This window comes from Paraburkholderia bryophila, assembly GCF_003269035.1.
Classification (GTDB): domain Bacteria; phylum Pseudomonadota; class Gammaproteobacteria; order Burkholderiales; family Burkholderiaceae; genus Paraburkholderia; species Paraburkholderia bryophila.
The window spans coordinates 57,672-141,247 of record NZ_QLTK01000021.1; the positions used below are offsets into that span (position 1 = coordinate 57,672).

Sequence of the window (83,576 nt, forward strand, 5' to 3'; positions counted from 1 at the left end):
CCCGAGATCCCCGTAAAGTCTACGCTACTGTCGACCCACTCACGCCCGGCGCCGATGCCGCTCGCCTGCCGCACAAGGCCCGTGACTTCATGGCCTCTACCGCCCAGCGCACGACAAAGCGACCGGCCCACAAAGCCATTCGCGCCGGTGACGAGGATCTGACTCATAGCCATTTCCATCCGAAGCGGTTGAAGAACTTATATGCCGATGCCGCAAACATCCGAATATGTGCAGAACCCTTGCGCGCGGCGCCGCCGCCGTGGTGCAACACGCGCACGGCGGGTGCGTAGACGAGACGGGTCACCTTGCGCGCGCGAAGGCTTAAATCGTAGTCCTCGAAATATAGAAAATAGCGTGCGTCGAATCCCCCGATCTGTTTCAGCACGCTCGTTCTGAATAGCATGAAACAGCCACTGACGATCGGCGGATCCCATACGACGTCACGCTCATTGATCAGATCGCGCATTTCGTAGCGCGCGAGGCGCCGGGCAAACAACGTGCGAGCTCGTGCAGGCAGGAATCCGCGCACGAACAGATCAAGTAAAGTCGGATATCGGCGGCACAAGTATTGCAATTGCCCCTGATCGTCGCCGATCCATGGTGTCAGGAGTCCAGCCTCTGGGTGCGCGTCGAAAAAATCAAGTGCCTCGATGAGCGCGTCGCGGTCGAGATCGATATCCGGGTTCAGCACTAGATGGAAGCGACTAGCCGCGCGCGCGATCGCCAGATTGTGACCGCGACCATAGCCGACATTGCCATGCCCTGCGACGACCGTGCAGCGTACATCATGAGCGCGAAGTTCGTCGAAGACCGCTAAGTCGTTCGGCAGACCGCCGTTATCCACGAGAATGAATTCAACCTGGAAGCCCGGCCTGATGGCACGCAGGGCCTCACATGCGCTGCCGAGACTGACCAGCGTCCGCACGAGTTGTACCGGGTCCGGCCGATACACGACTACTGAAACGGACAAACTCGCGACTTCAGAATGCGGCGCTCGGATGACGATCATGTGAGCAGACCAGCGTGGCTGGGCAGGTTTTTCATACAGATGGACCGCGACAAAGTCGCAATTCTGCTCAAAAGCACCAATTTCAGCAACTTTGTTTGCCAATTGTTACCCGTATTGCCTGGACGCCTCCACAAACGTGAACTTTTCAATCAATAGAGCGGTTAGCTATGGAAAATTGCAGTTGTGTGACCGACATTCAAATTCCGACGCCGACACGATCAAAGAGCAGCTTGCGCATGCCGGTGTATTTGCGTCGTCGCTTTATTGGGCGGGCATTCATTACACGCGTCCAATGCCCCTGCATCGAAGAGGCGCTGCCCGTAGCAGTGCTGAAGTATGTGATTGTGCTAATGGAGGACAGCAGGTTGCGTCGATTGATTTCCATCTCGCCATGGAGCGCCGAAAAAGCCGCAAGCGCCAGTGTTGCTCCACTACAACAGGCGGCAGTTCCCTCACCGTTCAAATCCCACTATTCGACCAGTTGAATCCAACCGTAAGAACTGAAACAAAAGGTGCGCACGTTTCTTGCTGGAGTGCGTCCGGACAGCAAGCCTTTCGGCCCGCAACACAAGGCTTTGCCCGCCGCCCGTACACCGTCGACATTGCGCCCCCACCCGGCTCACGGGTGGTCTTCGGGCTCGGTTTGTGAGAGTATTCTGCGCATTCACTTATAGAGAAGAGTCATGCTAGCAGGTCGCAAATATCTGGTTACAGGCGCCGGCGGTTTCATCGGTAGTCACCTTGTCGAAGCGCTCGTGCGCGGCGGGGCCGATGTAACGGCAATGGTCAAATACGGTTCAGCGTCCAGCTGGGGAAATCTTGATTTCGTGCATGACGAAGTGAAGGGACAGTTCCGCGTCGTAGCCGGCAATATCGACGACGGAGATTTCGTTGCGCACGCCGTCGAAGGCATGGACGTGGTATGCCATCTGGCCGCGCTCATCGCCATTCCGTATTCGTATGTCGCGCCGCGCAGCTACATTCGCACGAACGTGGAAGGCACCCTCAACGTGCTCGAAGCGGCGCGCCGCTTCTCGGTCGGCCGTGTGGTGCACACCAGCACGTCGGAAGTCTACGGCACCGCGTTGCGCGTGCCCATCGACGAAACGCACCCCCTTCAAGGGCAGTCGCCGTATTCGGCATCGAAGATCGGCGCCGACAAGATTGCCGAGAGCTACTACCGGTCGTTTAACACCGGCGTTGTCACTCTGCGCCCATTCAACACCTTTGGCCCGCGCCAATCTGCTCGAGCGTTCCTCCCCACGATCATTGCACAAGCGGCCACGCAGGACGAAATCCGCCTGGGCTCACTGACGCCTGAGCGCGACATGACATTCGTTACGGATACCGCAGCCGGCTTCATCGCTGCAGCAACAACGCCGGGCATCGAAGGCGAAACCATCAACTTGGGCACCGGCTCGACGTACACAGTTGGACACTTCGCGGACCGCATTCTGAAATTGATGGGCGCCGACAACAAACCTATCGTGCAGGAAGCCGCACGCATGCGTCCGGAGAAGAGTGAAGTGCTGAAGCTTGTGTCTGACAATGCCCGCGCCGCCCAACTCATGGGCTGGACACCCAAAGTCAGCCTTGATGACGGCCTGATGCAGACCATCGACTTCGTACGCAAGAACATTCGCCTGTACCGTCCGACGGTCTACACGGTCTAGCCCTCGAAGTTCGTCCAATTTGGAGCATCTTATGAAAGCAGTCATCATGGCTGGCGGCAAGGGTACCCGCCTCCAGCCATACACAGCACTGTTCCCGAAGCCGCTAATGCCGCTCGGTGATATGCCCGTCATCGAATTGCTGTTGCATCAGTTGAAGAAGGCAGGCGTCACCGAGGTCTTTCTCGCCGTGAATCACCTGCATCATCTGATCCGCGCATTTTGCGGAGATGGTTCGCGCTTTGGTCTGAAGCTCGACTACAGTCTGGAAGACAGCCCGCTTGGTACGGCCGGCCCGCTTGGTGGCCTCATGGATAAGCTCGAGGGCAACTTCATCGTCACCAATGGCGACCTGCTAACTACGCTCGATCTGCGCAAGCTGATTGCCGCCCACATCGAACACAATGCGACGGCCACCATCAGTGTGTACGAGCGGGAAGTCAAGATCGACTTCGGCCTCGTGCAGACCGACGTCAACATGAACTTGACCGGTTACCTGGAGAAGCCGGTGACGCGTCATCTTGTAAGCATGGGGCTATACGTGTTGAACCGCGACGCGGTGTCGCACCACATCAAGCCCGACACCTATTTCGATATGCCGGATCTGATGAAGGCGTTGGTTGCCGAGGGCAATAGCGTTCACTGTCATCAGCAGGCAGACAGTTTCTGGCTCGACATCGGCCGCCCGGATGACTATGCGACCGCTCAGCAGATCTTCGCCGAAAAGCGCGAGTTGTTCTTACCCGTCTGATCAATGCGCGTTCTCATCACCGGCGCAAGCGGCTTCATCGGCAAAAACCTCGTCGCTCAACTCGCACATAGAGGCGTCGAAACAATTGCCGTGAGCCGGCGCACCCGTGCGTCGGCCACTTCCCTAACCGACGGGCACGCTCACCGGATTCTGGCTTGCCCTGACGATCTCGATCAGGTCCGCAAGCTGCTGCGCAATGTCGCGCCGCAGGTCGTCATTCATCTGGCAGGTAGCGCATCGGCGCCTTCGTTGGCGGATCTCTATCAGGTCAACACGATCTTCGGTGCGAACCTGCTGCAAGCGGCTGCGGAGCTTCCCGCCGCGCCCAAAGTGCTGCTGATTGGCAGCGCAGCCGAATATGGCCCCGTACCGGATGCCGAGTTGCCGGTTCGCGAGACGTTTCACTGTCGTCCGAACACGCCATATGGCGTCACCAAACTAGCCCAAACTCTGCATGGCCTTGCTGCTGCCGCCAATGGCCTGCCTGTCACGGTCGCCCGCGTCTTCAATCCGATTGGCGCCGGCATGTCGACATCGCTCGCTCTCGGCAGCTTTGCCGACCAGATCTCGCGCTTCGGCAAAGAGGGCGGCACACTCTTCACGGGTGACCTTGAGGTCGAGCGCGATTTCATTGACGTCGGTGAGGCGAGCCGCCTGCTTGTCGAGCTCGCATTGAACGTTGATGCCACAGGCGACATAGTCAATGTATGCACCGGCGTCGGATACAGCCTGCTGGACCTGACTCAACGGCTCATCGCCGCGTCAGGCTTACAAGTGCAACTGCGATACGAAAGAGCGCGAGTCGGCAACAGCAACGTGCGGCGATTTGTTGGGCATCCAGGAAAGCTGGAAACCTTAGGTTTATCTGTAAAACCACCGAACATGGACTCGTTATTGCCGGCCATGCTGCTGCAAGCTCCAGGACCGCAGCGATAGTCGGCGCCCCTATTCTGTAATACCGGCGCGTCCGGCTCCAAAGCGCTGAATCACACTCGGATCCCCGAGTGCGTTTCACCGTACGCACCCCTGTTTGTTGAGATCGAAGTCAAAGATGGCACTGTCGGACACTACTCATAAACTGTGCAACGGTTGCGGTCACGCAAGCTTCCGATTGTTCGCCACTCGCGCAGATGGCGCCCGGATCGAACAATGCGAGTACTGCGGACTGGGTGTAATCGAGCACCCTCCGGCCAATCCGAGCGCATTTTATGGTGACACTTACTACGCCAGCGGCAAGGAAAGCGGATACGCCGACTACCGTTTGGCCGCAGAACACGGCGTGGGCTGGGCCGTCAATCTGATCACCCTGCTTCGTCGCGACGGCAAAATTCTAGACATCGGCTGTGCGGATGGCTATTTGCTGCGCAGACAAGGTGGCGCGTTCGAGCGTTTCGGCATCGAGGTGAATCCAAAAATGGCGGAGGAGGCGGCTAACGCGGGCATTCAGATCATCAGCCGCGATTTGTTAGAAGCGGGTCTCGCGCAACGCTATGAAAAAACCTTCGACGTAATCACTTCAATCGCGGTATTCGAGCATTTGCCCGATTTCGCGGGCGGCATAGCGACCGCAATCCGCATGCTTAAAGACGAGGGCATTCTACTGTTTGAAGTGCCTGTCATGTCGGCGCACGCAAGCAACGCGGCATGGCTGCATAGTTCATTCGAACATATTTACTACCCGACCTCCAACGCACTCCAGCATATCGTCGAAGAACGGCTGAAATGCCACCTTGTCGGTGCGGAACTGCTGATCAAAGACTATGCGTCCACCTACGCGGGCTTCATCGTGAAATCGGCGGCGCATGCGGCCTTACTGCGGCCGCTTTTGAGCCGCCTACTCGCTGACGACAGCGACGATCATGCGGCGCTTACTATCGACGAAAGGCGAGCCCGCACACATTTGCGCCTGATGCATATGGCGCAGACTTCGGAAGCCTCGGTCCAAGGCATCCGGGAACTCGACCATAGCGAGTACACCGAACCCTTGATCGGCCGCATCGCACAACTCTGGACTGCCGATCTGCAACGACTTCGCTGCCGGACCGAGCAGATGGAAAAAATAGCGTTAGAGCGCGACAGCTTCAAAGAAGAATCTGAGGCCTGGCAGAAATCCTGGCGGCAAAAGTCGGAGCAATTAGCTAACGAAACGCGTCGCTTGAGCGCGCGACTAGATGTCGCACAGCGCGATTCGCGGCTCAATACCGCGCAGGCGAGCCAAGCCGTGATTGCCGAAATGGAGCGGGTTTCCGCGCTTGAGGCCCAACTTCAGGACGCGATCGCGAAGACGCGCGCGGCAGAAGATCGCGAAGCACGGGCCAAAGCCAGAGCTGAGGTGGAAGCGCAGCATCGTTACGTCGCGGCCGAAGCGCAACTGCAGATGATCTATGGCAGCACGTTGTGGCGCCTCACGTCGCCTCCCCGCCGGCTGGCTGCGCGCCATCCACGCGCGGTGCGGCGGCTGCGCCAGCTGGCCAAGCTAGTGTATTGGACCGTCAGGCTCAAGCTCTTTTCAAAGTTGCGCGAGGTCAAAGCGCGCCGTGCGGCGGCGCTTGATCCTGCTCTGCCCTACGCCACCAGCAGCCAGGCTGACAGCACGCCGGGGCCAACCGCCGCGCTGTTGCCGGTCGCCGGTGTGCTACCCGAGCCCATGCGCTCAATCGAAACCGACCCATGGCCGGACGACAGGCCGCTGGTGAGCGTCGTGATTCCATGCTTCAACTACGGGCACCTGGTCGGAGAAGCGATTCGCTCGGTCGAAGCGCAGACGTTCCAAGATATTGAAATCATCGTCGTCGAGGGCGGATCGAGTTCTGTCGAGTCGCGGCGCGCACTGGCAGCACTTGCCGAACAGCCGTCCACGAAGGTACGGATTCTGTTGCAGGAAAAACCCTATCGTGCCGGCGCAAATCGCAATTTCGGCATCAGTCATGCACGTGGCAAATACGTGTGCTGCCTCGATGCCGATGACCGTCTCGCGCCGACCTATCTGGAAAAAGCGCTGTTCATGCTGGAGTCGTACGACTACGACGTCGTGTCGCCCGCCTTGCAATTTTTCGGCGAGCGCTCGGACGTGTTTGCCCCATGCGAGCGGCCCGACCTCGACATGCTGGTGCATGGCAATCACGTAGTCACGTGCGCGGTATTCCGGCGCTCGCTATGGCAAAAGGCAGGGGGCTATCGCGACTCCGATCCAGCCACCGGACATCTTCACGAGGACTGGCTGTTCTGGGTGCGTATCGCCGCGCTCGGCGCGCGCTTCCTGAACCTGCGTGAACCACTGTTCTTCTACCGCAGCCACGGCGCCACGCTCAGCAACAGTGACTCGGTTCTGGACAACGAATTGCAGGCGCAGCTCATCCGCCAATTCAACGCCGACGTGCTCACGCCCGAGGCGTTCAGCAACGCACGCCTGCGCGCTCGCGCCCAAACCCGCTCGCCGAGACCTTTGCGCAATCTGCTACGCGATCATGGGTCTGGGCAGGACCGCCGCACGATGCTGCTGGCCGTCCCATATCTGATTCTCGGCGGCGCTGAGCGTCTGTTGAGCGCACTCGTGAACCATCTATCCGCGTGTGGATGGCATGTCATCATCGTCAGTACCATCCACAGCGATGATTCGAACGGCGACACGACTTCGTGGTTCGAGCAGGCGGCGCCGGAAATCTACCACCTGCCCAGGTTCCTGAGTCCGGAACGTTGGAAGGACTTTGTCGACTACCTCTTTGCCAGCCGGAACATCTCCGTGCTGTGGATTGTCGGCAGCGCATTCTTCTACGACTACCTCCCGGCCTTGAAGCACCGCCACCCCAGTCTGAAAGTCGCCGACCTGCTGTTCAACCCCGTTGGACATACGGCCAACAATCGCCGCTACGCCGCCTTTATCGACCTGAACCTCGTCGAAAACCATGAGGTGCGGCAATGGTTGATCGACGCGGGTGAATCGCCGGAGCGCATCCGTCTTATTACCAGCGGTGTTGATCTCGAGATCAACCACCCGGGTCCTAGGGACGAAGCCCTGATGGCCGAGTACGGCATACCGCCGGGCAACGTGATAGTCGGTTTTTCGGGCCGCTGGTCGGAAGAGAAGGATCCCCTTGGCTTTGTAGAAATTGCGAAGCGGCTGCCTGCAGGCCTTCCGGTCACTTTTGTCATCACCGGCACCGGGCCGTTGCAGGCAGAGCTCAGGCAAGCGGTGCACAACATGGAGTTCCGCCGCGGCAGATTCGTGGTGTGCGGCCCCGTACCGGACGTCGGACCGGTTCTTCGTCTCTATGACATTCTGTTATTGCCGTCGCGGATCGATGGACGCCCTAACATTGTCATGGAAGCGCTCGCCAACGGCGCGGCTGTCATTGCGTCGCGAGTTGGGGCAGTGCCTCACATGATGGAAGAAGGCGTGCAGGGTTACCTGTGCGAGCCCGGAGACTACCAAAGCTTCGCCGATCGCGTCGCAGAGCTGGCGACAAATCCGGGCAAGCTCGCGACCTTCCGGCTCGAGGCGAGAAAATTTGCCGAACGCAATCTCGACATTCGTGCAATGGTCGACGAATATGCGCACTGCTTCGGCGCCCTCGCCAGCGAGCATGATGCCGCGCTGAATTCGCCGCGGAAACCCGTTCGCGAGGCGGCATCCGAATCGACGGCAAGCTGACGCGAGCCGCCGACTCGAATCAGGCGCCGAAGCTACAGCAACTTTTGCGCACAACAGCCGTATCGGCCGAGGTGCCTCGCTGGCCGGCCCGCGTGTCGATCAAATAGCGCGAGCGAAACGGTCGCCGCACAGCGTTATTTACAATGGGCATCGGGATGCAACGAACCTCGCGTGTCTGCCTTGCGAAGTCTGCATGGAAGCCAGAGTTGGCCACCTACCCTTGCTAGCGGAACTACTGAATCAGAGCAATGCACAACGAAACGATCAAAGTCCTCGTCCCTCGCCTACCGAATGCGGCCGCGCTCCAGCCTTATCTCGCGCGTATCGACGCCGCAGGTATTTACAGCAACTATGGTCCGCTCAGCCGCGAATTCAGTGCCCGACTGGCGCAGTTGGCGGGCGCGCCGTACGTCACCCTGACCTCCAACGGCACGAGCGCGATTGAACTGGCGCTGCGGGCCAAAGCACTGCCGGGCAGGCGGTATTGCCTGATGCCTGCTTATACCTTCATTGCCAGCGCACACGCGGTCTGTAATGCCGGGCTTACGCCGATGCTACTCGACGTGTCGCAGGAAACGCTGACGCTGACGCCGCAAATCGCCGAGGCGGCGCTTTCAAGCCTCGACGAGTCCCCAGGAGCCGTGCTGGTGATCAGCGCCTTCGGTGCGCCGCCTGACCAGGCGGCGTGGGCAGCGTTCGAGGCCCGCACCGGCATTCCCGTCGTGTTCGACGCCGCCGCAGCCGCCACCGCGCTGCACGGAGTCGGCAAGCAGCCGGTCTGCGTCAGCCTGCACGCGACCAAGGTTTTGGGGATCGGCGAAGGCGGTGCGATTTTTTCGTCGGACGAGAACCTGGTGCGACACACGACTGCGATGACCGGTTTCGGTTTTGTTGGAGCCGAACGCGTATCGGCAATTCGCGGCGGCAACTATCGCATCTCCGAATATGCGGCGGCGGTCGGTCTCGCCGTGCTGGATGGGCTGCCGGCACGCCTTGCCACACTGAGCTCGATCACGGCCGCGTACCGGGCAAGGCTGCAAGGCAAGGCGGCTTGCCTGCAGAGCGGCGTCGGCGACGAATGGGTTACGATGACCTTGAACGTCATCGTCCCCGCTGAGGCTCTGCAAGTCACGATCGATAAACTGGATGCGGCGAAAATCGAATGGCGCCGTTGGTGGGGACCCGGTTGCCATCTACATCCAGCATTCGCCGATGTGCCGCGCGGCGATCTCAGCAACACCGAAGCAATCGCGCCGCGCGTGATCGGACTGCCGTTTCACGACCGTTTATCGGAACAAGACCTGGACCAGATCACTCACTGCCTGCCATGAGCACCGCCCCTCTTCTCTCATACATCGTCCTGTCGTACAACTACGAACACTATATCAATTCGACGATTCGCAGCATTCTCGATCAGACTGTGCAGGACTTCGAAATCGTGGTGGTGGACGATTGCTCACGAGACAATTCCGTGCGCGTCGTGCGTAGTTTTGGCGACCCGCGCATCCGGATTCTGCAGAACGAAAATAACATGGGTGGGGCGGCAAGCTATAACCGCGCGGTCGAAGCGGCACGCGGCAAATGGCTGGTGAATCTGGATGCAGACGACTGGATCGCTTCGGATAAGGCAGAAATTCAGCTCGCAGCCGTAGAGAAGGATCCGTCGCTAGACGTGATCGGCACGTATGTTGCGTTCTTCGATCAGGACGGCGGCCCGCACGAGGCCGCCCAGCAACTCGAGGGGACCGTCAATCAGCAGCACGAGCTCAACCGTGTCGACACGTGGATCGGTGCGAACCACCTGTGCCGTTCATCGACCATGGTACGGCGCGATGCGCATCTGCGCATTGGTCTGGACGACGCGACAATGGTGCGCGCTCCCGACTACGAGCTATGGACTCGCGCGCTGCGCGAGGGCTGCAAGTTCGCGATCGTACCCGAGCGGTTGACGTCCATCCGCTTGCATTCGAGCGGCGTCACGCATGCCGACCCGCTTGGCTCGTTGTTGGAAATGACTTACGCGATGCTGCGCAATCTCATTCCGCTTGCCGAACAGCGCGCGTTTCATCCGTCGATCGCGCGGATCATTACTTGGGTCTGTCGGCATCATGAGTTGAGCCGGCTGTTGCCCGAACAAGGCTACCGCCTGATCGGCCTCGTGATGGAGCCGCTCGTCTACAAGGACTTCGCGAGTTTCAAGGCTGCGGTCTTCAATGTCGGTGAGCGCGCCGAACTCGCGGCCATCGGACGCCGCTGCCTGAGCCTCTTTAGCCCCGGCGCGGGCCCTTATCAGGAAATCAGCCGCCTGCACAAGGACATCGAGGCTTACCTCGAAGCGCGCGACTACTGGCGTGCCGAGAGCGAAAAGTGGCAGGTCGCCTTTCTGCAGGCGACCGGCGCCGCCAAATAATGTGTCTTGTTTGCGGTACCGCAGGATTCGCTCCGCGTCTCCGGCACCGCGCCCTTTTCAGATGAGTCGCATCCATGCAGAAGCCGAGAATTCTTGCCCTCCTGCCGTTCCTCGTCAAAGGAGCGCTTTCTATCATCGTATTGCGTAGTCTGCGCGAACGTGGCTTCGACGTCACCGTTGCATTTTGCGAGGATGCGTCCGAGATCTATGTCGCCGATCCGCTGCTTGACTTCGCAGCGGACGGTCATCTGATCGACTTGACGAAGGTGAACCGTCATCTACAGTTCGAGACGCTTTTGCAACAAATCAGGAACCGCGACATCAACCTGATCCTGCAACTCGGTGCGAGCGATCTGTACCACAATCTGCCGTACTGGAAAGAAGAAATACCGTCGCTGCGTATTGTCGACACGTTGTACAACGAATTCGGCCAGACGCTGAATCACTTTCTCTACGAACGTTGTATGGACGGCGTCATTGTCGAGAGCGACTACATGTGCAAGTTCGTCAAGCAAGCCTCGTTGCAAGCGCAGCCGAACGTGCAGATCGTTCACAGCGGCATCGATCTGACGGACTTTGTGCCGAAGACCGGCGCGAACCGGTGCGACAAACGCCTGACGGTCGGCTATGTCGGCCGTATGTCGGTAGAAAAGAACCCCATGGGTTTCGTCGACCTTGCTGAGAGGCTATTCGATTCACAACCGAATGTCGAGTTTCTGCTATTTGGCGGAGGCAATCAGGCGGACGCAGTGCGGCAGCGCGTGGAACAAAGTCCTGCGGCTGCACGCCTAAGCTACAAAGGTTTCGCCAAACACACCGCCGACGCGTTGCACGAACTCGATATCCTGGTAGTCCCGTCAAAATTCGACGGGCGCCCGAACGTCATCATGGAAGCCAATGCTTGCGGCGTACCGGTGATCGCCGCGCCGGTAGGCGGCATCCCGGAACTGATCGAGGAGGGCCGCAACGGGTTCCTGATCGGCCCCACCGAAACAGACCGAGTTGCACACCTGCTTGCCGGTTTGCTCGACGAGCCCAGTAAGCTTGGCGTGCTCAAGCAAGCGTCGAGAGAAATCGCGTTGTCGAAATTCGATCGGGCCCACATGTTCGACGCCTACGAATCGACGCTGATCGTTTTTGCCTCAGCCTGAGGTCTCGCCTGTCGACTCACGTGCCGCTACTACCCGCCGCGTCCCGCAGAGAACTTACGCTTGATGCGCGCCATCACGCTTCGTCCTTTCACGTACACCCTCCGAAGCGTCCAGATTCCGGGAATTCGCATGGCGATAGAACGCAAACGGCTTCTTGAAACAGCCAACGGGTACATGAGCTTTGCGAGTTCGTTGGCGTACTCCATGACATGGTTAGGCGTCATCTGTATGACCAGTTTTTCGCGCGCTTCGATCGCCTTGCGGTAGTAGTCGTCTAGTTCCTGTTGCCGCACAGACGCGTCCGATTCCTGCGCAGGCACACGGTAGGCAGACGTCACCTTGTCGATCAACTCGAAATCCTGGGCCTGCGAATATCGAACCCACAGGTCCCAATCTTCGAGTCGATCGAGATTCACGTCGAAGCCGCCGTATCGGTCGAACAGATCGCGCCTGAACAGGATGCTCTGAATGGGAATGAAATTGTGATGCCAGATCGCCGGTCGTGAAAAGCGCTCGCGATAGACGACATAGCGCCTGACGTCGCGGTACACCCAAGGCTCTGCACTGATCACCTCGGTGTCGACCTGGAAAGCCAGTGAGTAGACGGCGGCAAGATCCGGTCGTTCTGACAAGCGCGGAGCAAGAACCTCGACATGATCCGCAAACAGCAGGTCGTCGTCGTCGAGAAAACAGGCATACGCGCCGGTCGCTGCGGCGAGCCCGGCATTGCCTCCCGCGCACCGCCCACCTTTCGGAATCGAGTGGTACTGCACGGCCTTCAGCGTGCCGCTGGCCGCCACTTCAGCTACGAACGCCTCGGCTTGCGTCGAACCGTCCTCAATGACGATCAGTTCGACGTTGGGATACGTCTGGTTCTGCACCGAGCGTACTGCCTCCCGAAGCTTGCCCAAGCGGCCAGCAACCGTGCGGACGATGATGCTGACGAGCGGAACATTCGAGTCCAGCGAGCCGAACACGAAAAATGGGCCTTCTCGTGACAGTTCGTAATCCCAACCTCGAAACGAAAACCTGATCTCCGATTTCTTGCGCGTTCGCAGAAAGTAAAACCCGTCCCGCGCAATTTTTCTCAGGCCGGCCAGCAAGCCCTTCAGACGCCCCGGTATTGGCAATGGGACAAACAACAAGGCGATGTACATCGCCAAACCGACAAGAATTTCGCCTAACGATCCGTACCGCAGTCTCAGCAGAATGTTGGCCACCGTACTGCCAAAAAACTGTGCAGGTTTTGACTCATTCGGCGTCTCGTACGTGTAGTGCCAGCACACGGCGTCGACGCAGTATCGCAATACGTAGCCGCGGTCACGCAGTCGGTACGACAACTCGACATCCTCTCCGTACAAAAACAGACGCGGCTCGTAGCCTCCGACCGCCGCGAGCGCCGAACGCCGGAACAATATGCAGGCGCTCGATGCCCAGTTGACTTCGAGAGTAACCGGGTCGTAGTACTTCGGATGCTCGTACGGCTTCTGCCTGAACTCCCACGCAGCAACCTTGCTGCCATCGCTCCTCGCCATTTGCACGGCGCGCTCGATCGCCAATTCATCAAACGTCAGATCGACATTCGTGACGAGAAAGAACACGCTGCTTCCGCGCGCGAGATTGGCGTTGTGGCCAAGACCAAAGCCAACATTTTCGCCGCACATCAGCGAAACGGACGCGAAACGGTGTTCGTCTTTTCCGATCAGTTCGCGCAGGGTTGCAATCGTGCCGTCGCTCGATCCGTTGTCGCGAATCAGCAGCGATATCTTCTCGAGCGGGTAGCGCTGAACAGCCAGACTCTTCCAGAACCCTTCGAGCCAGCGCTCGGAGTTAAATGTAACGATCGACAGATCGATTGGGGGCAGTTCAGAGGGTTCGAACATAGCGTCAAAAAAAGAAACCGAAAAGGTGCTTCCCTTGTCATCTTCCTTGCAAAGGGCGAGCTTAATATCTGTCAGATTCCGTCCGTGCCGACCCTCGATGCCGCCGCACCCTGGCGTTAATGGGCGAGTAATCAAGAAGCTGGAGTTTCGCACGCAGCAGGGCGTGCGGCACCTCGGCACCTATTGAGGTTTAGCGCCGCACTGAGCTCGGCTCAGTGACGCAAGCGACTCGTGCCCGCTACACTTCCCAAGCATTGCGCGAACGTCGTCGCGCGGCAGTTTTTTCGGACGGTTGATGCTGCCTGCATGACGGAACAATCGACCGTGGCCGCAAAACGGTCACGGCAGCCTGTCGTAATCGAGGGCCTGCGCAAGATTCGCGCGACTCGCATCATCGGGAAATTACGTGTCCTGACGTGGCAGCTTTAACCTTGCGACGATCTCGGCTCGTATGCCCGCCCCTTGTGGGTTGATTGCCAAGGACGTTCGCGAATCATACTGGTAAGCCCCTCGCGTCACAACTCGCGTGGAGCGAAGTAGACTGACCCTGGATGGCCGACGCCGCCAATGCGCAACTGGCGAGGTCAAGCGGTGCCGGCGTTTGAGCGTCGGCGGCGGGTCCGTCTGGCGAGTCGGCCAGACACTTTTACTTACCATTTTTTTGCCACGGATATCTGGAGCGGCTCAATCACCTCCGCCAGCCGGACTAGATCGCCTGACAACTTCGGCAAACACTCCAAATAACTCCATTCCCGTTATATAAAAAATCCCTCCATTCCATAACATGCATTAATTCCGCAAGTCCTGACAATTTCAATATGATTAAATATCTTTTCCCAATCTAAAATCACGAAAACATAAACCCGTTATCTAACTTGCGAAACTCATCAGTGACGCATGAATGAACATTGAATTAAAAAACACGCTCTCTGCTGGCGCGGTTCGTGTTCGGCGCTCGAACAGCCTTCGGCGCAGGTGCCCAATCGCTCGCAGCCGCAGCCGCAGCCGCAATCGAGCAAACCGAAGACAACAACGCATAGTCGCGGCGCCGAGCACGTTCGCCGCGGACCGCCCTACAGCCCCCAGAAGGCCCGCTCGCGCCGGGGATTGTCATAGTCGGCGCGAGCGAGCAAGTTCGGCTAGTGCCATCCCCCGCGCGAGTTTACCTGCGCCTCGGTCACCCGCAGAGCGCAGACTGCAAGCTAGATAAGATACAATTGCCGGTCGCCCAATCAGCCTAGGCGCTAGGTTTACGGCACGCCCTGTATTTAAGGCCTTTGTACATTTTTACCGAACATAGTCAACGCGAATGTATTTTGCTATTAACGATCTGTACGCGAGCGCGGTCCGATGGCGTCTATGGACGCTGCTTGGTTGGCTCGAAATCCGGCAGCGATATGCAAGGTCGCGAGTCGGACCTTTCTGGCTGACAATTAGCACGAGCGTTATGATTACGTCCATTGGCCTCGTGTATGGAACGCTGTTTGGCCAGAACATGCGCGAATACCTGCCGTTTCTCGCGGTCAGTATCGTTTTCTGGACGACGTTTTCGCAAATCGTCAATGAAGGAACGGTCGCTTATATTTCCAGTGCGAATTATATCCGGCAGATCTCTACCCCACGTTCCGTATTCATCTTTCAGGTTATCTGGCGCAACACGATAATACTGGCGCACAATTTCATCCTGATCGTGATATTGCTGGTTCTCTTTGGTAGCAAAGACTATCGGACACTGCCACTATTCATTCCGGGCTTTATCCTGTTTTTGTTGAATGCCTCGTGGATGGCAATGCTCGTCGCGCTCATTTCGGCGCGCTTCCGGGATCTGCCGCAAATTATCGCGGCAATGCTGCAGGTTGCGTTTTACGTTACGCCGATCATCTACAAGCCGACCGCGCTAAATCGTTTCAAATGGGTCGTCACGTACAACCCGCTGACCTACCTGATCAGTCTGGTCAGAGACCCGTTGACCGGCGTGTTCCCTAGCGCCATCACGTGGGGAGTGGGGCTGTCTCTCGTCATTGTCGGTTGGGCGGCTGCACTGTTTCTGACTGGGCGTTACTCGAAACGCATTCCGTATTGGGTCTGACGATGGCACATATTCATCTAAACAACGCGACCCTCGATCTGCCGATTTACGACGTACAAGGTCGCTCGCTCAAAAAGCGTCTCGCGTCGCTGCGCAACCGTGGTGCCGAAGCGGAAAAGAATTCGGACGTCGTCGTCCTGCGGGCATTGAACGATCTGACGCTTCAGATCACAACCGGCGATCGAATCGGCCTGGTCGGCCACAACGGCGCAGGCAAGTCCACGCTGCTTCGTGTTCTCGCGGGTATCTACTCACCGACCTCCGGTACGATCGAGACGCGCGGCAAAACGGTGCCCCTGCTCGATATCAGCTTGGGTATGGATGAGAACTCTACCGGCTGGCAAAACATCCGCCTGCGCGGTTTGCTACTTGGCATGAGCGACAGCGAGATCGCGAGAAAACAGGAAGAAATCGGTCACTTTTCCGAGCTCGGCGATTTTCTTAATCTGCCCATCCGAACCTACTCGACCGGTATGCGAGTACGTCTCGGTTTCGCCATTTCCACCGCTGTAGACGCCGATATTCTGCTGCTGGATGAGGTGATGGGTGTCGGCGACGCCGCATTCAAGGACAAGGCAAACAAGCGGCTGCTCGAGCTTCACGAACGTTCCGAAATCGTAGTGCTTGCTTTGCACGACAATGGCACGATTCGCAAGACCTGCGACAAGGCAATCTGGCTCGAAAAAGGCTCAGTCAGGGAGTTTGGTCCTGTCGAGGATGTACTGCAGGCCTACGAAGCGACCACGGCCTGACGAGAGGCGCGCGCGGCCGCTGGAACTGGAGGTCGCCGTGCGCCAACGGTTAAAACCTTCAGAAGTTTTATCGACCACTCGACGATCAAAAATGATAAAACTGTTCAAGCGCCGAGCCCGCATTTCGAGTGACCGGCCTCCCCGTGAACAGGCAGCCGGCGTCGCGGCCGCGACCACTGAGCAGACACACGCAGTCGATCACTCCGTGTTCGGAGACAGTGCGTTCCGCAAATTCGTCAACGATCACTTCGACCGGGACGCTTATATCGCAAGGTATCCGGACGTCAAGCGAGCTGGGACCAATCCGGTCAGGCATTGGTTGCGCTGGGGGCTCGCCGAGGGTCGCGAGATGTCGCCCAAGATCAGCGTCGCGGTCGACTCAGCGAGAAAAGATCCGACTCAGGGTTGGCAGAATTTCACATGGAAGGGCCATCGGGTCGCCGTGCGGGTTCGTCCGGACCGGCAACGCATCCTCGATCAAATCCGTGAGCAGGCGCAGTTCGACCTCTCCATTTTATCCGCTGGGGCGATGGCTATCGGCGCACTGAAAGAGATCGAAGCCGACGACCTGATGGCCCGCGACCAGATCAACGCCGCGGCAATCTTTGCTTCTTTAGCGGTACGCCCGCGGACGGTCATCGCGATGCCGTTCCTACGTGACGGCGGTCCCGAAAAATATGCGGCCGAGTTGATCGACTCTTTGTCCGGCGAAGATCACACACCCATCCTGATCCTTGTCACCGACGACACTCGGGCATCATCGGCCGGCTGGGAATCGCTTGACATGCTTGCGCCTCTTCGCAAGCATGAGGTCATGTTCTGGCGAGACGCGTGTGGCCCGGCCCACCACAATCCATCCGTGCTTGCACGCTTTCTGAACTCGCTTCGGCCGTCGACAATCGTGGTCAACAATAGCCGTATCGGACTAGAAACCATAGCCAGTTTTGGACGCGGGCTGTCACAACGAGCGCAGCTCTTCTGCGTGTACTTCGACATGGGCCTAGACGGACTCGGCGCGCCTTACGGAGCCAGGTTCCCTCAGCGGACTCTGCCATTCGCTATGGCCGTGACCGACAGCGAACAGACTGCCGCCACCCTGCGCCGCATGTGGGGGGGCAGCCTTGGCGGACCCGGAATCGTTGAACTGAAGCCTAGGATGACCCTACCGGACGATCAAGCAGCCCAGCGCAACGCCGACGACGCCTACGCCGCACAGGTCCGACATATCTTTGGACGCCACATGTGATGGATATCACTGTCTCGATTATTTTTCACAAAGAGGCGGCCTTCGCAGTCCCAGCGTTGGCGAGCATGAAGCTGCTTGTCTCAACTGCTCGCAGCGCCGGCTTGACGGTCGAAGCGCATGCATTCCTAGACAATGCCGACAAACTGACGACGCAAATCGTCGAACAACGTGGCTTCTGGCTCGACGCTATCCAGCACGTCGCGCATGGTGACCTCGGACTGACCCGGAACACCGGCACGCAACGGGCGTCCGGCGACTATCTGGCCTTTATCGACGGAGACGATCTTTGGGGCGCCGCATGGCTCACCGGCGCGCACGCGCAAGCGCGGGAAGAAGCCGCGGCGACAAGATCGATCTGGCATCCGGACAGCATCTTCTACTTTTATGAGAGCGACTTCGATCGCCACTCCACCGACCGATTCGCTCGCGCCGACCCTAAATCTTATTACCTCCGCCATCGTCCGAGCGATTCCCAAGGATTCGACGCCAACGCGCTGTTCCTCGACAATCTATGGACGGCGAACATTTTCGCGCACCGCGAGATTTACGAGCGCTTTCCATACAAGGCGCTGAACAAGGATCTTGGGCTTGGGATAGAAGATTGGAGCTGGAACATCGAGACTTATTCCGCCGGCATTGCGCATCGAACGGTTCCCGACACTGTCCACATCATTCGAGTAAAGGAGGTGGGTTCACTGGGACAATCGAATCAATCGAGCGGCTTGCTGCCCTACCTTCCCGATCAGGCGTTCCCGGCTCTTGGCACAAACAAGGGCGCTGGCTGAATGAGAAAAGCGTACCTGGACGGTATCCGCGGATGGGCGGCGCTTATGGTGCTGTTCAGCCATCTGGTGCATAACTTCGCCGCACAAGCAGCACCCGCGCTCAACAAACCGGTACTTCTTTTTCCGACGGATGGCGCGCTCGCGGTCTATTTCTTCTTTGTCGTTTCCGGCTTCGCCCTGTCGACGCGCTTCGTAAATACGGGCGCTGTCCGCGACGTGACCTCAATGGCGATTCGCCGCTATCCCAGGCTGTTCATTCCGATCGCCGTTGCGACTGCGATGAGTTTCGTCGTTTGGCGAGCCGGTCTGATATTCAGTCATCAGGCCGCGCCACTGGCGAATAGCGATTGGTGGCTGGGCACCTTCTACAACTTTTCGCCTAGCATCTGGGGCGCCGTCAAGTTCGCCACCTTTGACGTCTTCTTCGCCTACAACGGTGAGACCACCTACAACTCGGCGTTCTGGACGATGCAAGTCGAATTGTTCGGATCGATGCTGGTGTTTGGTCTGATGACGGTGTTTGCACCGGCAAAACGCTGGCCGGTTTATCTGGCGAGCTTCGTGATCCTATTGTTTCTGAAAACGCCTATGCTAGCCTTCCTGCTCGGCATGTTCGCCGCTGAAATCGATCGACTGCGCGATGCGAAAAACAAGGCGTCTCAAGCAGTGGAAAACATCGTGGGATACATAGGCATCGCCGCAGTCGTCGGATTTTCGACTTTAGGCCGCAGTTGGTATGACGATCCACGCGCACTGGCGATTGCCGCCTTTGTCTTCGTGATCGCGGTGATGCACGTCGAGCGAGCCCAGCGGTTCTTCCTCAACAGGGTGTCGCAAGCACTGGGGAAAATCTCCTTCCCGTTATATCTCACCCACATGCTCGTAATTTGCAGCCTGTCTTCCTATTTATACGTGCATTGGTTAGCTACGGGAATGAGCAGGCAAGCCGCCTCGAATCTGATGATCGCCGCAACCTTGCCCGCGGTATTTTTGCTGGCGTGGTGCTTTTATCCGATCGAATTGAAGGCTATAGCTCTATCGCGCAGCTTCTCGGATCGATTGCTGGGGCAGCATAACGAACAGGCGGCGCTCACGCGCTCATAAGCGCGCAAGCAGGGTGGCCGGCTCAACGCGAAGCCATGCATAATCGCAGCGCATCCCGCCAGTCTGGCGCACGGACACCAAATGTGTTTTCCAGCTTGTCGTTCGACAGACGCGAGTTGGCCGGCCTCTTGGCCTGCGTCGGATACGACGAAGCCGGAATAGGATGTACCACCGGCTTCCTCCCGCCCTCCGTGAGCGCGAAAATCGCTTCGGCGAAACCGTGCCAAGACGTCACGCCGGAAGCCGTCAAGTGATAGACCCCCGAGTTTCCCCCCCACCACTCCGCCCACGCGTCATTCTCGTGCATGATCGCCTGCGACAGCACGTTTCCGGTCAGCGTTGCAATCGTGTTCGACCAGGTCGGTGCGCCTAACTGGTCAACCACGACATTGATCTCCTCACGCGAAGCGCCCAGCCGCAGCATGGTCAGCAAAAAGTTCTTGCCGCGCGTGCCGTACACCCAACTGGTGCGAAAAATCAGATGCGCACAGCCAACCGCGGCAATCGCTTGTTCCCCTGCGAACTTGCTCTGGCCGTACACGTTCTGCGGATTTGTGGCGTCGTCTTCGACGTAGGCGACGTCTTTGGTGCCATCGAAAACGTAGTCCGTCGAATAATGAATCAGCGGTATGCCCAGTCGCGCCGCCTCCTCAGCCAATACAGCAGGTACGTCCGCGTTTAGCAGCATCGCAACGCTCACGTCTGTCTCAGCAAAATCAACCGCCGTATAGGCAGCGGCATTGACTATGAGGTTTGGCTTCAATTCTCTCACCGCGCGGCGCACCTGATCGAGATCGCCAAGATCCAGATCGGCGCGGTCGAGCGCGGTGACTTTGCCAAGCCCTTGCAAGCTACGCATCAGTTCGAAGCCAACCTGTCCGTTAGCGCCCGTCAACAAAATGGTTCGCTGCTCACGCATTATCATTGCATATCCTCAGGCAAAGCAGTCGGCTTCAGACAGATGCTTGCCTGCCGCATCTTTCGCCGCGAGGATTGGCTCGAAATCAATGGGCCAATTGATGCCGATCTCCGGATCGTTCCACGCGATGCTGCGCTCGTGTTCGGGGAACCAGTAGTCTGTCGTCTTGTAGAGGAATTCGGCGACCTCCGACAACACCACGAAGCCATGCGCGAAACCTGGCGGAACCCAGACCTGCCGATGATTCTGCGCATTCAGCCTTACGCCCGCCCATTTGCCGAAATTCGGTGAGCTCCTGCGCAGGTCGACAGCAACGTCGAACACTTCACCTTCCACCACGCGAACAAGCTTCCCCTGTGTGTGTTGAATCTGATAATGCAGCCCGCGTAGCACGCCCTTCGCGGAACGCGAGTGGTTGTCCTGCACGAACTCCACATCGGTCCCGATATGCTCGGCGAACTCACGCGCGTTGAAGCTCTCGAAGAAAAATCCACGAGCGTCGCCAAACACCTTCGGCTCGATGATCTTGACTTCGGGGAGCAGCGTTGAGGTCACTTGGATGGCCATGTGCCTTGGTCCATAATAATGTTTTGTAGGTATTTGCCGTAGGCGTTCTTCGCAAGCGGCGCGGCGAGTGCCGACAGTTGCTCTGCGTCGATCCAACGCCGACGGTACGCGATCTCTTCCGGACATGCGACCACCAACCCCTGACGCTTTTGCAGCGTGGCAATGAAGGTCGCGGCATCAATTAGCGAATCGTGCGTGCCGGTGTCGAGCCACGCATAGCCGCGCCCCATGATCTCGACGTTGAGTTCTCCGCTCGCCAGGTAATGGGAATTGACATCGGTGATTTCGAGCTCGCCACGGGGCGATGGCTTGATGGCCGCAGCAATATCGCAAACCTGGCTGTCATAAAAGTACAGCCCGGTCACCGCGTAATTGGAACGAGCTTTGACCGGCTTCTCCTCGATCGACACCGCGCGGCATGCGTTGTCGAATTCGACAACGCCATAGCGCTCCGGATCTTGCACGTGGTAAGCAAACACGGTGGCGCCTTGATCCTTGCTATCGGCGCGTTCGAGCTGCCGCGCCAGGTCGTGGCCGTAGAAGATGTTGTCGCCGAGAATCAGCGCCGACGGATCTTGACCCACGAAATCGCGGCCAATAATGAAGGCCTGCGCGAGACCGTCCGGCGAAGGCTGAACAGCATACTGAATGTTCATGCCCCACTGGCTGCCGTCGCTGAGCATCGCCTCGAAACGCGGCGTGTCCTGCGGTGTGGAGATGATCAGTACGTCACGTATCCCCGCTAGCATCAGCGTGGATAGCGGGTAGTAGATCATCGGTTTGTCGTAGACCGGTAGCAACTGCTTGGATACGACATGCGTGATCGGATACAAACGTGTGCCAGACCCACCCGCGAGAATAATCCCCTTGCGTCCCATTGCTGTGCCTTTACGCGCGCGACGCGTAGTTGGTCTCTACCCACTTCCGGTACTCACCCGAAGCGACTTCGTCAGACCATGCCTGGTTTTCCAGATACCACTGGACCGTCTTGGCAAGACCCGTTTCAAATGTCTCCACCGGCTTCCAGCCGAGTTCGCGTTCGAGCTTGCGTGCGTCGATGGCGTAACGGCGGTCGTGGCCCGGGCGATCCTTCACGTACGCAATCTGATCACGGTACGAGCCGGACGCCTTCGGACGCAATTGGTCGAGCAGATCGCACAGTGTATGCACGACGTCTAGATTCTTCTTCTCGTTCCAGCCACCCACGTTGTACGTCTCACCCGGCATGCCGCGCGCGAGCACTTCCCGAATCGCGCCGCAATGGTCGCCGACATAGAGCCAGTCGCGCACGTTCAGACCGTCGCCGTACACCGGCAGAGGTTTGCCGCCAAGCGCATTGGCAATCATCAGCGGAATAAGCTTCTCGGGGAACTGGTAAGGACCGTAGTTGTTCGAGCAATTCGTGGTGAGCACCGGCAGGCCATACGTGTGATGGTAGGCACGTACGAGATGGTCGGAACCAGCCTTGGTTGCGGAATATGGACTATTCGGCGCATAAGGCGTGGTTTCCGAGAACTGCGGATCCGTTGCAGACAACGAGCCGAAGACTTCGTCGGTCGACACGTGCAAGAAACGGAATTCGGCTTTTTCTGCATCGCCGAGCGTGTTCCAGTAGTTGCGACTCGCTTCAAGCAACGTGAAAGTACCGACCACGTTGGTCTGCACGAAATCGGCCGGACCATGAATCGATCGATCCACATGGCTTTCGGCCGCAAAGTGCAGCACCGCGCGCGGCTTATGCCTTGCGAACAGCACGTCGAGCGCGGCACGGTCGCAAATATCGACCTGCGCAAACACGTGCTGAGGATTGCCTTGTTGCGATTTGAGCGTGCCCAGATTACCGGCGTACGTCAGCTTATCGACGTTCAGCACCGCTTCGTCCGACGCGTTAAGCCAGTCGAGCACGAAATTGGCGCCGATAAAGCCGGCACCGCCCGTTACCAGGATCATGAGATTTCCCGTCCAGATGTTAGTGGCGGATCGCAATCTATGCGCCGATCCGCTCACCCCGCGTTGTGGTATTCGATTCTCGTCAGCGCCCGGCTTTGCCGCCTGCACAGAGGAGCAGACACTTAGACGCCGATCTTTATTAAGCCGCGATTATAAAGCCGTCAGGGGCAAAAACGAGAACCCTAACAACTTGAAACAGCTTGACAGTGCTGGCTTGCACTGGCGGGAACAGCACTCAGCTGGGATGCATAAAAACGCGCGCGTGACGCGGGGTGTCTCGCGACGCGCTTAGGCCGCCAGCATCCAGCGCAACGTCTCCATGAACGGAATCGACTCAACCTTCGGCGCCAGCGAACGCAGCTTCGCCGGCGAGCCAGCCAGCATCTTGACGTCGGTTTGCCGCACAAAGGCGGGATTGATCTGAATGTCGAGCTCGTGGCCGGTCAGTTCGCTCGCGGCGCTCAATATCTCGCGCAACGTGTACGGCGTACCCGTACAGACGTTGACCGTCTCGGACGACACCTCGGACGCAAGCAGCGCCTCATAAGCCCCCGCCACATACCTCACGTCCGAAAAATCACGCGCGACATCGATATTACCCAGTTCGATCTGCGCTTCACGCCGCGCGAAATGGTCGACGATCTTCGGCACGAGGAAGTTCGACGTCTGCCCGCGCCCGGTGTAGTTGAACGGCCGCGCGATCAGGATCGGCAGGCGGTCGAACCAGGTGCGCACCATGGTTTCCATCGCCGCCTTGCTGGCCGCGTAATGATTGACCGGCGTGACCGGGAAGCTTTCGTCGATCGCGCTGCTGGTCACATTGCCGTAGACGTTCGCACTGCTCGCAATCAACAGCTTGCGCGGCGTGTGGCCGACCGCCGCGCAGGCTTCCAGCAGATTCAGCGTGCCGATCACGTTGACGCGGTAAAAATCGAGCGGATCGTTATGCCCGACAAAGCTGATCGCCGCCAGATGGACGATATAGTCGGGCCGCGCGAGCTCGATCACGCGCCGGCATGCGTCCGGCGACGTGATGTCGAGACGCAGACGCGTGGGCGTTTCCTGCGCGTCGCGCGCACCGACGGTTTCGATCACGGTGTGGCCGCGACCCAGCAGTTTCTCGACCAGATAGCGGCCGGTAAAGCCGCTCGCACCGGTCACGAGCGTGCGGATGGGCGGCTGCGGCTGAGACGGCGACATGCTTGCTGTGTTCACGAGGGACGTCCTGTTGTATTGCAATATCACGGGCAGCTTGCGGCGCGGGCGCGGACGGCGCGCGGGCCGCCTTGCGCCACCGGCCTCGGAGGCCGTGCGGTGCGATATTCGTGCATCAAACGGGCTATTATGTCACGCTAGCTTGTTGCACTGCTCAACGCGGCACGACGCGTGCGTCACCGCGTGGTTCGAACCGTACTCACTTCCTCGATGACACCCGCCACCACGCTTTCCTCCCCCTCCCCGCCCCCTCTCGCACCGCTCGCGTTCGGCGATCTGCAAGGCTGCCGCAAGCCGTTCCAGCAACTGTTGGCCAAGGCCGCGCCGCCGGCCGGCACGCCGCTGTGGTTCGCGGGCGATCTGATCAACCGCGGCGCCGAATCGCTCGCCACGCTGCGCGACATCATCGCGCTCGGCGAACGCGCGGTGCCGGTGCTGGGCAATCACGACCTGCATCTGCTGTCGGTATCGGCGGGGATCCGCAAGTTGAAAAAGGGCGACACGATCGCCGAAATTCTCGCCGCGCCGGATGCCGAGGACCTGCTCGAATGGGTCCGCCACCGCCCGCTCGCGCATTTCGAGCACGGCATGCTGATGGTGCACGCGGGTGTCCTGCCGCAATGGGACGCGACCCTGACAATGGAACTCGCCGACGAGTTGCAGCGGGCGCTGCGCGCGCCGAACTGGAAGGAAACGCTAGCGGGTCTGTACGGCAACGAGCCGAATCGCTGGTCGCCGGATCTGAAAGGCATCGAGCGGCTGCGCTTGACCTGCAGCACGTTGACGCGCATCCGTTTCTGCAACGCCGAAGGCGTGATGGATTTCAGCAGCAGCGGCGCACTGAGCGCGGCGCCGCCGGATTGCATGCCGTGGTTCGAGGTGCCGTCGCGCAAGACGGCAGACGTCACCGTGGTGTTCGGTCACTGGGCCGCGCTCGGTTTGACCGTGCGCGACAACCTGGTCGGGTTGGACTCGGGTTGCGTATGGGGCGAGAAATTGTCGGCCGTGCGGCTGACGCCAAACCCCGCGGAACGCACGCTGACCCAGGTCGACTGCGAGAGCTGCCGGGTGCCGGGCGGCGGTAACTAGGAGAGTTCTTCCGCCGTCGCCGCGCCGACCTTCGCCGTGCCGCCCTGCATGGCCAGCAACGCCGCCGCGATCACCCCTTCCGCTTGCGCGGCCAGCGTGCGCCGGTCCGCGCCAGGCGGGATCGCCGCGCCGACGTACACATGCGCGGTCAACGGGCCGCCGCTCAGCAGCAGATTCAGCGAATCGGCCAGCGAAAGGTCGTCGATATACGCCGGCGCGGTGGATTGCCGCCCTTGCGCGTCCTCGTACATGATGCACAGCGGCTGCACCGGCACCGCGGCCGACACGGCCGCCTGAAACATATTCGCGTGGAACGGCAGCAGCGCGAGTCCGTTCGACGTCGTGCCTTCGGGAAACACGCACATCAGTTCGCCCGCGCTCAACCGCTCCGCCAGTTCATGCATGATGCGCTTCGCATCGCTGCGCTTCTCGCGCTGAATGAACACCGTGCCGAGCTGCTGCGCGAGCCAGCCCACCACCGGCCATTGCCGGATCTCCGCCTTCGAAACAAACGGCGTGGGCCGCCACGCATTGATCACGTAGATGTCGATCCACGAAATGTGATTGGCGACCACCAGCGCGCCGCGTTCGAGCCGCGCCGCGTCGTTATGCACGACCAGCTTCATGCCGCACAAACGCAGCATTTTCAGCGACCACCGGCGATTCAGCGCCTCGCGCGTGGCGGCGTCGGCTTTGGGGAAACGTGTCGCCACGGTCCACATGCCGTGCAGCAGATGCGCGACGAGACGGGCCTTGCGTAACGCGAGCTTCATGGTCGGAGCTTTCCGTAACTGGGCGATGCCGCGGATATTAGCGCTGTTCGAACGCGACGTGACCGGCCACGACTGTCGCACGCACGCGCGCCGGCAGTTCGTAGCCGAGGAACGGCGTGTTGTGCCCCTGGCTCTTCAACGCGCGCGGCTCGACGCGCCAGTGCGCGTGACGATCGAACACGCACAGGTCGGCCACGCCGCCCACGGCGAGGCGGCCGGCTGCCGGCAAGTTCAGCACATCGGCCGGCGCCGTGGTGATGCGGTTCAATGCCTTGGCGAGCGGCACACCGGCTTCGTCGGCCCATTTCACCGTCAGCGACAGGAACAGCTCCAGGCCGGTTGCGCCCGGCGTGGCTTCCGCGAACGGCAGCAGCTTTTCGTCGTCGTCGACCGGCGTGTGATCGGAGCAGATCGCGTCGATCGTGCCGTCGACCAGACCCGCGCGGATCGCTTCACGATCGCGCTGCTGACGCAGCGGCGGGTCGAGGCGGAACTGCGCGTCGAAATAGCCGATGTCGAGATCGATCAGATGCACGTGATTGACGGTGACGTCGCACGAAACCGGCAGGCCCTCGGCCTTGGCCGCGCGCATCAACTCGATGCCCGCCGCCGACGACACATGCGGCAGATGCACCCGCGCGCCGGTCACGCGCACGAGTTCGAAAATCGTATGCAGCGCGATGGTTTCGGCCGACACCGGCACGCCCGACAAACCCATCCGCGACGCCAGCGCACCGCTCGCGGCCACGCCGCCTTTGCCAAGATAGGCATCCACCGGACGCAGCCACACGGTGTAACCGTAGGTCTTTGCGTACTGCAGCGCGCGCATCAGCACTTGCGTGTCGACCACCGGCACATCGGCCTGCGAAAAGCCGATGCAGCCCGCCTCCGTCAACTCGACCATCTCGGTGATGACCTGGCCTTTGAGGCCGACCGTCAACGCGCCGAGCGGATACACATGCGCCTGGTTCAGATTGCGCGCGCGGAACTTGAGCATCTCGACGAGGCCCGGTTCGTCGAGCGTCGGATCGGTGTCCGGCGGACACACGAGGCTCGTCACGCCGCCGGCCAGCGCCGCGGCCATTTCGGATTCGAGCGTGGCCTTGTGTTCGTAGCCCGGCTCGCGCAAACGCGCGGACAGGTCGACCAGACCCGGCGCGATATGCAAACCCTTCGCGTCGATCGTTTTCGCTGCGTGAAAATCGGCCGGGGCCTGACCGATCGCGACGATCTTGCCCGCCGCGATAAAAATGTCCTGCTGCTGTTCGGTGCCCGCTGCCGGATCGATCAGCGTGCCGCCTTGAATATGAATCTTCATGCGCTGCCTTTATTAATCGTGATTACCCGCGACGATTCCCATCACCGCCATCCGCACCGCGATACCGAACGTCACCTGGTTCAGAATCACCGATTGCGGACCGTCGGCCACCTGCGAATCGATTTCGACGCCGCGGTTCATCGGCCCCGGGTGCATGACGATCGCGTCGGGCGCCGCGAGCGCCAGGCGCTCCGGCGTCAGGCCCCAGCTCTTGAAGTACTCCTGCGCCGACGGCAACAGCGCTCCGCTCATCCGCTCGTTCTGCAGACGCAGCATGATGATCACGTCGACGTCTTTCAGACCTTCGTCGAGGTTGTGGAACACCCGCACGCCCATCTGTTCGAGACCGCCCGGCAGCAGCGTGCGCGGACCGATCGCGCGCACTTCCGGCACGCCGAGCGTGGTCAGCGCATGAATGTCCGAACGCGCGACCCGCGAATGCAGAATGTCGCCGACAATCGCCACGCGCAGCTTCGTGAAGTCTTTTTTGTAGTGGCGGATCGTGTACATGTCGAGCAGACCCTGGGTAGGGTGTGCGTGACGGCCGTCGCCGGCGTTGATCACATGCACGTGCGGCGCGCAATGCTGGGCGATCAGGTACGGCGCGCCGCTCGACGCGTGACGCACGACGAACATGTCCGCGTGCATGGCGGAGAGGTTGTTGATCGTGTCGAGCAGCGACTCGCCCTTGCTGGTGGACGAGGCGTTGATGTTCAGATTCAGCACGTCCGCCGAGAGCCGCGTGGCGGCGATTTCGAAGGTGGTGCGGGTGCGGGTCGAGTTCTCGAAGAACAGGTTGAACACCGACTTGCCACGCAATAGCGGCACCTTCTTCACTTCACGATCGGTCACGCTGACGAATTGGTCGGCGGTATCGAGAATGTGATTGACGATCGCCTTCGGCAAACCCTCGATCGACAACAAATGTTTGAGCTCGCCGTTTTTCGTGAGCTGCGGGTTGCCCTTCAGGAAGCCGTAGCGGAAGCGCTCGGTGGCGCTGTCGGCGGAATCCCTGGGAGCCTGGGTGGCGGTGTTCATGGTGTACCTGCTTCAAATACGGGCTTCAACGTGATCGATGTCGATGCGGACTGCGTGTGACGATGCCGGGCCGGTTGCTGCGTCCATTGCGATGCGCGTTGGCGCGATATCGCAGCGCGCCGTTCAATCGACGCGCGCCTCGGTGTGGAACGTGAAACGCGGGTCGCCGGCTTCAGCGTTCGCGCCGCCGCTCGCGCTGCGAGCCAGCACGAGCGTGGCATCCGCCGGCACCTCCACCACGCCGCCGACGAAACGCGCCGCGACCGGCAACTCGCGTCCGCCGCGATCGGCGAGCACCGCCAGTTCGACCGATGCCGGACGGCCGTAGTCGTACAACTCGTTCAACGCCGCGCGAATCGTGCGGCCGGTGTACAGCACGTCGTCGACCAGCACGATACGGCGGCCGTCGACGGAGAACGGCAGCGAGGTCGGGCTCGCCTGCGAATGCAGACCCTTCTTCGCGTAGTCGTCGCGATGCAGCGCAACGTTCACCACGCCGAAGCTCGGCAGGTTCAGATCGCGCGCAAGCCGTTCGGCGAGCCACGCGCCGCCGCTATGGATGCCGGCCAGCACCGCGCCTTCGGCGCCGTCCTGACTCGCGCCAAGCCGGTCGCCGTACACCGCGCGAATCTGGTCGAACAACGCGCGATAAAGCGCTTCGGCGTCAATGGAACTCATGATCGTCGGACAGTCCGTCTAGATATTGCTGGAGGATGATGCTGGCGGCTTCGGCGTCGAGCAGGTCGGCGCGGCCGTTGCCGGCGCGGATTTCCGCCTTCGCCTCGACCGACGAATAGCGTTCGTCGATCCACGTGACGGGCAGATTGAAGCGGCCGTTCAGCTGATTGCCGAAGCGCTTCGCGAGTTGGGTCATTTCGTGCGGCGTGCCGTCCGGGTGCATCGGCAAGCCGACCACCAGCGCGTCCGGTTTCCACTCGGCGATCAGCTTGCCGACCGCTTCGAAGCGATACTCGCGACTGCGGTTCTGCACGATCACGAGCGGCCGAGCGCTACGCGTCAGCGAATTGCCGACCGCCACGCCAATGCGTTTTTCACCGTAGTCGAACGCAAGCAGCGTCGCCTCACGTCCGCCCGCCAGGCTCATGCGTGACCTGCTTCGCCCGACAGCATGGACAAATTGATGCCGAGCAGCGCGAGCGCCGCTTCGAGACGCTCTTCGGCGGGTACGTCGAAGACGATTTTCGGGTCGGCCTCGACCGTCAGCCAGCCGTTCTTCGAGATCTCTTCTTCGAGTTGCCCGGCAGCCCAGCCGGCGTGGCCGAGCGTGAGCAGGAAACGTTCCGGACCGGTGCCGCTCGCGACCGCTTCGAGCACGTCTTTCGAGGTGGTCATTTCGAGGCCGCCCGGCACCGACATGGACGACGTATAGGCATTGCCGTCTTTAGGATCGTGCAGCACGAAGCCGCGCTCGGTTTGCACCGGGCCGCCGAAATACACGGGCACATGGAGAAGAGGTTCGATCTCGAGTTTGAGATCGATGCGACTGAAGAGCGCTTGCAGGTCGATATCGGTCGGCCGGTTGATGACGAGGCCGAGCGCGCCGCGCTCACTGTGATCGCAAAGGTAGACCACCGTTCCTGAAAACGTCGGATCGGCCATGTTCGGCATGGCGATCAGGAACTGGTTGGTCAGATTGATGCGATCGGTACTCTTGGACATAGTTCGGATTTTAGCAAAGACGATGCAGGATGGCGGGCTTTGAGCGTGGAACCGCGATGTGTGCCATGAGGTGTGCCGCGAGCCATCGACGGCGAATCAGGTTGCACTCTATCACGCACGCGCGCGTGTGCCATGGCGCAGGCTTCGCGGCGTTTCGCGCGAGCGTGTGGATGGGTCGGCGGGCCGCGTTTTTGCTATGGGCGAATCCGTGTGTTATTCGCCGCCCTGCTCGATCGCGCGCGTCAACGCGGCGAGGCCGGCCAGCGCGGCGCCACCGCCAGCCGGGGCGACACCGGCGGCCACTTTGTGCAGCGTCGCGCGCAACGCTTCGGCGCTTTGCTCCAGGGTACTCGCCGCCGGCGCACCGACGATCACGTGCGCACGTACCGCGGGCGTCGCGACCGCGGCATGCGCGCGACGTCGCCACGCGAGCCCCAACGCATCGGCCAGCAGCGCCACATGACCGAGGCCCAGCGCGCACGCGGCGGCGCCGAGGCGGTAAGCGGCGTCGCCGGCTTGCAGCGCTTCGCTGGGATCGGCTTTCTCGGGCTGGTCGGCGGCCCGGGCATGCTCGGTCAACGCGGAGATCGAGGCATCCGCGGTCTGCAGAAAATCTTCGTACGCGTGCGAGTTGACCGCCAGCACACCTAACTCGCGCGTCAGCATGCTGCGCGCCGCGTTGAGCGATTGCGCCTGCACGGCGCCCGCCTCCCAAAGCATTTCCGAAGCCTGGGTGCCCGCGACGTGCCAGTCGACCGTCAAGCCATAGTCGTGCAGCACTTCGACCTGATCGGCGTCTTCGGCGGCGGCGCCGAAGAGGGCGTAATCACGCCACAGTAGCGCCAGCGTGGCCCGCACCAGCGAACGCGGCGCGCGCTGGATACCGCGCGCATGATCGGCCAGCGCGAGATTGCAGCGGGCGTAGAAACGCCGCGCGTCGAGTTCGCCGGTGGCGCGCCCACCCACACGCAACGCCTTCGCGCAAGCTTTGGCGAGCCGCCAGAAATCGTAGGGGTCGGGGCCGGCGAGTTCGGTAAGCACGGCGTCGAGTTCGTCGAGCGCCGCGTTGGTGAGCGCCCGCGCGGCCGCGCTGCCCGTGTCGGGCTGCGCGCGCAACACCGGCAGCAGCGCGCGTTCATAACGCGCCCGCAGATGAGCCAGTTGCTCGGCGGACTGCGCGTGCATCGACACCGGCGGCACCGGACGCGCGGTCAGCGCGAGATCTTCGAAGACCACGGAGGAGCCGGGCGTGTGCTCGGACAGGTGCGCACAGACCGCGCGGTAGTGATTGAAAAGCGCCGGCGAGCAGGACAGCTCGCGCAGATTGTGGCGTTCGAGCGCCGCACGGAAATCACCCAATGCCGCACCGAACACCGCGCGCGCATTGTCGGCGCCGGACGGATCGTCTTCCGAGAGCGGCGACAGCCGCACCAATGCGTCGGCGAAGCGCTGCGCGCTCAGCCAGCCGGCCGCGCGCAACGCGTGCGACGCGCGCAGCAGCGCCGAGGTGCTTTCGGTATGTTGCTCGAACGCCAGCGACGCTTCGGCCAGCGCAAGCTCGGCGGGACGAACCGCGCCGCCGCGTGGATTCGGCAAGGCGTCGAAGGAAACGGGTGCGGCGGGTCGTGAAGTCATGAGCGGGCGACAGGAAGCTGACGGGCCGCCGCTTCGCGCCGCACGCTGACTGCTCGGCTAGCGCGCGAACCGGTGACAGGACAATGACAGATTACCGCTGCGGAAGGACACTCACGGCGCGCCTGGTAACGGTTGCGCGCCGCCGGATCGCAACCTCAGATCTGGACCATCTCGAAGTCTTCCTTGCGCGCGCCACATTCCGGGCAAGTCCAGTTAATGGGGACGTCCGCCCAACGGGTGCCCGGCGCAATGCCTTCGTCCGGCAAGCCGGCTTCTTCGTCGTAAATCCAGCCGCAAATCAGGCACATCCAGCTTTGATATTCCATTCTTGTGTCGCGCAGTAGAGTCCGTGGAAACGGGAGCCATGATGGTACCGTGTTGCCGCCCCAATGCCTAGCAATCAGAAACGCGCGGGCGTAGCGTGCCGCAGCCTTTGCTTATGCCGTTTGCGTCGGCTCAAAAACGCCGTGACGGCGGCTTGCCGCACCGGCGCGGGCGCTCGCACACGACCACGCGCGCAGGCATGCGAAAAAACGCCCTCGCGACGGTTTAGGCCGCATAATTGAGCCAATAGCGCGCGGTCCGCGCCCAAATTTAGCTCCTTTTTGCAAATTTTCATGCCCAGCGACACGCCCCCGATCGTCCTCACCTTCGGCCTCTCCGATCCCACCGGCGGCTCCGGCCTGCAGGCTGACCTGATGACCCTTGCCAGCATGGGCTGCCATGGCGTCTCCGTGCTCACGGGCTACACCGTGCGCGACTCGGCCAGTTGCGACGAGGTGACCGGCCTCGACCCCGAAGTCGTCGCGACTCAAGCGCGCATGCTGCTCGAAGACATGCCGATCGCCGCCTTCAAGGTTGGTGCCTGCACACGCGCGGAAGTGGTGAGCGCGATTGCCGAAGTGGTCGCCGACTACGACGACATTCCGCTGATCCTCGCCCCCGACTTCACGCTCGACGACGAACACGTCCTCGCCGCGGACGAACTGCGCGAAGCGATCGCCGACCTGCTCGCGCCGCAAACCACGCTGCTGGTGGCGGATGCAACCACGCTGCTCGCCCTGGCCCAGCCCGACGGCGACGCCGAAGCGCCAACGTTGGACGCGGCGATCTCGCACCTGCTGTCGCAGGGCTGCGAATACATTCTGTCGACGGAAACGGGCACGCATCGGCTCGTGAATACGCTGTTCAGCGAAGACGGCCAGTTGCGTCAGGACATGTGGGATCGCGGCAGCCATCGGATCATGGGGTTGACGGACACGCTGGGCTCGGCGATCGCCGCATTGCTCGCTAACGGCCAGGAACCGGCCGAGGCGGTGCGCGAGGCGCAGGAGTATCTGTATCAGGCCGTTCGCAATGCGTTCAGGCCCGGGATGGGCGCGTATCTGCCGGACCGGTTCTTCTGGGCGCGCAGCAGCGACGACGAAACGCCACCGACTACCGGCAAAGGTGCAGCGCCGGGTGAAGCGCGGCATTGAACCCGGCGCCAGGCGCTGAGGCTTCTCGTTGTTGAGATGGACTAGCGCCGCGATAGCGCACTCCTGAATGACCCGATGCCCGCATTCGTGCGGGCTTTTCTTTTTCCGCGCCAATCGGGCCTGCCCTCATCCCTCGCCCCCAAAAGCAAAAACCCGCATTTCCGCGGGTTTTTGCTTTTGGGAAGCACGCCTCACAGCGTGCCTCCCCATGTGTTTCAACCGAGCCTCTGACGAGGCCCAATCGAAATTACATGTCCATGCCCATACCGCCCATGCCGCCGGGCATACCGCCGGCCATCGGAGCATCTTCCTTCGGCAGTTCGCAAACAGCCGCGTCGGTCGTCAGCAGGAGACCCGCCACCGATGCTGCGTTTTGCAGAGCCGTGCGCGTGACCTTCGTCGGGTCCACGACACCGGCGTCAACCAGGTCGACGTACTCGCCGGTTGCTGCGTTGTAGCCGTAGTTGCCCGTACCGGCTGCAACCGCTGCCACCACGACGCTGGCTTCTTCGCCACCGTTCGTGACGATCTGACGCAGCGGTTCTTCCATGGCGCGCAGGACGATCTTGATACCTGCGTCCTGATCGGCGTTCGCGCCCTTCAGGCCGGCGATAGCCGTGCGAGCGCGGATCAGCGCGACGCCGCCACCCGCCACGATGCCTTCTTCCACAGCTGCGCGCGTTGCGTGCAGTGCGTCTTCGACACGTGCCTTCTTTTCCTTCATTTCGACTTCGGTCGCAGCGCCGACCTTGATCACTGCAACACCGCCTGCCAGCTTGGCAACGCGCTCTTGCAGCTTTTCACGGTCGTAGTCCGACGTTGCTTCTTCGATTTGCGTGCGAACCTGCTTCACACGTGCTTCGATGTTTGCAGCTTCGCCAGCGCCGTCGATGATCGTGGTGTTTTCCTTGCCCACTTCGATACGCTTCGCTTGACCCAGTTCGGCCAGCGTTGCCTTTTCGAGCGTCAGGCCGGTTTCTTCAGCGATGACTTGACCGCCGGTCAGGATCGCGATGTCTTCCAGCATGGCCTTACGGCGATCGCCGAAGCCCGGAGCCTTGACAGCAACCGTCTTCAGAATGCCGCGGATGTTGTTCACCACCAGCGTTGCCAGCGCTTCGCCTTCGACGTCTTCTGCGATGATCAGCAGCGGACGGCCAGCCTTGGCGACCTGTTCCAGGACCGGGAGGAGGTCACGAATGTTCGAGACCTTCTTGTCGTGCAGCAGCACGAACGGGTTTTCCAGAACCGCGACTTGCTTGTCCGGGTTGTTGATGAAGTACGGCGAGAGGTAGCCGCGGTCGAATTGCATACCTTCGACGACGTCCAGCTCGTCTTGCAGCGACTTGCCGTCTTCGACCGTGATCACGCCTTCCTTGCCGACCTTGTCCATCGCTTCAGCGATACGATCGCCGATCGACGAGTCGCTGTTGGCCGAGATCGAGCCGACTTGCGCGATTTCCTTGTTCGTCGTGCACGGCTTGCTGATCTTGCGCAGTTCTTCGATTGCAGCTGCAACAGCCTTGTCGATACCGCGCTTCAGGTCCATCGGGTTCATGCCCGATGCAACGTACTTCATGCCTTCGCGGACGATCGACTGAGCCAGAACCGTTGCGGTCGTGGTGCCGTCACCTGCGTTGTCGCTGGTCTTGGAAGCGACTTCCTTGACCATTTGCGCGCCCATGTTCTGGAGCTTGTCTTTCAGTTCGATCTCTTTCGCGACCGAGACACCATCTTTGGTGACCGTCGGGCCGCCGAAGCTGCGTTCCAGGACCACATTGCGGCCCTTCGGACCCAGCGTGACCTTCACAGCGTTCGCGAGGATATTCACGCCTTCAACCATCTTGGCACGGGCGGAATCACCGAATACGACGTCTTTAGCTGCCATCTTCTAACTCCTTGAATTCTTTGGGATATGACCGGGAAAAGTAGCGACCAGCGCTTACTTCTGCACCACGGCCATGATGTCTTCTTCGCGCATCACGAGCAGTTCGCTGCCGTCGACCTTGACGGTCTGGCCTGCGTACTTGCCGAACAGGACGCGGTCGCCGACCTTCACGTCGAGCGCGATTTGTGCGCCCTTGTCGTCACGCTTGCCCGGGCCGACTGCCAGAATTTCGCCTTGATCCGGCTTTTCTGCTGCGGCTTCGGGGATCACGATGCCCGACGCGGTCTTGGTTTCTTGATCCAGACGTTTGACGATCACGCGATCATGCAAAGGACGAAGGTTCATACATACTCCTCTCTTGATTGAGACTGAAGAACGCTGAGAAAACCCGGCTGGCGGAGCCAACCGGCGATGTTGTTAGCACTCTCGTGCAGCGAGTGCTAATTATATGGACGGGTGGTGACAAATTCAAGAAGGGATGGGGGGCGGGCGACGAGATTCCCCCGAGTTTCGACTTTGCGCCGCAGCAAAACGCTAAAGAAACGAAAAAATATCGTTTAAAAACAAGGCCACTAGCCCCGCTTCAGCGCCAGCTCGCAAGGAATCTGAAATATCTCCGCAGCAATCGACCCGGCCCGCGCGACGGCATCGGCCGGTACGAACACGTAAAACCGCCACAGATCCGCATAACGATCCTGCAACGCGCCGATCTCCGCGAACGCCGCGCTGCCGGCGTCGTTCAACAACGCGAGCCCGCGGCTCGTCTCCACCGGCACGGCCGCTTCCTTCATGGCCGAGAGCGCGGGGCAGTATAAGACCACCTCCGCGAACGGCAGGCCTAACTTCTCCGCCAACTCCTTTTCCACGGCCGCGCGTCGAGCACGCGACACATGGTAGCGGCTCACCCACTCCTTGCGCAGTTCCAGCGGCACGCTGTGCCCGGACACCACGTAGCCGCGTTTGAGCAGGTCGCGATTCAACGTACGCCGGGCGAGCGCGGCAGCGTCCGCGACGCCGCAACGCGCGAGACGATCCAGCAGTGTCCAGTCGTTGAGTTCGAGCAGATCGCCTTCAGCCAGCACGCCGTGATCGAGCGCGATCTCCACCGACTTCGAAATCATCGCGCCCGCGACCACCTTGGTGTGGTGATAGTAAACACGCTCGGTGAGGTAATACCGCAACCGCAGCACGCCGATGATTTCGGAGCGCGCGTCCGGCCGATCCATGCCATGCCTGGCGAGCCGGATCACCAGCCGGTCGGCGTGCTCGGCAAAGCAGCGGAAGATCCGGTCGTCGTAATTCTGCGAAAGTCCGGCGAAGAAACTATCGCGCCGCAGATAGTCGAGCAGATCGGCGTCGATGCTGCCCGACACGATGTCCTGCGCCCAGCGCGGCACGCTTTCCGGCGACGACAAACCCAGCAGTCCGCCCACCACGTCGCGCATGCCTAGCCGACCCAGCGCGGCGCCCAGTTCGCCGGCAAACATATCCGTGAGACGCGACCCTTTGTCATGCCGCGCGAACAGCCGGCGCTCGTCTTCCAGCGTGTGGCCGAATGGCACGTGCGTGACATCGTGAAGCAAGGCGGCCACGCCGATCGCGTCTTCAAGTTCAACGGGCACGGACAGGCCCGAGCGCCGCAAGCTCGCGACGATCCGATGCGCCACCGCGCACACGCCGATCGAGTGATCGAAGCGCGTATGCAGCGCGCCCGGATAGACGAGATGCGCGGTGCCCAGTTGTTTGATTCCGCGCAGTCGCTGCATGACCGGCAGATCGACAACCGCACTCTCGAGACGACTCAGCTCGATATCGCCATGGATAGGATCGCGCAGCAGCATAGGCATCCGGTTTCCGACTAGTTAAATGACGAAGCCGGATCGACATCCGGCAGAGTGGGAAAAGAAGTCGACGCCTGCATCGCCTCCATGACTTCGCAGGAGCATAGCGCGCAGCTTCGTAAGCCGCACGCATCCGCTTCACGCCGCCCTTGCCCGAGGCGTCCCGGCGGCATTAGCAAATAACGAATGTGGCTTTGTGCAGGGGCGTTGTCTGGCGTTACGATGCGCCCTTTGCAGATTCTTCCCGCATGTCAACCACCTTTGCGCCCTCCCCGGCCGTTGCATCGACGAGCGGCGCCGCAAGGCCCGTGATCCGATCGGCGGCTGACGTTTCCCACCTCGTCAATCAAGGGGCGGCCGCCGGCAGCGACGCCCGCATCGTCGTGGCGATCGCCCTCGGCGGTGTGTTTCTCGACGCTTACGATCTCGGTGCGCTCGCCTTCGGCCTCAAGGACGTCTCGCGTGAATTTTCGCTGACCCCGACCGGCACCGGACTGGTCGCGTCGGCGATTACGTTCGGCGCGATTTTCGGCGCGTTCTTCGGCGGATTTCTCACCGACAAGATCGGCCGCTATCGCGTCTTCATGGCCGACATGTTTTTCTTCGTGGTGGCCGCGCTTGCGTGCGCCTTTGCGCCCAACGCGTGGGTGCTGGGCGGGGCGCGCTTCGTGATGGGACTCGGCGTGGGTATCGATCTGCCGGTCGCGATGGCGTTTCTGGCGGAGTTCTCACGGCTATCGGGACGCGGCAACAAGGCTGCGCGAATCGCCACCTGGTGTCCTGTCTGGTACGCCGCGATCAGCATCTCCTATTTGCTCGTACTCGCGTTTTATTCGACGCTGCCGGCCAGCCATTCGGATTTGCTGTGGCGTCTGATTCTGGGGTTCGGCGCGGTGCCGGCCATCCTCATCATTGCCGTGCGTAGCCGGTATATCAGCGAATCGCCGGTGTGGGCCGCCAACCAGGGTGACCTGGAGAGCGCGGCGCGCATTCTGAAACGCTCCTACGGCATCGACGCGGAAGTCGCGGCGGATGCCAAGGCGACCATCCAGGGCGCGCCGGTTCGCGCCGGTTCATGGCGCAACTACGCGGCGCTGCTGCGCGGCGTGTATCTGCGGCGAACGGTGCTGGCTACGGTGATCGGCATCGCGTCGGCATTCGCGTACAACGCCGTGGCGTTCGGCTTGCCGGTCATCATTTCGAGCTTCCTCAAGCAGTCGATGCTGACCACGATCCTCGCTTCGCTCGCGTTGAATCTCGGCTTCGCTCTCGTCGGCGGCGTGATCGCGGTACGCATCGTGCCGAGAATCGGCGCGTGGAAACTCACGGTGCTCGGCTACGCACTCCAGTTAATCGCGTTGCTGGGACTCGCGATCGTGGGGCGCCCAACGTCGACGCCCGAGGTCGTGGCGGCCGTTGCGTTGCTCGCCGTCTTCCTGTTCGGCCAGGGCATCGGCCCCGGCTCGCACAGCATGACCTTCGCGTCGTTGAGCTACCCGACTTCGCTGCGGGGCGTCGGCGTAGGTTTCAACCAGACGCTGATGCGCGCGAGTTCGGCCGCGTCGCTGTTCCTGTTTCCGGTGCTGGCGGCCGCGCTGAGCACGCGGGTTTTCTGGATCATCGCCTTCGCGCCGCTGTGCGGTTTGCTGGCCTTGCTCGCGATCCGCTGGGAGCCGTCCGGCTACGACGTCGATGCGGAGGATTTCCAGCCCGGCGCAAAAGCGTAGGCGATCCGTCGTCCCACGCTTGCGACCGGCCCCCAAGGGCCGGTTTGCATTTCTACAGCCGCCTTACGCGCCAACCTTCAACAACACCGGATCGTTGCGATACAGATCCGGGAACATCTTCTTCAATGCCGCGACTTTCGGCATATCGTTGATCGCGATATACGGGTAATCCGGGTGCAGCGCGAGGAAATTCTGGTGATAGTTCTCGGCCGGATAGAAACCCTTGAAGTCCTCCACCCGCGTCACGACCGGGCCTGAAAACACGTGCGCTTTCTCGAGCTGCGCGATGTAGGCCTGCGCGACGCCGCGTTGCTGCGCGTCGGCGGGGAAAATCGCCGAGCGATACTGCGTGCCGTGATCGGGGCCCTGGTAATTCAGCTCGGTCGGATCGTGCGCGACCGAAAAGAAAATCTGCAGCAGCCGGCCGTAGCTGATCTGCGTCGGGTCGTAGGTGATCTGCACGGACTCCGCATGCCCGGTGTCGCCCTCGCTGACGGTTTCGTATTGTGCGGTGCCGGCCGCGCCGCCGGTGTAACCCGACGCCACCTGCTTCACGCCGCGCACGTGTTCGAACACGCCCTGCACGCCCCAGAAGCAACCGCCCGCGAACACCGCGGTTTCGCTATGCGCCGCGCCGGTTTTCTCGTCCTGCACGGGCGCCGGGATTTTGGTCACCGGCTCCGCGGAATGCGCGACGTGCTGCACGGCAAACACACTCGCCACCAACGCGGCGCACATCGCCAATCCGCCCAACGGCGAGCGCTTGCGCGACGAGGATGAGGACGACTGCGACTGACTGCCCGATTTCGTATGCATGATATCCAGCCTTCAAGAAATGATGATTGATTGACGCCGCCCGGCCCGCTTAGCCGAACGTGAATGCAAAAGCCTGCACGCCCGGATCCAGAAACTCGATCGTGAACGTGTGATCCGCGACATCGCCGCTCTGCCGCACGAGTTGATAGAGACGCTGTTCGGTCACGGTGCCGCTGCCGTCGGCGGCCACGTCGCTGCCGTGCGCCGCGCCCGGCGCCGCGCCGTCCACGCTCACGCGAAAGCGCACCGGCTTGCCGTCCGCACCCGGGCCGAGCACGAGGTGCAGATCGCGTGCGTGGAAGCGATAGACGATCCGTCCCGATGCGGCCGCGAGCGTGGCGTGTTCGGCGCCGACCTTCCATGCGCCGGCCAGTCCCCATTCGTTGACATCCGGTGCGCTCGGCGCGGCGTACGTATGCACCTTGTCTTCAGCCGCGCCGCCCGGCGACGCGAAATTCTCCGCGCGCTCATAGCCGATGTACGTCTCCGGCGACTGCATATCCGCGTTGTCGGCGGCGGCCTGCACGCCTTGCGCGCTGTTGCCGGGAATCCCGAGCGCGACCTTCGAAACGTTTCCGTGGCCCGCCTCGGTGAGCAGTTGCTGGATCACCTTTTCCGATTCCGCATAGTCGCCTTCGCCGAAGTGGTGATAGCGGATCTGCCCTTTCGCATCGACGAAATAGTGCGCTGGCCAGTACTGGTTGTTCAGCGAGCGCCAGATCGCGTAGTTGTTGTCGATCGCGACCGGATAGTCGACGCCGAGGTCATGCACCGCTTTCCTGACGTTGTCGACATTGCGTTCGAAGGCGAATTCCGGCGCATGCACGCCGATCACGACCAGCCCCTGATCCTTGTATTTCTGCGCCCACGCCTTGACGTAAGGCAGCGAACGCAGGCAGTTGATGCACGAGTAGGTCCAGAAGTCGATCAGCACGACCTTGCCGCGCAGATCCTGCACCGTCAGCGGCGGCGAATTCAGCCATTGGACCGCGCCGTTCAAGGTCGGCAGCACGCCTTCCACGGGCAAAGCGGTCGCGACGGACGGGGCCACCACGGCGCGCATCATCGCGCCGCCGTTGGCGTCGGTCGAAGCGTTGGAACCGGCGGCGGCGTTGGCCGTCATGGTGGGCGCGTTGCCTTGCGCGTCCGCGTTGGCAACATTGGCGACGTTACTCGCGTTATCGGCCGCGACCGGCTGACCCGGTTTCGCAGCCGGCGAGAACTTGTCCACCAGCTTCTGTTCAAGCCCGCCGGTCGCCACCGTCGACACCCGCGCCAGCACGCCGGTATCGAGGCCGAACGCAATCGCCACCACCCCGCCCAGCATCGCCACGCCGATGCCGCGGCGAATCCATTCGCCGGCGCCGAGCGAGCGCTTCATCGCCGTGAACACCCGGCCGCCGATCAGCAAGGCCACCGCCAGCGACGTCGCCGCGCCGGCCGCATACGCCACCAGCAGCAGCGTGGTACCGACGCTCGCGCCGCGCAAGGCCGCGCCGGTCAGCACCAGACCGAGAATCGGGCCCGCGCACGGCGCCCACAGCAGGCCGGTCGCAATGCCCAGCAGAAACGACGAACCCGCCCGCACCTGCTGGCCGTCGGCCTGCGCGAAGTTCGACAGGCGATTGCCCGCGCTGACCAGCGGGCGCATCAGATGATCGGCGAAGCGCGGAAACAGCAGCGTCAGCCCGAACACGCCGAGCAGCACGATCGCGACCCAGCGGCCATACTGGTTGGCTTGCGTGACCCAGCCACCACCCACCGCGGCGAGCGTCGCGACCAGCGCGAAGGTCAGCGCCATGCCGGCGAGCAAAGGCAGGCCGCTGCGTACGAACGGCTGATCGGCGCGCGCGAACACGAACGGCAGCACCGGCAGAATGCATGGGCTGAGAATCGTCAGGGCGCCGCCGAGATAAGCGAGAACGATGAGTAACATGTCGGTTCCGGGCGTGGGTTGTGGATCGTTCAGGTCAGGCGGTCAGGCTGAAACGATCCGGATTCGAGGAAGACGATGGGAGAAACATGGGCGCATCGTAGTGCGCGAGCGGTGTCAAAGTCCTCACGGAAAGTTAAATTAAATGTGATAACTCGCTGCCCAAAAATTTTGCACAATGGCGCAACCGGCCCGCTTTGCGGCAGCCCTTGCCGTCCCACCTGCCAAGCCACGCCCATCGGCGTTTGACCAGCCTCCACGAGCCCCATGGACCATACGAAACGCATCCTGATCGTCGAAGACGACGTCGACATCGCCAATGTGCTGAGCCTGCATCTGCGCGACGAACGTTACGAAGTCGTGCATAGCGCGGACGGCAGCGAAGGGCTGCGGCTGCTCGAACAGGGCGGCTGGGACGCGCTGATCCTCGATCTGATGCTGCCGGGCGTCGACGGTCTGGAAATTTGCCGGCGGGCCCGCGCGATGACGCGCTACACGCCGATCATCATCACCAGCGCCCGTTCGAGCGAGGTGCACCGGATTCTCGGCCTGGAACTGGGCGCCGACGATTACCTTGCCAAACCGTTCTCGGTGCTCGAACTGGTGGCGCGCGTGAAAGCCTTGCTGCGGCGCGTCGAAGCCATGGCGAAAGATTCGCGCATCGACGCCGGCAGCCTGCAGATTGCCGGCCTGACGATCGATCCGCTGACGCGCGAAGCGCGCGTCGACGGCAGGCCGATCGAATTGACGCCGCGCGAGTTCGACCTGCTGTATTACTTCGCGCAGCATCCCGGCAAGGTGTTCTCACGCATGGATCTGCTCAATGTCGTCTGGGGTTATCAGCACGAAGGTTATGAACACACCGTGAATACCCACATCAACCGGCTGCGCGCGAAAATCGAGGCCGATCCGGCGCAGCCTGAACGGATCATGACGGTGTGGGGCCGCGGCTACAAACTCGCGGCGCCGGGCGAACCGCCCGCGCCCGCCCCTTCGCGAACGGACACGCCGTGAATCTGACGCTCACCCAACGGCTCGCCATCGTCTTCTCCGCGCTGCTGCTCGCGTGCTGCGGGGCGTCGGCCTGGCTGCAGATCCGCTCGAGCGATCTGCATGAGAAGGAGGTCGTGCAGAGCCTGTCGAAGAGTCTCGCCGACCATATCGCGCACCGCGCCACGCTGATGGACGCGAACGGTTTGCGGCCCGACGCCGTGCGGCAATTGTTCGGTCAGTTGATGGCGGTGAACCCGAGCGTCGAGGTGTATCTGCTCGACAACGCCGGCACGATCAAAGGCGACGATGCGCCCGCGGGCCACGTGAAGCGCGAGCGAGTGGATCTGACGCCGATCCGGCAATTCATCGCCGGCGACGCGCTGCCGATCCTCGGCGACGATCCGCGCAGCGTCGACGGTCGAAAGGTGTTCAGCGCCGCACCGCTGCAATTGAGCGGTCAGCAGCCGTCCGGCTATATCTACGTGGTGCTGCTCGGCGAGGAACACGACGCGCTGGCCGCGCGCGTCGCCGCCAGCTCCGTGTTGCGCAATACCTTGTGGTCGATGGCGCTGGTCGCGCTGCTGGGCCTGCTGGCCGGTCTGACGGCGTTCGGTCTGATCACGCGGCCGCTGCGCCGTCTGACCGACGCCATGCGCCGCTTCGACGCGGACGGCGAGCCGGATACGCAGCCAAACGTGCCGCGTTCGTCACCCGCCGGACGGCGCGACGAAATCGCCGTGCTCGAAGCCACGTTCGCGCAGATGGCGGACCGCATCGGCGAACAGTGGCGCGCGCTGACGCGTCAGGATCAGCAGCGGCGCGAACTGATCGCGAATATCTCGCACGACCTGCGCACCCCTCTGACGTCGCTGCACGGCTATCTGGAAACGCTGTCGCTGAAGGCCGACACGCTCGGCGAAACGGAACGCAAGCGCTATCTGGCGATCGCACTCGCGCAAAGCGTGAAGGTGGGACGGCTCGCGCAGTCGCTATTCGAACTGGCGCGGCTCGAACACGGCAACGTGCAACTCACGCTCGAACAGTTTTCGCTGGTCGATCTGGTCCAGGACGTGTTCCAGAAATTCGAGCTGTCGGCCGAGGCGCGGCAGATCCAGTTGCGCGCGGATATTCCCGTGCGTTTGCCGGCCATCTGCGCCGATCTGGGGATGATCGAACGCGTGCTGACCAACCTGCTCGATAACGCGATTCGTCACACGCCCGCGCACGGTCGCGTCGACGTGGTTCTCGAACACAAGGACGGCAAGGTCGCCGTCACGCTGAGCGATACCGGTCCCGGCATTCCCGTCGACCAGCGCGACGCGCTGTTCGAACGGCCCTTCAATGCCGGTGGCGCGCATCAAGGCGGCGGACTCGGTTTGCTGATCGTCAGACGCATGCTGGAGTTGCATCACAGCCGTATCCGTTTGCTCGATCAGCCGCAAACGGGCACGACGTTCTATTTCGAGCTGCCGACAGCGGCCAGCGTACCGACGACGCTCCCAGTCTGACGCGCCGCTACCGTTAGTGCGATCGGCGCACGGCACCCGTGCGGGCTGTACACGTTTTAGAGCAGCAAATCCTGGTAGAACGCGCCGAATAGCCGCGTCGGGCGTACCGGCGTGAGTTTATGTCGCGAACCATTCACCCGTGCCGCCTGCTGTGAGGTGAGCGCGCAGTCAGCTCGAATCACCGCAACCTTCCAGTAACGGACTCGCATGAGCCAGGGAATGTCCCTGGGATTTCGCGCCGTTTGCAACACGCGCTCGCCAATCTGTCTTGATTAGACTGCAGGATGGCGTATTCGCGCGCTATACAGCGCATGGTATCGATAGCCCGAGGTGCTACGCTCAGGAAAGCAGCCTTCGCGGCAGCAAGCCGCCGTTCAGCGGCAGAGTCAGCAGCCATCAGAACATACCGCGAAGCGCGATTGCCTGTGAAGGGCGAAACATCGCTGCGGGAGCGACTGCGATGAAAATCAAAACCTATATTCTAGTAACGCTGGTTGTGTTTAGCAGTGCTGCTTTCGGATGGCAGCCGCTGGTCTATCCCATTCGCAGTCAGAGCCCGTATCAGCGCAGCATCGACACCGCGACCTGCTATGCGGCAGCGAACAAGCAAACCAAAGTCAACATAGCGCACGAATCGCAGATTCCGCCGCGCCATCCCGCCGTTACCAAGACCTCGTCGACCGGTGTGCCTTCGCGGCCGCCGTTGCCGCCCAGCAGTTTCTCGGCCACGCCACCCGGCATCGGCATGCCGGCGGCAGCGAGTGCGGCCGGCGCCAGCGCGCCGGTTGCCACCGCCGCGACCAGCGCGTCAGGGGCCAAGGCCAGCAACGCAACCAACGCAACCAATCCAGCTAGTTCAGCCAACGCGACGGCGGCCACACCCGCTTCGAACGCGACGGCGATGGCCGCCAATCCGTCATCGGCGACGCGTGCGGCCAATGGCGCCTCGGAAACCGCCGCAGCGAGCGCCACGGAGGTCGCCGCGGCCTCGGGCGTGAAGCTGCCGCCGCTGCCGGCGCCCGAGCCGCCGATGACACAGTATTGGGCCGCGTATGGTGCATGCATGCAGGCGCGGGGTTACGTGGTGACACAGTAAGCCTGCTTGCACGCCTCGCTGCGGAGCCTTGTTTTCCTTGATTGTGGCGTTGGCTTTAGACGCCCTTTTGCGAAACGGCAATGCTTAGCGACATTACTTCCGATCAGCAGGACTATCCCCGATGCGGCCACTGCGGTGAGCCGCTAAGCGGCCGTTTTACGCGCTGTCCTTCGTGTCATGCGCATCCGGTCGACACGCTCGACGCGCGTCCGGCACCGCCTCCGTCTTTAAAGATTCCGTTGGACCCGCCCCCCTCGACCATCGACGCGCGACTGCCCGCACGCAGAATCTGGCGGCCTTCGTCGCGCGCACTGGCCAATCCCTACGATGTCGTCGAGGAACCCGTGGTCGCCACCCAACCGCATCAGCGATTACGACAGTCGCTGGTGATGAGCGGCTCGGTGCTGGTGGTGGCTTCCGCGGTGTACCTGGGTTTTATCCACAGTAACGACTCGGGCGTCGGACCGCCGATCGAAGTCTCGGGCAAGGTGAAGACACAACCTGTCGTGCCGCCGATCGCGGCGGTTCCGCCTCCTGCAGGCCCGCTGGCGAATCGATCGACAGCCGTGTCAGCGCAGCGCTCCACGACAGTGGCGGCACAGCATGCGCCGCCGCTGGTGACCGCCCAGCGCCCGTCGTCAGCCGCGAGCACCAGCGCGAGCGCGACGACACAGCGCCCTACGGCGATCGCCGCCCAACGTAGCCCGGCCATCACCAGCCAACGGCCTACGAGCGAGACGATGCAGCGCCCTGCCGTCGTCGCCACCCAACGCACGCCGGCCACGACCACCCCGCGCCCCACGGTCATCGCCTCGCAGCGCGCTGCAGCCGTACGCTTGCCGCCGCTCCCACCAGCGAATCCACCGTTGCCCGCACCGCGCCGCGTCGCGGCCGCCGCACCCGACACCCTGCGCACGGCAAGCAACGCCGGCAGCAACGCGCCGGATAAATCGCGCACGGACGTCTCGCGGCATATCAAGGCCGCACGCTTCGATCTCCAGCAAAACAATCTGTCGGCGACCCGCGCGCGGCTGGCCGCAGCGATCGCCGTGCAGCCGGATAACCGCGACGTCCTCAACATGCGCTCCACGCTCAACACGCGCGAGCAGCAACGCGATGCCTTGCTGAGTCTCGCGCGCAGTTGCGGCACCATCGCGCGCTGGACCTGCGTGCGCCATAGCGCCGGCAGTGCGCTGCAAATCGACTCGAGCAGCAAGGAAGCGCAGCGTCTCGTGATGCTCGCCGCGCGCGAAGCCGAGCCGGCCTTCACCCTGCCGCCGCCATCCGTGCCCGATTCCGTGCCGGACCCACAACTGGACAATCACCATTGATTGAGCCCGGCATCGCAAGACCCTCGCCGCGAAGCCGCGCCATGTAGACCAACACGCGCCAGCGCGCCACGCCCTATCGCGTCGACACCGCCAGCTTCACCTGTTGCGCGATCGCCCGGTAGCGAGCCGCCGTATCCCTGAGCGTCAAACCGGTCAGCGAGCGTTGCGCCCGCGCCTGCCCCAACGCGGCAACCACGGCCTCCACGTAGCACCGCAAATCGTCGGTATCGACCAGTTGCACGTTCGGAAAGCCATTCGCGAACGCGAAGGCCGGAATGCGGTTCGCCACGATCGGCACGCCGGAGGCCAACGCTTCGAGGAACGCCACGCTATGCGCCTCGGTCTGCGACGGCATCACGAACACGTTCGACTCCGTCAGCACCCGGGCCACGTCGGTACGCGGCCCGGCGACCACCACCCGCTCGCCGATGCCGAGCTGGTCGGCCAGCGCGATCACCTCGGCCTGATACTCAGGGTCCTCGATCACGCCGTAAAACACGAGGCGCGCATCGTCGACCTGTTTAAGCACTTCGCTGAACGCGCGCACCGTGAGCAGCTGATTTTTCACCGCGGTGTAGCGGCCAATCTGCACGACTTGCGGCGCGCAATCGCTGCGCGCCACGCTGTCGGTAAACGAAAACCGCGCGAGGTCCACGCCGTTGGGCACCACCGTCATCGACGGATGCGGTCCGATGGCCTGCACGTAATCGGTTACGCCCTGCTGCGACACGCCGATCACCACTCGCGCGCGACCCTTCAGCAGATGTTCGACACGCCGGAACAGCGGCCGCTCGAAGTCGTTGGCCGCCGAATGCATGACGTACACGACCGGCACGCGCAGCGGCAACGCGCGCGCGTAAAACGAGGGAATGGTGGCGTGCGCGAAAATCACATCGGGACGGAACCGCCGCACGGCCCGGAACAACTGCCACAGTTTGATGGGCAAGCCATGCCGATGCCGCGGAAACCAGCACTCCACCCCATGGCTCTGCAGGTCCTCGCGCAACGAAGCGAAGTCGGCATGCGCGGGCAACAGCGACGCTACGCACACCGCCATTCCTTCGGCGGCCTGGTCGAGCGCAAGGTCCTTCGCCAGAACTTCCGCGCCCGATAAGCGTGGCGCCAGCACCAGATGAAAAACACGCATCACGACGTCCTTGCAGTCAGCGTCCTGAACAGCATCCACGCCGCGGCGCAGCCGAGACCGAGCGTCATCGACCAGGCAATGCCGGTCACGCCCCACCAGTGCACCGCAGGCGGTGCGCTCACCAGCAGCACGACGACCTGAATCGCCGACGCATGCACGGTCGCCTTCGCGTCGCCCACCGCGCGCAGATACGCGACAAGCACCGCGATCAGCGCGCCGATCGCCATGTTGATCACGAGGATCCGGAACAGCGGCACCGCCGGCAGCCAGGCCGCGCCGAGAATCAGCGAGAACAACGGCTCGGCGATCATCCTGAGCACCAGGACGAACGCGGTCAGTCCCACCGCGATCGCCAGCAGATAAATCTTGATGACGCGCGACGCCGACTGCGGATTGCGCCGGTGGTGCGCGGCGAAAGTAGGAAACAGGTATTGCGACATGGCGATCGCCGCATCCGCGAGCAGCATCTGCGCGAGCCGCGACGACATCTGATAGCCGCCCAGTTGCGCCGGCCCCAGCAGTTTGCCGACCACCACCTTGTCGAATTGATTGAGCAGCAGATTGATCACGCTGCTGGCCCAGATCCAGCGGCTAAACCCGACATAGTGGCCGATGCCCGACCACACCGCGCGAATCGGCGGACGCGGTGTCATGGTGGCCCACGTGAGCGTGCTCTTCAGGCTTTCGCCGGCCACCAGCCCGATCAGCACCGAAGCCGCCCCCGCGCCGAAATACGCGAGCGCGAGTCCCACCGTGCAATCGACGAACGACGCCGCCACTTCGACACCGGCAATGTGCTGAAAGCGTCGCTCGCGTTGCACCACGTAATACGTCGGCGAAGCCAGCCCGCGCAACAACGGCAGCAAGGCGGCCAGTTGGATCAGCACGAGCGAACCGTTCAGATGGAATTGACTGCTCAACAGAGGCGCGAGCGCGACCAGCAACAGGGAGATGAGTACACCGCGCGCCGTCAGCGTCGTCCATACGGCGCCGAGCTGCGGCCGCGTGGGCGCATGCTCGCCCTGAATAACGGCCTGCGCGAGTCCGGTGTCGGACAGCGCTTCGGCGATCGCGACCGCCAGCAACGCCACGCTTACGCTGCCGATCGCCGCCGGCCCGAGCATGCGGCCGATCGCGAGGAATTTGATCGCCACCAGGCCACGCACGGCGAACTGTTGCAGCAACACCCACGTTGCGGCACTCGCGCCGAAACTGCCCGCTATCGACACTGCCGGAAGCCTGATCGCCCGCAAGCTGTCTCTCCGTCAAAACCTGGCGCGGCCAGACTGGCGCCAGGCAGCGATAAAAATATCGCTGCGAACGCCGCCGGCGCACAATTCATTGGGTTGCACCAGCAAGCTGGCGGGGTTTTTCTCGAACTCCAGTCACGACCTTACCGCGAGAGAATCGGCGACAACCGCCATCAGCTAGGCGTGGTCAGACGAAGCCAACAGACCCTGGTACGTTGGCACACAAAGCGGGTCAAATTAGTCGTGGCCCCTACGCGGGCGATGCTAACGTTGTCCCGCTAGCGCCTGGTAACAGCCGGCGCACAGGTACTTTTTTCTCCTACCACGCACAGGTTACCGACGCGATGGAACAAGACTACGTCCTGATAGTGGAACCCAATCTGACCGGCCATCGGTGGCGCTATGTCGAGTGGACCATGCAGGCCTGCGCGGAGGCCGGTTACCCGTGCATTCTGGTGACCGAATGCGCGAACGAAGATCATCGGCTCGCGCGTCAGATTACCGCCGCCAACCGGCCGGACCAGCAGATCGCATTCGTCGATCCCGAAGAACAGCAGCGCGGCCGTTTGCCGGACCCGAACCCGTACTGGCGTTTTCACCGCTATTTCCGGCGCGTGCATTCGATCCTCAGTCGCATGCAGAATATCCGCCTCGTGGTGGTGCCGTACGTCGACTATTTTTTCTATTCGCTGCCGTTTCTCGGCTCGCCGTTCGGCAAGACGCCCTGGATCGGTATCACGATGCGCGCCACGTTTCATCACCAGAAGGTCGGCATCAAGGCGCCCGATCGTCCGGTCGTCAATGCGATCAAGGCGCAGTTGTTTAAACGCGCGATTCGCACCAGCGGACTGCGTACGCTGCTGACTATCGACCCCACCTTGCCCGAATGGGCCGCGCGCTATTCGTCGAAGAACGGCGCGAAAGTCGCCTATGTCGCCGATCCGTTTCCCGACGAGCACGCGGAAAATCCGGTGCTCGCGCGTGCGCGTCTCGGCCTCGATCCCGACCAGCGCTATCTGCTCGTGTATGGCGCGATCACCGAACGCAAGGGCATCTACGAACTGGTGCACGCACTGACGCGGCTGGAACATGCGCCCACGTTGATCGTTGCCGGCGAGCAGGACGACGTGACCCGCCACTTCATGCGCAATCACGTGCGCAGTCTGACGCCCGCGCCGCTGGTGCTCGACGAATTCATTTCGAACGATGTAGAACGCGATCTGTTTTCCGCCTGCGACGCGGTGTGGCTCGGCTACAAGGGACACTACGGCATGAGCGGCGTGCTGGTGCAGGCGTACCGCTTCGGCAAGCCGGTGATCGCGACCGAAGACGGCCTGATCGGCTGGTTCAGCCGGCGCTGCGAGTTGGGGCCGATTCTGAGCGATCTGAGCTCCGCGTCGATCGGGCGGGCGATCACGGAAACCATGACGTCGTGGCCGCATCCGCGCGAAGCTGAACCGGCCGCGCGCGAAGATCTGCTGTCGCGCCACACGCTCGGGCAATTCAAGCAGACCTTGCTGCAGCAGATGGCTTGAGTTTTAGCCTGATTTCCAGGGCGCGTTGCGTTTTTCACGCCGTCCACTCCGCAACACTTCTCCGTAAAAAAACGAGGCGTCCATCACTACGATGGACGCCTCGCTACATTCAGCCCGTCAACTACCCGTCAACTAAGATAGCTGCCCGCCCGCCGGCACTTCTTCACGCACCGAACTGCTGCGCTTTTCCGGGAACAGCGCATTGCGCATCAGCAGGAACGGGTATTCGATCGCGCGCGTGGTCACGTAGCCGATAAAAATGGCGATCGCGAACTGCGCCGTCAGTGCCAGCACCCAGATCAGGCTCGGTGGGAATCCCATCGCGGTGGTCTTGCGAATCAGGATGTCGCCCGGCGCGAGCGCCAGCGAATGCCACAGGTAAATACCGTACGAGTAGAGGCCGATCCACGCCACCCCACGGTAAATCCACGACTCGCGCAGTGAGCCGGAATATTCGAGCACCAGCACGATCAGCGCGGCGAAACCGAGCGCCTGAATCGTGTAGCCGATGCTTTCGTCGAGCGCGAGATTTTTGGTCGCGAGTACCAGCCACGCACACAGGATGACGACGCCGAGAATCAGCAGCGACTTACGTTTGGCGAGTTGATGATAGACAGCGGGCTTCATCCAGTAGATCGCCGACAGAATCACGCCGACCAGCAGGCTGTCGATCCGGTACTGCGTGTAAGCGAATGCGCCATCCAGATCGCCGCCCGCCACCGCGAAGCAGCGCGCGGTCAGCACCACCGCGCAAATACCCGTCAGCACGCCGACAATCGTCCATGCACCGAGCTTCCAGCGCGCGAACAGCAACAACAGCGCCGGCAACACGAGGTAAAAGTGTTCTTCGACCGCGAGACTCCAGGTCTGGGTGATCGAGGTGCCCAGGTAGTTTTGCAGGTGCGTCAGGTTCTGAACGAGGAAGGTATTCCACGGGTGGCGCCCGGCCAGCACATGGAACGCGATCAGGACATAGTAAGCAGGCCAGATACGGAAAATCCGGCGCACGATGAAGCGCCGCGCGTCGACATGGCCGGTTTCGGCGTATTGGCGGAGCAACAGGCCGCCCACCAGAAAACCGCTCAGCGTGAAGAACAGATTCACCCCCTCGCGGCCGAAATTCTTCAGCGGATATTCGATGACCTGAATCAGGTAATTGCCGGTATGGACCGCGTGAAAGTGAAATCCCATCACCGCGATGATCGCGATGCCGCGGACGAAATCGAGTTCGATCGCCCGTCCCCGTGTCGTAGGCCGCGCCCCGCCGAACAATTTCATATTTTTCCCCTGTCATCTGGTGCAAGCGATCCCGCACTAGGGCATGGCCCTTTTTGCATCTTCCGTGGCTGCGTCCGTGCGTGCGCGCCAACTTCAAGACATTGGCCGACAACCTGAGACGATGTGCACGCCTCTTGCCATCACGAACTTGCATGGAACCCAAGTAAGCGCCAAAGCGCTAACGGGGGTCCATAAAAAGGCACTTGCCGCCGTCGCCAGAACCCAGGCAATCGACGACGAATGCGGTCCAGGTAACTAACGTATTGGGAGATTCCCGCACAATGGCCCGATACGTGACCGTCCGCTGCAGACGGACGGCGAAACGACGGCGACGGGGGAGGGATCAGCAATGCGCCATCAGTATGCAACGCCCTGGATATGGATTTTTCTGCTTCCGCTTGCGTGGGACTACAAGGCCACCGACGCCAACGTCGGGCACCTCGCGCAATTCGTGTTCGTGGTCCCGGCGTTCGCCGCCGGGCTCGCGCTGCTGCTGGTCGCACCGCGTTTTCGCGAACGCTCGAGGCTACGCTCGGTCGTCACCGCCAGCATGTTGCTGTGCGTGTTCGGCAGCGTGGTGGCCCAGTTCGTGCAGGACAACGACGTCGGCAACTACCTGCGCACGTTGCTGCCCTTCGTGCTGTTCCTGCTGGGCTACCTCGTGGCGTGCCGCCCGTGGAGCGAAGCGCGCCTCTCGCAATTCGAACGCGCACTGTTCGTCGCCAATCTGATTAGCGCCGTGTTCACCTTCGTCTACGGCATGGCGACCGGCGGCGATCTGGAGGAAGTGCGCTACCGCATCATCTCCGTGACGTTGCTCGGTTTGCAAGCCGTGCTGCTGCACGAGTTCGTCGTGGCGCGGCGCTTCTCGTTGTTCAACGTGTGCGTGTTCGCCGGGACCGTCATCGTCGAATTGCTGAGCGTGACCCGCAGCCTGCTGCTCGGCACCGTGTTGCTGTTCCTGCTCGCCGTGGCGCTGAGCGCGCCGACCATTCAGCACATCTGGCGCGCGTTCGGCCGCAGCATCGTGGTCGGCGTCGTGCTTGCCGCCATCGCCGGTATCGCGGTCGTCAGTTTCCCGACCGTCGCCGAGCACTGGACCCAGCGGATTTTCGCGTCCGCGGAAACGCAATCGGGTAAGGATCCGACCACCGTCACGCGTCTCGCGGAAATGCGCGACCAGTACGATCAGGTGATGGAGTCGCCGTCCACGATCCTGTTCGGTGAAGGCTACGGCCACTATTACCGCTACTCGCCGGTTTATCTGCCGGATCTCGTCGGACAGATCACCGACGAAGATTTCTACGCGATCCACGAATGGGCCGCCGGCCACAACTTCTGGGTCTACCAGTTCTTCGCGGGCGGACTGCTGTTCGGCATCGGCATGCCGTTGGCGACGCTGGCCGCGCTGGCGATCTGTTTCTACTCGTATCGCTACTGGCGCGCGGTCGTGCCCGACGCGCCGATGCTGCCGGTGCTGGGGCGCGCCATCATGCTGTTCGCCGCGTTGCCGGCCACCTCGATCGGCGGCAATCCGCTCGGGCCGCGCTTTTCGGGGCTCGTATTCGGCATCGCGCTCGGCCTGATGATCGCCACGCACTCGCGCTTGCAGCGCGCGTTGCCGGCGCGTGTAAGGCGCCCGCGCAGACCCCCGCACTGGCGTCCGGGCGTGATGCCCGATCTGCCGGGCCGCATCCAGCCCGGCATGGGCCGTGCGGACCTGCCTGCCGCGCTCGGCGCGTCGCGCGGCGCTAACGGCACCCGTGATTCGCGCGATTCACACGACGCTCGCGATACCCGCGATACTCGCGATACCCGCTCGTCTCCCTCATTCGGCGCGCTCGTGCCCCACCCCTCGCCGACCCCAGGCGCCAACCGACCGACTATCGCCCGATGAAAATCCTCCATCTGCTTGCCAGTGTCGATCCCCGCGCGGGCGGTCCCGTCGAAGGCGTGCGCCGTAGCGGTATCGCGATGCAGGACGCCGGCCACGACATCGAAGTCGCCACCTGCGACGCGCCCGGCGACGCCTACCTCACCACGTTTCCGTTCGTGGTGCACACCTTCGGTCCGACGCAAAGCCGCTATGGTCACAACCCGCGCCTCGCCCCGTGGCTCGCCGCCAACGCGAAACGCTTCGACGCGGTGATCGTGCATGGCCTGTGGCAATACCACGGCTTCGCGGCATGGAAAGCGCTGCGCCACAGCGACGTGCCGTATTACGTGTACGTACACGGCATGCTCGACCCGTGGTTCAAAGAGACCTATCCGTTGAAGCACATGAAGAAGTGGCTGTACTGGCCATGGGCCGAGTACCGCGTGCTGCGCGACGCGCACACCGTCATCTTCACGACGGAAGAAGAACGCACGCGCGCGCGTCAGTCGTTCTGGCTGTATCGCGCGAACGAGCGGATCGTGCCGTTCGGCACGACGGTGCCGCCGCTCGACGCCGCGCCGCTGCGCGAAGCGTTCCTGCAGGCCGTGCCCGGTCTGCGCGGCAAACGCATCGTGCTGTTTCTCGGCCGCGTGCACGCGAAGAAAGGCTGCGATCTGCTGATCGACGCGTTCGCCCGCGTGGCCGGCCGCGATCCGTCGCTGCATCTGGTGATCGCCGGTCCGGATGAAACCGGTTGGGGCGCAACGTTGCGCGCCCAGGCCCAGGCGGCGGGCGTCGCGCATCGGTTGAGTTTGCCCGGCATGTTGCAGGGCGATCTCAAGTGGGGCGCGTTCCATGCGAGCGACGTGTTCGCCCTGCCCTCGCATCAGGAAAACTTCGGCGTGGCGGTAGCCGAAGCGCTCGGTTGCGGACTCCCCGCGCTGATCTCCGACAAGGTCAACGTGTGGCGCGAAATCGAAGCGGACGGCGCGGGTCTGGTGGCGCCCGACACCGTCGACGGCACCGAGAAAAACCTGCTGCGCTGGCTCGATCTCGACGCCGCCGCGCGCGAACAGATGCGCGCGCAAGCGACTCGTACCTTCAACGCGCGCTTCCGGATCGAGACGATGGTGAGCGCGCTGACGGCGCTGCTGGAAACGAAGGGCGCCCCCGTCGATGAACGGGACGACTCGACGCCGCTCGCCACGCTGTGCGAAGCGACGCAGCACAGTCCCTGAATCCGCTTTAAAAAACACGGCTCAAAAAAAGATGGCGCGCAATTCACACTGCGCGCCATCTTCGTTTCCACCCTCGCCAGACCCCACTCAATCTCACGAACGACGCCTCACTGCTCCTTCATGAACGGCGTCAGCGTCGACGCCGCGATGGGCATCGCCTCGACCTGCGGCGTTGCCTGGATCGACATGACGGCGCTGTTGGCCGCTTCCGTGCGCGTGTTGCCCACGATATCCGGGACATCGAGCTGACGCACCAGATGACCGGCGAGGCGCAACGACAACGCGGCGATCGTGATGGTCGGGAAATTCGCGCCAACCGTCGGAAACACCGAACTGCCGCCCACATACAGATTGCTGATCCCATGCACCTTGCAATCGCGATCCACCACGCCTTCGCGCGGCGAGTCGTGCATGCGCGTGGTGCCCATGTGGTGCCACGTGCCTTCCAGCTTCGCCGGCCATGCGCGGCCTTCGAGCGGCGCGTCGAGTTGCACGTCGGCGACGCCGGCCAGTTGCAGCTCCTGCGCGAGTAGCGCGAAGGTTTTGTCGAAGGTGCGTTGCACCTGATCGCCCAGACGCCATTCGACCCGCACACGCGGCATGCCGAAGCGGTCGCGTTTGTCGGCCGACAGCGTGACGCGGCTATCCGGATCGGGCACGGCTTCGACGATCGCCTGCAGCGTCACGTCGGTGATCAGCGCCGGCCATTGCAGCAAGCGCGTCAAGCCATACCCGACGGTATCCAGCGGATGCGCGATCATCGTCTCGATGTCCCGCTTCAAACTGCGCCCGGGCTGATCCTTCTGCAACAAGGCTTCCTTGCAATGGATCAGCGCTTCCGAACCGGCGCTGCCTTCGCCATACCATTTCGAATAGAGCCACACGCGGGAATTCAGCAGCTTCTCGCGCGCCATCCATTCCTGCTTCGGCGCGAACTGCGACGAGATCTTCGTGCCGTGCGCCGACACCGCGGCGTTCTGATAGTGATACTTGATGTCGTACAGCTTGTTGCGCGCGTTGTCCGGCCGGAAGCGAACCTTGCCCGACATCATCCGCGGATGATCCATGAAGTAGCGGCCCACCAGATCGTTCGCGTTGCCGAGACCGGCCGACTGCACGTCGTTCGACGCGAGCAACAGCCGCGCATTCTCGATCCCGCCGGTGGCCAGCACGAAAATTTTCGCCTGCATCGTGATGCGGCGGCCGCTGATCGTGCCGACTTTCACGCGGGTAATCGTGGTGCCGTCAGCGTTGGCGTCGATATTCAACACGTTCGCATGCAGGTACACGCGCACCCGCGACGATTGCGACAGCTCGTCGCGATACACCTTGCCGAAGCGCACCGGCGGGCTGAACTGGGCGACCGTGTCGCGCATGTCGCCGGTCGAGAGCGGCAGGCGACGCACGTCGGGACGACCAATCTCGCGTTCCCAGTAAGCCGGGTCGAAATTATGCGGGCCGAGCTTCAGCAGTTCGTGCGTGCGCGCGTAGTACGGCGCGAGTTCGTCGAGACCGAACGGCCAGCCGCTGTGCGCGATCCAGTCGCGCTTTTCGAAATCCCACGGGTCGAGCGGACGGCACCAGCCACCCCAACAGTTGCTGCTGCCGCCGAAGTAACGGCTGCGCGAGCCATCCGCGAACGAGTACGGTAAGCCGGCATTTTCACCGCGATAGAGGTCGCGCGTTTCGTCGTCGGGTCCGAAGCCGCCGCTCTCGAGCAGGCAGGCGTCCACGCCCGCCCTCGACAGTTCGAGCGCCAGCGTGATGCCGGCCACGCCGCCACCGATAATGCAGACTGTCGTTTCAATGACCGTGTTCTGAGCAACCGTACGAGTGTCGATGAACATCCCCTGCTCCCGTCTTCTTCATGCATTTCCGGCGTGCGTCCCTGGCGCTTGCCGACCCGCCCGGTCGGCCAAGCAGACTCACGCGCGCGTCGCGCCCCGGTGCCGATCGACATCGCCGTGGGCGTCGACCGGACGGCATCGACGTTCCCGTGGCAGCGCCCGGCCTATTCCGGACAGCACGACTTCGGCCTCCTCAGCGTAAAAACGCTGCGGTTCCATGTCTGTGGTTCAGGTCACTGAAGGAAACCGTTTCCGGATGAAACGGCACGGATTGCCCCCATACACGCCCTCGGCGTCGAGCGAACGATGTACGACCGACAACGGCGTCACCACCGCCGAACGGCCAATCGTCACGCCCATCTGCACGACGCACTTCGAGGTGATCCACACCCCGTCTTCTATAACGATCGGCGCGACCTGCAAATCCATCGTGGTGCTCATTTCGTGCGAGCCGGCGGTCAGGAACGTGCCTTGAGAAATGCAGACGTTCGAGCCGATGCGGATCGGCGCCTGGTTGTAGATCCACACGTCCACGCCGAACCAGCACTTGTCGCCCACTTCGAGATTCCACGGCGCCTTCACGCGCAGCGGATGCACGAACCGGCAACCGCTGCCGATCTTCGCGCCGAACAGGCGCAACAGCGCGACGCGCACTGACGACAGCGGCAGCAGTTTGTTGTTGATCACGCACGCTTCGAGCACGAACCAGATCAGCTCGATCAGCGGGCCGCGCGCCGCGCGATAGTTACCTTTTCCAGCCAGACTCAGGTCGATGACACGGCCGGCTTCGTGCGCCTGCTCGCCTTGTGGAACAGCTCCGATCTGCGGATCGTCGGCAACGTTACCCATCAGCTTTCTCCGAACCACGAACGGTGGTAAACAGATTGCAGCCCACACTGCAATTTCCTTACATTATGTTGCGGCGCCTTGCGCCACTCTGCGGCGTGGCCGTGTGGGCAAGCGTTTTGGCGGCTACGCGCGGCATGGATGGCGCACGATAGCTGTACCGTGACCGCATCACCCGGGGGACCATAATGAACAACTCGCTTCGACAACCCGCCGCCTGGCTGTTTCTCGCGCTCGCCGCGAGCGCCGCACCAGTACTCGCACTCGCGCAGAACAATCCCGCCCAGCCCGCACCGGCTACGAATGCCGGCACTAACGCCGGCACGACCTACGGCGCGCTCCCGCAGGCACCCGTCGATCGCCGCGCCAAACAGCGCACCAGCGAACAAACCCTGCTCGGCGCACCGCGTCCGTACGGCACCGCCGACATGCAGCAAGGCGATACGGACGACGCTCAACGCACCGCCCTGCTCAACGAACAACGCATGACGGTGCTGGGTGGCGGGCAAGGCGCGCAACCCGCGCTCGGCAAAGCTAAGGGCAACGGCAAGGCACCCGCGCCCGGCACTGCGCAACTGCGCGTGGCCGATCAGGCGGGACCGCAACTCAAGGCGGCCGACGGCCTGACGCCGGAAGGCGCCGTGAAGAACACGTACGCCGATCCGTACGCAACCGGCAAGCACGCCGTTTATCGTTCCCCGTGGTAAGTGCGCGTTCATGACGTGGGCCGCTTGCCGGATCAATCCGGCGCGGCTTGCTCCGCCGTGGCCGGTTTGCGCCGGCGCCGCAGCGCACCGGTCGAATGGCGTGCGCCGAAGTACGGCGCCTCGGCTTTGACCCGCTCGCCCGGTGTCTCTTCACGCACCCGCGAGACCCCGCCCAGGTGTTCTTCGAAGGTGCGAATCGTCGCCTCGGGCGAGAGCGCGCGCTCCGCATAGCTGCGCGCGGCCTTGCCCAATGCCGCGCGGCGCTCAGCGTCTCCCGCCAGCATGGTGAGCGCCGCCACCAAGGCCTTGGCTTTGTCCGGCGGCACCACCACGCCGCGCGGCGCGACCGCTTCATAAAGCGCCGTGCCGCGGCGCGCCATCGCCACCGTCGCACGGCCGCTCGCGAACATACCGGTGAGCTTGGAAGGCATCACCAGATCCGCCGCGTCGCCGCGTTGCGGCAGCACGTGAATATCGGCGAGGTTGAGCAGTTCGTTCAGACGCTCGGTAGGCTGCAACGGCATGAAGATGCAGTTGCTCAGGCCCGCGCAACGCTCGAGCAGACTTTCGCGCGCCGCGCCGCTGCCGCAAAAAACAAACGTGAGATCGGTTCGCCCGGCCAGCATCACGGCCGCATCGGCGAGCGTTTCGATGCCCTGCTTCGCGCCCATGTTGCCCGAGTACAGCACCACCTTCTGTCCAGCGGGAATACCCAGTTCACGGCGATAGTCGCTCACGCGCGACAGCGGAAAAATGGCCGATACATCGACCCAGTTCGGCAGGCAGACGATGCGCGAAGGCGCCACGCCTTTCGCGGCCGCGCGCGCGCTCATCTGCCGCGTGATCGACGACACCGTATCGAAACGCCGCAACAGCGCGCTCTCGATCCAGCGCGCGAGACGCGCGCCACGCGAGCTTTTCAGCAGGCCCAGCTCGAACGCCGCATCGACCTCGTAGTCCTGAATGTGCAGCCACGCGCGCGCGCGCGTCACGCGTGCGAGGGTCAGCGCGGCGGGGGCGCACATCACGGTGGGCGCGATCAGCATGACCGCGTCGGGACGCCAGACGGCCTGCCAGGCGATCAAGGGCAGCGAACTCAGCGCGAAGCTCGCGAGGTGCACCATGCGCTTCAGGCCGCTCGGCCGCGACGGCACCCACAGCGGCGCGCGCCACACCGCCACGCCGTCGCGCATTTCATGCTGATAGCGCCACGCCGCGTAGCCCGCCGTCACGCGCCACTCGGGGTAATAAGGCGGTGCGCACACCACGCGCACCTCGTGCCCCCTGCGGGCCAGCAGCACGGCCATTTCCGCCGTGTACTTGCCTGTCCCCGTCAGTTCCGGCGCGTAGTTGATGCCGTAGATCAGGATCTTCATTATGACTGCCAGAACAAGTTAGGGCTTCACGGGCGCGACGCCGCAACAGCGCGCGTCAATCGCTCAACATCAGGGCACAGCCTCGGGCAATATTCGCGGCGGCCGAGGGCGGATCGAAACGGCGGATCACGTCCATGCAGCGATGCGCGGCGCCGCCGGCGTCGGCGAAAGCCTCCATCGCCTTGAGCATGGTGCGCTGCAGGCCGGCCACGTCGCCGGCGGTAAACGCATAGCCGCTCACGCCGTCGATCACCAGTTCCGGGACACAGCCGCAACTCTCGCTGACCACCGCCGGGCAACCGTGCGCGAGCGCCTCGTTGACCACCAGGCCCCACGGTTCGCTATAGCTCGGCAGCACCATGCAGGTCGCGCCGTAGTACTCACGCGTGAGCGGCTCGTCCTGCAAACTGCCGGCAAACGTGACCGCGTCTTCGAGCGCGAGTTCGGCCACCTTCGCATGCAACACGTCGGCCATCGGCCCGGTGCCGACAATGCGCAGCTTGGCTGCCGGAATACGCCGCCGCAAACCGGCGAACGCTTCGATCAACGTGCCGATGCCCTTCTCTTCCGAAAGCCGCCCAACGTAGAGAAACACCGGCGGATTGCCCGCGCGTGCGGCGACCCGCTCGACCAGCGCGCGCTCCGGCGAAAACGAGCCGGGCAGCGCCGCGGCCTGGCACGGTACGAAGATCTTGTCGCGTTTCGCACCGAGCGACAGCAGATACTCGCGGCTGCGTTCGCCGAAACCGAAATAGCCGTCGCACAGCGAGAAGAACACCCGCTTGGGGATCGACGTGAGCAGCTTCTTGGGCCGGTCGCGCGCGGTGGAATCGCAAAAGACCGCACGCCGTTTGCCCGTGACGATGCACGCCGCCAGCATCGCCCAGTATTCCGGACGGTGATAGCCGGGCAGCACGATCAGATCCGACTTGGCGCGCAGCACTTCCCACGTGAGGCGGGAGATCAGCTTCAGCCTCGGCACGTCTTCGTAGCAGCCGTCGAAGAGTTTCTGCATCGGATAACGATGGAACGAATAATCCACGTCGGAGAAGCCGATCCGGTCATGCTCGGTATCGGCGATCTGCACCATCGAATAGCGGATCGCGCCCGACGCCGAGATGTTATGCAGGGCGGAGAACACGACCCCCTTATGGCGCGACCATACGACGTTGTGGAAGATCGTGACTGACGCGGTCATGTGTGTGCCACTCCAAAAAAAGTCGTCCGTGCGTGCGTGGCGCGGTCCGCGCCCGCACTGCATTCAAGGCATTGCCAGAAGCCGCTGTCGCGCGGCTATGCCTGCAACGCGGCGGCGTTCGAGCCGGCGTGCAGTTCGACGAATTCCCTATACGTGGCCGCGATACCCTCTTCAAGCCCGATCGTGGCGCGCCAGCCCATCTGCGCGAGCCGCGAGACGTCGAGCAGCTTGCGCGGCGTGCCGTCGGGTTTCGAGGCGTCGAACACCAGTTCGCCTTCGAAGCCGACCACCTTGCAGATGCATTCGGCCAGTTCGCGAATCGACAGATCCTCGCCGACGCCGACGTTGAACAGCCCTTCCGTCACGTTGTGCTCGAGCATGAACAAAGTCGCGGCGGCCAGATCGTCGACATGCAGGAACTCGCGGCGCGGCGTGCCCGAACCCCACACCGTCAAGCTCGCCGCACCGCCCAGGCGCGCTTCGTGGGCCTTGCGCAGCAGCGCCGGCAACACGTGACTGCTGGTCAGGTCGTAGTTGTCGTTGGGGCCGTACAGATTGGTCGGCATCAACGCGACGTACTGCGTGTTGTACTGGCGGTTGTAGGCGTCGCATAGCTTGACGCCGGCAATCTTCGCGATCGCGTACGCGTCGTTGGTGGGCTCCAGCGGCGAGGTCAGCAGATATTCCTCGCGGATCGGCTGCGGACATTGCTTCGGATAGATGCACGACGAACCGAAGAACACCAGCCGCTCCACCTGCGCGCGATACGCCGCGTGGATCACGTTGGCTTCGATCACCAGGTTCTGATAGATGAACTCGGCCGGCCGCGTCGCGTTCGCGAGAATGCCGCCTACGCGCGCGGCAGCCAGCAGCACCACGTCGATCCGCTCGGTTTCGAAAAAGAGCTGCACGGCGGCCTGATCCGTGAGATCGAGCTCCGCATGCGAACGGGTCACCACGTTCGGATACCCCGCAGCGGTAAGCTGCCTGACCAGCGCGGAGCCGACCATGCCGCGATGGCCCGCGACGAAAATGCGTGCTTGTTGGTTCATGGCCGTTACTCGTGATGTTCCAGCGCCGTGAATCCGGCCAGCGTGACGAGCGCGTCACGTCTCGCGATCTGATAGTCCGAGCGCACCATTTCCTTGACGAGCGACTCGAACGAAGTGGTCGGCTTCCAGCCGAGCTTCGCATGCGCCTTCGACGGATCGCCGAGCAGCGTCTCGACTTCGGCCGGCCGGAAGTAGCGCGGATCGACGCGCACGATCACGTCGCCGGGCGACATCTTGATCTCGCGCCCTTCGACCTTTTCGACGATGCCGACTTCATCCACGCCGCTGCCTTCGAAGCGCACGGTCACGCCCAGTTCCGACGCCGCGTGCTGCACGAACTGCCGCACGCTGTACTGCACGCCGGTGGCGATCACGTAGTCCTCCGGCATTTCCTGTTGCAGCATGCGCCACTGCATCTCCACGTAATCGCGGGCATGGCCCCAGTCGCGCAGCGCGGACAGATTGCCGAGATAGAGCGTCTTCTGCATGCCGACCGCGATCCGCGCCACCGCGCGCGTGATCTTGCGCGTCACGAAGGTCTCGCCGCGCACCGGCGATTCGTGATTGAACAGAATCCCGTTGCACGCGTAGAGTCCATAGGCTTCGCGGTAATTGATGGTGGTCCAGTACGCGAACAGCTTGGCGACCGCGTACGGGCTGCGCGGATAGAACGGCGTGGTCTCCGACTGCGGCACCTGCTGCACGAGGCCGTACAGTTCCGAAGTCGAGGCCTGATAGAAACGCGTCTTCTTTTCGAGCCCGAGAATCCGGATCGCTTCGAGAATCCGCAGCGCGCCGAGGCCGTCCGCGTTGGCGGTGTACTCCGGTTCCTCGAACGACACCGCGACATGGCTCTGCGCCGCGAGGTTGTAAATCTCGTCGGGCTCCACGCGTTGAATCACGCGCAGCAGGCTGGTGGAGTCGGTCAGATCCGCGTGGTGCAGGAAAAGCCGTTGGTCCGGATCGTGGGGATCGCGGTAGAGGTGATCGATACGGTCTGTATTGAACAGAGACGATCTGCGTTTGATGCCATGTACGTCGTAATTCTTGGCGAGCAGCAGCTCCGCCAGATACGACCCGTCCTGTCCGGTAATGCCGGTGATCAGCGCGACCTTGCGTTCCATGGAGCGACTCCTCGTGTGAGCTTCTAGATTTAAGTACCGGCGCCCGCCGCCTGGTTGAACGGTCCGCGGCGGGCTCCGTTGTCAACCTGCAATGCTGTCGTAACCGTAATACCCACCCTGATAGCCCGAACCGAGGAACGCGCCTTCCTGCGGCACGTCGGTCAGCAGCACACCCCTGAGCGCGACCCCGCCGTTGCGCAGCCGCTTGGCCGTTTCAGCGATCTCGTTCAGCGGATGGCGGCCATGGCGTACCACCAGCAGCGTGGTGCCGGCGTGCTTGCCGATCAGCGTGGAGTCGGTCACCGCCAGTACCGGCGGCGTGTCGACGATCACGAGGTCGTAGTGCGATTTCAGTTCTTCGAGCATCGTTTCGAAGCGTTTGCTCATCAGCAGTTCGGACGGATGCGACGGCAGCGTGCCCTTGGCGAGCACGTCGAGGCCGGGCAGCACGTCGCGCTGCACCATCGACATCAGATCGCCACCGCTCAGCACGTCGGACAAACCGGGCTGATGGCCGATGCCGAAGTGCGAGTGCACGTCGCCGCGCCGCATATCGCCGTCGATAATCAGCACGCGCTTGTTCGCCGACGCCACCAGCGCTGCCAGATTCACGGAGAGGAACGACTTGCCGGTATCGGGCCGCGAGCCGGTGATCATCACGACGTTGTTCTCGGCGTGATCGAGCGAGAGCTGCAACGAGGTGCGCAGATTGCGCACGCCCTCCACCGCGATATCTTCCGGCGCCTGTTGCGCGAGCACGTGCAAGCCCCGGCGGCGCAGCATGACGTTTTCCTGCAGCCGCAACTGGGTCTGGCTGCGCGGCACGACCGCGAACACCGGCACACCGAGCACGGCCTCGAGTTCGTCCGGACGTTCCACGCCGCCGTACATCGCGCGCTTGAAGAAGGTCAGCAGAATGCCGAGCAGCAGGCCGCCGCCGAGCGCGATCAGAATCGCGATCACACGCTTCGGCCGCACCGGTTCGTCGGGCGCTTCCGCGAAGTCCACCACCCGCACGCTGCCCACCTGGCCGGCCTTGGCCACGCGCAATTGCTGCGCGCTGTTCAGCAGATTCGTGTACAGCTCGGTGTCGACATGCACGTCGCGCAACAGACGCAAGGCCGTCTGCTCCGTATCCGGCATCACCGCCACGCTGCGGTTCATATTGGCGGCGGCGCCCTGCAACGCGGCGATCTGTGCGTCGAGCGCGGCCACCGCCGGGTGATTCGCGGTGAAGCGTTGCGACATCTCAGCGCGTTGCTGTTGCAGATCCATCAACTTGGTTTTGTTGTCGACGATCTGCTGCAGCAGCAGACGGCTTTCTTCGCCGAGGTCGACCGTGCCGTGCGTGTTGCGGAACTTGTTGTAGCGTTGCTCGGCGTCGTCGAGTTCCTTGCGCAAGCCCGGCAATTGCTGATCGAGGAAGGCCAGCATGTGCTCGGCTTCGGTCGAACGGCTCTCCACGTCCTGCTTGACGAACTCGCGCGCCATGCTATTGACGATCGCGGCGGTCAGACCGCTGTCGCCGCCTTCGAGGCTCGCGCGGATGATGCCGGACTGCAGCGTGGTTTCCTGCACGACCAGCGCTTTCTGCAGGCGGTCCACCGTGCTCAGCGTCGAGGCGCGCGTCAGTTCGTAACGCGAGCCGGGTGCGCCGACCAGCTTGTCCACGTGCAGCGCGATCGGGCCGTCGGCGGTATCGGTCTGCACCGTTTCGCCCACCTTGCCCGACAGGATCGCAATGCCGTTCTTGTCGCGTAGCACGTATGAATTGTCGCTGCCGGCAATCAGCGTGAAGGTCGTGTCGTACATTTCCTTCGAGGTGTCGAACTGCGACACCGAGATGCTCTCGTCACCCCATGCATAGCCCGACAGGTTGATGAATTGCGGCAGCTTGAACCCCCACTGCCCGTTCACCAGCCCCGCGATCATGCCGCCGATCACCGGCATGTAGCGCGGCGCGGCCGAAATATCGAGGTGCAGCGTCTTGACGGTTTCCTCTGTGACGAGCCGCGACTTCAGCAACTCGATCTCGGCGGCGGTCGACGGTTTGGTGTCGAACATGCCGGTGAGCGGCGGCAACGAATCCTTGCCGTTCGCGTTGTTGTTCGCCGTCTTGTCCTCGACGTGGAACAGCACATCCGCGCGATACGTCGGCGGCGCGAGGAAGGCGTACGCGCACCCCAGCGCGAGCGCGATCAGCGTCACCATCACGATCGTGCGCCAGCCGCGCACGATCGTTCGCAGATAGTCCGACAGGTGCAGCTCGTCCGGTCCGGACACGTCGGTGTAGCGATTTTCGAAGTTGATTGCCATTTTCTTCACCCAACAAAGCCCGGCGGTTCAAGGTCAATTTGTACGTTTTTTATTTCGCAAGGACAGCGCCCGTCACGGCCGCGTTGATCGCCGGCAGCAGCAGGTTCAGAACACGGTTGAAGCGGACCAGTCCGCCCTGACCGACATACACGACGTCTTTCGGTTGCAGCTCGAACTGATTGGCGAGCAGCATCGACACCGGCGACGTGGCGTCGAGGTGATAGACCTGCGGCGAATCGCTCGTCGAATTGCGGATCACGAACAACTGGCGAGCCGCGGCCGTGTTCGAATCGAAACTGCCGCTGTCGGAGATGGCTTGCGAGAGCGTCAGCGAGCCGTTGCGCATCGGCATGATGGTCGCGGGCTTGTTGACCTCGCCCATCACATACACGCCGCTGTCTTCGCGCGATGCCACCCGCAGCATGTCGCCCGCTTGCAGGTAGATGTCCGACGGATTGCGACCGCGCTTGATCAGATCGTCCACGTTGATCTGATACGTGACGCCATTGCGGATCAAGTCCACGCGGCTGCGGTCCGCATTCGGGCTGAAGCCGCCGCCCTGGCTGATCGCCGTGGTCAGCGACATCGGAATGTCGTTGAGCGATTGCGCGCCGGGGGTGCGTACTTCGCCGTCCACGTAGACCTGCGCGTTACGGAACGAGGCGACCCGCACCGTCACTTCCGGCTTCTGGTACACGTTGCTCAGGCGGCGATGCAGTTCCTTCTGGATCGACGCCACGTCCTTGCCGGCCACATGCACGGTGCCGGCGTACGGAAACTGCACGTCGCCGTTTTCGTCGATCAGAAAGCCGGGCGCGGCGTCCGTGGTCTTGGCGTTCTGCGCCGGTTGCCCGAGCGCGGCGGCCAGTTCCGGGTGATCCCACACGACGATCTGCAGCACGTCGCCGGGACCGACCTTGTAGGCCGTCGGTTTGCCGAACAGCGCTGCCGTCTGCGGCGGCAACGCCATCGACGACTGCGCCGCGTTCATCTTGCGCAGCAGCGCGAGATTGATATCGGTGATCGGAATCTGCTGTTGCGCCGAGGGCTCGGTGCTGTAATCCCCACCCGTGTCCTGCAGTGCGGCCGGCGTGATCATCCGTTGGCCCGGGACGCTGCCGCATCCGGACAGCAGTGTTGCAGTAGCGAAAACCAGGAGACTTCCCGTGCGTATACCAAGCGAGCTCATGATGTTTCCTCCTTGCGCCACGGCGTTGGTCCTCAGGGGAGGTCGCGCCAAGCGTGCTTGTTAACTACTTCTTAGTAAGCGTTTCGATGCACCAGTCCGGCAACGATCGTCGCGCCGATGATCCGCATGTCGAGTGCGAACGACCAATGCCCCAGGTAGTACAGGTCATGTTCGACGCGACGCTCCATCTTTTCGATGCGGTCCGTTTCGCCACGAAAACCATTGATCTGCGCCCAACCCGTAATGCCCGGTTTGATGCGGTAGCGATTGATATAGCCAGCGACCACTTTCTGATAGAGGTCGTCGTGCTCGAGCGCATGGGGACGCGGTCCAACGACCGACATATCGCCACGCAACACGTTGAAAAATTGCGGCAGTTCGTCGAGGCTCGTGCGGCGCAGGAAGGCGCCCACTCGCGTGACGCGCGCGTCGTGACGCGTGGCCTGGCTCACCGTGCCTTTAGCCTCGGTGTGCAGACGCATCGAGCGAAACTTGTAGATGGTGAAGACGCGGCCGTCGGCGCCCTTGCGCTTCTGCTTGAACAGCACCGGCCCGCGCGACGAACACTTCACCGCGATCGCGATCGCCAGCAGAATCGGCATGAGTCCGAGCAACGCGCTGGCGGCAAACAGGCGGTCGAAGATTTCCTTCTTCAGCATCGAACTGGCCGATAGCGGCGACGCCACCAGATTAATCGCCGGCACGCCGAGCAGATCGATCACGCCGCTGCCTTCGAACAGCGCAAGGCTGCGTACGTCCGGCATGAAACGGATGTTCACCAGGTCGTCGCGGAACTCGCCGATCAGCGAGCAGATCAGCGGCTCTTCGGTGAGCGAGAGCATCAGCCACAGTTCGTGAACGTCGTTGGTGCGGATGTAGTCGGCCAACGCGTCGACCTTGTCGAACACCGGCACACGCGCGGCGGTCACGGGCGCCACATCGGGGCGCGTGTTGTACACGGCGGTGGCGCGAAAACCGGTGGTCGGCGCGGAATCGATACGGCGCAGAATCGCGTCGCACTGCGAGCCGCTACCGACAATCGCGACCTGATGCAGATTCATGCCGGCGCCGCGCGCACGCGCCAGCGCGGCATGGGCGATCAGCCGGTAAGCGATCAGGAGACCACCCGTTACCGCCGTCCAGTACGAGAACCACAAACGCGACACGAAGTCCGCGCGATGCAGCGAATACATCAGGACCAGCGCCGAGGCTTGCACCATCAGCCAGGCCAGCGACACCTGGCCGGCCAGTTGCAGCTTGGAGCGGCCGCGCCACGATTCATACACCCCAAAAGCCGGAAAGATGGCCAGCGCGAACGCGGCGCAAAACATCACGAGCGCCCAATAGAACCCGGATTGAGCGAGGTAATCGAAGCGGATCTGCGACGCAACCGCCGCCCCCGCCAACACCAACGCGACATCGAAAACTCGCGCGAGCAAATCCTGAAACTTGCGCATTTTGCTTACCTCGTTCTTGCCGTTCTTGTTCGCAAATGAGTCCTGGCCTTGATGCTGACGAACGCTGCCGGATCGGGCGCTGGCCTACCCGATTTCCCTGCGATGAGAAGACGCGGAACGACCCGCGTTTTCTCACGGACAGCGACCGTAGTTGTCGTTGAACCTCACAATGTCGTCCTCACCGAGATAGGTGCCGGACTGGACTTCGATGATTTCGAGCGGCACCTTGCCCGGGTTTTCGAGCCGGTGACGAGTGCCGAGCGGAATGAAGGTCGATTCGTTTTCGCTCAGCAGGAACTGCTCTTCGCCGCGCGTGACGAGCGCCGTGCCGCGCACCACCACCCAGTGTTCGGCGCGGTGGTGATGCAGTTGCAGCGACAGTTGCGCACCCGGCGAGACGACGATGCGCTTGACCTGGAAGCGCTCGCCGTGATCGATCGAATCGTAGAAGCCCCACGGGCGACGCACCTTGCGATGCGCGTCGGCCTCGGGCGCGTGCTGCGCCTTGATGCGCGACACCAGTCCCTTGACGTCCTGCACGTGCGAGCGGTCGACTACCAGCACGGCGTCGGCGGTTTCGACCACCACTACGTTGGTGGTGCCGACGCAGGCGACCAACCGGCCTTCGGAGTGCGCGTAGCTCGACACCGCGCCTTCGAACGTCACGCGGCCGCGCCCGGCGTTGCCGTTGGCGTCTTTGTCCATCGCGGCCCAGACGGCGTCCCACGAACCGAGGTCGGACCAGCCGGCGTCGAGTTTGACGACCACGCCCGAGGGATTGAACGGCGCGCTCGCCTCTGAAGTCGCCGTGCTGCCGGCGGCGCTCACGCCGTCCGCCGATTCCGTTGCGGGCGCATCGGTCTCGGTCAGCCGCTCCATCACCGCGTAGTCGATCGAATCCGCCGGGGCGCTCAGAAACGCGTCCAGCAGCGGTCGGAAATACGCGCCCTCCGTCTTGCCGCCGGTGAAGGCGCGCTCGCACGCCGCATGCATCTCCGGCTGCAGACGCTTCAGCGTGTCGAGCCACACGCTCGCCCGCACGATGAAGATGCCGCTGTTCCACCAGTACGTTCCCGCTGCCACGTACTGCGCCGCGATTTCTTCCGCGGGCTTCTCGACGAAACCGTCAATCTCGTGGCTGCCGTCGGCGAGAGCCGCGCCGATACGGATATAGCCGAAGCCGGTATCGGGCCGGGTCGGCGGTACGCCCAGCGTTGCGATCGCGCCCTGCTCCGCGTAGCGGGCCGCGCTTTCCAGCGCGCCCTGCAAGGCGGCGATATCGGCGATGGAATGATCGGCCGGCATCACGATCAGAATCGCGTCGTCGCCGTCGGCGCACGCGAGCGAGGCCGCGAGAGTCAACGCGGGCGCCGTATCGCGGCGTGCCGGTTCGACCACCAGCCGCGCATCGACGCCATTGGCATGCAGTTGCTCGGCGATCACGAAGCGGTGTTCCTCGCCGCACACGATGATCGGCGCGGCGTCGACCTTCCAGCCGGACGGAAAACCGTTCATGCGGCGCGCGGTAGCTTGCAGCAGCGAATCGGAACCGACCACGTCGATCAGTTGCTTCGGATAGTTCTCGCGCGAAACCGGCCACAGGCGCGTGCCCGAACCACCCGCGAGAATGACCGGGACAATGCGCGCACAACGCGCGCCGGCCGCTTCGGCCATTGCACCGTTCGGCCCGGCCGACGCAGCGCTCACCACTCCCTGAGTCAACATGTTTCTAATCCTTATAATTTTCAAAAAACGACGGAAATACTGTCCGCGGGCCGCGCAACGCACGGCCTCGTGGTTGGCCCCGTCAGCACTATTCGCCGACCATGCGGCGGCTTTGAATCCGGAACTCGGTGGGGGAAATTCGCATCCGCTTGCGGAACACTTTCGCGAGGCGGTCACCGTTGCCCATGCCGGTGCGCCGCGCGATCTTGTCGACCGGCAGCTCCGATTCGGTCAGCAGGCTGCAGGTCACCGCGAGGCGTTCGTGCAACAGAAAACTCGAGGGCGTGATGCCCATTTCCATCTTGAAGCGACGTAGAAAGTTGCGCTCGCTCATCGCGGCGAATTGCGCGGCGTCGGCGATCGAAATGGACTGCTGGCAGTTTTCCTGTAGCCAGCGTGCCGCCGCGCGGACTTTGTCGCCGGGGCTCAGACCGCCGTCCTCGCCGAGCAGCGGCGCGAGGTTCGAGCAGGAGTCGGCGAGCAGACGCTCGGCCACCGTGCGAGCCGGACCGCCGCCCAGATCGCGCTTGATCATCGCGAGCGCGCTGCGCATCGATTCGAGGCGGTCGCCGGCGTCGGCGCTGGTGACTGCGTTGGTGGTGGCGTTGCTGCTGGTATTCGCGCCGGATTCCGTCGGGCGCGCGGCGCCCGGTTGCTGGCCGAATTCGCCCGCCTCTTTGCCGTCGGGCAGGTAGGCCGCGTCGAGCAGCGCACGTCCTTCGGCGATCGGCCGGATCATGCCGGTGTTGCGGCGCACCCGGCGCAACCACGCGATCAACCGTTCGTCACCGGCGGCGGCGAAGGCGCCCTTGCCACCCGCCACGTACAACGCATCGAAGCCGCCGTAATGCCTGGCGTCGAGGCCGTCGGTCCAGACCCGCAGCGCGGACGACGAGGTCACCATGCCGCCGTCGGCCGACAGGAACGACACGTCGTACAGCCAACCGCCGGAGCCGGACGAAGCCAGTTCGTTCGCTACCTGGAACACTTCGGCAACGACGCCTGCGCCCTGCAGCGAACAGTCGTTGAACATCAGTATCGCGATGCGACGCATTCCCTTGTTCGGAGCGTGCACCCAGCGCAGCATTGCAGACTCGAGACTCGCGCAGGTCATAGTCATCCTCGTCAGAAAACGGATCTACTTTTCACCTTGAACGGCCACACAGAGAGGCCGGCTCTGTGCAGTGCATCATAGTCACCGTAAATCAAGCATTTAGCCGCCATGACCGATAGAGCAGACATGTTGGCGTGCGAATGGGGTGACCAGCCAGTGATATTCGGAACAATTCTTCCCGGTCCGAATTTTCAACGAATTAATTGCCGATTCGCCATATGAAAGAATTGGCGTTCTGCGAATGTTAATGCAAATAAAAAGCCTATTTCGTTCGCCAGCACACATACGGCAACTGCTCGAAATATCGAAGCTACAATTTGTTCTCGACCGACATTCGACTGCTTTGAAGGAGTTTTTGCTTTATTTTTCAGTCTATCGAGCACAAGCTGCTTTGCCCCTCCAACATTCACCTGCCTGACGCCAATTCGACTTTCTTCTGACGATACAAACCGGCGAGCGCATTAATGGAAAGCATCGCCTAATATAAGCACTTCAGCACGAGGCAAAATTATTTAATTGGTTGTTATTGGATCGGCAGAATATAAAGGCGACGATTAATGTTTCAAACGTGAAACACGGTTAAAAGACTGCTTTAGCGAATCCGGCAATAGACGGGCCAATGGCGGAATGTGTCGGCTGCAAGACGGTACATTTCCGCCAGGGAATTGCGGAAATACACTATGTTGTTTGCGCAACACCTCGGCGCATGCGGCGGGTCAAGGCGGGTTCGACCTGGTGCGATAGCAGTGCGCAGACGAATTCGCGCTCGAACAACCAGACGGGGAAGACATGTCGAACGGATGCGAACATCGCGTGCGGCGCAGGCTCGCCGGCGCCTGGGGCACGTATGCACGGACCTTGCGTGCGCTCGCCTCGATGCTGGCTGTCATGCTGTCCGTGTTCTGTGCCGGGCAGCGCAGCACGGCCGCTGCCGCGCCGGACTCCGAGGTGACCAAGGCCGCCGACAAGGCGGAGTTCGGCGCCGACGGCAGGAAGTGGTCCACGTGCGCGGCGGAAAACGGCGTCTGTCGATTCAACGGCACGCGCGACGTGCTGTATGGCACGATCGAACAGCACGTGGTGAAAACTTTCTCGGGCAGTGCCGACTGCAATAACGGCGTGTTCGGCGATCCGGCGCCTGGTGCGGACAAACGCTGCGCGGTCGCACTGACGGAGCGTCGCGCGGACGCGCCGGGCAACCAAACGTCCGCGGCGGCTTCCGCTTCCGCAAGCAACGGCAACGGCAACGGCAACGGCAACAGCAACAGCAACGCCAACGCCAACACGACGCTGGCAATCCCGGCCGCTGTTGCGGCGACCGAACCTAAAGCCCCACCCGGCCAAGGCATGCGCTGCTCCGCGCCCACCTCGCAAGTCGGCACGACAGCCAGCGGCGTATTGCTCGAAGCCGACACGCCCAGCGACGGGACACGCCTGTTCGCAGCCGCCCGCCCGTTCGCCTTGGTGTTCGTCACGCGCCCCACGCAAGCCGACACACTGGTCTGGCAGATGCGCGACAGCTGGAACGCCGTGCGTGCCAGCGGACGCTTCGCCGTGCCGGCGGGCGCGACGCTCTCCACGCTCAGTTGCGCGTCCACGGTGGCCGGTTACTTCGCCGTTTCCGCGTCGCTGGAGCGCGCACATGGGCAACTCGACTCGCGCGGCACGCGTCCCGCCGGTATCGCTACGTTCGGCGTGCTGCCTGATATCGCAGCCACGTTGCCCGCGGTGCGCTTTGCTTCCGAAGATCTGCATCGTTTCGGCGGCCAGGGCACCGCGTATCTCGCGCCAGGGCAGCATTGTTGCGACGGCGACGGCTACCGTCCGGTCTATACCGCACTCGGCCTCTCGTGGGTCAACGACAACCGGAACTGGTACGTCGAGGAGCCGAAGCAAAGCGGCACCTTCAATCCCGCAAGCAAACAGATCACACCCTTCTTCCAACGCGGCGACATCATGCGGCTGATCCAGCTCGACGGCATTCCCGCCTGGGCCAGTCCGACCGGCAAGGAAACGCACAGCTACGCGCCCACGTCGCTCGCGCAAATGAAGGAATACATGGCGCGCGTCGGCGCCGAATCGAACCGCGTGCGCACGACCTATTTCCCGCAGCAGCGCGACAACTACTATCAGGTGACATGGGAGCCGGACGCCGACGGCGGCTTGCCATGGCGCGACAGCGACGCGAATTTCATCGCCATGTACAAGGCCGTGTGGGAAGGCATCCATCAGACCGATCCCCATGCGGTGGTGATGGGGCTGACGTATTCGTCGGTGCAGGGCAACGTCAAGTGGATGCGCCGTCTCGGCCCGCAAGGCATTGGCCGCTATATGGACGGCATGTCGATTCACGGCTATTACGACATCGGCACGTCGCCGTCGCATCCGCCCGAACGGGTTGCCGATACCGGCAACCAGGGCACCGTGTCCGGCGCGTTGCCCGCGTCGATGCGCGCGCTGCGCCATGAGATGCGTCTGTATCTGAAGCCCGGCGCGCCGCTATTCGTGACGGAGACCGGCATCAGTTACGACATCGGCGAGTCGTACGGCAAGAACACGCCCAGCGCGAACGTGTTGTACGCGCAGGCCGCAGTGGTGGCGCGCACGCATCTGATCCTGCTCGGCGAAGGCGCGGACATGACCTACATCTTCTACCTCGCGGATATGCCGGACGCCGCGCCCGGCTACGGGATTTTCTTCGAGCTCGATCATGCATCCGGCGCCTACGGTCCGGCGCGAATCAGCCCGAAACCCGCCGCGCTCGCGGTGGCTGCGATGACGCGCATCGTCGACGGCACCAGCACGCTCGGACCGCTCAAGGCCTTGCCCGAAGGCGTCTATGCGTACGCGTTCCAGCGGCTCGGCGGCGGCAAGATCGTGACCGCCCTCTGGACCCACGACAACGACGCATGGAACGCGAGGTCAGGGTTCGACGCGAACCGCAGCGTGGACTACAAGCTGCGCGTCGACGCACCCGGCACTGCGGGCAACGTGAGCGCGTTGGACATGATGGGCAACGCCACGAGTTTGCCGTACCGCGACGGCGTGGTGAGTCTGAAACTCTCGCCCGCGCCGCTCTACGTGGTATCCGGCAACGCCAGCGTATTCAAGGACGCGGTCACTACACCGGAGGGCTACGTGGCGCGCTAGCGGCGCGATCCGATGGTAGTTCGTCGTGATATGACAGGGCGGGTGATGATTGGCGCACACAGCATTCGCGCGGCCAAGGGTTAGCATGATTCTCGATACGCAGGAGCCGACGCCTCGCTATGAACGGCCTTGCATGGACCTTACTGGTGCTGGCGGCAATGGTCGGCGCGTTTCTGTTCGCGACGATCGGCGCGGTGTTGCTCGCCTTGCTGCTGGCAAGCGTGTCGAGCCGGCTGACTAAAGACGACGAGCATCGCGACTATTAGCGTGATCGTGGTGACGCGTTGGCTCTACCCCCGCGCCTGAGCGATACCTGACTGATACCTGACCGATAGCTGAAAGCGCCGCCCGATTTGCCGGAGATCACATGCTGACCGAGATGGACTTCCTCGACATCGTCCGCCTGACGCCGTTGATCGCGATCGATCTGATCGTCGGCGATCACGAGGGCCGCGTGCTGATCGGTCATCGGCGCAACCGGCCGGCGCGCGGTACGTGGTTCGTGCCCGGCGGACGCATCCATAAGGACGAAACGCTCGACACCGCGTTCGCACGCATCGCCGACGCCGAACTCGGCATTGCCGGATTGAAGCGCTCGGGCGCGCGCTTCGAGGGCGTGTTCGAGCATCACTACAGCGACAACTTCGCCGACGAACCCAACGTTTCGACGCACTACATCGTGCTCGCCTACGCGCTGACGCTCGCCAGCGGCGCGCCGATCGGGCGGCCCGACCAGCACAGCGGTTATCTCTGGCTCGCGCCGACGGAATTGCTCGCGCGCGCGGATGTTCACGAGAACACCAAGGCTTACTTCCGTTAGCCGGCCTGGCGGTCAGGCGGTCGGGCGGTCAGGCAATTAGCCGCGCAAGCTTTCATCGAACCGCGCGGTTTGCACCGCGCTCGCCCATCCGCTCGCAAACTCATCCCGAGCGTGAGGTCGCCAACGCGCCACCCTATTCCGCTGAAGTATGATTGAGCCCTCCTTCAGGGCATCGAATCATTATGCGATCAACGGCAGCGAGGCTCGTTCGCGTTTCATCCTTTGCTTTGCTTGTGATTTTATGGCTCACCGCGTTGCCGGGCGTCGCCCGCGCGGCCGGTTGCGGCGCCGGCACGCTGGTCACCGTGGTGGCTCATCTCGACGACGATCTACTGTTCGTCGACCCTGCCATCGCCGAGCATCTCGACGCCGGCTGGTGCGTCACCACCGTGCATCTGATCGGCGGCGCCAACGGCGGCAACTTCGCTTACGTGCAGACGCGCGAACGCGCCTCGCGGCTCGCCTATGCCCGCATGGCCGGCGTGCCGAACGACTGGATCGAGTCGAACGTGACGATCGCCGGCAAGCTGGTGCATCAGATGGTGCTGAAAGCGAAGCCGCAACTGCGTCTGCTCGAACTGCGCCTGCCCGGCGGCGGTGTGCGCGGCGGCCGCGTGCCGCTCGGCCTGTTGTGGGAGCAGCACGCCACGCTCTCCACCTACCCGCTGAACGACAACGGCACCGTGCGCGTGCAATACGATCGCGACGGCCTGTCGGCCACACTGCAAGCCATCCTTGCGCAGGCGACGCTGATCTACACGCTCAATCCCGACACCGTTCCGTTCATCGAGCATCCCGATCATATTTACGCCGCGCGCATCACGCGGCACGTCGCGCAAACGCTCGGCAAGAGCGTGCCGATCGTCTACCACGTCACCTATCCGACCGGCGGCTGGCCCGCCAATCTTCCCAGCGCGGAAGTGCAGCGCAAGCGCGATATCGTCGCCAGCTATTTTTCGATCGACGGCAGCGAGTCGTCGCATGTGTTCGGCGAGTTTCAATGGGACGGCAACTGGATCGCGCGCCGCTATGCGTTTGCCGATCGGAGCGATCGGCGCGTGGCCGATTTCCAGTCGCATCCGATCCAGCTCTTCAACGCGGCCGCCAGCGAATGCCTGACCTCGGCGGGCCCGGGGCGCGCGCCGACGCTCGCCGCCTGCAACGGCTCGACCGACCAGCAATGGCGCTGGGACCCGCTCTCCGCCTATCCCGGCAATTCACGCAATGCGGCGCTCGTCAGCGTGGCGACGTCGCAATGCATTGCCGAGCGCGATGGTTATCTGACCGGCGAAACCTGCGATCAGTGGGACATCGCGCAACGCTGGACGCCATGGGACTTCGGCCTCGTCTATACGCCCATGCGGCACTGCCTCGGCGAAACCGGCGGCAAGCTCACCATGCGCGGCTGCGCGGCACTGACCACGCGCTTTCGCTGGGCAGCCACCCAGCACACCCAGGCGAACGATCTGCGGCTCGCCGGCGCCATGGCGGGCGATGTGAGCGGCACCGGCGAGCCATCGGCGGTGTATGTGCAGCGCCAACACGACGGGCCCGGCTTCAATGTCTATGCCGCGTCGCTCGCGAAGAGCGCACCGCCCGCGCTGTGGTACGCGAGCGCCGTGCCGTTCGATCCGCAAGCCACCGCGCCGAGTTGCGCGGGCAACGCGCTGTGCTTCGACAGCGTGCGCTTTCTGCTCGGCGATTTCGACGGCGACGGCCGCGCGGATCTGATGGTGATCTCCGCGCGTCAAGGCGGCACCGCTTTCTGGCTGCTGCGTAGTAACGGCAATCGTTTCGAAGCGCCGCGCCTGTGGCTGCAAACCGGACCCGCGTTCAAGCCGGAACGGACGCAGCAATACGTGGCGGCGGACTTCACCGGCACCGGCCGCGCCAGTGTGCTGATCGCGCAGAAGCGGGCCGATAGCGGACTCGATCTGTGGGTCGCGGCATCGCAACGCGTTACGGGGGCTGCACCGGCGCTCTTCGCGCAGGCGAAAACCATCGCGCAGAACGCTGATCTGCTCGCGGTCAAGGCATCGGGCTCGCGTGCGTCGCTCGCTGCGATAGAGGAACGAGACGGACGGCTGGCCGTCACGCCGATTGCCAACGACGGCACGCGCATGACCCTCGGCGAACGCAAACTCTTGCCAGCGAGTTTCGTCCCCGGCTTCATGAAAATTGCGACCGGCGCAGCGCAGGGACCGGATAGCAACACGCTGATGCTGCTGACACCGCATCTCGACGGGTCGAACAACGACGCGTCGATCGACGTCGCCACGCTCGACATGACGCAATCTGCCGGCGCACCGGTTCACACGGCTGGGTTGCACGGCATGTCGTGGTCGGATGTGTTTCCGGTGTTGGTGCACGACCGGCGCGGGGCAGCGCTCGTGCTGTATCGGCGAGTCGACGCGACGCTGGGGAATTTCTATTTCACCGGCGGCGCCCCGGCGCTGACGCTTTATCCGGCGGGACAAAACCTCGCGCTCGGCACCGCTCAGGAGTTGGGCGAATTGCCGGGGCTGTTTTCGGAGACGCTGCGAATCGACCGCCTCGCGCAGTAGCGCGGGCGGAACGATTCAGCGGAATTCAGGCGGGGATTGAAACAGGATTCGAGCCGAGACTCAAGCCGGGATTCAGGCAGCCACTCAGACAGAGATTCGCAACGGCTGCACGAATTTGCGCGCGATTGTCATATAGCGGTCCGCGGTGTCGTGCAGCGTATAGCCCGACAATTGCCGGTCGGCACGCGGCATATCGAGCGCGTGCAGCAGGGCGTTGCCGTAGGCATCGGGATCGGCGGTATCGACCAGACTCACGCCACCGAATGCCGTCGCGAAACCGAACGAAGCAATCCGGTTCGCGACGACCGGAATACCCGAGGCCAGCGCTTCCAGAAAGCCAATGCTCTGCGCCTCGAAACGCGAGGGCATCGCGAAGACCCGCGACGAGCGCAGAATCGCGGCCACATCGGAACGCGGCCCGCACACCTGCACTTTGTCCTGCAGACCGAGTTGTTCGACGAGCGCCACGACCGCCGCGTGATAGCTCACGTCTTCGACGACCCCGCACAACAGCAGCCGCGCAGCCGGTTCAGCTCGCAGCACGCGCTCGAAAGCACGCACCGTATGCAGCTGACTCTTGCAATCCATATAGCGGCCGAGCTGGACGATCTGCTTGGCCGGCACGTGCAAGGCGGGCGCCGGCGCATCGTCGTATTCCGCGAACTGCGAGGCGTCCACGCCGTTCGGAATCACCACCATCGACGGATGCCGGCCGATCTCGCGCAAGTAGTCGTCGATATTTTGCTGCGACACGCCGATGATCGCCTGCGCGCGACGCGACAGCAGACGCTCGGCGCGCTTCAACGCGCTGTTCTCGAAGTCGTTGACGCCCGAATGCATGACCCACGCGATCGGCGTATGAACCGGCAGCAGGCGCACATACATGGCGGCCAGGGTGGCATGCGCAACGATAAAGTCCGGCCGGAAACGGCGCACCACACGATACAGGTGCAACAGCTTGCCGATTCGCCCATAGCGAACTTCCGGAAACATGCAGGTGACACCCGCCGCCTGGAGTTCGGCGCGGATATCCGCGAAGTCGCTCTGCTGCGGCAGCAGCGACGTCATACAGACTTCATGCCCGCCGCGCTGATGATGAATGGCGAGCCCTTTGACGAGTACTTCTGCCCCGGACAACCTCGGTGCGTGAACCAGTTGAAGAATTCTCACGATTGATCTCTCTGGATAACCGCCTATTTTGCGCAACCGATGAAGAAGCCGATCCCGCCAGGTTCGGGCCTCACATGGCGCCTGCTTCCCATCATCTTTTGTCTGGCGCGTTGCCGTCAGAGCACGCGTCATGGTCTCGGTAAAACAGCGACAGGTTCACTACACCATTCGGGTCGCGAAGAAACCTTACACCGAAGGTACAGCGCTTCTCCGCCATCCCCAAGGCTTCTCCCGCTATGGAATGAGCGCTAACGCCCATTTCTCTGCGGATTGGGGCCGCTCATATAGTTAGGTATCCGTTGCATGATTTTTCGACCCCATTAAAAATGGCGGAAAAACACTAGTTTCTGCTTACATATGTTTTGGTGAGAACAATGCAACTAGTACCGTTTTTTTGTTCATACGTAACGACTCGTTACTTCTTTTAAACAGACGAGTCGGTATGGTGACGGTCGATTCTTCCCAATCGCTGCTTTATGTTACTTACAGAACAGTAAAAGCTTCATTGATCAGTGCAGTGAGTTCGCACGCTGCGATCAATACACCGTTCTGCGAAACGTCGGTTGTTTTCTTCGTACCTTCCTCCGGTCGTTCGATTCCGCCAGGCCAAACGTGACTTACGTCACGGTGAATTCGTACGACCTGAAATTCGTTGAAGAGAAACGTGTTTGGGGCCGACAACCCGGGAAGGCATCACCCTGGCGCAACCGGACAGTTGCGCACATCCGATGGCCAGTGCCGACCCTTCGTTGATCGGCCGGTCTGCAAATGAACCCCGTTGTTCGCCCGAACTCCCCACGCGCCTTGCGCGATGAGCCGGGCGAATCATCAGCAACGCAAGGCTTACAGATCGATGAAATCGCAACTACTCGTACTCTCGACCCTATCGCTCGCGCTCGCAGCCTGCGGCGGCGGTGGCGGCAGTAACGGCGCCACCAGCACGGCGGCGACCCAAGCCAACGGCGGCACCACGGCCAACGGCACGAACGGCACTGGCGGCTCGACCGGCAGCGGCAGCACCACGCTGAACGCCGCGGGCACCTCGAACGCGGCCATGAGCTGCGCGGCGCCGGTTAACTCGTCGGGCTCGGGCAGCGCCACGATTTCCGCCGACACACCCAGCGCCGACGGCACCCGCATCTTCCCGTCGGGCAGCACGTTCCAGCTCGCATTCAGCACCAACGTGCCGGGCGCGGACACGCTGAACTGGGCCGTGACCGACACCCTCGGCAAGGTCGCGGCCAGCGGCAGCGCGCCGGTGCCGAACGGCTCCACCACGATCACGCTGAATTGCTCGTCGACGCTCGCCGGCTATTTCGCCGCGACCGGCACGCTGGCGAAAAACGGCGGCCAGTTGCCGCAAGCCGGCACGCGGCCGGTGGGTATCGCGACCTTCGGCGTGCTGGCGAATCTGTCCGGCGTCGTACCGACGGTCACCTACGCGCGCCAGGAACAGCATCGTTTCGGCATGCAGGGTGCGAACGACAATGGTCCGTTGCTCGCCGACCTCGGCATTTCGTCGACGATCGACGACCGCCAGATGTCGACCATGGAGCCGAACGGCGCCAACACGTTCAACCCGGCAACCAGCACGCTCGATCCGTTCTACAAATCCGGCAACGTGATGCGCCTGATCCGCCTCGACGGAATTCCGGCGTGGGCGAGCAGCACCGGCGCGTTTCAGGACGACGTCAGCGTGCCGACCAACCTCTCGTATTACCAGAACTACATGAGCCGCGTGGGCACCGAATCCAACGCGATTCGCTCGACCTACTTCGCGAATCAATCGGCCAACTACTACCAGGTGACGTGGGAGCCGAACGAGTTCTGGACCGACACCGACGCCAATTTCATCGCGCTGTACCAGTCTGTTTATCAAGGCCTGCATTCGACCGATCCGCACGCGGTGGTGATGGGCCCGACCGATGCGTTCCCGAGCCTGACCACGACGCGCCTGAAGCGCCTCGCACCGCTCGGCTTCGGCCAGTACATCGACGCGGTCGCCACCCACGGTTACTACGACGCCGGCACTTCGCCGTCGCATCCGCCGGAGCGTTACGACAGCGATCCGTCCACCGCATCGGGTTCGTTGCGCGGCCAGATGCAGGCGCTGCGTGCCGAAATGGCCACCGACTACCGTCCGGGCATGAAGCTGTTCTCGACCGAAGCCGGCATCAGCTACGACCTCGGCAGCGCGTACGGCCCGAACTATCCGACCGCCAACGTGCTGTACGCACAGGCGGCCGTCGCGGCGCGCATGCACATCATCACGCTGGGCGAAGGCGCGAATCAGACCTACGTGTTCTACGGCGCGGATTATCCGGGCGAAGTCGGCTACGGCACGTTCTTCGATCTGAACGACGCGCAAGGCGCGTTCGGCGCGACCAACCTCAGCCCGAAACCGGTCGCCATGGCGCTCAGCGCAATGACGCACACGCTCGACGGCACGACGACGCTGGGTCCGGTGAACGGCGCACCGAACGGCGTCTACGCGTACGCGTTCCAGCAACTGAACAACGGCGCGGTGATCACGGCTTTGTGGACGCACAACAATAACGCGTGGAGCGCAAGCAGCGGTTTCAGCTCGACCTATAGCGTGCCGTACACCCTCACCGTCGATGCGCCCGGCACGAGCGGTACGGTGAAGCTGATCGACATGATGGGCAATGCGTCGACCGTGAGCTACAGCAACGGTGCGTTGACGCTGAATCTGACCGAATCGCCGGTGTATGTGGTGTCGAATAATGGGTCGGTTGCTCAGGCGAATTCGACGGTGCCGGTGGGGTATGTCAGCATGTAAGTTGTGGGATGCAGGCGAGTACGTTTGATTGTTCGAAGGTACTCGCTGGTCGCTTAGCTTTTTTCCAACTGCCCTTCTAGACCGCTCAGTTCCTGTTTGCGTTCTTTCGACGGATTGCCGGTCGGCGGTCCGGCGAGACTCTTGTGCACGCGTGCGCTGTGTCAGATTGGTGGCAGCGGCGCGAGACTGGACACTTAGTTGATGAAGAACTTCAGCAGTTCGGTCACTATATGCAACGGCCCTGGAATCGGCGTGAGAATCGCCTCGAAGAGGATGGTGGCCTTTCCTTGCTGACTTAGTGGTCTATTAGCGTTGCCCCTGTGCGGGGCGGCACTCACTTTCTTTGCCGCCGCAAAGAAAGTAAGCAAAGAAAGCGGCTCACACCGCTAGCTCATAAGCGGGGCCCTCGTACAGTCGCGGTAGTGGTGCATCTGGATTCTGTGCTCCCGCGCACTCCGCGCTCGTGACACAGCAGTCATTCTTCCGGCGGCGCTGCGCGCGCCGTGGCGGTCGTTCACGCACTGCCCCTGCTAAGCGGGGGTCTCGCGCAGTTGCGGTAGTGGTGCATCTGGATTCTGTGCTCCCGCGCACTCCGCGCTCGTGACACAGCAGTCATTCTTCCGGCGGCGCTGCGCGCGCCGTGGCGGTCGTTCACGCACTGCCCCTGCTAAGCGGGGGTCTCGCGCAGTTGCGGTAGTGGTGCATCTGGATTCTGTGCTCCCGCGCACTCCGCGCTCGTGACACAGCAGTCATTCTTCCGGCGGCGCTGCGCGCGCCGTGGCGGTCGTTCACGCACTGCCCCTGCTAAGCGGGGTTCTCGCGCAGCCACGGTAGTGGCTCATCTTGAATCCGTGTTCACGCGCGTTAACGTTGAAAGCGAAAATCTACATTTAGCGAGTCGGGCACCCAAAACGGCGTGCCCTTCAGTGTTTTTGAGTGCGGTTCATGATCGCGTTTTTTCGGTCGCGACAAAAGTGCCGCGAGTCGCTGTCAGTGTGTCACTACCGGACGCCGCGATGATGTTTTCGAGCGAACTCGCTTGGCTGGCATCGCCCCGGTTGCAGAAGTACTCTCGCTATTTTTCGATGCGTCTTGCGCGGCTTTTGTCAGGAGCTCCGTTGCGTGACGCGCCGTAAGTTGCATTTGAGGAACACCGTTCGAATCCAGCGCGATGATGCCGTACAACTCCCGGTCAACCTCGACTTCTTGACGGTATTCCTCCGCGGTTTCGACCCAGAGTCCGAGCAACGTCCGCTGGCGTGTTCTTTCGTCAAGCGTGATGGCCGGGTTCTGGTAAATCGAAGTCGCGAGCGTCGACAGTGTCTTCAGTTGCGCTATTTGCCGTTCAATAAGCCGGAAAGCAGATAACGCCAGTTTCTCGTACTGAATCGCGTCGACACACGGCCGTGATGCGGTTCGAGAACTCTTTGGGGATTTACTCATGTGCGATCTCCAATGCTGACATGGATCGCCCGACACTAACTTGCAAAGAGGGTGAGCGGGCACATTGACGGGATTCGAAGACCGGTGCGCGATACCAGGAACCGGCGAGCCGTGGAGCTCCCCCGCCAAGGCCCGCCCATTGGAACATGGACGCTCAAAGGCGGCCGCACTTGTCCGTGCGGCGGATCGCGCTTAGCAGGCTTCGAAACCTGTTTGTCGTGACGTGCACGACAAAAGGAGTCTAGAACCTACGGCCCGCCGAGTGATCACCCGCGCAGGCTAAATAGAGCGCAGTGGCCTCATTTCCGAAATTTCCCAACGCGCCTGTCAGAGTTAAAAGTAATCAGCGATGCCGATTGAATCTGGGCTACTTGTGCGCAATGTCGATTGCATGAGAGTTGCGACGGCGAGCTTGCCGCTGTCTGAAAACTGACGTCGTCTCGATGCCGACCGTTCCGGCGAGCGCGCAGCGCGAGGCGGGAGGAATGACTGCTGTGTCACGAACGCGGAGTGTGCGAGAACATGGATTCCAGATGCACCACTACCGCGGCTGCGCGAGAACCCCGCTTAGCAGCGGCCGTGCGTGAACAACCGCCACGGCGCGCGCAGCGCCGCCGGAAGAATGACTGCTGTGTCACTAACGTGGAATGCGCGAGAACCCAGATTCCAGATGCACCACTACCGTAACTGCGCGGGGTGCCCGCTTATGGGCTGGCGGTGTGAGCCCGCTTTCTTTGCTTACTTTCTTTGCGGCGGTGTGTGTCAAGGTAGTTGTCGCCTGAACCGTTACGCGGCCTGCCTATACATTTCGGCTGAGGCCTGGGTTCGCTCCGGATTCAGATAGACCGCGTCCGTCAGGTGCCAGTTGCGGATGGCGCCTGACCAGCGTGCCGGGTTTTGTGCGCGAGCACTTTCGTACAGCGCACGCCGTTGTGCCAGCAGGTCAGTCGCTTCGCCGCGATGCCGTTGTGCCGGACTGACATACTTCAACCCGCTGTGACAGTGCTCCTCGTTGTACCACTGCACAAAGCACTGCACCCATTCCCGAGCCGCCTCCA

66 protein-coding genes and 1 pseudogene (1 of these 67 only partly in view) are annotated in these 83,576 nt (G+C 62.5%); 29 read left to right on the plus strand and 38 right to left on the minus strand.

The annotated features are described in order from the left end of the window. Positions 1-167, minus strand: the start of a protein-coding gene (locus BX591_RS25215) for a UDP-glucose 4-epimerase family protein (protein ID WP_111934049.1). The gene continues 799 nt to the left of window position 1, outside the view; the window shows 167 of its 966 coding nt (coding positions 1-167); it begins with the start codon at positions 165-167; its stop codon lies beyond the left edge, outside the window. After that, entirely contained in the window at positions 164-1,009 is an 846-nt protein-coding gene (locus tag BX591_RS25220; RefSeq protein WP_111934050.1) for a glycosyltransferase family 2 protein, read from the minus strand. Before BX591_RS25220 ends, BX591_RS25215 begins: the two co-directional genes overlap by 4 nt. Before the next feature lie 185 nt (positions 1,010-1,194). On the opposite strand from BX591_RS25220, the gene BX591_RS36210 reads away from it, so the two are divergent. The 8 genes from BX591_RS36210 (at position 1,195) to BX591_RS25255 (ending at position 11,642) form a co-directional block, all read left to right on the plus strand. Next, positions 1,195-1,494, plus strand: a complete 300-nt coding sequence (locus BX591_RS36210) for a hypothetical protein (RefSeq protein ID WP_146749815.1) — start codon at positions 1,195-1,197, stop codon at positions 1,492-1,494. Positions 1,495-1,692: 198 nt separating this feature from the next. After that, on the plus strand, positions 1,693-2,682 hold the full coding sequence (locus BX591_RS25225; protein WP_111934051.1) for a GDP-mannose 4,6-dehydratase: 990 nt from the start codon (positions 1,693-1,695) through the stop codon (positions 2,680-2,682). A 31-nt stretch (positions 2,683-2,713) separates the two neighbouring features. Continuing rightward, positions 2,714-3,430 carry a sugar phosphate nucleotidyltransferase gene (locus BX591_RS25230; protein ID WP_111934052.1) on the plus strand — a complete coding sequence of 239 codons (717 nt, stop codon included), beginning with the start codon at positions 2,714-2,716 and terminating at the stop codon, positions 3,428-3,430. 3 nt (positions 3,431-3,433) lie between these two features. Continuing rightward, the gene (locus BX591_RS25235) at positions 3,434-4,366 is read left to right on the plus strand and encodes an NAD-dependent epimerase/dehydratase family protein (RefSeq protein ID WP_111934053.1); all 933 of its coding nucleotides are present in this window, start codon (positions 3,434-3,436) and stop codon (positions 4,364-4,366) included. Positions 4,367-4,481: 115 nt separating this feature from the next. Next, positions 4,482-8,081 carry a glycosyltransferase gene (locus BX591_RS25240; protein WP_111934054.1) on the plus strand — a complete coding sequence of 1,200 codons (3,600 nt, stop codon included), beginning with the start codon at positions 4,482-4,484 and terminating at the stop codon, positions 8,079-8,081. Positions 8,082-8,329: 248 nt separating this feature from the next. Next, complete coding sequence (locus BX591_RS25245) at positions 8,330-9,412, plus strand: DegT/DnrJ/EryC1/StrS family aminotransferase (RefSeq protein ID WP_111934055.1); 1,083 nt, start codon at positions 8,330-8,332, stop codon at positions 9,410-9,412. Then, positions 9,409-10,491, plus strand: a complete 1,083-nt coding sequence (locus BX591_RS25250) for a glycosyltransferase family 2 protein (RefSeq protein ID WP_111934056.1) — start codon at positions 9,409-9,411, stop codon at positions 10,489-10,491. The genes BX591_RS25245 and BX591_RS25250 overlap by 4 nt, the downstream gene beginning before the upstream one ends. A gap of 74 nt (positions 10,492-10,565) precedes the next feature. Then, positions 10,566-11,642, plus strand: a complete 1,077-nt coding sequence (locus BX591_RS25255) for a glycosyltransferase (RefSeq protein ID WP_111934057.1) — start codon at positions 10,566-10,568, stop codon at positions 11,640-11,642. Between the two features lie 29 nt (positions 11,643-11,671). On the opposite strand, the gene BX591_RS25260 is transcribed toward BX591_RS25255, so the two are convergent. Beyond that, on the minus strand, positions 11,672-13,678 hold the full coding sequence (locus BX591_RS25260; RefSeq protein ID WP_146749816.1) for a glycosyltransferase family 2 protein: 2,007 nt from the start codon (positions 13,676-13,678) through the stop codon (positions 11,672-11,674). A gap of 1,156 nt (positions 13,679-14,834) precedes the next feature. Between BX591_RS25260 and BX591_RS25265 the strand changes: the two genes are divergently transcribed. From BX591_RS25265 to BX591_RS25285, 5 genes are all read left to right on the plus strand, one after another. Beyond that, positions 14,835-15,614 carry an ABC transporter permease gene (locus BX591_RS25265; RefSeq protein WP_111934059.1) on the plus strand — a complete coding sequence of 260 codons (780 nt, stop codon included), beginning with the start codon at positions 14,835-14,837 and terminating at the stop codon, positions 15,612-15,614. 2 nt (positions 15,615-15,616) lie between these two features. Beyond that, a complete protein-coding gene (locus tag BX591_RS25270; RefSeq protein ID WP_111934060.1) occupies positions 15,617-16,366 on the plus strand; it encodes an ABC transporter ATP-binding protein in 750 nt (249 codons plus the stop codon). Between the two features lie 91 nt (positions 16,367-16,457). Further along, on the plus strand, positions 16,458-17,612 hold the full coding sequence (locus BX591_RS25275) for a hypothetical protein (protein ID WP_111934061.1): 1,155 nt from the start codon (positions 16,458-16,460) through the stop codon (positions 17,610-17,612). Continuing rightward, positions 17,612-18,397 (plus strand): glycosyltransferase family A protein, encoded by a 786-nt coding sequence (locus BX591_RS25280; RefSeq protein WP_111934062.1) that lies wholly within the window; start codon positions 17,612-17,614, stop codon positions 18,395-18,397. The genes BX591_RS25275 and BX591_RS25280 overlap by 1 nt, the downstream gene beginning before the upstream one ends. Beyond that, positions 18,398-19,501, plus strand: a complete 1,104-nt coding sequence (locus BX591_RS25285) for an acyltransferase family protein (protein WP_111934063.1) — start codon at positions 18,398-18,400, stop codon at positions 19,499-19,501. It abuts the gene before it with no gap. A 22-nt stretch (positions 19,502-19,523) separates the two neighbouring features. On the opposite strand, the gene rfbD is transcribed toward BX591_RS25285, so the two are convergent. From rfbD to BX591_RS25310, 5 genes are all read right to left on the minus strand, one after another. Beyond that, positions 19,524-20,420 (minus strand): dTDP-4-dehydrorhamnose reductase, encoded by an 897-nt coding sequence (gene rfbD, locus BX591_RS25290; RefSeq protein WP_420849414.1) that lies wholly within the window; start codon positions 20,418-20,420, stop codon positions 19,524-19,526. Between the two features lie 15 nt (positions 20,421-20,435). After that, complete coding sequence (gene rfbC, locus BX591_RS25295; protein WP_111934065.1) at positions 20,436-20,987, minus strand: dTDP-4-dehydrorhamnose 3,5-epimerase; 552 nt, start codon at positions 20,985-20,987, stop codon at positions 20,436-20,438. Then, the gene (gene rfbA, locus BX591_RS25300; protein WP_111934066.1) at positions 20,972-21,865 is read right to left on the minus strand and encodes a glucose-1-phosphate thymidylyltransferase RfbA; all 894 of its coding nucleotides are present in this window, start codon (positions 21,863-21,865) and stop codon (positions 20,972-20,974) included. Before rfbA ends, rfbC begins: the two co-directional genes overlap by 16 nt. A 10-nt stretch (positions 21,866-21,875) precedes the next feature. Then, the gene (gene rfbB, locus BX591_RS25305; RefSeq protein WP_111934067.1) at positions 21,876-22,937 is read right to left on the minus strand and encodes a dTDP-glucose 4,6-dehydratase; all 1,062 of its coding nucleotides are present in this window, start codon (positions 22,935-22,937) and stop codon (positions 21,876-21,878) included. 288 nt (positions 22,938-23,225) lie between these two features. Then, on the minus strand, positions 23,226-24,137 hold the full coding sequence (locus BX591_RS25310) for a GDP-mannose 4,6-dehydratase (protein WP_111934068.1): 912 nt from the start codon (positions 24,135-24,137) through the stop codon (positions 23,226-23,228). A gap of 225 nt (positions 24,138-24,362) precedes the next feature. On the opposite strand from BX591_RS25310, the gene BX591_RS25315 reads away from it, so the two are divergent. Beyond that, entirely contained in the window at positions 24,363-25,241 is an 879-nt protein-coding gene (locus BX591_RS25315; protein WP_111934069.1) for a symmetrical bis(5'-nucleosyl)-tetraphosphatase, read from the plus strand. Here BX591_RS25315 and BX591_RS25320 read toward each other — a convergent pair. The 8 genes from BX591_RS25320 to BX591_RS25355 all read right to left on the minus strand — a co-directional run bounded on the left by BX591_RS25320 (position 25,238) and on the right by BX591_RS25355 (position 32,011). Further along, a complete protein-coding gene (locus BX591_RS25320; protein WP_111934070.1) occupies positions 25,238-26,014 on the minus strand; it encodes a lysophospholipid acyltransferase family protein in 777 nt (258 codons plus the stop codon). The two genes, BX591_RS25315 and BX591_RS25320, sit on opposite strands and share 4 nt — an antisense overlap. Before the next feature lie 37 nt (positions 26,015-26,051). Continuing rightward, positions 26,052-27,332: a dihydroorotase gene (locus BX591_RS25325; RefSeq protein WP_111934071.1), complete on the minus strand. Its 1,281-nt coding sequence runs from the start codon at positions 27,330-27,332 to the stop codon at positions 26,052-26,054. A gap of 12 nt (positions 27,333-27,344) precedes the next feature. Continuing rightward, entirely contained in the window at positions 27,345-28,370 is a 1,026-nt protein-coding gene (locus tag BX591_RS25330; protein WP_111934072.1) for an aspartate carbamoyltransferase catalytic subunit, read from the minus strand. Positions 28,371-28,493: 123 nt separating this feature from the next. Further along, the gene (pyrR, locus tag BX591_RS25335) at positions 28,494-29,048 is read right to left on the minus strand and encodes a bifunctional pyr operon transcriptional regulator/uracil phosphoribosyltransferase PyrR (protein ID WP_111934073.1); all 555 of its coding nucleotides are present in this window, start codon (positions 29,046-29,048) and stop codon (positions 28,494-28,496) included. Then, on the minus strand, positions 29,035-29,475 hold the full coding sequence (gene ruvX / locus BX591_RS25340) for a Holliday junction resolvase RuvX (RefSeq protein ID WP_111934074.1): 441 nt from the start codon (positions 29,473-29,475) through the stop codon (positions 29,035-29,037). The genes pyrR and ruvX overlap by 14 nt, the downstream gene beginning before the upstream one ends. Further along, positions 29,472-30,050 carry a YqgE/AlgH family protein gene (locus tag BX591_RS25345; protein WP_105507419.1) on the minus strand — a complete coding sequence of 193 codons (579 nt, stop codon included), beginning with the start codon at positions 30,048-30,050 and terminating at the stop codon, positions 29,472-29,474. Before BX591_RS25345 ends, ruvX begins: the two co-directional genes overlap by 4 nt. A 213-nt stretch (positions 30,051-30,263) precedes the next feature. After that, positions 30,264-31,685, minus strand: coding sequence for a FimL-related protein (locus tag BX591_RS25350; protein WP_111934075.1), 1,422 nt, complete (start codon positions 31,683-31,685; stop codon positions 30,264-30,266). Positions 31,686-31,840: 155 nt separating this feature from the next. After that, entirely contained in the window at positions 31,841-32,011 is a 171-nt protein-coding gene (locus BX591_RS25355; RefSeq protein WP_013338354.1) for a rubredoxin, read from the minus strand. A 291-nt stretch (positions 32,012-32,302) separates the two neighbouring features. Between BX591_RS25355 and BX591_RS25360 the strand changes: the two genes are divergently transcribed. Further along, positions 32,303-33,163 carry a hydroxymethylpyrimidine/phosphomethylpyrimidine kinase gene (locus BX591_RS25360; protein WP_111934076.1) on the plus strand — a complete coding sequence of 287 codons (861 nt, stop codon included), beginning with the start codon at positions 32,303-32,305 and terminating at the stop codon, positions 33,161-33,163. Between the two features lie 247 nt (positions 33,164-33,410). Here the strand turns inward: BX591_RS25360 and groL are convergent, their stop codons facing one another. The 3 genes from groL to BX591_RS25375 form a co-directional block, all read right to left on the minus strand. Continuing rightward, the gene (gene groL / locus BX591_RS25365) at positions 33,411-35,051 is read right to left on the minus strand and encodes a chaperonin GroEL (protein ID WP_111934077.1); all 1,641 of its coding nucleotides are present in this window, start codon (positions 35,049-35,051) and stop codon (positions 33,411-33,413) included. A gap of 54 nt (positions 35,052-35,105) precedes the next feature. After that, entirely contained in the window at positions 35,106-35,396 is a 291-nt protein-coding gene (groES, locus tag BX591_RS25370; RefSeq protein ID WP_025496518.1) for a co-chaperone GroES, read from the minus strand. Between the two features lie 227 nt (positions 35,397-35,623). Next, a complete protein-coding gene (locus BX591_RS25375) occupies positions 35,624-36,898 on the minus strand; it encodes an HD domain-containing protein (RefSeq protein ID WP_111934078.1) in 1,275 nt (424 codons plus the stop codon). 242 nt (positions 36,899-37,140) lie between these two features. Here BX591_RS25375 and BX591_RS25380 point away from each other — a divergent pair, with 242 nt between their 5' ends. Then, complete coding sequence (locus tag BX591_RS25380) at positions 37,141-38,619, plus strand: MFS transporter (RefSeq protein WP_111934079.1); 1,479 nt, start codon at positions 37,141-37,143, stop codon at positions 38,617-38,619. A 63-nt stretch (positions 38,620-38,682) separates the two neighbouring features. On the opposite strand, the gene msrA is transcribed toward BX591_RS25380, so the two are convergent. Further along, positions 38,683-39,357, minus strand: coding sequence for a peptide-methionine (S)-S-oxide reductase MsrA (msrA, locus tag BX591_RS25385; RefSeq protein ID WP_111934111.1), 675 nt, complete (start codon positions 39,355-39,357; stop codon positions 38,683-38,685). A 127-nt stretch (positions 39,358-39,484) separates the two neighbouring features. Beyond that, positions 39,485-41,371: a cytochrome c biogenesis protein DipZ gene (locus BX591_RS25390; protein ID WP_111934080.1), complete on the minus strand. Its 1,887-nt coding sequence runs from the start codon at positions 41,369-41,371 to the stop codon at positions 39,485-39,487. A 264-nt stretch (positions 41,372-41,635) separates the two neighbouring features. Between BX591_RS25390 and BX591_RS25395 the strand changes: the two genes are divergently transcribed. The 4 genes from BX591_RS25395 to BX591_RS25410 all read left to right on the plus strand — a co-directional run bounded on the left by BX591_RS25395 (position 41,636) and on the right by BX591_RS25410 (position 46,296). Beyond that, positions 41,636-42,382, plus strand: coding sequence for a response regulator transcription factor (locus BX591_RS25395; protein WP_111934081.1), 747 nt, complete (start codon positions 41,636-41,638; stop codon positions 42,380-42,382). Beyond that, positions 42,379-43,869 (plus strand): sensor histidine kinase, encoded by a 1,491-nt coding sequence (locus BX591_RS25400; protein ID WP_111934082.1) that lies wholly within the window; start codon positions 42,379-42,381, stop codon positions 43,867-43,869. Before BX591_RS25395 ends, BX591_RS25400 begins: the two co-directional genes overlap by 4 nt. Before the next feature lie 460 nt (positions 43,870-44,329). After that, complete coding sequence (locus BX591_RS25405; RefSeq protein ID WP_111934083.1) at positions 44,330-44,965, plus strand: hypothetical protein; 636 nt, start codon at positions 44,330-44,332, stop codon at positions 44,963-44,965. Between the two features lie 239 nt (positions 44,966-45,204). Continuing rightward, complete coding sequence (locus BX591_RS25410) at positions 45,205-46,296, plus strand: hypothetical protein (protein WP_244147106.1); 1,092 nt, start codon at positions 45,205-45,207, stop codon at positions 46,294-46,296. Between the two features lie 73 nt (positions 46,297-46,369). On the opposite strand, the gene BX591_RS25415 is transcribed toward BX591_RS25410, so the two are convergent. Together BX591_RS25415 and BX591_RS25420 are read right to left on the minus strand one after the other, a co-directional pair. Then, positions 46,370-47,443 (minus strand): glycosyltransferase, encoded by a 1,074-nt coding sequence (locus tag BX591_RS25415; protein WP_111934085.1) that lies wholly within the window; start codon positions 47,441-47,443, stop codon positions 46,370-46,372. Beyond that, a complete protein-coding gene (locus tag BX591_RS25420) occupies positions 47,443-48,696 on the minus strand; it encodes an oligosaccharide flippase family protein (protein ID WP_111934086.1) in 1,254 nt (417 codons plus the stop codon). The genes BX591_RS25415 and BX591_RS25420 overlap by 1 nt, the downstream gene beginning before the upstream one ends. 341 nt (positions 48,697-49,037) lie before the next feature. Here BX591_RS25420 and BX591_RS25425 point away from each other — a divergent pair, with 341 nt between their 5' ends. Then, on the plus strand, positions 49,038-50,228 hold the full coding sequence (locus BX591_RS25425; RefSeq protein WP_111934087.1) for a glycosyltransferase: 1,191 nt from the start codon (positions 49,038-49,040) through the stop codon (positions 50,226-50,228). Between the two features lie 132 nt (positions 50,229-50,360). Here BX591_RS25425 and BX591_RS25430 read toward each other — a convergent pair whose 3' ends face one another. Continuing rightward, complete coding sequence (locus BX591_RS25430) at positions 50,361-51,506, minus strand: acyltransferase family protein (protein ID WP_111934088.1); 1,146 nt, start codon at positions 51,504-51,506, stop codon at positions 50,361-50,363. Positions 51,507-51,855: 349 nt separating this feature from the next. Here BX591_RS25430 and BX591_RS25435 point away from each other — a divergent pair, with 349 nt between their 5' ends. Both BX591_RS25435 and BX591_RS25440 read left to right on the plus strand, forming a co-directional pair. Continuing rightward, positions 51,856-53,403: a hypothetical protein gene (locus BX591_RS25435; protein WP_111934089.1), complete on the plus strand. Its 1,548-nt coding sequence runs from the start codon at positions 51,856-51,858 to the stop codon at positions 53,401-53,403. Next, positions 53,400-54,620 (plus strand): glycosyltransferase, encoded by a 1,221-nt coding sequence (locus BX591_RS25440; RefSeq protein ID WP_111934090.1) that lies wholly within the window; start codon positions 53,400-53,402, stop codon positions 54,618-54,620. Before BX591_RS25435 ends, BX591_RS25440 begins: the two co-directional genes overlap by 4 nt. A 107-nt stretch (positions 54,621-54,727) precedes the next feature. On the opposite strand, the gene BX591_RS25445 is transcribed toward BX591_RS25440, so the two are convergent. Both BX591_RS25445 and BX591_RS25450 read right to left on the minus strand, forming a co-directional pair. Next, positions 54,728-56,467, minus strand: a complete 1,740-nt coding sequence (locus tag BX591_RS25445) for an FAD-dependent oxidoreductase (RefSeq protein WP_111934091.1) — start codon at positions 56,465-56,467, stop codon at positions 54,728-54,730. A gap of 228 nt (positions 56,468-56,695) precedes the next feature. Further along, positions 56,696-57,316, minus strand: coding sequence for a DapH/DapD/GlmU-related protein (locus BX591_RS25450; protein ID WP_111934092.1), 621 nt, complete (start codon positions 57,314-57,316; stop codon positions 56,696-56,698). Between the two features lie 185 nt (positions 57,317-57,501). Here BX591_RS25450 and BX591_RS25455 point away from each other — a divergent pair, with 185 nt between their 5' ends. Next, positions 57,502-58,020 carry a hypothetical protein gene (locus tag BX591_RS25455; protein WP_111934093.1) on the plus strand — a complete coding sequence of 173 codons (519 nt, stop codon included), beginning with the start codon at positions 57,502-57,504 and terminating at the stop codon, positions 58,018-58,020. A 32-nt stretch (positions 58,021-58,052) separates the two neighbouring features. Here the strand turns inward: BX591_RS25455 and BX591_RS25460 are convergent, their stop codons facing one another. The 9 genes from BX591_RS25460 to BX591_RS25500 all read right to left on the minus strand — a co-directional run bounded on the left by BX591_RS25460 (position 58,053) and on the right by BX591_RS25500 (position 70,571). Next, positions 58,053-59,396, minus strand: a complete 1,344-nt coding sequence (locus BX591_RS25460) for a glycosyltransferase WbuB (protein WP_111934094.1) — start codon at positions 59,394-59,396, stop codon at positions 58,053-58,055. A 55-nt stretch (positions 59,397-59,451) separates the two neighbouring features. Further along, positions 59,452-60,594 carry a glycosyltransferase family 4 protein gene (locus BX591_RS25465; RefSeq protein ID WP_111934095.1) on the minus strand — a complete coding sequence of 381 codons (1,143 nt, stop codon included), beginning with the start codon at positions 60,592-60,594 and terminating at the stop codon, positions 59,452-59,454. Positions 60,595-60,689: 95 nt separating this feature from the next. Continuing rightward, entirely contained in the window at positions 60,690-61,646 is a 957-nt protein-coding gene (locus BX591_RS25470; protein WP_111934096.1) for a GDP-L-fucose synthase family protein, read from the minus strand. A 5-nt stretch (positions 61,647-61,651) separates the two neighbouring features. After that, positions 61,652-62,770 carry a GDP-mannose 4,6-dehydratase gene (gene gmd, locus BX591_RS25475; RefSeq protein ID WP_111934097.1) on the minus strand — a complete coding sequence of 373 codons (1,119 nt, stop codon included), beginning with the start codon at positions 62,768-62,770 and terminating at the stop codon, positions 61,652-61,654. Between the two features lie 81 nt (positions 62,771-62,851). Then, entirely contained in the window at positions 62,852-65,086 is a 2,235-nt protein-coding gene (locus BX591_RS25480; RefSeq protein WP_111934098.1) for a polysaccharide biosynthesis tyrosine autokinase, read from the minus strand. Positions 65,087-65,135: 49 nt separating this feature from the next. After that, on the minus strand, positions 65,136-66,275 hold the full coding sequence (locus BX591_RS25485) for a polysaccharide biosynthesis/export family protein (RefSeq protein WP_167444609.1): 1,140 nt from the start codon (positions 66,273-66,275) through the stop codon (positions 65,136-65,138). 71 nt (positions 66,276-66,346) lie between these two features. Continuing rightward, positions 66,347-67,732 (minus strand): undecaprenyl-phosphate glucose phosphotransferase, encoded by a 1,386-nt coding sequence (locus BX591_RS25490; protein ID WP_111934100.1) that lies wholly within the window; start codon positions 67,730-67,732, stop codon positions 66,347-66,349. A gap of 132 nt (positions 67,733-67,864) precedes the next feature. Next, positions 67,865-69,457: a sugar phosphate nucleotidyltransferase gene (locus tag BX591_RS25495; RefSeq protein ID WP_111934101.1), complete on the minus strand. Its 1,593-nt coding sequence runs from the start codon at positions 69,455-69,457 to the stop codon at positions 67,865-67,867. Positions 69,458-69,545: 88 nt separating this feature from the next. Beyond that, positions 69,546-70,571 (minus strand): helix-turn-helix domain-containing protein, encoded by a 1,026-nt coding sequence (locus tag BX591_RS25500; RefSeq protein WP_111934102.1) that lies wholly within the window; start codon positions 70,569-70,571, stop codon positions 69,546-69,548. Positions 70,572-71,360: 789 nt separating this feature from the next. On the opposite strand from BX591_RS25500, the gene BX591_RS25505 reads away from it, so the two are divergent. The 4 genes from BX591_RS25505 (at position 71,361) to BX591_RS25515 (ending at position 77,105) form a co-directional block, all read left to right on the plus strand. After that, positions 71,361-73,721 carry a hypothetical protein gene (locus BX591_RS25505; RefSeq protein ID WP_111934103.1) on the plus strand — a complete coding sequence of 787 codons (2,361 nt, stop codon included), beginning with the start codon at positions 71,361-71,363 and terminating at the stop codon, positions 73,719-73,721. Positions 73,722-73,840: 119 nt separating this feature from the next. After that, positions 73,841-73,987, plus strand: coding sequence for a hypothetical protein (locus BX591_RS36575; protein WP_167444610.1), 147 nt, complete (start codon positions 73,841-73,843; stop codon positions 73,985-73,987). Positions 73,988-74,088: 101 nt separating this feature from the next. Continuing rightward, on the plus strand, positions 74,089-74,541 hold the full coding sequence (locus BX591_RS25510; protein WP_111934104.1) for a GDP-mannose mannosyl hydrolase: 453 nt from the start codon (positions 74,089-74,091) through the stop codon (positions 74,539-74,541). Between the two features lie 182 nt (positions 74,542-74,723). Beyond that, positions 74,724-77,105 carry a PIG-L family deacetylase gene (locus BX591_RS25515; protein ID WP_111934105.1) on the plus strand — a complete coding sequence of 794 codons (2,382 nt, stop codon included), beginning with the start codon at positions 74,724-74,726 and terminating at the stop codon, positions 77,103-77,105. A gap of 84 nt (positions 77,106-77,189) precedes the next feature. Here BX591_RS25515 and BX591_RS25520 read toward each other — a convergent pair whose 3' ends face one another. Then, complete coding sequence (locus BX591_RS25520) at positions 77,190-78,275, minus strand: glycosyltransferase family 4 protein (RefSeq protein ID WP_111934106.1); 1,086 nt, start codon at positions 78,273-78,275, stop codon at positions 77,190-77,192. An 853-nt stretch (positions 78,276-79,128) separates the two neighbouring features. Here BX591_RS25520 and BX591_RS25525 point away from each other — a divergent pair. Beyond that, positions 79,129-81,075, plus strand: coding sequence for a hypothetical protein (locus tag BX591_RS25525; protein WP_111934112.1), 1,947 nt, complete (start codon positions 79,129-79,131; stop codon positions 81,073-81,075). Positions 81,076-82,065: 990 nt separating this feature from the next. Here the strand turns inward: BX591_RS25525 and BX591_RS25530 are convergent. Continuing rightward, the gene (locus tag BX591_RS25530) at positions 82,066-82,518 is read right to left on the minus strand and encodes a hypothetical protein (RefSeq protein WP_111934107.1); all 453 of its coding nucleotides are present in this window, start codon (positions 82,516-82,518) and stop codon (positions 82,066-82,068) included. Between the two features lie 786 nt (positions 82,519-83,304). Next, a pseudogene (locus tag BX591_RS36790) lies at positions 83,305-83,576 on the minus strand (IS3 family transposase); the annotation flags it as partial.

Coding starts and splice junctions, on each gene's coding strand:
- BX591_RS25510 (WP_111934104.1), top strand. CDS start 74,089: ATGCTGACCGAGATGGACTTCCTCGACATCGTCCGCCTGACGCCGTTG.
- BX591_RS25490 (WP_111934100.1), bottom strand. CDS start 67,732: ATGCGCAAGTTTCAGGATTTGCTCGCGCGAGTTTTCGATGTCGCGTTG.
- BX591_RS25355 (WP_013338354.1), bottom strand. CDS start 32,011: ATGGAATATCAAAGCTGGATGTGCCTGATTTGCGGCTGGATTTACGAC.
- BX591_RS25265 (WP_111934059.1), top strand. CDS start 14,835: ATGTATTTTGCTATTAACGATCTGTACGCGAGCGCGGTCCGATGGCGT.
- BX591_RS25530 (WP_111934107.1), bottom strand. CDS start 82,518: ATGAGTAAATCCCCAAAGAGTTCTCGAACCGCATCACGGCCGTGTGTC.
- BX591_RS25390 (WP_111934080.1), bottom strand. CDS start 41,371: ATGTTACTCATCGTTCTCGCTTATCTCGGCGGCGCCCTGACGATTCTC.
- BX591_RS25220 (WP_111934050.1), bottom strand. CDS start 1,009: ATGATCGTCATCCGAGCGCCGCATTCTGAAGTCGCGAGTTTGTCCGTT.
- BX591_RS25455 (WP_111934093.1), top strand. CDS start 57,502: ATGAACAACTCGCTTCGACAACCCGCCGCCTGGCTGTTTCTCGCGCTC.
- BX591_RS25425 (WP_111934087.1), top strand. CDS start 49,038: ATGGAACAAGACTACGTCCTGATAGTGGAACCCAATCTGACCGGCCAT.
- groL (WP_111934077.1), bottom strand. CDS start 35,051: ATGGCAGCTAAAGACGTCGTATTCGGTGATTCCGCCCGTGCCAAGATG.
- BX591_RS25250 (WP_111934056.1), top strand. CDS start 9,409: ATGAGCACCGCCCCTCTTCTCTCATACATCGTCCTGTCGTACAACTAC.
- BX591_RS25515 (WP_111934105.1), top strand. CDS start 74,724: ATGCGATCAACGGCAGCGAGGCTCGTTCGCGTTTCATCCTTTGCTTTG.
- BX591_RS25350 (WP_111934075.1), bottom strand. CDS start 31,685: ATGACTTCACGACCCGCCGCACCCGTTTCCTTCGACGCCTTGCCGAAT.
- BX591_RS25525 (WP_111934112.1), top strand. CDS start 79,129: ATGAAATCGCAACTACTCGTACTCTCGACCCTATCGCTCGCGCTCGCA.
- BX591_RS25245 (WP_111934055.1), top strand. CDS start 8,330: ATGCACAACGAAACGATCAAAGTCCTCGTCCCTCGCCTACCGAATGCG.
- BX591_RS25405 (WP_111934083.1), top strand. CDS start 44,330: ATGAAAATCAAAACCTATATTCTAGTAACGCTGGTTGTGTTTAGCAGT.
- BX591_RS25310 (WP_111934068.1), bottom strand. CDS start 24,137: ATGTCGCCGTCTCAGCCGCAGCCGCCCATCCGCACGCTCGTGACCGGT.
- BX591_RS25225 (WP_111934051.1), top strand. CDS start 1,693: ATGCTAGCAGGTCGCAAATATCTGGTTACAGGCGCCGGCGGTTTCATC.
- BX591_RS25330 (WP_111934072.1), bottom strand. CDS start 28,370: ATGAACACCGCCACCCAGGCTCCCAGGGATTCCGCCGACAGCGCCACC.
- rfbC (WP_111934065.1), bottom strand. CDS start 20,987: ATGGCCATCCAAGTGACCTCAACGCTGCTCCCCGAAGTCAAGATCATC.
- BX591_RS25325 (WP_111934071.1), bottom strand. CDS start 27,332: ATGAAGATTCATATTCAAGGCGGCACGCTGATCGATCCGGCAGCGGGC.
- BX591_RS25465 (WP_111934095.1), bottom strand. CDS start 60,594: ATGACCGCGTCAGTCACGATCTTCCACAACGTCGTATGGTCGCGCCAT.
- BX591_RS25395 (WP_111934081.1), top strand. CDS start 41,636: ATGGACCATACGAAACGCATCCTGATCGTCGAAGACGACGTCGACATC.
- BX591_RS25440 (WP_111934090.1), top strand. CDS start 53,400: ATGAAAATCCTCCATCTGCTTGCCAGTGTCGATCCCCGCGCGGGCGGT.
- BX591_RS25320 (WP_111934070.1), bottom strand. CDS start 26,014: ATGAAGCTCGCGTTACGCAAGGCCCGTCTCGTCGCGCATCTGCTGCAC.
- rfbA (WP_111934066.1), bottom strand. CDS start 21,865: ATGGGACGCAAGGGGATTATTCTCGCGGGTGGGTCTGGCACACGTTTG.
- BX591_RS25360 (WP_111934076.1), top strand. CDS start 32,303: ATGCCCAGCGACACGCCCCCGATCGTCCTCACCTTCGGCCTCTCCGAT.
- pyrR (WP_111934073.1), bottom strand. CDS start 29,048: ATGAGTTCCATTGACGCCGAAGCGCTTTATCGCGCGTTGTTCGACCAG.
- BX591_RS25450 (WP_111934092.1), bottom strand. CDS start 57,316: ATGGGTAACGTTGCCGACGATCCGCAGATCGGAGCTGTTCCACAAGGC.
- BX591_RS25375 (WP_111934078.1), bottom strand. CDS start 36,898: ATGCCTATGCTGCTGCGCGATCCTATCCATGGCGATATCGAGCTGAGT.
- BX591_RS25230 (WP_111934052.1), top strand. CDS start 2,714: ATGAAAGCAGTCATCATGGCTGGCGGCAAGGGTACCCGCCTCCAGCCA.
- BX591_RS25235 (WP_111934053.1), top strand. CDS start 3,434: ATGCGCGTTCTCATCACCGGCGCAAGCGGCTTCATCGGCAAAAACCTC.
- BX591_RS25445 (WP_111934091.1), bottom strand. CDS start 56,467: ATGTTCATCGACACTCGTACGGTTGCTCAGAACACGGTCATTGAAACG.
- BX591_RS25285 (WP_111934063.1), top strand. CDS start 18,398: ATGAGAAAAGCGTACCTGGACGGTATCCGCGGATGGGCGGCGCTTATG.
- msrA (WP_111934111.1), bottom strand. CDS start 39,357: ATGTGCGCCGCGTTGGTGGCGAGTGTGTTTGCCGTGCAGCACGTCGCG.
- BX591_RS25275 (WP_111934061.1), top strand. CDS start 16,458: ATGATAAAACTGTTCAAGCGCCGAGCCCGCATTTCGAGTGACCGGCCT.
- BX591_RS25240 (WP_111934054.1), top strand. CDS start 4,482: ATGGCACTGTCGGACACTACTCATAAACTGTGCAACGGTTGCGGTCAC.
- BX591_RS25505 (WP_111934103.1), top strand. CDS start 71,361: ATGTCGAACGGATGCGAACATCGCGTGCGGCGCAGGCTCGCCGGCGCC.
- BX591_RS25430 (WP_111934088.1), bottom strand. CDS start 51,506: ATGAAATTGTTCGGCGGGGCGCGGCCTACGACACGGGGACGGGCGATC.
- BX591_RS25470 (WP_111934096.1), bottom strand. CDS start 61,646: ATGAACCAACAAGCACGCATTTTCGTCGCGGGCCATCGCGGCATGGTC.
- BX591_RS25315 (WP_111934069.1), top strand. CDS start 24,363: ATGACACCCGCCACCACGCTTTCCTCCCCCTCCCCGCCCCCTCTCGCA.
- BX591_RS25435 (WP_111934089.1), top strand. CDS start 51,856: ATGCGCCATCAGTATGCAACGCCCTGGATATGGATTTTTCTGCTTCCG.
- BX591_RS25480 (WP_111934098.1), bottom strand. CDS start 65,086: ATGGCAATCAACTTCGAAAATCGCTACACCGACGTGTCCGGACCGGAC.
- rfbD (WP_420849414.1), bottom strand. CDS start 20,420: ATGCGTGAGCAGCGAACCATTTTGTTGACGGGCGCTAACGGACAGGTT.
- gmd (WP_111934097.1), bottom strand. CDS start 62,770: ATGGAACGCAAGGTCGCGCTGATCACCGGCATTACCGGACAGGACGGG.
- BX591_RS36575 (WP_167444610.1), top strand. CDS start 73,841: ATGAACGGCCTTGCATGGACCTTACTGGTGCTGGCGGCAATGGTCGGC.
- BX591_RS25495 (WP_111934101.1), bottom strand. CDS start 69,457: ATGTTGACTCAGGGAGTGGTGAGCGCTGCGTCGGCCGGGCCGAACGGT.
- rfbB (WP_111934067.1), bottom strand. CDS start 22,937: ATGATCCTGGTAACGGGCGGTGCCGGCTTTATCGGCGCCAATTTCGTG.
- BX591_RS25280 (WP_111934062.1), top strand. CDS start 17,612: ATGGATATCACTGTCTCGATTATTTTTCACAAAGAGGCGGCCTTCGCA.
- BX591_RS25380 (WP_111934079.1), top strand. CDS start 37,141: ATGTCAACCACCTTTGCGCCCTCCCCGGCCGTTGCATCGACGAGCGGC.
- BX591_RS25345 (WP_105507419.1), bottom strand. CDS start 30,050: ATGTCCAAGAGTACCGATCGCATCAATCTGACCAACCAGTTCCTGATC.
- BX591_RS25460 (WP_111934094.1), bottom strand. CDS start 59,396: ATGAAGATCCTGATCTACGGCATCAACTACGCGCCGGAACTGACGGGG.
- BX591_RS25500 (WP_111934102.1), bottom strand. CDS start 70,571: ATGACCTGCGCGAGTCTCGAGTCTGCAATGCTGCGCTGGGTGCACGCT.
- groES (WP_025496518.1), bottom strand. CDS start 35,396: ATGAACCTTCGTCCTTTGCATGATCGCGTGATCGTCAAACGTCTGGAT.
- BX591_RS25485 (WP_167444609.1), bottom strand. CDS start 66,275: ATGAGCTCGCTTGGTATACGCACGGGAAGTCTCCTGGTTTTCGCTACT.
- BX591_RS25255 (WP_111934057.1), top strand. CDS start 10,566: ATGCAGAAGCCGAGAATTCTTGCCCTCCTGCCGTTCCTCGTCAAAGGA.
- BX591_RS25415 (WP_111934085.1), bottom strand. CDS start 47,443: ATGCGTGTTTTTCATCTGGTGCTGGCGCCACGCTTATCGGGCGCGGAA.
- BX591_RS25270 (WP_111934060.1), top strand. CDS start 15,617: ATGGCACATATTCATCTAAACAACGCGACCCTCGATCTGCCGATTTAC.
- ruvX (WP_111934074.1), bottom strand. CDS start 29,475: ATGAGCCTGGCGGGCGGACGTGAGGCGACGCTGCTTGCGTTCGACTAC.